Origin of the sequence: Stenotrophomonas maltophilia (assembly GCF_013464485.1) — a bacterium.
GTDB lineage: Bacteria > Pseudomonadota > Gammaproteobacteria > Xanthomonadales > Xanthomonadaceae > Stenotrophomonas > Stenotrophomonas maltophilia_AW.
This window is the reverse complement of the sequence record NZ_RAUX01000015.1, coordinates 1-115343: the sequence shown is the minus strand read 5'-3', so window position 1 is coordinate 115343 and position 115343 is coordinate 1. Positions and strand designations below refer to the sequence as shown.

98 protein-coding genes and 1 tRNA gene (1 of these 99 running past the window's edge) are annotated in these 115343 nt (G+C 66.3%); 52 read left to right on the top strand and 47 right to left on the bottom strand.

What is annotated here, in order from left to right; genetic code table 11:
- Positions 1-70, top strand: partial view of a DksA/TraR family C4-type zinc finger protein gene (locus D7Y61_RS07430; RefSeq protein ID WP_180865732.1) — the 3' end only. Its footprint begins 197 nt before the window's first position; only the last 70 of its 267 coding nucleotides appear in the window; its start codon lies off the left edge, out of view; it ends in the stop codon at positions 68-70.
- 534 nt (positions 71-604) lie between these two features.
- Here the strand turns inward: D7Y61_RS07430 and D7Y61_RS07425 are convergent.
- Together D7Y61_RS07425 and D7Y61_RS07420 are read right to left on the bottom strand one after the other, a co-directional pair.
- The gene (locus D7Y61_RS07425) at positions 605-1198 is read right to left on the bottom strand and encodes a mechanosensitive ion channel family protein (protein WP_180865731.1); all 594 of its coding nucleotides are present in this window, start codon (positions 1196-1198) and stop codon (positions 605-607) included.
- A 36-nt stretch (positions 1199-1234) separates the two neighbouring features.
- Entirely contained in the window at positions 1235-1414 is a 180-nt protein-coding gene (locus D7Y61_RS07420) for a hypothetical protein (protein WP_180865730.1), read from the bottom strand.
- Positions 1415-1540: 126 nt separating this feature from the next.
- Here D7Y61_RS07420 and D7Y61_RS07415 point away from each other — a divergent pair, with 126 nt between their 5' ends.
- The 3 genes from D7Y61_RS07415 to D7Y61_RS07405 are packed head-to-tail and all read left to right on the top strand — an operon-like array spanning position 1541 to position 3541.
- Positions 1541-2119, top strand: coding sequence for an RNA polymerase sigma factor (locus D7Y61_RS07415; protein WP_032129359.1), 579 nt, complete (start codon positions 1541-1543; stop codon positions 2117-2119).
- Positions 2116-2649, top strand: coding sequence for a hypothetical protein (locus D7Y61_RS07410; protein WP_180865729.1), 534 nt, complete (start codon positions 2116-2118; stop codon positions 2647-2649). The genes D7Y61_RS07415 and D7Y61_RS07410 overlap by 4 nt, the downstream gene beginning before the upstream one ends.
- 10 nt (positions 2650-2659) lie before the next feature.
- Complete coding sequence (locus D7Y61_RS07405) at positions 2660-3541, top strand: DUF4097 family beta strand repeat-containing protein (protein ID WP_180865728.1); 882 nt, start codon at positions 2660-2662, stop codon at positions 3539-3541.
- A 49-nt stretch (positions 3542-3590) separates the two neighbouring features.
- On the opposite strand, the gene D7Y61_RS07400 is transcribed toward D7Y61_RS07405, so the two are convergent.
- From D7Y61_RS07400 to D7Y61_RS07390, 3 genes are all read right to left on the bottom strand, one after another.
- A complete protein-coding gene (locus D7Y61_RS07400) occupies positions 3591-3773 on the bottom strand; it encodes a hypothetical protein (RefSeq protein WP_005410566.1) in 183 nt (60 codons plus the stop codon).
- A gap of 11 nt (positions 3774-3784) precedes the next feature.
- On the bottom strand, positions 3785-4078 hold the full coding sequence (locus D7Y61_RS07395) for a YkgJ family cysteine cluster protein (protein ID WP_053462562.1): 294 nt from the start codon (positions 4076-4078) through the stop codon (positions 3785-3787).
- Between the two features lie 229 nt (positions 4079-4307).
- Positions 4308-5669, bottom strand: a complete 1362-nt coding sequence (locus D7Y61_RS07390; protein ID WP_180865727.1) for an Hsp70 family protein — start codon at positions 5667-5669, stop codon at positions 4308-4310.
- A 181-nt stretch (positions 5670-5850) separates the two neighbouring features.
- Between D7Y61_RS07390 and D7Y61_RS07385 the strand changes: the two genes are divergently transcribed.
- Positions 5851-6186, top strand: coding sequence for a zinc ribbon domain-containing protein YjdM (locus D7Y61_RS07385; RefSeq protein WP_180865726.1), 336 nt, complete (start codon positions 5851-5853; stop codon positions 6184-6186).
- A gap of 6 nt (positions 6187-6192) precedes the next feature.
- Here the strand turns inward: D7Y61_RS07385 and D7Y61_RS07380 are convergent, their stop codons facing one another.
- Positions 6193-7347: a transglutaminase-like domain-containing protein gene (locus tag D7Y61_RS07380; RefSeq protein WP_180865725.1), complete on the bottom strand. Its 1155-nt coding sequence runs from the start codon at positions 7345-7347 to the stop codon at positions 6193-6195.
- A gap of 229 nt (positions 7348-7576) precedes the next feature.
- Here D7Y61_RS07380 and D7Y61_RS07375 point away from each other — a divergent pair, with 229 nt between their 5' ends.
- The 4 genes from D7Y61_RS07375 (at position 7577) to D7Y61_RS07360 (ending at position 10442) form a co-directional block, all read left to right on the top strand.
- On the top strand, positions 7577-8179 hold the full coding sequence (locus tag D7Y61_RS07375; RefSeq protein ID WP_032130395.1) for an HD domain-containing protein: 603 nt from the start codon (positions 7577-7579) through the stop codon (positions 8177-8179).
- A gap of 50 nt (positions 8180-8229) precedes the next feature.
- On the top strand, positions 8230-8403 hold the full coding sequence (locus D7Y61_RS07370) for an oxidoreductase-like domain-containing protein (protein WP_049398321.1): 174 nt from the start codon (positions 8230-8232) through the stop codon (positions 8401-8403).
- Entirely contained in the window at positions 8400-9017 is a 618-nt protein-coding gene (locus D7Y61_RS07365; RefSeq protein WP_032130397.1) for a DUF998 domain-containing protein, read from the top strand. The genes D7Y61_RS07370 and D7Y61_RS07365 overlap by 4 nt, the downstream gene beginning before the upstream one ends.
- Positions 9018-9095: 78 nt before the next feature.
- Positions 9096-10442, top strand: coding sequence for a virulence factor family protein (locus D7Y61_RS07360; protein WP_275943047.1), 1347 nt, complete (start codon positions 9096-9098; stop codon positions 10440-10442).
- A 99-nt stretch (positions 10443-10541) separates the two neighbouring features.
- Here the strand turns inward: D7Y61_RS07360 and mprF are convergent, their stop codons facing one another.
- Positions 10542-13106 (bottom strand): bifunctional lysylphosphatidylglycerol flippase/synthetase MprF, encoded by a 2565-nt coding sequence (gene mprF / locus D7Y61_RS07355; RefSeq protein WP_180865724.1) that lies wholly within the window; start codon positions 13104-13106, stop codon positions 10542-10544.
- 192 nt (positions 13107-13298) lie between these two features.
- On the opposite strand from mprF, the gene D7Y61_RS07350 reads away from it, so the two are divergent.
- The gene (locus D7Y61_RS07350) at positions 13299-13646 is read left to right on the top strand and encodes a RidA family protein (RefSeq protein ID WP_005418155.1); all 348 of its coding nucleotides are present in this window, start codon (positions 13299-13301) and stop codon (positions 13644-13646) included.
- 156 nt (positions 13647-13802) lie between these two features.
- Here the strand turns inward: D7Y61_RS07350 and rnfB are convergent, their stop codons facing one another.
- From rnfB to D7Y61_RS07305, 9 genes are all read right to left on the bottom strand, one after another.
- On the bottom strand, positions 13803-14216 hold the full coding sequence (gene rnfB / locus D7Y61_RS07345; RefSeq protein WP_180865723.1) for an Rnf electron transport complex subunit RnfB: 414 nt from the start codon (positions 14214-14216) through the stop codon (positions 13803-13805).
- Positions 14217-14241: 25 nt separating this feature from the next.
- Complete coding sequence (locus D7Y61_RS07340) at positions 14242-14832, bottom strand: HAD family hydrolase (protein ID WP_180865722.1); 591 nt, start codon at positions 14830-14832, stop codon at positions 14242-14244.
- Positions 14833-14908: 76 nt separating this feature from the next.
- The gene (gene metG, locus D7Y61_RS07335; RefSeq protein ID WP_180865721.1) at positions 14909-17002 is read right to left on the bottom strand and encodes a methionine--tRNA ligase; all 2094 of its coding nucleotides are present in this window, start codon (positions 17000-17002) and stop codon (positions 14909-14911) included.
- Between the two features lie 102 nt (positions 17003-17104).
- Complete coding sequence (locus tag D7Y61_RS07330) at positions 17105-17548, bottom strand: DUF2147 domain-containing protein (protein WP_093999776.1); 444 nt, start codon at positions 17546-17548, stop codon at positions 17105-17107.
- Positions 17549-17914: 366 nt separating this feature from the next.
- Positions 17915-18319: an SMU1112c/YaeR family gloxylase I-like metalloprotein gene (gloA2, locus tag D7Y61_RS07325; RefSeq protein WP_180865720.1), complete on the bottom strand. Its 405-nt coding sequence runs from the start codon at positions 18317-18319 to the stop codon at positions 17915-17917.
- The gene (locus D7Y61_RS07320; protein WP_180865719.1) at positions 18316-19386 is read right to left on the bottom strand and encodes a serine hydrolase domain-containing protein; all 1071 of its coding nucleotides are present in this window, start codon (positions 19384-19386) and stop codon (positions 18316-18318) included. The genes gloA2 and D7Y61_RS07320 overlap by 4 nt, the downstream gene beginning before the upstream one ends.
- 16 nt (positions 19387-19402) lie before the next feature.
- Positions 19403-21343 (bottom strand): DUF885 domain-containing protein, encoded by a 1941-nt coding sequence (locus tag D7Y61_RS07315; protein ID WP_180865718.1) that lies wholly within the window; start codon positions 21341-21343, stop codon positions 19403-19405.
- A 94-nt stretch (positions 21344-21437) separates the two neighbouring features.
- The gene (locus D7Y61_RS07310; RefSeq protein ID WP_180865717.1) at positions 21438-22223 is read right to left on the bottom strand and encodes a queuosine precursor transporter; all 786 of its coding nucleotides are present in this window, start codon (positions 22221-22223) and stop codon (positions 21438-21440) included.
- Positions 22220-22903 carry a DUF502 domain-containing protein gene (locus tag D7Y61_RS07305; RefSeq protein ID WP_049427719.1) on the bottom strand — a complete coding sequence of 228 codons (684 nt, stop codon included), beginning with the start codon at positions 22901-22903 and terminating at the stop codon, positions 22220-22222. The genes D7Y61_RS07310 and D7Y61_RS07305 overlap by 4 nt, the downstream gene beginning before the upstream one ends.
- Before the next feature lie 75 nt (positions 22904-22978).
- On the opposite strand from D7Y61_RS07305, the gene D7Y61_RS07300 reads away from it, so the two are divergent.
- The gene (locus tag D7Y61_RS07300; protein ID WP_180865716.1) at positions 22979-24295 is read left to right on the top strand and encodes a hypothetical protein; all 1317 of its coding nucleotides are present in this window, start codon (positions 22979-22981) and stop codon (positions 24293-24295) included.
- A 3-nt stretch (positions 24296-24298) separates the two neighbouring features.
- Here the strand turns inward: D7Y61_RS07300 and D7Y61_RS07295 are convergent, their stop codons facing one another.
- From D7Y61_RS07295 to trxA, 4 genes are all read right to left on the bottom strand, one after another.
- Complete coding sequence (locus D7Y61_RS07295) at positions 24299-24751, bottom strand: DUF4442 domain-containing protein (RefSeq protein WP_180865715.1); 453 nt, start codon at positions 24749-24751, stop codon at positions 24299-24301.
- 74 nt (positions 24752-24825) lie between these two features.
- Positions 24826-26451 (bottom strand): CHASE2 domain-containing protein, encoded by a 1626-nt coding sequence (locus tag D7Y61_RS07290; RefSeq protein ID WP_180865714.1) that lies wholly within the window; start codon positions 26449-26451, stop codon positions 24826-24828.
- The gene (locus D7Y61_RS07285) at positions 26448-28148 is read right to left on the bottom strand and encodes a FecR domain-containing protein (protein WP_180865713.1); all 1701 of its coding nucleotides are present in this window, start codon (positions 28146-28148) and stop codon (positions 26448-26450) included. The genes D7Y61_RS07290 and D7Y61_RS07285 overlap by 4 nt, the downstream gene beginning before the upstream one ends.
- Before the next feature lie 107 nt (positions 28149-28255).
- Positions 28256-29113, bottom strand: a complete 858-nt coding sequence (trxA, locus tag D7Y61_RS07280; protein WP_180865712.1) for a thioredoxin — start codon at positions 29111-29113, stop codon at positions 28256-28258.
- Positions 29114-29238: 125 nt separating this feature from the next.
- Between trxA and D7Y61_RS07275 the strand changes: the two genes are divergently transcribed.
- From D7Y61_RS07275 to D7Y61_RS07240, 8 genes are all read left to right on the top strand, one after another.
- Positions 29239-29841, top strand: a complete 603-nt coding sequence (locus D7Y61_RS07275) for a DUF998 domain-containing protein (protein WP_180865711.1) — start codon at positions 29239-29241, stop codon at positions 29839-29841.
- 104 nt (positions 29842-29945) lie between these two features.
- On the top strand, positions 29946-32588 hold the full coding sequence (gene leuS, locus D7Y61_RS07270) for a leucine--tRNA ligase (RefSeq protein ID WP_180865710.1): 2643 nt from the start codon (positions 29946-29948) through the stop codon (positions 32586-32588).
- Between the two features lie 136 nt (positions 32589-32724).
- Complete coding sequence (gene lptE / locus D7Y61_RS07265) at positions 32725-33309, top strand: LPS assembly lipoprotein LptE (protein ID WP_180865709.1); 585 nt, start codon at positions 32725-32727, stop codon at positions 33307-33309.
- 9 nt (positions 33310-33318) lie between these two features.
- Entirely contained in the window at positions 33319-34356 is a 1038-nt protein-coding gene (holA, locus tag D7Y61_RS07260) for a DNA polymerase III subunit delta (RefSeq protein WP_180865708.1), read from the top strand.
- A gap of 3 nt (positions 34357-34359) precedes the next feature.
- On the top strand, positions 34360-35025 hold the full coding sequence (gene nadD, locus D7Y61_RS07255; RefSeq protein WP_180865707.1) for a nicotinate-nucleotide adenylyltransferase: 666 nt from the start codon (positions 34360-34362) through the stop codon (positions 35023-35025).
- Between the two features lie 58 nt (positions 35026-35083).
- Positions 35084-35494 (top strand): ribosome silencing factor, encoded by a 411-nt coding sequence (gene rsfS / locus D7Y61_RS07250; protein ID WP_053520119.1) that lies wholly within the window; start codon positions 35084-35086, stop codon positions 35492-35494.
- A 64-nt stretch (positions 35495-35558) separates the two neighbouring features.
- Positions 35559-36029 (top strand): 23S rRNA (pseudouridine(1915)-N(3))-methyltransferase RlmH, encoded by a 471-nt coding sequence (rlmH, locus tag D7Y61_RS07245; protein ID WP_005418108.1) that lies wholly within the window; start codon positions 35559-35561, stop codon positions 36027-36029.
- 22 nt (positions 36030-36051) lie between these two features.
- Positions 36052-36128 (top strand) — tRNA-Asn (locus D7Y61_RS07240).
- 103 nt (positions 36129-36231) lie between these two features.
- Here the strand turns inward: D7Y61_RS07240 and D7Y61_RS07235 are convergent.
- The 4 genes from D7Y61_RS07235 to D7Y61_RS07220 form a co-directional block, all read right to left on the bottom strand.
- Positions 36232-37653: a basic amino acid/polyamine antiporter gene (locus tag D7Y61_RS07235; protein ID WP_180865706.1), complete on the bottom strand. Its 1422-nt coding sequence runs from the start codon at positions 37651-37653 to the stop codon at positions 36232-36234.
- A 138-nt stretch (positions 37654-37791) separates the two neighbouring features.
- Positions 37792-40608 (bottom strand): TonB-dependent receptor domain-containing protein, encoded by a 2817-nt coding sequence (locus tag D7Y61_RS07230; RefSeq protein ID WP_180865705.1) that lies wholly within the window; start codon positions 40606-40608, stop codon positions 37792-37794.
- 191 nt (positions 40609-40799) lie between these two features.
- Complete coding sequence (locus tag D7Y61_RS07225; RefSeq protein ID WP_180865704.1) at positions 40800-41450, bottom strand: energy transducer TonB; 651 nt, start codon at positions 41448-41450, stop codon at positions 40800-40802.
- Between the two features lie 217 nt (positions 41451-41667).
- Positions 41668-42399 carry an SIMPL domain-containing protein gene (locus D7Y61_RS07220; RefSeq protein WP_180865703.1) on the bottom strand — a complete coding sequence of 244 codons (732 nt, stop codon included), beginning with the start codon at positions 42397-42399 and terminating at the stop codon, positions 41668-41670.
- A gap of 131 nt (positions 42400-42530) precedes the next feature.
- Between D7Y61_RS07220 and D7Y61_RS07215 the strand changes: the two genes are divergently transcribed.
- The 4 genes from D7Y61_RS07215 to tldD are packed head-to-tail and all read left to right on the top strand — an operon-like array spanning position 42531 to position 50010.
- Complete coding sequence (locus D7Y61_RS07215; RefSeq protein ID WP_180865702.1) at positions 42531-43139, top strand: Maf family nucleotide pyrophosphatase; 609 nt, start codon at positions 42531-42533, stop codon at positions 43137-43139.
- Positions 43132-44619: a ribonuclease G gene (gene rng, locus D7Y61_RS07210; RefSeq protein ID WP_180865701.1), complete on the top strand. Its 1488-nt coding sequence runs from the start codon at positions 43132-43134 to the stop codon at positions 44617-44619. The genes D7Y61_RS07215 and rng overlap by 8 nt, the downstream gene beginning before the upstream one ends.
- Positions 44620-44649: 30 nt before the next feature.
- The gene (locus D7Y61_RS07205) at positions 44650-48504 is read left to right on the top strand and encodes a YhdP family protein (protein ID WP_180865700.1); all 3855 of its coding nucleotides are present in this window, start codon (positions 44650-44652) and stop codon (positions 48502-48504) included.
- Positions 48505-48564: 60 nt separating this feature from the next.
- Positions 48565-50010 (top strand): metalloprotease TldD, encoded by a 1446-nt coding sequence (gene tldD / locus D7Y61_RS07200; RefSeq protein ID WP_180865699.1) that lies wholly within the window; start codon positions 48565-48567, stop codon positions 50008-50010.
- Between the two features lie 41 nt (positions 50011-50051).
- Here the strand turns inward: tldD and yjgA are convergent, their stop codons facing one another.
- Positions 50052-50639 carry a ribosome biogenesis factor YjgA gene (gene yjgA / locus D7Y61_RS07195; protein ID WP_180865698.1) on the bottom strand — a complete coding sequence of 196 codons (588 nt, stop codon included), beginning with the start codon at positions 50637-50639 and terminating at the stop codon, positions 50052-50054.
- A gap of 68 nt (positions 50640-50707) precedes the next feature.
- Between yjgA and pmbA the strand changes: the two genes are divergently transcribed.
- Both pmbA and D7Y61_RS07185 read left to right on the top strand, forming a co-directional pair.
- Positions 50708-52075, top strand: a complete 1368-nt coding sequence (gene pmbA, locus D7Y61_RS07190; protein WP_180865697.1) for a metalloprotease PmbA — start codon at positions 50708-50710, stop codon at positions 52073-52075.
- A gap of 87 nt (positions 52076-52162) precedes the next feature.
- Positions 52163-52534: a DUF4870 domain-containing protein gene (locus D7Y61_RS07185; RefSeq protein ID WP_040007321.1), complete on the top strand. Its 372-nt coding sequence runs from the start codon at positions 52163-52165 to the stop codon at positions 52532-52534.
- A 78-nt stretch (positions 52535-52612) separates the two neighbouring features.
- On the opposite strand, the gene D7Y61_RS07180 is transcribed toward D7Y61_RS07185, so the two are convergent.
- The 5 genes from D7Y61_RS07180 to D7Y61_RS07160 all read right to left on the bottom strand — a co-directional run bounded on the left by D7Y61_RS07180 (position 52613) and on the right by D7Y61_RS07160 (position 57841).
- Positions 52613-53491 (bottom strand): polyprenyl synthetase family protein, encoded by an 879-nt coding sequence (locus D7Y61_RS07180; RefSeq protein WP_180865696.1) that lies wholly within the window; start codon positions 53489-53491, stop codon positions 52613-52615.
- Positions 53481-53741: an exodeoxyribonuclease VII small subunit gene (locus tag D7Y61_RS07175; protein WP_005410522.1), complete on the bottom strand. Its 261-nt coding sequence runs from the start codon at positions 53739-53741 to the stop codon at positions 53481-53483. The genes D7Y61_RS07180 and D7Y61_RS07175 overlap by 11 nt, the downstream gene beginning before the upstream one ends.
- Positions 53742-53777: 36 nt before the next feature.
- Positions 53778-55064 (bottom strand): tRNA lysidine(34) synthetase TilS, encoded by a 1287-nt coding sequence (gene tilS, locus D7Y61_RS07170; RefSeq protein ID WP_180865695.1) that lies wholly within the window; start codon positions 55062-55064, stop codon positions 53778-53780.
- 528 nt (positions 55065-55592) lie between these two features.
- On the bottom strand, positions 55593-56138 hold the full coding sequence (locus D7Y61_RS07165; protein ID WP_180865694.1) for a WG repeat-containing protein: 546 nt from the start codon (positions 56136-56138) through the stop codon (positions 55593-55595).
- The gene (locus D7Y61_RS07160; protein ID WP_180865693.1) at positions 56135-57841 is read right to left on the bottom strand and encodes an alkaline phosphatase; all 1707 of its coding nucleotides are present in this window, start codon (positions 57839-57841) and stop codon (positions 56135-56137) included. Before D7Y61_RS07160 ends, D7Y61_RS07165 begins: the two co-directional genes overlap by 4 nt.
- A gap of 153 nt (positions 57842-57994) precedes the next feature.
- Between D7Y61_RS07160 and D7Y61_RS07155 the strand changes: the two genes are divergently transcribed.
- Complete coding sequence (locus tag D7Y61_RS07155) at positions 57995-59329, top strand: dicarboxylate/amino acid:cation symporter (RefSeq protein WP_111113551.1); 1335 nt, start codon at positions 57995-57997, stop codon at positions 59327-59329.
- 181 nt (positions 59330-59510) lie between these two features.
- Here the strand turns inward: D7Y61_RS07155 and D7Y61_RS07150 are convergent, their stop codons facing one another.
- Together D7Y61_RS07150 and D7Y61_RS07145 are read right to left on the bottom strand one after the other, a co-directional pair.
- Positions 59511-60269, bottom strand: a complete 759-nt coding sequence (locus D7Y61_RS07150; RefSeq protein WP_219627839.1) for a C40 family peptidase — start codon at positions 60267-60269, stop codon at positions 59511-59513.
- A gap of 146 nt (positions 60270-60415) precedes the next feature.
- A complete protein-coding gene (locus D7Y61_RS07145; protein WP_180865691.1) occupies positions 60416-60994 on the bottom strand; it encodes a C40 family peptidase in 579 nt (192 codons plus the stop codon).
- Positions 60995-61067: 73 nt separating this feature from the next.
- On the opposite strand from D7Y61_RS07145, the gene D7Y61_RS07140 reads away from it, so the two are divergent.
- The 7 genes from D7Y61_RS07140 to D7Y61_RS07110 all read left to right on the top strand — a co-directional run bounded on the left by D7Y61_RS07140 (position 61068) and on the right by D7Y61_RS07110 (position 67687).
- On the top strand, positions 61068-61550 hold the full coding sequence (locus tag D7Y61_RS07140; RefSeq protein WP_012480915.1) for an FKBP-type peptidyl-prolyl cis-trans isomerase: 483 nt from the start codon (positions 61068-61070) through the stop codon (positions 61548-61550).
- Between the two features lie 99 nt (positions 61551-61649).
- Positions 61650-62894, top strand: a complete 1245-nt coding sequence (locus D7Y61_RS07135; protein WP_180865690.1) for a DUF418 domain-containing protein — start codon at positions 61650-61652, stop codon at positions 62892-62894.
- A 3-nt stretch (positions 62895-62897) separates the two neighbouring features.
- Complete coding sequence (locus D7Y61_RS07130) at positions 62898-64148, top strand: NAD(P)/FAD-dependent oxidoreductase (RefSeq protein WP_180865689.1); 1251 nt, start codon at positions 62898-62900, stop codon at positions 64146-64148.
- Positions 64145-65503 (top strand): glutathione-disulfide reductase, encoded by a 1359-nt coding sequence (gene gorA, locus D7Y61_RS07125; protein WP_180865688.1) that lies wholly within the window; start codon positions 64145-64147, stop codon positions 65501-65503. Before D7Y61_RS07130 ends, gorA begins: the two co-directional genes overlap by 4 nt.
- Positions 65504-65663: 160 nt before the next feature.
- Positions 65664-66584, top strand: coding sequence for a DMT family transporter (locus D7Y61_RS07120; RefSeq protein ID WP_180865687.1), 921 nt, complete (start codon positions 65664-65666; stop codon positions 66582-66584).
- Positions 66491-66919 carry an MGMT family protein gene (locus tag D7Y61_RS07115; RefSeq protein ID WP_229301063.1) on the top strand — a complete coding sequence of 143 codons (429 nt, stop codon included), beginning with the start codon at positions 66491-66493 and terminating at the stop codon, positions 66917-66919. The genes D7Y61_RS07120 and D7Y61_RS07115 overlap by 94 nt, the downstream gene beginning before the upstream one ends.
- A 93-nt stretch (positions 66920-67012) precedes the next feature.
- Complete coding sequence (locus D7Y61_RS07110) at positions 67013-67687, top strand: rhomboid family intramembrane serine protease (protein ID WP_005410509.1); 675 nt, start codon at positions 67013-67015, stop codon at positions 67685-67687.
- Between the two features lie 277 nt (positions 67688-67964).
- On the opposite strand, the gene D7Y61_RS07105 is transcribed toward D7Y61_RS07110, so the two are convergent.
- The 8 genes from D7Y61_RS07105 to D7Y61_RS07070 form a co-directional block, all read right to left on the bottom strand.
- Positions 67965-69548, bottom strand: coding sequence for a phytoene desaturase family protein (locus tag D7Y61_RS07105; protein ID WP_180865686.1), 1584 nt, complete (start codon positions 69546-69548; stop codon positions 67965-67967).
- A 76-nt stretch (positions 69549-69624) separates the two neighbouring features.
- On the bottom strand, positions 69625-70119 hold the full coding sequence (locus D7Y61_RS07100; protein WP_154353644.1) for a VOC family protein: 495 nt from the start codon (positions 70117-70119) through the stop codon (positions 69625-69627).
- 126 nt (positions 70120-70245) lie between these two features.
- Positions 70246-72252 carry a M13 family metallopeptidase gene (locus tag D7Y61_RS07095; RefSeq protein WP_180865685.1) on the bottom strand — a complete coding sequence of 669 codons (2007 nt, stop codon included), beginning with the start codon at positions 72250-72252 and terminating at the stop codon, positions 70246-70248.
- Positions 72253-72493: 241 nt separating this feature from the next.
- On the bottom strand, positions 72494-74596 hold the full coding sequence (locus D7Y61_RS07090; protein ID WP_180865684.1) for a M13-type metalloendopeptidase: 2103 nt from the start codon (positions 74594-74596) through the stop codon (positions 72494-72496).
- 190 nt (positions 74597-74786) lie between these two features.
- Positions 74787-77654: a TonB-dependent receptor plug domain-containing protein gene (locus D7Y61_RS07085; protein WP_180865683.1), complete on the bottom strand. Its 2868-nt coding sequence runs from the start codon at positions 77652-77654 to the stop codon at positions 74787-74789.
- A gap of 186 nt (positions 77655-77840) precedes the next feature.
- Complete coding sequence (locus D7Y61_RS07080; protein WP_180865682.1) at positions 77841-79868, bottom strand: alpha/beta hydrolase family protein; 2028 nt, start codon at positions 79866-79868, stop codon at positions 77841-77843.
- Between the two features lie 166 nt (positions 79869-80034).
- Entirely contained in the window at positions 80035-82842 is a 2808-nt protein-coding gene (locus D7Y61_RS07075; protein WP_180865681.1) for a TonB-dependent receptor domain-containing protein, read from the bottom strand.
- Between the two features lie 341 nt (positions 82843-83183).
- Positions 83184-85973, bottom strand: a complete 2790-nt coding sequence (locus tag D7Y61_RS07070) for a TonB-dependent receptor plug domain-containing protein (protein WP_180865680.1) — start codon at positions 85971-85973, stop codon at positions 83184-83186.
- 214 nt (positions 85974-86187) lie between these two features.
- Between D7Y61_RS07070 and apbC the strand changes: the two genes are divergently transcribed.
- Both apbC and dcd read left to right on the top strand, forming a co-directional pair.
- A complete protein-coding gene (apbC, locus tag D7Y61_RS07065) occupies positions 86188-87042 on the top strand; it encodes an iron-sulfur cluster carrier protein ApbC (RefSeq protein ID WP_180865679.1) in 855 nt (284 codons plus the stop codon).
- Between the two features lie 78 nt (positions 87043-87120).
- Positions 87121-87693 (top strand): dCTP deaminase, encoded by a 573-nt coding sequence (dcd, locus tag D7Y61_RS07060; RefSeq protein WP_010483020.1) that lies wholly within the window; start codon positions 87121-87123, stop codon positions 87691-87693.
- 62 nt (positions 87694-87755) lie between these two features.
- On the opposite strand, the gene D7Y61_RS07055 is transcribed toward dcd, so the two are convergent.
- From D7Y61_RS07055 to D7Y61_RS07045, 3 genes are read right to left on the bottom strand one after another with little or no spacing between them, the layout of a single operon-like run.
- Entirely contained in the window at positions 87756-87923 is a 168-nt protein-coding gene (locus D7Y61_RS07055) for a LiaI-LiaF-like domain-containing protein (RefSeq protein WP_005410498.1), read from the bottom strand.
- Positions 87924-87938: 15 nt separating this feature from the next.
- Entirely contained in the window at positions 87939-88361 is a 423-nt protein-coding gene (locus tag D7Y61_RS07050) for an HIT domain-containing protein (RefSeq protein WP_180865678.1), read from the bottom strand.
- Positions 88358-89029 carry a dienelactone hydrolase family protein gene (locus tag D7Y61_RS07045; RefSeq protein WP_180865677.1) on the bottom strand — a complete coding sequence of 224 codons (672 nt, stop codon included), beginning with the start codon at positions 89027-89029 and terminating at the stop codon, positions 88358-88360. The genes D7Y61_RS07050 and D7Y61_RS07045 overlap by 4 nt, the downstream gene beginning before the upstream one ends.
- A 365-nt stretch (positions 89030-89394) precedes the next feature.
- Between D7Y61_RS07045 and D7Y61_RS07040 the strand changes: the two genes are divergently transcribed.
- The 11 genes from D7Y61_RS07040 to D7Y61_RS06990 all read left to right on the top strand — a co-directional run bounded on the left by D7Y61_RS07040 (position 89395) and on the right by D7Y61_RS06990 (position 105128).
- Complete coding sequence (locus tag D7Y61_RS07040) at positions 89395-89853, top strand: phage tail protein (RefSeq protein ID WP_180865676.1); 459 nt, start codon at positions 89395-89397, stop codon at positions 89851-89853.
- Positions 89853-90197: a hypothetical protein gene (locus tag D7Y61_RS07035; protein WP_180865753.1), complete on the top strand. Its 345-nt coding sequence runs from the start codon at positions 89853-89855 to the stop codon at positions 90195-90197. Before D7Y61_RS07040 ends, D7Y61_RS07035 begins: the two co-directional genes overlap by 1 nt.
- Positions 90198-90277: 80 nt before the next feature.
- Entirely contained in the window at positions 90278-90520 is a 243-nt protein-coding gene (locus D7Y61_RS07030; protein WP_233490795.1) for a phage tail assembly protein T, read from the top strand.
- 19 nt (positions 90521-90539) lie between these two features.
- Entirely contained in the window at positions 90540-92948 is a 2409-nt protein-coding gene (locus D7Y61_RS07025; RefSeq protein ID WP_258010276.1) for a phage tail tape measure C-terminal domain-containing protein, read from the top strand.
- Entirely contained in the window at positions 92945-93298 is a 354-nt protein-coding gene (locus D7Y61_RS07020; RefSeq protein ID WP_014037988.1) for a hypothetical protein, read from the top strand. The genes D7Y61_RS07025 and D7Y61_RS07020 overlap by 4 nt, the downstream gene beginning before the upstream one ends.
- Complete coding sequence (locus D7Y61_RS07015) at positions 93295-93756, top strand: DUF1833 family protein (protein ID WP_180865675.1); 462 nt, start codon at positions 93295-93297, stop codon at positions 93754-93756. The genes D7Y61_RS07020 and D7Y61_RS07015 overlap by 4 nt, the downstream gene beginning before the upstream one ends.
- Positions 93756-94151 carry a hypothetical protein gene (locus D7Y61_RS07010; protein ID WP_049445594.1) on the top strand — a complete coding sequence of 132 codons (396 nt, stop codon included), beginning with the start codon at positions 93756-93758 and terminating at the stop codon, positions 94149-94151. The genes D7Y61_RS07015 and D7Y61_RS07010 overlap by 1 nt, the downstream gene beginning before the upstream one ends.
- Entirely contained in the window at positions 94142-102430 is an 8289-nt protein-coding gene (locus D7Y61_RS07005; RefSeq protein WP_180865674.1) for a host specificity factor TipJ family phage tail protein, read from the top strand. Before D7Y61_RS07010 ends, D7Y61_RS07005 begins: the two co-directional genes overlap by 10 nt.
- An 89-nt stretch (positions 102431-102519) precedes the next feature.
- Entirely contained in the window at positions 102520-102735 is a 216-nt protein-coding gene (locus D7Y61_RS07000) for a hypothetical protein (RefSeq protein ID WP_180865673.1), read from the top strand.
- 189 nt (positions 102736-102924) lie between these two features.
- A complete protein-coding gene (gene rimO / locus D7Y61_RS06995; protein WP_180865672.1) occupies positions 102925-104286 on the top strand; it encodes a 30S ribosomal protein S12 methylthiotransferase RimO in 1362 nt (453 codons plus the stop codon).
- On the top strand, positions 104283-105128 hold the full coding sequence (locus D7Y61_RS06990) for a DUF3025 domain-containing protein (protein WP_180865671.1): 846 nt from the start codon (positions 104283-104285) through the stop codon (positions 105126-105128). Before rimO ends, D7Y61_RS06990 begins: the two co-directional genes overlap by 4 nt.
- 67 nt (positions 105129-105195) lie before the next feature.
- On the opposite strand, the gene greB is transcribed toward D7Y61_RS06990, so the two are convergent.
- Positions 105196-105702, bottom strand: a complete 507-nt coding sequence (greB, locus tag D7Y61_RS06985; RefSeq protein ID WP_111204153.1) for a transcription elongation factor GreB — start codon at positions 105700-105702, stop codon at positions 105196-105198.
- Positions 105703-105792: 90 nt separating this feature from the next.
- On the bottom strand, positions 105793-107298 hold the full coding sequence (locus D7Y61_RS06980) for a helicase HerA-like domain-containing protein (RefSeq protein ID WP_180865670.1): 1506 nt from the start codon (positions 107296-107298) through the stop codon (positions 105793-105795).
- A 122-nt stretch (positions 107299-107420) separates the two neighbouring features.
- Here D7Y61_RS06980 and D7Y61_RS06975 point away from each other — a divergent pair, with 122 nt between their 5' ends.
- Together D7Y61_RS06975 and D7Y61_RS06970 are read left to right on the top strand one after the other, a co-directional pair.
- Entirely contained in the window at positions 107421-109025 is a 1605-nt protein-coding gene (locus D7Y61_RS06975; RefSeq protein WP_180865669.1) for a transglycosylase SLT domain-containing protein, read from the top strand.
- Between the two features lie 23 nt (positions 109026-109048).
- Positions 109049-109396, top strand: coding sequence for a ribonuclease E inhibitor RraB (locus D7Y61_RS06970; protein ID WP_180865668.1), 348 nt, complete (start codon positions 109049-109051; stop codon positions 109394-109396).
- Between the two features lie 131 nt (positions 109397-109527).
- Here the strand turns inward: D7Y61_RS06970 and asd are convergent, their stop codons facing one another.
- Positions 109528-110370: an archaetidylserine decarboxylase gene (gene asd, locus D7Y61_RS06965; RefSeq protein ID WP_180865667.1), complete on the bottom strand. Its 843-nt coding sequence runs from the start codon at positions 110368-110370 to the stop codon at positions 109528-109530.
- Positions 110367-111017: an SCO family protein gene (locus tag D7Y61_RS06960; RefSeq protein ID WP_180865666.1), complete on the bottom strand. Its 651-nt coding sequence runs from the start codon at positions 111015-111017 to the stop codon at positions 110367-110369. The genes asd and D7Y61_RS06960 overlap by 4 nt, the downstream gene beginning before the upstream one ends.
- 122 nt (positions 111018-111139) lie before the next feature.
- Between D7Y61_RS06960 and prmB the strand changes: the two genes are divergently transcribed.
- From prmB to D7Y61_RS06940, 4 genes are all read left to right on the top strand, one after another.
- Positions 111140-112069, top strand: coding sequence for a 50S ribosomal protein L3 N(5)-glutamine methyltransferase (prmB, locus tag D7Y61_RS06955; RefSeq protein WP_180865665.1), 930 nt, complete (start codon positions 111140-111142; stop codon positions 112067-112069).
- Positions 112066-113169, top strand: a complete 1104-nt coding sequence (aroC, locus tag D7Y61_RS06950; protein ID WP_180865664.1) for a chorismate synthase — start codon at positions 112066-112068, stop codon at positions 113167-113169. The genes prmB and aroC overlap by 4 nt, the downstream gene beginning before the upstream one ends.
- Positions 113162-114199, top strand: a complete 1038-nt coding sequence (locus D7Y61_RS06945; protein ID WP_180865663.1) for a 2-hydroxyacid dehydrogenase — start codon at positions 113162-113164, stop codon at positions 114197-114199. The genes aroC and D7Y61_RS06945 overlap by 8 nt, the downstream gene beginning before the upstream one ends.
- 93 nt (positions 114200-114292) lie before the next feature.
- The gene (locus tag D7Y61_RS06940; RefSeq protein WP_180865662.1) at positions 114293-115321 is read left to right on the top strand and encodes an aspartate-semialdehyde dehydrogenase; all 1029 of its coding nucleotides are present in this window, start codon (positions 114293-114295) and stop codon (positions 115319-115321) included.
- Positions 115322-115343 lie beyond the last annotated feature (22 nt).

Here is a 115343-nt window from a genome sequence, read left to right as displayed (position 1 = left end):
GCACGACGACGAAGAGCAGGCGCATGCCGGCTACAACCGGCGTGGCAGCAAGGACAGCCAGCTGAGGTAAGGGGTGTTCGGCAGGGCTGCGCCCTGCACCCGCCGAAGCCTTCAAGCCAAGGCAACCGCAACAGCAAAAGCTGGCATTCCGTGGGTTGGCAGGGGCGGTGTCGGAGTGCGGGGACGCCGTGAACCCGTCCCTGGGGGCTTGGCCGCGGCATCCATGCCGCGGACACCCCGCACTCCGACACCGCCCCGCCTCTGACAGATTTCCGCGGCTGTTGGTAGGTGTCGACCTTGGTCGACACATCTGTCAGATATCGAATGAGTCATCCACGCATGGCGTGGATCCACCGTGTCGACCAAGGTCGACACCCGCCAGGGCAATGCGCCGTTCCGACAGATCGAGGCCAACTGTCGAAGGCGGGGTGGGTCCGGTGGCGGGAGTGTCCGCGGCATGGATGCCGCGGCTAAGCCCCCACGGATGGGTTTACGGCGTCTCCCGCCACCGGACCCGCCCCGCCATCCCACGGATAGCATGCTTTTGCGGTTGCCGTTGCTCTAAGCAGGTGCAGGGCTGCAAGCCCTGCAAAGAAACACTCCCTCAGCCGTCGCCTTGGATGCCGCCCGGTGCCTGTGCGGGGTCGCGCCAGCGGCGCACCGTGCGCTGGAAGAACAGGTTGTTCGGCAGCTGCAGCACCGTGCCTTCGTGGCCGTCTCCGGTTTCCTGCAGCGTCGTGTAGATCAGGTTCACGTCGATCACCCGCCCCTTCAGACCCGGCTTCTCGCCGTTCTCCAGCACTTCGATGTAGTCATGCAGGCGGAACGGGCGGGTGGTGAAGATCAGCAGCGTGCAGAAGATGTTGGACAGCACGCTCCACGCCGCGAAGAAGGCCACCGCACCCACGGCCGCAAAGCCGGTGAACGCGGTCCACAACACCGACGGCGAGGCGCCGAGCACGCTGAGGATGTACAGCAGGGCGCTGAAATAGACGACGAAACTGGTGATCCGCCGAGCGCCCATGACCATTTCCGGCGGCAGCGTGTAGTGCTCGGCGAAGCGCCGGATCAGTCGACGGGCAAGCACCCGCAGCAGCCAGGCAACCAGCAGTACCAGTACGATCTGCAGTGCAACGCCTGCGTAGTCCAGCCACGGGTGGCTCCAGGCCGGCAGGTGATCCTTCAGCGACAACATCATGGGGGCGACAACAGGTGGCAGTAACGGCCCTCGATGTTACCCGGCACGTGCCTGGGATTCGACCGCCGGGGCCCAGGCCAGGCAGACCAGTTCCTGGCGATGCTGGTGCAGGCAGGCGCGGCCGGCGTCGGTCCGCAGATGCAGCGACAGGCCCAGGGCCTGCAGCACGAGGCAGGCAGCGATCACCAGCAGGGCGGCGCAGGATGGGCTGGACATGGCTGTACTCCTGGACGGCGTTTTCATGAAGGACTTCTCATGGATGCAGCAGCCGTCGAAAAGGTTGCAGGCCGGAGATCATCGATCGGCTCTAAACCTTTTCCCGGGTCGCCGCATCCAAGCGATATGCTCGACACCACCATGCCCGCGCCGCCTGCCGCCAACGACGCCGTCGATGAACCCGCCCTGGTGCGGGCGGCGGCGGCCGGTGACACCGCTGCCTATGAACTGCTGTACCGGCGCCACGCGCCCCGTGTATTCGCTGTGCTGTGGCGGTTGTGTGGCGGCCAGCAGGCACGCGCCGAGGACGCGCTGCAGGAAGCGTTCCTGCAGGCGTGGAAGGCGCTGCCGGGCTTCCGTTTCGAGAGCAGCCTGTCGACCTGGCTGCACCGGCTGGGCGTCAACGCGGCACTGATGGAGCTGCGCGGACGTGCGGGCGGGCAGGATCACGACAGCCTCGACGAAGTGGACGGAGGGTTGCAGGAGCTGGCAGTGCACGATCGTTGCGCCGGCACCGAACGCGACCTCGAACGGGCACTGTCGACACTGCCGCCACGGGCACGTGCGGTACTGGTACTGCACGACATCGAAGGCTGGAAACACCAGGAAATCGCCGAACAGCTGCAGATGGCCGTCGGCAGTTCCAAGGCACAGTTGCATCGTGCGCGCGGCCTGTTGCGCGCACGGCTGGGAGACATGACATGAGTACACACGACCACGATTCCGACCACGATCTGCTGGCCCGGCTGCGCGCGCTGCCGACCGAACGCGGCGTACCCACCGATGGCTGGGCACGCCTGTCGGCGCAGCTGCCGCCGCGTGAACCGCAGGCGGCACCTGCGCCGGGCGACAACGTGGTGGCCCTGCCAGCGCGCTCGCGGCGTCGCTGGTGGCTACCGGTCGGTGCGGCATTGGCGGCCAGCCTGGCGTTCTACGCGGTGGCACCGTGGCGGCATGCGCAGCCGGAGGTGCCGGTACCTTCAGCGCTGCAGCTGCAGGCGGCGGCGATGACCGAGCAGTACCAGCAGGCCGTCGCTTCGCTGCCCGATGGACGGGCGCCGGAATGGCAGCCGGCGCTGCACGAACTGGATGAAAGCGCAGCGCAGATCCGTGCCGCCTTGGCGCAGGACCCACGTGCGCCGCACCTGCTTGGCCAGCTCAAGCGCACCTACGCGCTGCGGCTGGAACTGACCCGGCAGGCGGCCTATGCCGCCGAGTCCGGCTTGACGACCTGAGGAGACCCCCATGACCCGAACCCTGATTTCCTGCTGTGTCGCGCTGCTGCTGGCCCCTGCCGTGGCGCTGGCCGACACCCGCATCGACGAGCGCCACACCCTGGCCGCGGGCGGTCGCATCGAGCTGAGCAATGTGGCCGGCAAGGTGACCGTGCGTGGCTGGGACCGCAATGACGTGCAGCTCACCGGCACGCTCAGCGACGGCCTGCAGCTGCGTCAGGAGAAAAGTGCCAACCGTGTGCGCTGGGAGATCGAATACCCGCGCCGCAGCAGCAATGGTGGCGCGACGCTGGTACTGAACGTGCCGCGCTCGGTGGAGCTGCTGCTGAGCACGGTCAGCGCCAGCCAGGACATCAGTGGCATCGATGTGCGACGGCTGCAGGCCGACACGGTCAGCGGCAGCCTGAGCGCGGTTGGCCGCAGTGGCGACAGCAAGCTCAACACGGTCAGTGGCAGCGTCAGCGCACGCCTGCAGACGCCGAAGCTGGACGTGAACACGGTCAGTGGCCGGATCGAGGCCGGCGGCGGCGTGTCCGGTGATATCGGTGCGCAGACGGTGTCCGGCCGGGTCGAGGTGGACGCCGGGCGCGTGCAGCGGCTGGCGGTGGAGACCGTCTCGGGCAGCATCGATCTGGCAGCGGCCGGGTTGGCTCCCGGCGGCCGCATCAACGTCGAATCGGTTAGTGCCTCGGTCACGCTGAGCCTGCCGCGCACGGTGTCGGCACAGCTGTCGGTGAACAGCTTCAGTGGTTCGATCAACAGTGACGCCGGGCAGGTGGAGCGGCCGCGCTATGGGCCGGGCAGCCACCTCGATACGCGTCTGGGCGGCGGTGATGGTGACATCCGCATCCAGTCGCATTCGGGCAGTGTGCGGGTACGCCTGGACCGCTGAACGCGATCCGGCAGGCCGCGGCGGCAGCGCCGCCGCGGTCGGTACTGGGTCAGCTGGCTTTCTTCAGCGCCCAGGTGGTGCCGAGGACTTCGATCTTGCCACCGGCCTTGCGGAACGCTGCCAGGTCCGAAGCGATCGAATCGCTGCTGACCACAGTGCTGGCGGCCGCGCCCTTGCGTTCGCTGCGGATGCTGTTGCTGGCCTTCGCGGGGGTCTTTGCCTTGCGGGGCATGGTTGCTCCTGTCAGGTGGAAGGGGAGGAAAGCGCCCAGGCATCGGCCTGGCGCAGGTAGTCCTGCCGCTCGCGGCGGCAGTCATCGCCGCCCATCGAAAACTGGCGGCAGATCGCCGGGCGCTGCGAATAGATCGTGCAGCGCAGGTGATAGGGATCGATCGCCGCGCACCAGCCTTCCTCGTTGCGCGCCATCACGGCGCGGCCGTGGGTGTCGCGTGACAGGAACTGGCCGGGCACGTGGTCGCCGGGCTGCAGCAGCACGGGCAGCCGGCAACAGACCGCGTCACAACGGCGGCAGTCGATGGGTGCAGGTGCTGCGTCAGGTTGTAAGGCCACAGGGGCCTGGCGGGTGCCCAAAGCGGGTCTCGATGGCGGCTCAGGTGCTGCGCGGACCATGAACGAGCCAGGAAGGCATGGCCGCTAGGCCCGCGGGGCGGGCCAGGCTGCACTGTGGACACACACCGGCGTGGCCGGCGGAAGGTGCAGCGGGGTTCTAGCCGACCAAGAGTAACTTAGACCGCGTAACGTTTTGTTAATCCTGGCTGGCTGCCGCCAGCGCAAGGCCCTGGACCACGCCCAGCGAGGGCTCGCCGTGGATCATGCGGGCCCCCGGGAAGGCCTCGGCCACGGCCTGGCGCAGGTAGCCGGCACGGGACATGCCACCGGTCAGGAACACCGCGTCCGGGTCGCCGCCGATGTCGCTGCGGACCTGGGCCAGCAGCTCGCGGATCTGCTCCAGGTAGCCATGGGCGGCGGCGGCCAGGCCGTCGGCGCTGCTGTCGGCATGCAGGTCGCGGGCGATGTAGTCCAGCGTGCTGCGGTGTTCGCTGGCGGCGCTGAGGGCAATCTTGGCGCGTTCGACATCGCGGTACAGGCGGGCGGTGTTGCCGGTGTCCTGCAGGGCCTGCAGGCGCGCGCCCCACGGTTCGTCGACGTGGTCGTATTTGTGCTGGCGGAAGTCGCGCTGGCGCGTCATGTCCTGCACGGTGGCGGCTTCCACGTAGTGGTGGGCGGGCACGCGGGTGATGCCGCGGCCGAACAGCGGCATGTAGCTGGACAGGCTCAGCGCCAGATCGATGTCGGTACCGCCACGGGCGATACCCCAGGCGCGGTGGATGCGCGGCGCAGCATCGCCACCAACCTCGGCGTGGGCGATATCGGTGGTACCGCCGCCGATGTCAACGATCACCGCCTGGTGCCGCTCGCGGCTTTCGGCGTGGTAATGCATGGCCGCCGCGGCCGGTTCCTCGAGGAAATCGATCTGGTCGAAACCGGCCTGGGTGGCGGCTTCGCGCAGGATGTCCAGTGCCTGATCGTTGCCGGCCGCGCCGATCGAGCTGCGGAACTGCACCGGGCGGCCGAGCAGGGCGGCACGCAGCGGCTGGCCAAGCTGGGCGCTGGCGGTCAGGCGGATGTGCTCGAGGATGTGCGCGGCGATGCCGGTGATGGTCTGCTTCGCGCGCGGGTGCAGGTTGTAGCCCAGCATCGACTTCGGGCTCTGCACCAGGTTGCCTTCGTGTTCCTCGAAATAGGCTTCCAGCGCGTCGTCGCCGTAGACCGCGTTCTGCAGCAGGTCGCTGGCGCTGCGCTCCTTGCCGGCGCGGGCTTCCATCCATTCCCGGCGCAGTGCGCGCAGGGCTTCGCGGCGCAGCGCCTGCGGCGTGCGTTCCTGGCCGGCGGCACGGGCCGCGCGCGCAGCGCTGTCGATCATCTGCTGCAGCTGGTGTTCCTGGCCGTCGTCGAGCTGGAAGTCATCCGGGTCGGGCACCACGCCGGGGAAGTACACGCTGGTGCGGAACTGTTCGGCGTCACCGAAGCGGATCGGCAGCAGTGTCCCCTCATGCACGATGGCGGCGGCGGAGTTGCTGGTACCGAAGTCGATGCCGAGGCGCATGGGGAGTTCCGGGGGCGATCAGGGGCCGCGCACTCTGCTGCAGTTCGGCGCCGACTGCAAGTTCCCGGGGCGTGCTGTTCTGGTCCGGGTCCAGTGGGCAGCCCGGAGCCCGCCCGGAAAAGGGGCAGGGAAGCCAGCCGGTTACAATGGCGGCTGTTGATTCACTTTGAGGTACTTGCTGATGTCTTCTGCCCCCGCCTGCCCGCAGTGCACCCTGGAAAACACCTACGCCGATGGTGCGCTGTGGATCTGCGCCGACTGCGGTTTCGAATGGACTGCCGAGGAAAGCGCCGGTTCCGCCCTGGTCGTGCGTGACAGCAATGGCAATACCCTGCAGGCCGGCGACACCGTCACCGTGATCAAGGACCTGAAGGTCAAGGGCTCCTCGATCCCGCTCAAGCAGGGCACCGTGATCCGCAACATCCGCCTGGCCGAGGATGACGCCGAGCACATCGAAGGCAACTCGGACAAGATCAAGGGCCTGGTCCTGAAGACCTGCTTCCTCAAGAAGGCCTGATCGCCTTCAGCGCCTGGCCTGCTGCTGCGCGCGCCAGCGGGCCAGGCTGTCCAGCTTGGCTTGGTAGCGCGCCTGCTCCGGCGCGCCTCCCAGTTCCTGTGCACGCAGCAGTTCGCGATCAGCGCGCTTGAGTTGGCCAGCCAGGAAATAGACCCGTGCCAGCCCGAAGTGGAACTGATGCGCGGTGTCATACAGGCGCACGGCCTGCCGGTAATAGCGGATCGCCTGGTCCAGCTGGCCGGCCCGTTCGGCCTTGGCGCCGAACATGTACTGCGCGAACGGGTCTTCGCGCTGCACCGATTTCAACCGGCGCTCAAGTGACTGCGCCTGCGCGGTCAAGCCCAGGCTGCGGAACAGCGCGGAGGCATTGGTCAGTGCGGCATCCTGGCGGCCGTCCAGCTGCAGCGATCGGTCCAGCGCCTGCCGCGCCGCCTCGTTGTTGCCTTCGCGGTGGTCGAGCACGCCGAGGTTGTTCCACACCGGAGCGAACCCGCTGTCCTGGGCCAGGGACGCCTCGAAGAATGCACGGGCGCCGACGAAGTCACCGTCGGCGAGGCGCTCCGCACCCCGGTTGTTGTAGAAGTGCGCCAACGCCCGCGCACGGCTGACGGGAACCGGGCCGCGGCGGTCATAGAGCACATTGCGGTCCAGATCGACGGTACCGAAACGCCCACCGACGTCGACACCGGCGTTGACGTGGCCGACGCTGTAGACCACGCCCGCGTCCTGGTCCTGGTACCAGGACACCACCTGCCCGACTTCCTGCACGCGGGCCTGGATGCCAGCCTCCCGCGCAAGCGTCACGAACAGCAGGGTGAAGGCCAGGCAGTTGGCGCGGCGGTGCTGCCAGATATCGCTGACGGTGTAGGTCGCATTGGCGTCGTACTGCAGGTCCAGCCCGTGCTGGTCGAAGATCATCTCCACGAGCGCCTGCAGCCGCTGGTCGCGGGAGTAGCTGCGCTGGATCACCTGCTTCTGGAGCATCGCACGCAGGTCCGCGGGAATGGCGAACACTTCTTCCGGGGTCGGCACACGTGCGGCCGACACGGTGATGGTCGGGGTCGTCACCACATCGGCGGGCGGTGCCTGGTCTGCGCCGAAGGCGGGAGCACAGAAGGCCAGCAGCGAAAGAGTGAGGCAATGGGCGGCAGAACGGTACATGACGGTTCCCGGCAGCGGCGGGCGCTCCCGCCTGTGGCGAGTGTATGCCCATGGATGTCCGGCTGCAGCGACCGTTGGTCGGCGTCGCGTTCATCCACAACCGGTGTGGACCAGCGCTCGAGAAAGCTGTGGACAACTGGCTCCGGGCCCCGCCCGGCAAGCGTTGTGAGTGCATGGTGAAAAAAACCGCCAGCTTGCCCGGCGCCGGCACAGGCGGGATGATCCGGTCATGGACTTCTCACCGCTGACGCTTGCCCCGGCGCAGTGGCAGGCGCTGCAGGACAGCTATGCAACGCCGCCACGGGCCTACCACCACTTCGGCCATGTGCGCGCGGTGCTGCAGCATTGCCAGGAGGTCGCCGACGGCCCCGGCTGGAAGCAGCCGGCCGAGATCTATCTGGCCGTGCTCTATCACGATGCGATCTACCAGGCGGGGCGCAAGGACAACGAGGCGCGTTCGGCGCAGCTGGCTTTGCAGGCGATCACACAGGCGCCAGAGCTTGCCACTGTCGACGCCGCTCGCGTGGAGCAATTGATCCTGCTGACCGCTCGCCACGGGGCGCTTGGTCCGGAGGATGTGGATGCCGAGGCGGCGCTGTTCCTGGACTGCGACATGGCGATCCTGGCCGCGCCGGAACCGGTGTTCGCTGCCTATGACCGTGGCGTGGCCGAAGAATACAAAGGGGTGGTGCCGGGCTTCCTGTACCGTGCCGGCCGTCGCCGCTTCCTGCAGGGCCTGCTGCGCGCTCCGCGGATCTTCCTCAGCGAGTTCTTCCACCAGCGCCTGGACGCGGCCGCCCGTGACAACCTGCGACGTCAGCTGGGCGTTTGAGCCGGCCCGGTACACTGGTGACCTGTTTCCAATGATTGCCGTTTCCGACCGTGTCCGTCCCTGATCCCGATCCCCGCCCGCTGCCACCGGAAGAACCCGGCCCCAACGAATGCTGCGGCAGTGGTTGCCCGCTGTGTGTGCTGGACCTGTATTCCGATGAGCTGCAGCGCTACCGCAAGGCGCTGGCCGAGTGGAAGACGCGGCATCCAGAGGCCGCACCATGAGCCGTGCACGCCCGGCGGCGGTGCTGGCGCTGGTGGCACTGGTGCTGTTCGTGGCCACCGCGCTGTGGACCCAGGTTGCGCGCAGTGATCTGGACTGGGTGCGGGCGACCTTGAGCCTGTACCTGCACGGGCCGTGGGGGCTGGCATTGCGCGCTGCCTACTGCCTGCTGGCGCTGGCCATTGCGGCGCTTGGCATTGCGCTGTATCGCGGCAGCATCGGCCCGCGGCGCAGTGCGGCCGCACCATTGCTGTTCACGGTTTCCGCGCTGGGGCTGGCGACGGTCGCCATCGGCGACAGCTGGCTGCCTGAAGCAACACCGCTGCTGGCACCGTTCATCCATGGGCTGGCAGCCAACACTGCGTTCCTGTGTGCCAGCGTCGGCATGCTGCTGCAGGCCTGGTATCTGCGCCGCGAACCGGGTTGGCAGTCCGCTGCGGGCCTGCTCTGGGGCTGGGCATGGCTGGCCTTTGTGCTGCTGTGGCTGCATGTGCTGTGGCGTGGTGGTCCACCGCGTGGGCTGGGACAGAAAGTGGTGATCGCGGTGATCGTTGGCTGGCTGCTGTATCTGGCGATGGCGCTTTACCGTCGCAGCCGTCGGGCCGCAGCCCACTGAATCCCCAACGGCCTGCGCCGGTACGTGCCGTGCACGCGGCGGCGGCGTATCGTGTGCGCATTCCATCGGGGATGCGATATGAAGCGTGCAGGGCTGGGCAGGGCAATGGGTGTGGTACTGGCGCTGGCCGCGCTGCCGGCAACGGCGGCAGTGACCCCGCAGCAGTTCAGCCATGGGCGGTTCGAGCAGATTCCGGTGCACATGCCATCCGGCACGCCGCAACGGGTGGTGATCTGGTTCCACGAACCCACGGCCGGTGGTGACACCAGCCGCCTGCCGATCGAGGCCCTGCGTGCCGATGGCGCGCTGGTCGCGGCAGTGGACATTGCGCACCTGCGCGGTGTGCTCAAGCGCGAGGGGGACCCGACCTGTTCGTTCGGTTCCGGTGACGTCGAGAATTTCTCACGTTGGCTGCAGGCCTCGCTGCATCTGCCCGGCTACCACCTGCCGCTGGTCGGCGGTGATGGAGAAGGTGCCGAGATGGCCTATTCGCTGGCAGCGCAGGCCGATACCCAGGTGTTCGCCGGTGTACTGACCACCGGCTTCTGCCCGGACCACAACCACCAGCGCATGGTCTGCGGCGATGGTGTGAAGCACTACAGACTCCAGCCGGCCGAACTGAATATTCCGTGGTTGAGTGCGGCAGGTGATCACGGCTGCAAGGTGGGCGAGTCCAGCCGGTTCGTACAGCAGGTGGCGATGGCGCGCGAGTTCAAGCGCACCGGGCGCGGTGATGCCTCACCAGGATTGGTGGCCGCGGCACGGGTGATCGGTGCGCAGGCCGGTGTCAGCCTGGCACCGCCGCCGGCTGCGCTGAAGGGCCTGCCGGTGGTGGAAGTGCCGGCCGCCGGCAACGGTGACACATTGGCGGTGTTCGTCTCCGGCGATGGTGGCTGGGCCGGCCTGGACAAGGATGTGGCATCGTCGCTCAACGAACACGGTATGGCTGTGGTCGGCATCGACTCGTTGCGCTATTTCTGGAGCGAACGCACGCCGAAGGGCTTTGCCGGAGATCTGCAGAAGATCATCGATCACTACCGCCAGCAGTGGCACCGCGACAAAGTGATGCTGATCGGTTTTTCGCAGGGTGCCGATGTGCTGCCGGCCACGATCAACCAGCTTGACGCTGGCACCCGCGAGGCGCTCGACCGCATCGTGCTGCTGTCGGTGGGCAGGAAGGCCGACTTCGAATTCCACGTCAGCAACTGGCTGGGCGGCGGCGGCGACGGGCTGCCGATCGCGCCGGAAGTGGCCAGGCTGCCGGCCGGCAAGACCCTGTGCGTGTACGGTGACAAGGACGAGGACGCACTGTGCCCGGACTTGCCGGCCAATGACGGCGTGCAGAGGGTGAAGTTGCCGGGCGACCATCACTTCAATGGTGACTACGACCGCCTGGCCGAAGTGATCCTCAAGGGCGGGGTGTAGCGTCAAGCCATGCCCGACCACTGTCGCCGCCGTGTCGACCAAGGTCGACACCTACCGTGCAGCCGGTAGCGCCGGGCTATGCCCGGCGGATCGGGGACGTCAATTCCGCCGCGGATCCAGCGAGATCAGGCGCGTGGCATCCAGCAGCGCGGCCGGCAGATGCATGCCGCCGGGTGCAGCGAGATAGCGCGGCCGCCACTGGGGGTCGAACTTTGATTTGAATCGGCGCAGGCCACTGAACCCATAGAAGCGTTCGCCATGCCGGGCCAGCAGGCCGGCCAGGCGGTTCCAGCGACCGGCCAAGCGATGCTGGGCCAGGCCGGAAAGCGGCGCCATGCCCAGCGAGAAACGCGCATAACCCTGCGCGCGCCCCCACAGGAACAGTTCGATGAAGAGGAAGTCCATCGTCCCCTTCGGTGCCTCGTTGACGTGGCGCATCAGGTCCACCGACAGCTCGGCACCGGCCGGTGCCTGCCACAGGTTGGCGAAGGCCACGATCTGGCCGTCGGCTTCCACAAGCGCTACCGGGAACCGCACCAGGTAATCCGGGGCGTAGCTGCCCAGCGAGAAGCCCTTCTCATCGCCAGCCTTGTCTTCCAGCCATGCGTTGGAAATCGCGTGCAGGCGCGGAAGCAGGCTGGGAATTTCTTCCACCGGTGCTACGCGGAACGACAACCCGCCACGCTTGCCGCGGTTCCAGGCCTGGCGCAGGTCGGCACGTTCGCGGCCTTCCAGGCCGAAGTCATGCAGTGGCACCATGGCTTCTTCGCCCAGCTTGACCAGGCCCAGGCCCAGGTCGAGGTAGGTCTGCCAGTAGGTCTCGCCGACCTGGTAGAACACCGGGCGCAGGCCGAGACGGTCGGCCTCCTCGCGGAAGCGCCAGATCAACGCGCGCGCGACCTCGGGCGGCCCGACCGGATCGCCCATCGCGATCAGCGAACCGCCGTAGCGCTGCATCATCACGAAGCCCTGTTTCGCCTCATCGCGCAGCACCGCCTTGTCGGCGGTCAGCACCAGGCAGGCCTGGGTATCGGTGGCACCGGCCAATACCGGCGCCAGTGATTGCAGCGTGGCCTCGTCGGCGGCTGGCAGCGGGCTGCGCGTACTGTGCAGCAACCGCGCCAGGCCGAACATCACCAGCGCGATCGCCACCACCAGCAGCGCACGCAGCGCGCGTGGTGCATTGCCGGACAGGGCGAACTGCCACCACAGCTCGTTCTGGTATTCGACATGGCTGTAGGTGAAGAACAGCAGCCAGGTGACGGCCACCAGCACCAGGCCGAGGTTGCGCAGCCATGGCCAGGACCACGCTTCATCGAGCAGCGCGCCCTGGCGATAGAACTCGCGGCGTGCGGCCCACAGCGCCATCGCCACCAGCAGCGCGGAGACCGCGATCAACGGTTGGCCGCCGCGCAGCCACAGTGGCAACGGGGTGATCACGCACACGGCCATCGCCAGCATCCACGCGGCATGGCTGCGCCGGGCCAGGCCCTGGCCGATCAGCAACAGGGCGACGCCGCTGAGGCTGCCGATCAGATGGGACGTTTCCAGGATCGGCAGTGATGCGTTGACCAGATGGCGGCGTGGGGTCGGCAGCGTGCCGTCGATGACCAGCGCGGCGCCGATGCTGAACGCCGCCAGCGCGATGATCTGCGGCAGCCACGGGCGCAGGGCGATCCAGCCGGCACGGGTGGCCCCGGCACCGGCCTGCAGCGGTTGCCGCAGCGCGGGTGCCAGGGCCAGCAGGGTGGCAAGCACCAGTGGCAGCACGTAATAGGTGACGCGGTAGATCAGCGCAGCGGCCAACACTGCCGCCGGTGCGACCTGCGGCAGCAGCTTCAGCAGACTCCACTCGAATACGCCCAGGCCAGCCGGAACGGTCGAGACAAGGCCTGCCAGCACCGCGACCAGATACAGGCCGACGAAGCCGGGCAGACCGGTGGGCGTTGAGTCCGGCAGCAGCACGTAGAACGCGGCACTGGCCAGTACCAGCTCGACCACGCTGAGCACGGTGACGCCGATCATGGTGCGGCGGTCAGGCAGCCACAGGGCATGCCCCAGTACACTGAACTGGCGCCCTTCGCGCCCGACCAGCAGCAGCGTGGCCGCGTAGGCAAGCAGGGCGACGATGCCGACCGCACGCACCGCGCCGGGATTCAAGGGCAGCGCAAGCGCCGCTGCCGCCGGTTCCATGCACAAGGCGACGCTGATCAACAACCACGCACCGAACATGAAGCCGAGCGTGCTCATCAGCACCACCTGGCCGATCTGCGCCAGGTCCAGGCCGGCGGTTCGATAGCCGCGCAGGCGCACCGCGCCGCCGGTCAATGCGGCAAAGCCCACGGTCTGGCCGAGCGTGTGTGCAAGGAAGGCCGTAATGCCGATGCGCGCCGGATGCACGCGGATGCCGCTGCGCCGCAGGCCGATGGCATCAAAACCGATCAGGCAGGCATAGCTGGCCAGGCCCAGCACGACAGTAAGCGCGATCTGCGTGCCACTGAGCCGGTGGAAGGCATGGCGGATGGCGCGGTAGCCGTTCTCATCGAACTCGTTGGCCAGGCCGTGCAGCGCCAGCGCAAGGATCAGCAGCGGGACGACGATGGTGAGGACCCGCTTCCATGCCGGGGTGGAAGGAGCGGTGGCGGGGTCGGTGGTTTCGGTCATCGGCGCAAGCGTGCGTCAGGGAGGGCGAGGGCGGTGTCAATGCAGCCGTGGCGCATCGTGCGCCTGTCGCTGGGATTTGACCAGCACCGTTGTCGGAAGCCGGTAGTGACGGTGCGGGGAGGACTCGCCTGCACCCATCGTTGACCGGTTTGGAGGACAATGCAGGCCTGATCACCCGCAGGAGCCACGCCCATGATGGAGCGTTACGACGTCGGACCGCGCATGTCCGAAATGACCGTGTACAACAAGGTCGCTTACCTCTCCGGCCAGATTCCGGAAGACACCAGCCAGGACATCACCGGGCAGACCCGGCAGGTGCTGGCTGAGATCGACAAGCTGCTGGCGCTGGTGGCCAGTGATCGCCAGCACGTGCTGCGCGCGGAAGTGTTTCTGGCCGATATCGCCGACTTCGACGGTATGAACAAGGCCTGGGACGAATGGGTAGTGGAAGGTGCCACCCCGGCCCGCGCGACGTTTGAAGCCAAGCTGGCCCACGCCGAGTGGAAGGTCGAGATCGTGGTGACGGCGGCCGTGCCGTAACTGCGGGATGGGGCCAGGTCCCATCAGCAGATTGGGGGGAGGGTAGAGTCGACTGTTAGTCGACTGCTCTTCGTTCCGGCGGCGCAAGATCCCGCGCTGCGCGCGATAGCCCACTGACAGTCGACTCTCCCCCCACACCGTCGGCTGGTCCCGTTGCTACGCCGGTACCAGTTCGATGCAGTCCACCGGGCATGGCGGGATGCACAGCTCGCAGCCTGTGCACAGATCGGCGATGACCGTGTGCATGTACTTGGCGCCGCCGACGATAGCGTCCACCGGGCAGGCCTGGATGCACTTGGTGCAGCCGATGCAGTCGGCTTCCACGATCAACGCCACCTGCGGCGCCTTGTGCTCCCCGCGCGAGCGATCGAATGGAATTGCCGGTACGCCCAACACCTGGGCCAGCGTGCGTGCACCGGCATCGCCACCGGGCGGGCAGCGGTCCACGCCTGCTTCGCCTCGCGCCATCGCCTGTGCATACGGTCGGCAACCGTCGTAGCCGCATTGCCCGCATTGGGTCTGCGGCAACAGGCGGTCGAGGCGTTCGGTCAGTGGAGGGATCAGGCTCATGCGTGGCGAAGGCTGCGCGTTTGGGTCATTTCAGGGGTTTGCCACGGAACCAGCGCTCGTGGGCCAGCGCCAGCATCGGCTTGTCTTCGGAGCTGTCACCGTAGGCATGGATGCGCACGTAGCGCGACAGGTCGAACTGGCGACGGATGTGCTCAACCTTGCGCGGGCCACAGTCGCCACCGGCATAACGGCCTGTGAGGCGGCCGTCCTGGCTCTCCAGCCGGTTGCAGATCAACTGCAGGCCCAGCTGTTCGCACCATGGCCGCAGGTACAGGTCCAGCGAGCCGGACACGATCACCACGGTGTGCTGCTGTTCCTTGTGCCAGCGGATCTGCTCCAGCATTTCCGGGCGCACCACGTCGGGCAGGAACTCACGCGAGAAGCCGGCGGCCAGCGTGGCGATGTCATCGCTGTGGCGGTCGCTGAAGGTCAAACGGGTGACGCGCGCGCGGATGCGCTCGGCCGAGATCAGTTTCAGCTTGTATGCGGCCAACCAAGGACCAATCTTCCACCACGCTTGTGCCAGCTGTTCGGCGGTGGCCGCGCGGCGCAGGAAACGCCCGTAGGTATCGCAGGTGGTCACGGTGTGGTCGAAGTCGAACAGCGCCAGTTCCATTCCGTTGCCTCCCATCGCGTTGCCCCGTGGCCGGTGCTGCCGGCGGGCGTGGCCGCAACCACGCCCGCTGCAGGCATCAGCGGACCGGCATGCCCGGCTGTGCGCCGCTGTCGGCATCCAGCAGCGCCAGCGCGCCGCCGTCGAAACCGGCCGACAGGATCATGCCTTCGCTCAGACCGAAGCGCATCTTGCGCGGGGCCAGGTTGGCGATGAACACCACGCTGCGGCCAACCAGCGTTTCCGGCTCGCCGTAGCTGCCGCGGATGCCCGAGAAGATCTGGCGCTTGCCCAGCTCGCCGGCGTCCAGTTCGAAACGCAGCAGCTTGTCCGAACCTTCCACGAACTCACAGACCAGCACCTTGCCGATGCGCAGGTCGAGCTTGGCGAAATCGTCGATGCCGATGTAGGCCGGGGCGTCGGCGCTCTTTGCGTCGTCCTTGGCCGGTGCCGGTGCCGGTGCCGGTGCGGCCGGCTTGGCGGCGTCGGTCTTGGCGGCGGGGGCGGCAGCGGCGGCCGGCTGCAGGGTGTCCTTGGAGGCGTCGATCATGGCGTCAATCTTCTTCGGGTCGATACGGGTGAACAGCGGGGTGTAGTCGGTGATGCGGTGGCCCAGCAGCGGCTGCGCCAGCTCGGTCCAGTCGTTCACCGGCGCGGCCAGGAAGGCCTCGGCCTGCGCGGCGGTGGCCGGCAGCACCGGCTTCAGGGCGGTGACCAGCACGCGGAACAGGTTCAGGCCCTGGCTGCACACGGCCTGCAGCTGCGCATCGGCGCCTTCCTGCTTGGCGATCACCCACGGCTTGACGTCGTCGATGTAGCGGTTGGCTTCGTCGGCCAGGGTCATGGTCAGGCGGATCGCCGCGGCCGGATCGTTGCGCTCGTAGGCTTCACGGATCGGCGCCAGGCCATCGACGAAGCGCTGGTACTGCGCCGGATCCGGCAGCTGTGCGGCCAGCTGGCCGTCGGAGCGCTTGCTGATGAAGCCGGCGCAGCGGCTGGCCAGGTTGACGAACTTGCCGACCAGGTCGGCGTTGACGCGGGCGATGAAGTCACCCAGGTTCAGGTCGAGATCGTCAACACCACCGCCGGATTTGGCGGCGTAGTAGTAGCGCAGCGCTTCCGGCTCCAGGCCGGCGTCGAGGAAGGTGCGTGCCATCACGAACGTGCCGCGTGACTTGCTCATCTTGGCGCCGTCCACGGTCAGGTAGCCGTTGACGTGCAGGCGGGTGGGCGCGCGATGGCCGGTACCGTGCAGTACCGCCGGCCAGAACAGGCCGTGGAAGTTGACGATGTCCTTGCCGATGAAGTGGTGCAGCTCGGTGGCGGTACCGGCGCGCAGGTGCGCTTCGAAGTCCTCGCCCAACTTGCCGCACAGGGTCTGGAAGCTGGACAGGTAGCCAATCGGCGCGTCCAGCCAGACGTAGAAGTACTTGCCCGGCTGGCCGGGAATCTGGAAACCGAAGTACGGTGCATCGCGCGAGATGTCCCACGCGCGCAGGCCACCTTCGGCGTTGAGCCACTCACCCAGCTTGGCCTTCACGCCCGGCAGGGCGACGTCGCCGGCCAGCCATTCGCGCAGGAACGCGTCGAAGTGGCCCACCTCGAAGAAGAAGTGCTCCGAATCGCGCATTTCCGGCGTGGCACCGGAGATCACCGAACGCGGTTCCTTCAGGTCGGTCGGCGCATAGGTGGCGCCGCACACTTCGCAGTTGTCGCCGTACTGGTCGGGGCTGCCGCAGTTCGGGCAGATGCCCTTGACGTAGCGGTCGGGCAGGAACATGCCCTTGGCCGGGTCGTAGAACTGCGCGACCGAACGGCGGCTGATGTGACCGGCCGCTTCCAGCTTCAGGTAGAACTGCTCGGTCAGCGCCTTGTTGGCCGCCGAATTGGTCGAGTCGTAGTGGTCGAAGGCGACGCCGAAGGCGGCGAAGTCACGTTCGTGACTGGCCTGGATGTTGGCGATGAAGGTTTCCGGGGTGACCCCGGCCTTCTCCGCGGCCAGCATGATCGGCGTGCCGTGGGTGTCGTCGGCGCAGACGAACCAGGCCTTGCCGCCGCTCATTCGCCGCGCACGCACCCAGATGTCGGCCTGGATGTAGCCGACCAGGTGGCCCAGGTGCAGCGGGCCGTTGGCGTAGGGCAGGGCGGTGGTGACGAGCGCGGTACGGGTCATGGTCGCGGGGTGAAGCCGAGGGGAACCGCAGAGTATCGCATGCCCGCAACGAGGTGACCCGGCCGGGGCCGGGTCACGGGGATGAAGCGGGGGCCGGGGCGCTTACTCGCGCTGCCAGGTCTGCGCGCGGCAGATGAAGGCGATGCAGCCGGACACGTCCAGCTTGGTGCCGCCGGGCTGCAGTTCCATCTTCGACTTGTAGGTCTTGCCATTGGCCGGATCGAGGATGGTGCCGCCGGACCACTTGTTGGCGCCGTCGGCCTTCAGGTTCCAGAGGATGGTCATGCCCTTCACAGGCTTGTTCCTGTTGGCGCCTTCACAGCCGTCACAGACCGGGTTCGGGCCCTTGTCCGAGTGCAGGATGTCGACCACCTTGCCGGTCAGCGTGCCGTTGGCGGCCTGACTGATCTCGACGATCGACTTCACCTTGCCGGTCTTGTCGTCGATGGTCTTCCAGCGGCCGGCGGCGCCATCGGCGGCCTGCGCCGAGAGCGCGGCCAGGCACAGCGGCAATGCCAGCAGCAGGGTCTTGAAGGTCTTGCGCATGGTCCCCTCCCAGGGTTCATTCCGGCACGATGCCGGTACCGGTCGACTGTATACCCATTCGGCGGGGTATGGGAAAGGGGGGGCTTTGCAGGGCTGCGCCCTGCACCCGCAGAGGCGAAGGTAACAGCAACAGCCAGCATTCCGCGGGATGGCGGGGTGGGTCCGGTTGCGGGGGCCGCTGCAAGTACGTCCATGTAAGCTCGGTCGCCGCATCCATGCGGCTCACGCCCCCGCAACCGGACCCACCCCGCCTTCGACAGAGTCCTGCGATCTGCCGGAATGGCATGGTCTGCTGTTGGTGGGTGTCGACCTTGGTCGACACTGTAGATCCATGCCGTGCATGGATGAATCTCGATTGAAAAACGCTCAACCTACCTCGTACAGCTCCAGCGGCAGGCCATCCGGATCGGCGAAAAAGGTGAAACGGCGGCCGGTGTACTCGTCCACGCGGATCGGTTCGCAGGCGACGCCATGCGCGGCCAGGCGCTGGATGAAGGGTTCCAGTGCAGCCACGCGGAACGCGAGGTGGCGCAGGCCCTGGGCTTCGGGGCGGCTGGGCCGGGGCGGCGGCGCGGGGAAGGAGAACAGTTCCAGCTGGCCGCCGTCGGGCAGGGCCAGGTCCAGCTTCCAGGAGTCGCGCGCGGTGCGGTGGTTCTCGGCCAGCACGCGCAGGCCGAGGATGCGCACGTAGAAGTCCTTCGAGCGTGCGTAGTCGCTGCAGATCAGCGCAGCGTGGTGGATGCCCAGCAGGGCGTCGGAACCGGGGGTCATTGCAGGGTGTCCAGCCAGCGCTGGGCGATCTTCTGCGCCAGCGGATAGGGTTCGGGATCGTTGCGGTTGGTCAGCACGATCACAGTCAGGTGCTTTTCCGGGTGGCGCACGATCACGTTGCGGAAGCCGATGCTCTCGCCGCTGTGCCATTGCACCGGGCCGTTCAGGCGCCAGCCGAAACCGTAATTCGGCACGTCCGGTTCCGATGTGTTCGTGGCCGGGCTGAACATCGCGCGGCGCGAAGCCTTCGACAGCAGGCGGTCGTCATACAGCGCGGCATCCCAGCGGGCGAGATCGTCCAGCGAGGAATAGATGCCGCCGTCCCCGAGCACGGCGCTGGTGGTGCTCTGGTCGGTGCGCTGCCAGCGGCCGTCGATCCAGCTGTAGCCATAGACACGTGCGGCCACCGTATCAATACCGTCCTGGTGGGCCAGGGTGTGGGCCATGCCCAGCGGCGCGAAGATGCGCTGCTGCAGGAAGGCGGCGAAATCCTGGCCGGAAGCGCGGCCGATGATGAGCGCGAGCAGTGCATAGCCGCTGTTGCTGTAGCGGTACTGCGTACCGGGTGCGAAGTTCAGGCGGTCCTCGCGCGACAGCAGGGCCAGCACATCGGCATCGTGTACCTGCCGTGTGTCCGCCGGGTCCATCAGGTCTTCGTAGTCGAGCAGGCCGCTGGTATGCGACAGCAGCTGGCGCAGGGTGATGGCCGCTGCGGCCTGCGGCAGTTCCGGAAGCCAGCGCCGCACCGGCTGGTCCAGCCCTAGCCGGCCGTCTTCCACCAGCAGCAGCACCGCCGCAGCGGTGAACTGCTTGCTGACCGATGCCAGCCGGAAGTTGCTGGCGGCGGTCACTGCAGTACCGTCTTCCACCACCGCCAGACCATAGCCGCGACGGAACACCGGTTGCCCGTCGTGCAGGACCAGCACTGCAGCGCCGGGCACCTGGCCGTCGTAGGCCTGCATCAGGCCGTCGATGCCGGCATCCGGTGGGGTCAGTACCGGAGCGGCGGAGCTCGCCAGTGGCAGCAGGCCCAGCACGATGGCGAACAGGGCGACGGCAGGGCGCATGGTGACTCCGGAAGGGTCAGGGTGAAGGGGCAGGTGTGGCGCTGGCGGGCTGCGCCATCCAGCGTTCCATCTTGCGGTCCAGCACGTCCAGCGGCATCGAGCCGTCCTTCAGCAGTTCTGCATGGAAGCGGCGCAGATCGAAGGCTGCACCCTGGCGTGCCTTGGCCTTGTCGCGCAGGGCAACGATGGTAGTCAGGCCGGCGACGTTCGAAAGTGCCTGGCCGGGCTGGGCCATGATCCGCTCGACTTCAGCGTTGGCATCATCGCTGCTCATGTCCACCGTCTTCTGCAGGTAGGCCACGGCCTGCTGCTTGCTCCAGCCCTGTGCATTGACGCCGGTGTCGGCGACAACGCGCGCGGCGCGCAGCAGGCGTGAGTACAGGTAGCCGATACGGTCGTAGGGATCGGTGTAGATGCCGAGGTCTTCGCCCAGCGTTTCGGCGTACAGGCCCCAGCCTTCGACGAACGCAAGATCGCCACCGAGGCGACGGAAGCGCGGCAGCTTGGCCAGCTCCTGCTGCAGCCCCAGTTGCACGTGATGGCCGGGAATCGCTTCATGCAGGTACTGCACCGGCACGCTCCAGCGCTTGCGGCTGGGCAGGTCGCGGGTGTTGATGTACAGCACACCCGGCTGCTCGGCCGGCGAGGGCTGGTAGGCGGCAGCGGCGGCGGTCAGCGCACGTTCCGGTTCCACCGCACGCACTTCCAGTGCGGATTTCGGCAGCGTATCGAGCACCTGCGGCAGGCGCACGTTGACCTGCTGCTGCACCTGGCGGTAGCGGCTGATCAGTGCATTGGCATCGCTGTACTGGAACTGGCGATCATTGCGCATGCTGCGCAGCAGCTTGGACGGCGTGCCGCGCAGCTTGGCGTCCTTCATCACCGTGGCGATCTGTGCCTGCAGTTCCTGCACGCGTTGCTCGCCCAGCGCATGCAGCTGCGTGGCGGTCTGGTCGCTGGCGGTGGTCTGCACAATCAGGTTGGCGTACCAGGCCCGGCCGTCGGGCAGTGCGCCCAGGCCGCTGCTGGTGCGCGTTGCGGGCAGGTATTCGGTGGCGATGAAGCCGCGCAGGGCGCGGTAGGCCGGCATGATGCGCAGTTCGATCATGCGCTTGTATTCGGCGCTGATGCGTGCCTTGTCTTCGGCCGCAATCGTGTTCGGCATGGTGCGGATCGGCGACCAGAAGATGCTCTCTTCGGCGGTGGGCTTGATCACCGCATCCAACTGCGGCAGCACCTTTTCCATCAGGTCGCGCGGTTGCACCACGCCGGCCTTCACGCCCTGGCGCATGTTGTCGATGGCCTGGTCGAACAGCTCGGGAATACCCAGCGAACGGCGCGACCAGGTGTCGTAGTCTTGCACGGTGTTGAACGGCTGCGCGCCGGCACCGGCGCCGAGGATCGCCATGATGCTGCCGATGTTGTAGTACTGGCTGATCGGCATCATCCAGCTCGGATAGCGCTCGGCGGCCAGCGAGGCGCGGGCGTCGTGCACGAAGATTTCGTAGCTGAGCAGGTCCTGGCCCTGCAGGCCGTCACTGCCGACCTTTTCGACCTTGCCCAGCCACTCGGTGGTGAAGTCGTGTGATTGCTGGCGCCAGGCGGCGGACAGGATGTTGGGAAGCTGGTCGTTGTAGCGCGGTTCACCCTGGAAGGTGGCCTGCAGCGGGTTCAACCGCATCGAGGCGTCCCAGTATTCGTCATACAGGCGCTCCAGCTGTACTTGCTTGGGAACGGCACGGGCTGGTGCGACTGGACGTGGCGCGGCGCGGCGCGCCGAACTGCCGCGGGCCGGGACGGTGGCGCGGGCGGGCCTGGCCTTGGGCTTGGCGGCCTGACGGGTCTGCGCAGCGGCAGGACGGCTGGCCTTCTTCTTCGCTGCTTCGGCCGATGGCATGGCGCTGAACAGGAACAACGCGGCGATGGCAGCGGCCAGGGCGCGGGTGGGATGCGGCATCAGGGGCTTCCGTGGAACACAGACCGTGGAGCTTGCACGATCCGGCCGCGTACGGCCAGCGTGAAGGCACAGTCAGCTTTCGGCCGCTGGGTCTTCAGTCAGCCGCTGCGGCCGCGCGCAGCGCAGCGGCGCGATCAACGCCCAGATAACCGGTGATTGCACGTCGCATCAGGTACAGCAACGGAATCAGCGCGATCGCAAAGCCCATCTTGTAGACGTAATTGACGCTGCTGACCGCCAGGAACAACGAGGTCGGCCAATGCTGCGGGCCCAGCACGAAGGCGATCCAGATCACCACGAAGCTGTCTACCACCTGCGAGATCGCGGTCGAACCGGTCGCGCGCAGCCACACGTGGCGTTCGCCGGTGGCCTGGCGGATGCGGTGGAACACTGCGACGTCGATCAGCTGGCCGAGCAGGAATGCCACCAGCGAACCGGCGATGGTCCACATGCCCTGGCCGAACACGGCGGCAAACGCGGCTTGGTAGTCGGGCACGCCGTGGCCATTCATCGAGGTGACCCACCAGCTGGCCGGCGCCAGCGATATGGCTGCGAAGGCGAACAGGAAGCCGTAGCCGATCAGCACCACCGCCAGCCACGAGATGAAGCGCACACCGCGCTTGCCGAAGAACTCGTTGATGGTGTCGGTCATGATGAACACCACCGGCCACAGCAGCGTGCCGGCGGTGAAGCTGAGCGAACCGGTCTGGCCGAACAGGTTCCAGTTCAGCGGCGCAATGCCCAGAGTGTCTTCCAGCGCGAAGATCTTCACCCCGATCAGCTCGGCCAGCACCGCGTTGCCGCAGAAGAACGCGGCCAGCACGATGAACAGCAGCACCGCCCGGTCCTGCAGCGGGCGCTCGATCGGCGCCGGGGTCATTCGGCGCGTTCGCCGGCGCGGGTGAACGGCACGCTGGACGGTGCGACGGCGCCGCCGGAAATGATGAAGCTCATGGCCTGGTCGACGGTCCAGTCGGTGGGAGTCAGCAGCTCCACCGGCACGATTTCCAGATAGCCCGAGGTCGGGTTCGGGGTGGTCGGCACATACACCGCGGCCAACTCACGGTCGGTGCCGTGTTCCTTGATCACGCGGGTGACCAGGCCGACCGATTTCATGTCGCGGTGCGGAAAGTCGATCAGCACCACGCGCTGGGTACTGCCCGGCTCGGTCTGCAGCATGTCCAGCAGCTTCTTGGCGCTGTCGTAGATGATGCTGGCCAGCGGAATGCGCTTGATGACCGCGCCGACCCAGCGCAGCAGGCGCTGGCCGAGCACACGGCGGCTGGCCACGCCTACCGCCAGGATCACCAGCAGGGTGGCCAGCAGCGCGATGGTGTCCTGGATCCATTCGGCGCGAACCCAGCCCAGGTAATGCGGGAAGCTGGTCGCGATCTGCTCGGAAAGCGGCACCACCAGCGGGCTGGAAATGCCCGATAGCAGCACGAACACGAACTTGACCACGACCCAGGTCAGCCAGATCGGCAGCAGGGTCAGCAGGCCGGTCAGGAACAGGCGCTGCAGGGACGGGCGGGGAACCAGGGCGGGGGCTTCGAGCGACATGCGCGCATTGTAGCGGTCAGTGCGGGTCGATTACGCTGGGGGATGGAAGTGGCAACGACACATGGAAGGGAAGCTGTGTTGAAGATTCTGCGTGGACTGGCTTGGGCGCTGGCAGGCCTGATGGTGCTGGCCATCGTGGTGTGGTGCGCCTCGCGCATGTGGCCGGTGCCGGAAACGCGGCTGCAGGCTCAGCAACGGCTGGAGGCACGCCTGCCCGCCACAGGTCGCAATGGCTATGCGCTGCTGTGGACGCTGCCATTTGATGGGCTGGATGCCCGCCAGCGCGAGCAGGCGCTGGCGGAGGATGCGCGGCGCTGGGATGCCGACCCGCGGGGGACTGGCAGCGGCCAGACGCATCTGACCGCCAGTCATGCAGAACTCCGCCCACGACCGGACGCCAGCTGCGGACCGGCCGCCACCGACTGCCTCGCGCAGGTACGAGCCGACCCGCAACGCTTTGTGGATGCCCACGCGGGGCACCAGCATCTGCATGCGCGTCTGGACCAACTGGCCGAGGCGGACCACTTTGTGTCGCCGTTCCATCCGAAGGGTGAAGGCATTCTCGTCCCGTTGCCGGCCTATGGCCTGGTGGTGGATGCCACCAGTGCCCGCGCGCTGGCTTATGTGCAGGGCGACATCGACGGTGCGCTGCGGGGGAGCTGTCGTGGACTGCAGTTGGGCCGTCGGCTGGTGCCCGGCGGCAGCTATCTGGTCGAGAGCATCATCGGCGCCAGCCTGGTCCAGGCCAATGCACAACTGCTGGCTGACATGCTGGTTGAGCTTCCGGCTGACCACCCGCTGCCGGCGGAATGCGGGCTGGCGATGCAGCCGATGCGGACCGACGAGCAGAGCCTGTGCCGCGCGATGCAGGGTGAGTACGCGATGAGCCGGGCGGCAATCGAAACATCAGTGAAGGAGTCCGGCAGCGCGCTGTTGCTGGATCGCAACGGCACGCTGGCGCGCGTGGCCGGAAACATGGGGTGGGCCTGCGGCGCGGCGGCGACAGCCGCGCTGGAGGCAGATCGGCCGGTGCCGGTGCCGGCACCGCCTCAGCGCGACTTCGGTTGCCTGTCCAACATCATGGGCTGCGTGCTGACCGATATCGCCGCGCCGGTCTATCCTGCCTATTCGTCACGCACGCAGGATGCCGCTGCGATGCTGCGCCTGCTGGCAGCGCAGCGTTGGCTGCGCCAGCAGGCGGATGGCCCGGTGGATGCGCTGCAGCGGCTGCCGGCCCAGTTCCGCTCGCCCGTTCGGGCACCGCAGCTGTCGGCCGATGGCCGTCGCCTGCAGGTGCCGCGACGTTCGCCTTCCCGCGGCGCTGTCGAGGACGCGTGGCTGTCGGTGCCGCTGCAGGTGGCCCCCGCTTCGGCTGCAGCGGGGCGGGACTGACCTTCAACGCGCGCGTGGTTTCAGCCGCAGGTAGACCTGCTTGCGCACCTGGGCCACGACGTCGCCACGTTCATCGACCACGTCGTTGCTGAACCAGCGCAGCACCTTCTCGCCGCTGGCTGCTTCGCTGCGCAGATCGTCCAGCAGCACGTCGTCGATGCGGAACGACGTGCGCACCGTGCCGCGCCCGGGCTTGAGGAAATCGATCGCACCTGCACGGTCCCAAACGTAGTAGTCGCGGCCAAGGATGTGCAGCAGGCCCAGCATCCAGAACGGATCGGTCATTGCAAACAGGCTGCCGCCGAAGTGGGTGCCGACGTAGTTGCGGTTCCAGGGCCGCAGCCGCAACTCGACATCGATCTGCCGGTAGTCCGGAGTGATGCGGGTGACATGGATGCCGGTGAACAGGAACGGCGGCCAGAGGTTGATGCCAAAGCGGAACAGGCGGGCGTTCATGCGGGTCCAGGAGCACGGGGCGAGGTGCCCAGTCTAACCATTCGCATGCGTATGTTGCATCCTGGTGGCGAGGGTCATGCCTCTCCGTCGATCACGTAACCGTCGCGGCCGTTGGCCTTGGCCTGGTACAGCGCGGAGTCGGCGCCTTCGACGAAATGGTGTGGCTGCAGTTCACCGTCGGGTACGCGGGTGTACACGCCGACAGTGAGGGTAACGCCTGCCTCGGAGCCATCACCGGGCGGCGGCAGGGCGCGCACACAGGCGATCAGGTCCTCAATTACCAGGCGGGCCCCTTCAGCAGGCGTATCCGGCAGCACCAGTGCGAACTCATCTCCGCCGTAGCGTGCGGCCATGTCGCGCGGGCGCCGTGCATGCGCACCGATCAGGCGGGCGACGTCGCGCAGCACACGGTCGCCCACCTGATGGCCGTGACGATCGTTGTGGTGCTTGAAATGATCAACGTCGATCAGTGCCAGGCTCAGCGGTTTGCCACTGCGCCGCGCTGCGTCGCATTCCTGCTGCAGCGACTGTTCGAAACGCAGGCGATTGCCCAGGCCGGTCAGCGCGTCGCGGTTGGCCTGGCGATGCCAGGCCGAGATCCGCCAGGTTGCCCAGGCCAGCAGCACCAGCAGGATACCGAGCATCGCGCTGGCCGGTGCCCACCACAGGTCGCAGGCGCGCAGCAGCAGCCAGCCCAGCAGGGGCGGGGTCGGCAGCGAGCACAGGGCAGCAAGCCAGGGCAGGCGCAGGCCGAGCAGGACCACGCACAGCGCCACCAGCACACCGCTGATGGCGTGCTGCCAGACGCGCGGCAGCAGGTCGATCTGCTTGTGCTGAAGCAGCATCGAGGCGATGTTGGCCTGGTACTCGCTGCCGCTCATCCAGAATTCGCGGGTGGTCGGGGTCAGCAGGCGCGGCGCGATGCCGCTGGCGGTCATGCCCACCACGATGCGGCGGCCATGCAGCATCGCTGTGTCCACGTGGCCGTCAAGCACGTCGGCATAGGACACCTGGGGCAGGCGTTCGGGGGGGCCGGCATAGCGTACGCGCACGTAGTCGTTGCGCCGCCATTGATAGGGCGAGCCGATCTCCGGGTCGGGATCGGGCAGGCCGCGCACAACGCCCACTGGCAGGTCGGCCAGCGCCAGGCCCAGTGCCGGCCAGTGGGCCTTGCCGATGCCGGCGTGCAGGTACACGCCGCGGGCAACACCATCGCCATCCACCTCCACATCAGTGTGGCCGATCGCCGCGGCGCTGGCCGCGATCTTCGGGATCGGCAGCATTTCCTCGGCCATGCGGTCGCCGGCCGCCGGCGCCGCGAGCACCGGCAGCACCACCCGGCCGTTGCGGCGGATCGCAGCTGCCAGTTCCTCGTCCTGGCGGCTGTCGCGGCGGTCGGGCTCGGAGAGCATCAGGTCCAACGCGACGCGTTCGGCACCCGCGTCGGTCAGCCGGTCCAGCAGGCGGGCATGCACCGAGCGGGGCCAGGGCCATTGACCGATGCGTTGCAGGCTGCCCTCGTCGATCGCCACGATCAGCACGCTCGGGTCGGGGCGGTAATCCCAGTTGCCGACCATGGCGTCATAGGCGGCTTCGTCCTGCCGCCACAGCCACTGGCCCTGGCTGGCGATCACCGTCAGCACACCCGCCAGCACTGCCAGCACGATCCGCTTCGACCACGGCAGCGGTGAGCGCCTCATAACAACAGCAACAGCAGCAGGGCGCCGCCACCAGCGCCGTAGCACGTACGGCACGGCAGCTTGATCTGCTGGGCAGGGGAGTACTCACCCGCATGACCGTCGTCGTCGATGTACTGCACACGCACATGCAGGGTCCCGCTCCACGGTCGCTTGAAACTGACCTGCGGCTCGCCAACGGTCTGGTCGACCAGCGGCGTCCTGAAATCACCACGGCGGTCCACCTGCACCCGGTAGCGCTGGCCTTCGCTGCCGGCCTGCCAGCGCAGGGTCAGCTTGCCGTGCGCGGCTTCGGGGGGCTGCAGGGCAGGGTCGACCGGTTCATTGCTCAGTTGCAGGGGCAGGGCCTGGCCGTAGCGGCCCTGGTGGCCGTTGCCATCGCGTGAGGCCACCCGCCAGAAGTACTGGCCCGGTGGAAGCGGCTGCGACAGGCGCAGGTCGGTGCCCTGGGTGCTCTGTTCCTGCAGCGGCTGCACGAAACCTGGTTCGGCGGCGATCTGCAGCACGCTGCTGCGTGCGCCCGGGGCCTGGCTCCAACGGAATCGCGGGCGGTCGCTGTTCACTGTCTGCCCATGCACGGGGGCCACGGTGATCGGCGGAGGGGGCTGGTCGCTGAGTTCGAAATCGGCGCTGGCGTCGAGGCCTTCCACACCCTGCGCATCAACCGCACGCAGCAGAATACGCAACTGGCCCGGAGGCAGGTCGCCGATCGCCAGCCGGGTGTCGGTGGTGGTGGTGGCAAACAGCAGGATTTCCGGCGTCGCCGCCTGCACCACTTCCACGCGGTAGTGTGCGGCGCCATCGACGGGGTTCCAGGCGAGCAGGGTCGGCAGGGGCGCCAGGCGCAGCGCGTCGCTGCGCAGCTCTGGCGCTGGAAGAAGGGCGGAGACGGTGTCCGGTGCGGCATCCGCGCTGATGCTGCGGCTGGCCTGTCCAGGCCGGACCAGGCGCTTGCCGTGGGTGTTGCCGACCTGGACCTTGCCCTGCAGGACCTCGGTGGCAGCAACGTGGCTGGTGTCGCCGGCACTGACCCGGAACACGGTGCCGCGCACGCTGCTGGTTGCCGTAGGTGCATCGATGATGTAGCGCGATGCGGGGCCACGGGCGGGTGTCACGCGGTTGCTGGCGCGGCCCTGCTGCAGCCGCAGGCGGGTATCGACCATGCCGGTGTGGCCGTAGCGGCTGAGCTGGTCCAGGCGCAGGCGGGAATACTCGCGCAACTGCAGGCGCGAGGCATCGGCGAACTCCAGGGTGACGCTGGAATCGCCCTCGGTCTGTACGGTGTCTCCAATGTGGAGCTGTTCTCCAGCGAGAATCGCGCGGGTGGCGCTGCCATCGGCGCCCGACAGTGCGACCTTGCCGCGCACCGACAGTACGCGTGCAGGCGCCGGTTCGATGCGCAGCCAGCTGATCGGGAAGCGCAGCAGCTGTCCCGGGGGCAACTGGTAGGGATTGTCGATGCGATTGTGCTGCTGCAGCTGCTGCCAGCGCACCGAGGGTTTGAGATACAGGCCGCCCAGATCCCACAGGGTATCGCCGGGACGGACCCGGTAGTTCCAGTCCTGGGCGGCGGCCATGGCCGGCAGGAAGAGGAGGGCGCACAGCAGGGCACCCTGGAAGCGCATGGCGAACGACAGCGAGCGGACGAAGGTCACAGTTTGCAATCCCGGCAATGCGGGGGCGCAGCTGCAAGACCCCATGGCCCCGACCTCATCCCCCCGAACGGATCGTGGCGGCCGCACGGCCGCCATCCCGCGCATTATTGCCCGCGTTCAGTGCAGGGATTCTGAACGAAGTGCGCTCCCGTTCAGAACAGCAGGGAGGCCATCCGTCGGCGGTATTGACCGACCAGGTCCTCGTCGGAGATCACATTGAAGGCGTCGATCAGGGCCTTGCGCGGCAGCCCTCCCTCGAATCCACGGTCGATCCGCAGCATTTCCAGGAACTGCGACAGTGCCGCCTCGTCGTGGCCGCCCAGCAGCAGCTGCACCCCACGCAGGTGACGGGCCTTGAGGTCCTTGCCATCGGCGGCGATGCGGGCGTCCAGTGACTCAGCCGCCGGGGCATCCTTCAGCGCTGCGGCAAAGGACAGGCGCGCACGAGCGCGTACGGCACGGTCATCGGTGGCGAGGTTGGCCGGCAGGCCATCGATCAGGATGCCGGCTTCGTCGACGCCACCAATCTGCAGCAGGGCCAGCGCCAGATCGAGTTTCAGCTCGTCCTTGTCAGGCTCTGCGGCGATCTGCGCGCGCAGCACGTCCACCTGCGCCTGCGGGTCCAGCGGTGCCTCGTCCTCGGCAGTGGAATCGCCGATGTCAGCCGGCACGATGCCGTGCTGGGCGAGGAACTCACGTAGTTGGCCTTCCGGGATGGCGCCCGGGAAGCCGTCCACCAGCTGGCCACCCTTGACCAGGAACACGGTCGGCACCGAGCGGATCTGGAAGGCTGCGGCGATCTGCTGCTCCTTGTCGACGTCCACCTTTGCCAGTTCGAAGGCGCCGTTGTACTCGGCGGCCAGCTTTTCCAGCATCGGGCCCAGGGTCTTGCACGGTCCGCACCACGTGGCCCAGAAATCGACCAGCACCGGCGTCTGCAGCGACTTCTGCAGGACTTCGGCCTCGAAGGTCGCAGTGGTGGCGTCGAATACGTAGGTCGTCTCGGTCATGGGGGAACTATCGTCTGGCGTCTGGAGACCAATTCTATGGTGACGATGGATGACGGTCTCAACCCAGGTTGGCGCAAATGCCGGACAATGCCGCCCTTCCTGTCGTCGTTCTTCCCGGAGCCCGCATGTCGCCCCAGTCCCCCTTGCTGCGCCTGTCCGGCCTGATCGCCGCGCTGCTGTTCGTGTTGGCGGTGCTGGGTTTCGGCGCCGGCCTGGACGGCTACGCACAGGCCCGTCACCCGGTGGCGCTGCTGGGCGCGCAGGGGGTGCCGCATGCGCTGGCCTTCAACCTGCTGGGCCTCGTGCTGCCGGGCCTGCTGGCGGGGGTGGTGGCCGAGTGCCTGCGCCGCCGGCTGTCGGCCACGGCCGGCTGGGCGCCGCGGGTTGGCAGCCAGATGCTGCTGCTGGCCGGCCTCGCATTCGCTGCGATGGGCCTGCTGCCGCTGGATGTGGATGACCTGCATGGCCCGACCAGCCAGTTGCATGCCAGCGCCTGGATGGTCTGGGTGCTGGGCTTCGTTGCAGGCACCCTGTTGCTGGGTATGTCGCAATTGCGCCAGACGCACGGCCGCGCCCTGGGTGGGGTGGCGATTGGCTGCGGCGCGCTTGCCGCGCTGGCGGCCTTCGCGCTGCAGGGCGTACTGCCCGCGCCGATGGCGCAGCGTCTTGCGTTTGCCTGCTGGGCCGCCTGGCTGGCCCTGGCTCTGCCGCTGTCGCGCGCGCGCTGAGACCCGATCCGGTCGTTTGCCGCACCGGTCCCGGCAGGCAGGATTGGAGACGTTTGCCGCACTGCGGTACGCTGTACCGCTTTGCCGCCGCATCCGCGTGTTCCATGACCAGCGCTGAACCCATCGCCTACGACCCGCAGCAGGTTGAATCCGCCGCCCAGCAGTACTGGGACGCCACCCGTGCCTTCGAAGTGGACGAGACTTCGGACAAGCCGAAGTACTACTGCCTGTCGATGCTTCCGTACCCGTCCGGTGCGCTGCACATGGGCCACGTGCGCAATTACACGATCGGCGACGTGATCAGCCGCTACAAGCGCATGACCGGCCACAACGTGCTGCAGCCGATGGGCTGGGACGCGTTCGGCCTGCCGGCGGAAAACGCGGCCATCAAGAACAAGACCGCGCCGGCGGCGTGGACCTACAGGAACATCGACCACATGCGCAGCCAGCTGAAATCGCTGGGCTACGCCATCGACTGGTCGCGCGAGTTCGCCACCTGCCGCCCGGACTACTATGTTCACGAGCAGCGCATGTTCACCCGCCTGATGCGCAAGGGCCTGGCCTACCGCCGCAATTCGGTGGTGAACTGGGACCCGGTGGACCAGACCGTGCTGGCCAACGAGCAGGTGATCGACGGCCGCGGCTGGCGTTCCGGCGCGCTGGTGGAAAAGCGCGAGATCCCGCAGTGGTTCCTGCGCATCACTGATTACGCCCAGGAGCTGCTGGACGGCCTGGATGAGCTGGACGGCTGGCCGGAATCGGTCAAGACCATGCAGCGCAACTGGATCGGCCGTTCCGAAGGCCTGGAAATCCAGTTCGACGTGCGCGATGCCGATGGCAGCGCGCTGGACCCGCTGCGCGTGTTCACCACCCGTCCGGACACCGTGATGGGCGTAACCTTCGTGTCGATCGCTGCCGAACACCCGCTGGCCCTGCATGCGGCCAGGAGCAACCCGGCGCTGGCCGCGCTGCTGGCCGAGCTGAAGCAGGGTGGGGTGACCGAGGCCGAGCTGGAAACCCAGGAAAAGCGCGGCATGGACACCGGCCTGCGCGCGATCCATCCGGTCACCGGCGAACAGGTGCCAGTGTGGGTGGCCAATTTCGTGCTGATGGGCTACGGCACTGGTGCGGTGATGGCCGTGCCGGGTCATGACCAGCGCGACAACGAAGTGGCCAACAAGTACGGCCTGCCGATCGTGCAGGTGATCGCGCTGAAGGATGCGCGCAACGACGACGAGCGCACCTGGGATGCCACCCGTTGGCAGGACTGGTACAGCGACAAGAGCCGGCAGACCGAACTGGTCAACTCGGCCGAATTCGACGGCCTGGATTTCCAGGGCGCCTTTGAAGCCCTGGCCGAACGATTCGAGCGCAAGGCCCAGGGCCAGCGCCGCGTGAACTATCGCCTGCGCGACTGGGGCGTGAGCCGCCAGCGTTACTGGGGCTGCCCGATTCCGGTGATCTACTGCGACAAGTGTGGCGCGGTGCCGGTGCCGGAAGAGCAGCTGCCGGTGGTGCTGCCGGAAGACGTGGCGTTCTCGGGTACCGGTTCGCCGATCAAGACCGACCCGGAATGGCGCAAGACCACCTGCCCGGACTGCGGCGGTGCCGCCGAGCGCGAGACCGATACCTTCGACACCTTCATGGAGTCGAGCTGGTACTACGCGCGCTACACCTCGCCGGGCGCCCGTGATGCGGTCGACAAGCGCGGCAACTACTGGCTGCCGGTCGATCAGTACATTGGTGGCATCGAACACGCGATCCTGCACCTGATGTATTTCCGCTTCTACCACAAGTTGCTCCGCGACGCGCGGATGGTGGACAGCAACGAACCGGCGCGCAACTTGCTGTGCCAGGGCATGGTCATCGCCGAGACCTACTACCGTCCGAACCCGGACGGCTCGAAGGACTGGATCAACCCGGCCGATGTGGAAGTGCAGCGCGACGAGCGCGGCCGCATCACAGGCGCCACCCTGATCGCCGACGGCCAGCCGGTGGTGGTCGGTGGTACCGAGAAGATGTCCAAGTCGAAGAACAACGGCGTGGATCCGCAGGCAATGGTCGGCAAGTACGGTGCCGACACCGTGCGCCTGTTCTCGATGTTCGCCGCGCCGCCGGAGCAGTCGCTGGAGTGGAACGAGGCCGGCGTGGATGGCATGGCCCGCTTCCTGCGCCGCCTGTGGGCCCAGGTGCAGAAGCACGCGGCCGATGGCGCCGCCCCGGCGCTGGACGTGGCCACGCTGGATGCCAACCAGAAGGCGCTGCGCCGCAAGACCCACGAGACCATCGGCAAGGTCGGTGACGACTACGGCCGCCGCCACAGCTTCAACACCGCCATTGCCGCGGTGATGGAACTGATGAACGCGCTGGCCAAGTTTGATGACGGCAGTGCACAGGGGCGCGCCGTGCGCCAGGAGGCACTGCAGGCCATCGTGCTGCTGTTGAACCCGATCACCCCGCATGCCAGCCACGCCCTGTGGCAGGTGCTGGGCCATGGCGAGACGCTGCTGGAAGACCAGTCGTTCCCGCAGGCCGACGCCGGTGCACTGGTGCGTGACGCGCTGACCCTGGCCGTGCAGGTCAACGGCAAGCTGCGTGGCACCATCGAGGTGGCCGCCGATGCTGCACGCGAGCAGGTCGAAATACTGGCCCTGGCCGAACCGAATGCGGCCAAGTTCATGGAAGGCCTTACGGTGCGCAAGATCATCATCGTGCCGGGCAAGATCGTGAACATCGTCGCTGCCTGATGCATCCTGGGCCGGCGACCCTCGTGGTGGCCGGTACCTTCCCGGTGCGGGGCCATGCACTTGATGGCCCTGCATTCACGCGGCTTCGGGCAGGCTGTGTGTTGCCGTGATCGCCCGGCTCCGCCAGACTGTCTCCATGACCCGAATCCTGCTTGCCCTCGTTCTTGTCCTCGGCCTTGCCGGCTGCGGTTTCCATCTGCGCAACAAGCTGATGCTGCCGACCGACACGGCGCCGGTGAAGGTGGTGTCCACCGCGCCTTACAGTGAACTGGTCAAGCTGCTCAATCGTAGCCTGCTGGCATCCGGTGCCAAGCTGGCCGACGAGGACAGCAGGGGGCCAAGCACCCAGCTTCAGGTGCTGTCCGAACGCTGGGGTGACCTGCCGATCGCCATCGACTCGCAGGGCCGTGCGCAGGAGTACAGCCTGCGCTATGCGGTGATCTTCATCTTCCGTCGCGAGGATGGCAGCGAGCTGGTGCCGCAGCAGGTGATCGAACTGTCGCGCGACTACGTGTCGCCGCCGACCGACGCCACCGGTACCACCACCGAGCGCGAGATCCTGGCCAATGAACTGCGCCGGGAGATGTCCGCCTCGATCATCCGCCGCATCGACAGCGTGGTCCGTGCCGAGCTGGAGAAAGGCGGCAGCCTGTCTGCACCGAAGACCACACCGGACGACGGCGCACTGCCGGTCGAGCCGGTTCCCGTAGAAAAGCACTGAGCCGCGCCCATGGAACTGCGTCCGGAGCAGCTGGCCAGCCAGGGGGCTGATACGGCGCTGGCGCCGGTCTACCTGATTGCCGGCCCGGAAACCCTGCGTGTACTGGAGGCGGCCGACGCCATCCGCGCGCGGGCACGCGCCGCCGGCATCGGCGAACGTGAGGTGTTCGACGCCGATGGGCGTGATTTCGACTGGAACCAGCTCGACGCCAGTTTCAATGCGCCCAGCCTGTTCAGCGCCCGGCGCCTGGTCGAAGTGCGGCTGCCCAGCGGCAAGCCGGGCAAGGACGGTGCCGAGGTGATCAGCCAGTTCTGCGCCAATCCGGCGCCGGACGTGGTGCTGATGATCACTGCCAACGAATGGAGCAAGGCCCACCAGGGCAAGTGGGCCGAGGCGGTCAACCGCATCGGTGTGCTGTCGGTGGCCTGGGCGATCAAGCCGCACGAATTGCCGGACTGGATCGAGCGCCGCCTGCGTGGCAAGGGCCTGCGCGCGGACCCGGCCGCGGTGCAGCGCCTGGCCGAGCGGGTGGAGGGCAATCTGCTGGCTGCCGCCCAGGAAATCGACAAGCTGGCGCTGTTGGCCGATGGCCAGCCACTGGATGTGGAGCGCATGGAGTCGCTGGTGGCCGATGCCGCCCGCTATGACGTATTCCGGCTGGTGGAAGCGACGTTCTCCGGGCAGCCGGCTGCGGTGCTGCGCATGCTGGCCGGCCTGCGCGGCGAGGGCGAGGCGGTAGCTGCGCTGATGCCCATGGTGATCCGTGAACTGCTGGCCGGCGCCGGGCTGGCGCGGGTGCAGGCCCGTGGCGGCAACCTGGCCGCCGAAATGAAATCGCGTGGTATCTGGGAATCGCGGCAGGCGCCCTACAAGCGTGCGCTGCAGCGGCATCCGGAAAGCAAGCGCTGGGAACGCTTCGTGGCCGAAGCCGGGCTGGTCGACCGCATCGCCAAGGGGCGCGCGGATGGCGATGCCTGGTTGGCGCTGGAGCGCCTGCTGGTAGCCGTGGCCGAACCGCGTGCCGTGCGCCTGCTGGCGCGGGCCTGAGCCATGAGTCTGCGGATCTACTACGGGGGCACTTTCGACCCGGTGCACCTCGGGCATCTTGCGATCGCGCGCGCCGCCCGTGACGAACTGCAGGTTGCCGTGCGCATGCTGCCGGCCGCCGATCCGCCGCACCGTGCCGTGCCCGGCGCCACGGCCGAGCAGCGCTGCACCATGCTGTCGCTGGCCATCGGCGACGAACCGGGCCTGCTGCTGGACCGCCGCGAACTGGATCGCGCGGCGCGTTTTCCCGGTCGGCCGTCCTATACCGTCGATACCCTGCGCGAGCTGCGTGGTGAGCTGGGCCCCAGCCGGCCTCTGGCATGGCTGGTGGGTGCTGACAGTCTGCTGGGCCTGTCCAGCTGGCACGAATGGGAGGCGCTGTTCGGGCTGGCTCATTTCGTGGTGGCAGAGCGCCCGGGCAGCCCGCTGCAGGCTGCGGTGGATGGCGAGCTGGGCCGGGCGCTGGAAGGGCGCTGGGCCGACAACGAGCAGGCCCTGTTCGCCAGCCCAGCTGGGCGCATCCTGCGACTGCACCACCCGCTGCGCGAGGAATCGGCCAGCGCCGTGCGTTCGCAGATCGCCGCCGGCGGTCCCTGGCGCGCCCTGCTGCCACCCGGCGTGGCGGACTATGTGGCTGCACACGGGCTGTACCGCCCGGCCACGCCGTGAATGGCGCGTAGGCGCCTTCCCCGTATAATCGCCCTCACGTTTATCGAGTCGATCCACTTTGAGCAACCAGACCCAGCCCCAGACCATCAAGGTCGATCTGCCCAGCCCACCGCCGTCCGTGCCTGAACTGCTGGCCAGTGTCCGTCAAGCCACCGAAGACCTGAAGGCCAAGGACCTGGTCGAGATCGATGTGCGCGGCCGGTCCAGCGTTGCCGATTACCTGGTGATCGTCTCGGGCACTTCGACCCGCCACGTCAAGTCGATCGCCGATGAAGTCGTGCGCTTCGCCAAGAAGATCGATGTGATGCCGCTGGGTGTGGAAGGCGAACGCGAAGCCGAATGGGTGCTGGTCGACCTGGGCGACGTGATCGTCCATGTGATGCTGCCGCGCGTGCGTGAGTTCTATGCCCTCGAGCGCCTGTGGACCGTCGGCGACCAGCCGCCGTCCAGCGACGACGAAGTGGCCTGAGCCAGACGTTGATGCATCCCTTCGACGGCGCCGAWGGCGCCGTCGACGTTTTGGAGGACCGTTGATGAAAGCCCGCCTGATCGCCACCGGTGAACGCGCCCCCAGCTGGGTGGCGCAGGGGTTCGCCGAGTACCAGAAGCGGCTGTCGCACTGGCTGCCGTTCGAGCTGGTGGAAATCGAGCCCGGCCTGCGTGGCAAAGGCCGTGATCCACGCCGCGCCACTGAAGATGAGGGCAAGAGGGTGATCGCTGCTCTGCCGAAGAATGCGTATGTGGTGGCACTGGATGTGCCGGGCCGCCAGCTCAGTTCCGAACAGCTGGCCCAGCGCCTGGAACATTGGCGCGGGCAGGGCCGGGACCTGGCGTTCCTGATCGGTGGCCCGGAAGGGCATTCGCCGGAAGTATCCGCGTTGGCCGACGAGAAGTGGTCGATCGGGCCCTTGACGCTGCCGCACATGCTGGTGCGCCTGGTGGTGGCCGAGCAGCTGTACCGGGCTGCCGCAATGATTGCCAATCACCCCTACCATCGCGCGTGAAGAGGGGTTATACTAGTCGTCTGCCCGAATAGCTCAGCCGGTTAGAGCACTTGACTGTTAATCAGGGGGTCGTTGGTTCGAGTCCAACTTCGGGCGCCACATTGAGAAACCTGCATCGCGAGATGCAGGTTTTTTTTTGCCTTCTGTGGAACCGAGCCATGCTCGGCCCGGCCTGCACAAAAGGCCGAGCGTGGGCTCGGCTCTACAGCGTGAGGTTGCCTCTGCAGAACGCCACCAGCGTGACGATCGCTACGATCAGGATCGCGCCGAACAGCACCCACTCCCAACCTGTAAATACCTTCTCGCCGCGCTGGTGACGGGTCAGCGCGAAGAGCACCACGCCGGGCACGTAAAGCAGCACCGACAGCAGCAGGTTGTCGAGGCCGCCGGCATAGACCAGCCACAGCGCATACGCACTAGCCAGAAGTGCTACCCCGAAATCACGCCAGCGCACCCCCGGCGCGCCGGCGTAGGCCTGCCCGCGCCAGGCCAGCTGCACGCCGAATGCGGTGGACAGGAAGTAGGGCACCAGGCTCATCGACGCGGCCAGCAGCACCAGGCCGGTGTAGCTGCCGGAATTGACCAGCACCAGCAGCAGGAACAGTTGGATCAGCCCGTTGCTCAGCCAGAGCGCATTGGCCGGCACGCCACGCGCATTCTCACGTCCCAGGAACGCCGGCATGGTGCCGTCGCCCGCAGCGGCGTACAGCACTTCGGCACACAGCAGCACCCAGGCCAGCAGCGCGCCGAGTACCGAAATGATCGAGCCGATGATGATTATCGTCGCGCCCCACTCGCCAACGATGGCGCGCAGCACGTACGCCATCGACGGATTGGGCAACCTGGCCAGTTCGGCCTGCGACAGCACGCCCATCGACAGCAGGCTGACCAGCACCAGCAGCAGCCAGACGCCGAGGAATCCAATCACTGTGGCGCGGCCGACATCAGCGCGACGGGCCGCGCGCCGCGAGTAGATGCTGGCGCCTTCGATACCGATGAATACCCACACGGTCACCAGCATCATGCCGCGCAGTTGCTGGCCGAGGTCGCCGAGTGCGGGGGTACCAAGGAAATCGGCACGGAACACATCCATGCGGAACGCACCGGCGGTCAGGATCAGGAACAGCGCGATCGGCAGCAGCTTGGCCACGGTCACCAGGCCGTTGACGATGGCGGCGGTGCGCAGGCCGCGCAACACCAGCAGGTGCACGGTCCAGAGGAGTAGCGACGAAACGGCCACGGCGGCCGGAGTATTGCCTTCACCGAAGACCGGCATGAAGTGGCCGAGGCCACTGAAGATCAGCACGAAGAAGCTGGCATTGCCGAGTACAGACGCAACCCAGTAACCCCACGCTGCGGAGAAGCCGATGTAATTGCCGAAGCCCTCGCGTGCATAGGCATAGATGCCGGTATCGAGATCCGGCCGGCGGTTGGCCAGCGCCTGGAACACGAACGCCAGCATCAGCATGCCGGCGCCGCTCACCGCCCAGCCGATCAGCGCGGCGGCCGGGCCTGCGCTGCGCGCTACGTTCTGCGGCAATGAAAAGATACCGGCGCCCACCATCGAACCGACCACCAGTGCAGTCAACGCGGTCAGGCCCAGGCGCTGCGATGTGGCAGCCATGCAGATCCCCTGCGGCGTGGATGCCGCGTGCACACGGTAGCCCTGTGCGCGTGAACATGCCTGCAAGGGACAGAACGACGAAGGCCCGGGCAGCTGCCCGGGCCTTCGAAGTTGCTGCGTTGAACAGTGTTGCCTGTATTACTTGAAGGTGTACTTGGCACCGACGGTGAAGTAGCGGCCCAGCGCACCAGAGAAATGCATCGGGTTGTAGTTCACGCCGCCATATGTGGTCGGATCGAGAGGAGCAATGCGGTCGAATACGTTGGCCACGGAGGCGTTGAGTTCGAAGGCGTCGGTAATGTTCCAGCGCCCCGACAGGTCGAACGTAGTGAAGGAGGAGATCTTCGTCACCGGCGTGCCGTCTGCATAGAAAGCCTGATACGTGCCGCCGCGCTTATCGGTGTTGTCCATCTTGCCGATGTAGTTGGCAACACCGCTGACGCTCCACGGCCCCTGCCGCCAGGTGGTACCGAAGTTGATCTTGTCCTTCGGCGTGCCGATGCAGTTGGTGACGTCGCAGTTGCCGTGGGTGCCGGCATAGTCGACGGTCTCAGTGCCCTCGGTTCGCTCGAACTTCAGGATATGGCTCCACTGCAGGTCCAGTTCCAGCTGGCCAGGGCCGATGTCGAACGTCTGGCGGATATCGGTATCGATGCCCCGAACACGCGAGGAGTTGGCATTCACATACGCAGTATTGACCGCCAGGATGTTGCCGCTGTTGGGTACGCCACCAATGTTGTTGATGTCACGTACGACGTTGCCGGCCCTGATCGCTGCCGTAGTGCTGCCCTGGGCGATTTCATTGGTGCGCTTGATCTGCCATGCATCGACGGTCATCGAAGTCGAAGACGTTGGTTGCAGCACGATGCCCACCGAGTAACTCTTGGATTCCTCCGGCTTCAGATCCTTGTTCGGGCGGGTGATGATCGCCACCGTGCGGGCAGGGACGGTGCATTCGGCGGGGTCGATGTCGCAGCGCAGCGGGTCGGTTGCGTTCGAGAATGCAGCCAGACCACCGTCACCGTTTTCGGCGGGGTTCGGTGCACGGAAACCTTCGGCATAGCTGGCCCGCAGAGCGATCCAGTCGGCCGGCGTCCACTTGATGCCGAGCTTCGGCGTGGCTTTGCCTTCACCGCTTTCGTACTTGTCGTAACGCAGCGCGCCTGACAGTTCCAGCTGTTCCAGGACCGGTGCGGACAGTTCGACGTAGCCCGCGTAAACGTTCTGCGTGCCATCATAGGCAGAATAGCCCAAGCCGATGATGTCACCCGTGTCGGTGTAGGTCTGCGGCGTCAGGCTGTTGCTGGTCTTGCGCCATTCGGTACCGATCGCCAGACCCAGCGGGCCGCCCTTGAGATCCATCAGGCTGCGCGACACGGTGAAATCAAACATGTCCAGACCGGATTTTGCACGGGCGCTGATGGTCGGTGAGATGTAGTCGTAAAGCGCCTGCGAGTTCAGATTGGCGTTGTCACCGATGCGCCACACGCCGCCCGCACAGTTCGGGTTGCCCAGTGCGCACTGCACTGCGCTATAGCGCAGGAAGCCGGTGCGCTTGTTGACCAGATCGGTTGCCGAATGTAGATAGGCGGTATCGTAGCTCCAGTCACCCCAGTTGCCCTTGACACCGACCAGGAATCGGTTGAACTCGTTGGTGTTGTTGGTTACGCGCGGACCGACATCCCATGCTGCATAGCGCAGCCTGGACGCCTGGCCGGGGATCGGGTTGTCAGGATGGTTCGGGCCAAGCACGGTGGCTTTGGACCCACTGTTGGCAGTGACTACGCCACCAGGGAAGCCCCAGGTGCCGGCAGCGCCCGACGGCGTGTTGCTGAAGATGGTTTCCTTCTTCGAGTAGCCGATTTCGGTGTAGATCTCGCCGCCTTCACCAAACGCGAATGTGGCACGACCGAACACGTTGATGTACTTCTCTTCCGGGGTCAGGTCGCGATACTGCTGTGCCGGATCCCACAGGCAGCCTTGAGCCTGTGCACTGGCGTCTGTCTGGCCAGGAATGGTGGTGAGGTTCGCACAGCCAGGCAGCGCAACCAGGAATGCAGGGTTTTCCTCGGTTGCATTGCGGTCGTCGAACACAGAACCATTGGGGCCAACGCCGCCTGCCGTGCCATTGGACAGATATGCGCCGCCCAGGAACTGCGAATCAGCAGCATCGTAGCCCCACGGGCGGGTATCGCCTGTTCCGATCCACTTGCGGTTCTTGCGGTCGCTGATCTTGACGGCATCGGTCTTGCCGACGTCCAAGCTGAAGAACGCGTTCCATCCATCGCTGGCCAAGTCGCCGGTACCGGCGGTAAGGGTTGCTTTTTTGGCATCTCCATCGCTGTCCCCGGACAGGCCATACGACGCACGCAGGATGGCGCCCTGGAAGTCACTGCGCAGGATGATGTTGACCACGCCTGCGATGGCATCGGAGCCATAAATCGCCGAGGCGCCGTCTTTCAGTACTTCCACACGCTCGACGGCATCGAGCGGAATGGTGCTGAGATCAGTGAACACCTTCTGGCCATCATCTGCCAGGCCGTAGGTCGCCATGCGTCGGCCGTTCAACAGCACCAGCGTGGAACCCGCACCGAGGCCGCGCAGCGAAATGCCGGCGCCACCGCCGGCGAAGCCGTTGCCGAAAGTCTTGGGAATCGAGCCTGCGCCGTCAGCGGTGATGGTCTGCAGATACTCCGCCAACGTGGTCTTGCCGGTACGGTCGATTTCCTGGCGGGTCACCACCTGCACCGGGGACGGTGTTTCAGTGTTGGTGCGCGGGATATTCGAACCGGTGACCGTGATGCGGTCCAGGTTGGTGGCCTTCTCCTGCGCGAAAGCGGAGGTGGAAGCCACGGCGCCAACCAGCAGCAGGGTGCCGCCGGTAAGGATATGGGTGATGGACGATGCCAGGGTGGTGCGGCGGCGGCTGGCGGGCCGTTGGATCAGGTGTTTCACAGCTTCTCTCCTAACTGGAAAACCGTAGCGTTGAGGGCTGTCTCCGGTAGATCCCGGGACGGACCAATCTAGGTTTCCGGCAGGTGACGAGGTCGTGAATATTTGCTTAATAAATAACACTTGATCCTTTTCCGTCCGCATTCACCCGGACGGAAGGGCCGGCCCGGCAGGTGGCCGGGCCGGCAATCGGGTCAGTCCGGCAGCGAGAACTGTACCGGCACCATGCCGATGGCGGGCACCGCCATGCCATCACGCTGGGCCGGCTCGAAGCGCCAGTGCCTGAGCACCTGCTGGCGCGCGGCCTGGTCCAGGCTGCGCGAGCCGCTGCTGCGCTCGATGCTGACCACCACCGGTTGCCCGGTGTTGTCCACCTCTACCCGCAGCAGTACCGTGCCCTGCTCGTGGTTGCGCAGCGCCTGTACCGGATAGGTCGGCGGAGGTGCACTGCGGTACTGCAGCTGGGCGCCATCCTGCGGCGTGGATGCATCGATGGACGGTGCGAGCTGGGGTGGTGCGGGATCGGCGGCTGGCAGTGCGATGCCCAAGGCCTCCTCCACGGTCGCGGTAGGGGCTGGCAGCGGCGGTGTCACATGCTGCGCCTGCGGCTTCGGCTGGACCCGCGCGACCACCTCTGCCTCCTCCAGTACCGGTGGTGTGGGGGGAGGCGTGATCTTTTCGATCAGCCTGACCGTGGTCTTGTCACGCGGGACCTGCAGGGCCTGATAGGTCGCCGGAATGAGCAGCAACAGGAACGCGAGCAGATGCAGGGCGATGGCCGCGCTCCAGGCGGCAACGCGGGCGGGGTCCAAATGCGGGGATGCAACGGGATACGTACGAACCATGGTCCACCTCCATGCCAGTGACGAAGTCCTCAACGCACCAGAGCCCGTGGCGGGGTTGCCGCACGCGGCTGGCAGCCAATCATTAGCGCCAGGCCCCAGCCACTGCCTAGAGGCAGGGGCAGGATCGTTGGGCTGGGCTTCAGCCAGCGACGACGGCGCGCATTGAAAAAGGCGGGCCCCTTGCGGGACCCGCCCTCGTCGGCAGGACGGCGCGCGATCAGCGGCCCAGTTCGAACACCACGTCCAGATTGACCGACACGGTGGATTCACCCGGTGCGACCGTGGTTGCCTTGTCCATCGCGGCGCCGGCGGCCATCGTCCGCATCACCGGCATCGGGCGGAAGCCGCCGTTGCTGTTCTCGGAGATGCTGACGATGCGGCGCACCTGCAGCCCCAGTGATTTCGCATAGGTCTGGGCGCGCGCCTGGGCCTTCTTCAGCGCGGCCAGGCGCGCTTCGTCATAGACCGGTTCCGGCTGGTCGATCTCGAAGCTGGGGCCGTTGATCTGGTTGGCACCCTGTGCCGCCAGTGCGTCCAGCACCTTGCCGAGCTTGGCGATGTCGCGCACCTTCAGGCTGACAGTATTGTTGGCCTGGTAGCCGGTGATCTTCGGCGCTTCGTTGTCGGCATAGCGATACTGCGGATTGAGGCTGATGCCGCTGGTCTGCACGTCACGCTCGGTGATGCCGGCGGCCTTGATCGCGGCCAGTACCTTGTCCATCTGCTGGGCGTTCTGGCGCATGGCGCTGTTGCCATCGGCGGCCTGGGTGACCACGCCGGCCGACAGGGTGGCCACGTCCGGCACGCGGGTGGCTTCAGCATTGGCCGAGATGTTCAGCAGGGTGCCTTCGGCCGGGGCGGCGATCGACGGCGAGGCAGCATGGGCGGTCATCGAGGTTCCAAGGGCGAGGGACAGGGCGAGCAGCAGCGGGGTGGCGGTCAGGCGCATGGAGAACTCCTTGTTGTGCCATTGAGGGTGGTGTCGTAGCGATGAACGTGCTGTGAGCCCGTTCGGGGTTGAACGCGTTCCGGGACGGGTTGCCGACGATTCAGGTGGCAGCCTCAGGTTATGCTGTGCCGATGCTCTATCTTGCTTCCCGCTCCCCCCGACGCAACCAGCTGCTGGCCCGACTCGGACGCTCCTTCCAGGCCTTGGACCTGGAGGTCGTCGAACAGCGCGCGCCTGCCGAGAGTGCCGAACAGTATGTCTGCCGGGTCGCCGCGGACAAGGCGCGTGCCGGGCTGGCCCGGGTGCTGGCCGATGACCCGCAGGCGCGGGTGCTCGGCTCGGACACCGAGGTGGTGCTGGACGGCGAGGTGTTCGGCAAGCCCGTCGACGCCGCCGACGCACGCGTGATGCTGGCGCGGCTGGCCGGGCGCACCCATCAGGTGATGACCGCGGTGGTGGTGGTGGGTGCGCATGGGCTGGACAGCGAGCTGGTCATTTCCGAAGTGACCTTCGCGCCGATCAGTGCCGTCGACATCGCCACCTACGTGGCCACCGGCGAACCGCTGGACAAGGCCGGCGCCTACGCCATCCAGGGCGGGGCCGAACGTTGGATCGAACACCTGTCCGGCAGCTACTCCGGTGTGATGGGGCTGCCGCTGCTGCATACCGATCGTCTGCTGGCGCGCTGTGGCGTGCCGGCCCCAACTGCTGATGCCGCCAGGGAGGCTGCCGATGTCTGAGGAAATCCTGGTCAATGTGACCCCGCGTGAAACCCGGGTCGCGGTGATCGAGAACGGCATGCTGCAGGAACTGCACATCGAGCGCGGCTGGCGCCGGGGCGTGGTCGGCAACATCTACAAGGGCAAGGTGCAGCGGGTCATGCCCGGCATGCAGGCGGCTTTCGTCGAGGTCGGGCTGGAGCGCGCCGCGTTCCTGCACGCCAACGACGTGGTGCGTCCGGCCCCGGTGGCCAGTGCCGACACCGAGAACACCACGCTGCCACCGCCGGCCAGCGTGCCGATCGTCGAGCTGCTGCGCGATGGCCAGGACATCGTGGTGCAGGTGGTGAAGGACCCGATCGGGACCAAGGGCGCCCGCCTGACCACCCAGATCAGCATTCCCTCGCGCTACATGGTGCTGCTGCCGCAGTCCAAGGTGGTGGGCGTGTCGGCGCGCATCGAGGATGAAACCGAGCGTGCGCGCCTCAAGGCGCTGGTGACCGAACTGTCGGCCCAGCATGGCGGCTACGGCTACATCGTGCGCACCAATGCCGAAGGCCAGCCGGCCGAGGCCATCGCCGAGGACATCGCCTACCTGTCGCGCGTGTGGAACGTGGTCGAGCGGCGTGGTCGCGAGGCGGCCTCGTGCAGCAACATCTATGAAGACCTGAGCCTGCCGCTGCGTTCGGTACGCGACCTGATCCGCAAGGACGTGGACAAGGTGAAGGTGGACTCGAAGGAGACCTTCGCCCAGCTGCAGGCCTTTGTGGCCAAGTACATGCCGGTGCTGGCCGAGAAGCTGGAGCTTTATTCGGGCGACCGCCCGATCTTCGACATGTTTGGCGTGGAGGACGAGATCGGCCGCGCGCTGGACAAGCAGGTACCACTGAAATCCGGTGGCTACCTGGTGATCGACCAGACCGAAGCGATGACCACCATCGACGTCAACACCGGTTCGTTCCTGGGCCAGCGCAATCTGGAAGAGACGGTGTTCCGCACGAATCTGGAGGCGGCGCAGGCGGTGGCGCGGCAGCTGCGGCTGCGCAACCTGGGCGGCATCATCATCATCGACTTCATCGACATGGATGATGCCGAGCACCGCCGCCAGGTATTGCGTACGCTGGAAAAGGCGCTGGCCCGCGACCATGCCAAGACCACGGTGTACGACTTCTCGCCGCTGGGCCTGGTGGAGATGACCCGCAAGCGCACGGTGGAAAGCCTGGAGCGCCAGCTGTCGGAAACCTGCCCGCAGTGCAGCGGCCGCGGCAGCATCAAGACCACCGAAACGGTGACCTATGAGATCTTCCGCGAGATCACCCGTGCCGTGCGTCAGTTCGATGCCGCGCGCCTGCTGGTGATCGCTTCGACCAAGGTCGTGGCGCGCATCACCGACGAGGAATCCGCGGCGGTGGCCGAACTGGAGGAATTCCTCGGCAAGAGCATCCGCTTCCAGGCGGATGAGCAGTACCTGCAGGAGCAATTCGATGTCGTTCTGCTCTGATTCTCGCCGGCCGCAGGCCGGCGGTGGCCGATGAGCGCGCCGCCGCGCCTGCGACTGCGAAGGATCCGCCGTCATTTCATTGCCGCCTGTGCGGTGGGCCTGGTCGGGCTTGCACTGGTGGTGGGGACGCTCAGCCAGCTGCTGCCGCTGGCCGAGCGCCATCCTGACAGGATTGCCGCCTGGCTGAGCGAACGTGCCGGCCAGCCGGTGCGTTTCGATCAGCTGCAGACCGCCTGGACCCGTCGTGGTCCGTTGCTGCAGCTCAAAGGCCTGCGCATCGGCGCCGGCCAGGGCCTAGCGATCGGCGAGGCCGAAGTACTGGTGTCCATGTACAGCGGGCTGCTGCCGGGCCGCTCGTTGACCGAACTGCGCCTGCGCGGCTTGGCGCTGGACCTGCAGCAGGGCGAAGACGGCCGCTGGGCAGTGCGCGGGCTGCCGCAGTCCAGTAGCGGCGGTGACCCGCTGGATGCGTTGCGCCGCCTGGGCGAGCTGCAGGTGATCGAAGGCCGCCTGGGCGTGCACGCGCCGGCGCTGGGCATCGACACTACGCTGCCACGCATCGACCTGCGCCTGCGCGTCAACGGCGACCGCCTGCGTGTAGGCGTGCGCGCCTGGGCCCAGACCGAAGCGCTGCCGTTGACGGCGGTGCTGGACGTGGACCGCGTGCGCGGCAACGGCCAAGCCTGGCTGGGCGCCGATCCGGTCGATTTTCATGCCTGGTCGCCGCTGCTGGCGGCCGGCGGTGTGCGCCTGCGCGAAGGCAAGGGCGAACTCAACCTTTGGCTGACCCTGCGCGATTTCGCGCCGGTGGCGGTGACCACCGATTCGGACCTGCGTGATGTCCGCATCGATGGCGCACCGATGCCCGCGATGGCGGCTCCGCAGCTGCAGCTGCAGCGGGTGCAGGCACGCCTGCGCTGGCAGCGCCAGGCCGATGGCTGGGCGTTGCAGGTGCCGCGCCTGCGCCTGAAAACCGAAGAAGGCGAGCAGCAGCTCGATGGCCTGCAGCTGCAGCTCGGCAAGCAGCTGCGGGTCAGTTCTGGCGAAGTGCAGGCCGGCATCGCGCTGCGTGCGCTGGCCCTGAGCGATCGTCTTGAACCGGGCCTGCGTCGCTGGCTGTTCCTGTCCAGGCCGCAGCTGGACGTGCGCGAGTTGCAGCTGGCGGGCGAACGCGATGGCCCGCTGTGGGCGCAGGGCGAACTGCAGTCGCTGGGCTTCGCCAGCGTGGGCAATTCGCCCGGCCTGCGCGGCCTGGGCGGGCGCTTCGAAGCCGACGCGGATGGCTTCAGCCTGCAGCTTCAGCCGCAACGCCAGCTGCAGTTCGATTGGCCGACCGGCTTCGGCGTGCGCCACGATCTGCACCTGGCGGGCCAGGTGGTGGGCTGGCGCGATGAAGGCGGTGGCTGGCGCATCGGTACGGCGGCGATGCGCGTGGAAGGCACCGATTACGCGGCGGACGTGCGCGGTGGTGTCTGGTTCCAGGGCGACGGTACGCGGCCGTGGCTGCAGCTGGCGGCCAAGCTGGACGACGTGCCGATGACCGCGGCCAAGCGCTTCTGGATCCACTCCAAGATGAGCAAGGGCGCCACCGACTGGCTGGACATGGCGCTGGCCGGCGGCCAGGTGCGCAACGGCATCGGCCTGGTCAGTGGCGACCTGGACGACTGGCCGTTCGACAACAACGATGGCCGCTTCGAGGCCACCGGCCATATCACCAACGGTGACATCCGTTTCCAGCACGATTGGCCGTTGATGCGCCAGGTCGACGCCGATATCGCCTTCATCGGCCCCGGCTTCGACATGCATGGGCGCGGCGACCTCGCCGGCGTGGCGGTGCAGACATTCGAGGCGGGCATCCAGGACTTCGGGCAGCAACCGCTGTATGTGCGGGCAGATGCGGAGAGCGAGGCCGGCAAACTGCTGGCGATGCTGCGACAGAGCCCGCTGCACAAGGACTATGGCGACACGCTGGACAACCTCAGCGCTGCGGGTCCAGCGCATGTGACCTTCGACCTGCTGCAGCCCCTGCACCATGACGAAGGTGGAGGGCACCTGCAGGGAACGGTCGATCTGGCCGGTGTGAAGCTGGTGGACAAGCGCTTCCAGCTCGCCTTCGACAACATGCACGGGCAGGCGCGCTACAGCAATGGCGGTTTCGATGCCGAGGAACTGACGGTGCGCCACCTCGGCCAGGGCGGTCGCCTGAGCCTGCGTGCCGGTAGCTACGTGCACGACAGCAAGCTGGCCTTCGAATCGCAGCTGTCGGCCACGCTTGATGCTGGCGTGCTGATCGACCGCGCGCCGGAGATGGCGTGGCTCAAGCCCTACATCATCGGAACCTCGCCGTGGACCATTGCGGTGAATCTGCCGAAGGTGGTTCCGGGGGCGCCTGCGCCGCCCAGCGAACTGCGGTTGAGTTCCGATCTGGTCGGGACCCGGCTGGACCTGCCGGCGCCCCTGGACAAGCCGGCATCCGAGCCGCTGGCGACCACGGTGGCCGCCCAGCTGCCGATGGGCGCCGGCCGCATCGACGTGGCGTTCGGACAGCGCCTGGCCCTGGCAGCCCGCAGCCACAACAACCAGACCGGTGTGCAGGTCACGCTGGGCAGCGATCAGGTTGACCGGGAGCCGCCGCCGAGCGGGCTGATCGTCAATGGCCGCAGCCCGACCCTGGATGCGCTGGAATGGATCAGCCTGGCCCGCGGCGGCAATGATGACGATGCGATGCCGTTGCGCGCGGTGGATGTGCAGGTTGGCCAGTTGAAGCTGATCGGCGGTGTCTTCGAACAGACCCGGTTGCAGCTGCGCCCGGGAGCGCAGGCGCTGGATGTGCGCCTGGACGGCCCGTCGCTGGCCGGTCGCCTGACGGTCCCCAATGCAGACGGTGGCATCATCAGTGGCCAGCTCGACCGCGTGCACTGGCAGTCGCTGCCGGCAGCTCCGGGCGCACCGGCCGTGCCGGCACGGGTACAGGCCGGCGCCAACGACATGGACCCGGCCAAGCTGCCGCCGTTCGCGCTGGACATCGCCGACCTCAAGTTCGGCAAGGTGGTGCTGGGCCAGGCCGTGCTGCGTACGCGGCCGCTGGCCAATGGCCTGAACGTGGACGAGCTGCGCTTCCGTGCGCCCGACCAGGAGATCGACATCAGCGGTCGCTGGCTGGGCCGGACCGGTGGTGCCCGCACCGAGTTGACCGCACAGGTACGCAGCGAGGACCTGGGCGGACTGCTGCAGAACCTCGACTACGGCGGCCAGCTGCGTGGCGGTTCCGGCCAGGCGCAGCTCCAGGCTACCTGGAGTGGTGGTCCGTCGGACTTCCAGTTGGGCAATCTTCAGGGGCGCCTGGACCTGCATGCGCGCAACGGTCAGTTGCTGGAGCTGGAGCCGGGCGCTGGGCGCGTGCTGGGACTGCTCAGCGTCACCCAGCTGCCACGGCGCCTGATGTTCGACTTCCGCGATTTCTTCTCCAAGGGCTTCGCCTTCAACCAGATCGATGGCAGCATGCAGTTCGGCCAGGGCATGGCACGCACCGACAAGGTGCTGATTGAAGGTCCGGCGGCCAACATCACCATCCGCGGCCAGGCCGACCTGCGCAACCAGCAGTTCGACCAGACCATCGACGTCAATCCACGCGCGGGTAATCTGCTGACCGTAGTGGGTGCGGTGGCCGGTGGCCCGGTGGGGGCGGCGCTGGGCGCGGCCACCAATGCGGTATTGTCCAAACCCTTGGGCGAGATTGGCGCCCGTACCTACAAGGTGACCGGTCCATGGAAGGAACCGAAGGTGGAAGTGATCGAACGCAACCGCGACAAGGCTCCGCCACCCGCGCCGGCAGCGGCGCCGACCATTCCGCCGACCGTCACCGGCCTGCCGCGTTCGCGTTGAGCGCGGCTTTCCTGTTCACGGGGCTTGCCTGAGCGCCCCCGCACCCCCAGATCGAGAACCATGACTGATATCGCCCTGACGCTTGCCCAAGACCGCCTGCTGCGCCCCGGCGGCCTGGATACCGCTGGCCTGGAGCGCACCTTCGGCCAGCTGCTCGGCCCCGGTGTGGACTTTGGTGACCTTTACTTCCAGCACGCCCGCCGCGAAAGCTGGAGCGTGGAGGATGGCATCGTCAAGGACGGTGCCCATTCCATTGAGCAGGGCGTGGGTGTGCGGGCGATTTCCGGTGAGAAGACTGGTTTCGCGTACTCCGACGACATCCATGCCGATGCGTTGCTGGCCGCGTCGCAGTCGGCGCGCGCGATCTCGCGCGAGGGTGGCGCCCAGACCGGGCGTTCGCTGCTGCGCGGCAATGCGCGCGCGCTGTATCCGGCGCTGGACCCGATCGATGGCATCGGCAACGAGACCAAGGTCGAGGTGCTCAAGCGCCTGGATGGTTATCTGCGTGCCGCCGACCCGCGCGTGAAGCAGGTGATGGTCAGCCTCTCCGGTGGCGTCGACACGGTGCTGATCGCACGCAGTGACGGTGTACTGGGTGCCGATGTGCGCCCGCTGGTGCGCCTGAACGTGCAGGTGATCGTCGAGCACAACGGCCGTCGCGAGTCCGGCTATGCCGGCGGCGGTGGCCGCTACGGGTATGAGGAACTGTTCGCCGACGGTCGGCCGGAAGCCTTCGCCCGCGAGGCGCTGCGCCAGGCGCTGGTGAATCTTGAAGCGGTACCGGCACCGGCCGGCGTGATGCCGGTGGTATTGGGCCCGGGCTGGCCCGGGGTGCTGCTGCACGAAGCGGTCGGCCACGGCCTGGAAGGCGACTTCAACCGCAAGGGCACCAGCGTCTATGCGGGCCGCATCGGCGAGCGCGTTGCGGCCCCGGGCGTGACGATCGTCGACGACGGTACGCTGGATGGACGCCGTGGTTCGTTGAACATCGACGATGAGGGCCACCCGAGCCAATGCACCACGCTGATCGAGGACGGCATCCTGGTCGGCTACATGCAGGACAGCCTCAATGCGCGCCTGATGGGTGTGGCGCCGACCGGCAACGGCCGCCGCGAATCGTTCGCGCACATGACCATGCCGCGCATGACCAACACCTACATGCGTGCCGGCCGGCACGACCCGCAGGAGATGATCCGTTCGGTGAAGAAGGGCATGTATGCGGTCAACTTCGGCGGCGGCCAGGTCGACATCACCAGCGGCAAGTACGTGTTCTCGGCCACCGAGGCCTACCTGATCGAAGATGGCCGCATCACCACGCCGGTGAAGGGCGCGACCCTGATCGGCAACGGCCCGGAAACCATGCAGAAGGTACGCATGGTCGGAAACGACCTGGCCCTGGACGAGGGCGTGGGCATCTGCGGCAAGGACGGGCAGAGCGTGCCCGTGGGTGTCGGCCAGCCCTCGCTGTTGATCGAGGGCATCACCGTTGGCGGTACCCAGGCCTGAGCCGGGCGATGGCCAGCGCCACCGCCCCGGCCGGCGGGGACTCAGTCCTCGTCGGCGTCGTCGGTCTCGGCGGGGGCGCTGTCTTCGGCGCTGGCCTTCAGGCCGAGCGCCGCCGGCAGCATCAGCGCGCGCAGCACCTGGTAGATCTCGCGGTAGGCACGCGGCGGCTTGTTCTTCGCCTTCTCGGCCTGCGCGTTGCGCACCAGCGTGCGCAGCTGCTGGCGGTCGGCCTGCGGGTAGTCGTCCAGCAGGGCGGCCAGCGCCTTGTCACCTTCGGCCAGCAGTCGCTCGCGCCAGTCTTCCACGCGGTGCATCATCGCCACTTCGCGGCGGCCGGTTTCGCTGTTGGCATCGAGCGCATCGCGGATCGCATCCAGCGTGGCGTCCTCTTCGCGGCGCATGTGCTTGGCCAGGAACGCCAGCTGGCGTTTGTGGGCGATGTGGGCGGTGATGCGCTTGCACTCGGCGATGTGCGGCAGCAGGTCTTCCGGGATCGGCAGGCGGGCCAGCTGGGCCGGGGTCAACGACACCAGCTTCTCGCCCAGGGCCAGGACGTCGAGCGCGTCGCGCCGGTTCTGGCTGCGGCTCTTGTCGTGGAATTCACCGGTTTCTTCATCGCGTCCGCGCATCGTCCCTACCTGATCTCAAAAAAAGTCGCCCGGCGTGATGCCGGGCCCAACCTGTACAGGATAAAGCATTGAACGTGATCGCCCCTGAAGCCGCCGTTGGCGACGACAGCCCGGCCCGGCTGGAACGGCTGGCCGACCTCTCCCAGCAGCTGCTCGACCGCGCCCGCGCGCTGGGTGCCAGCCAGGCCGAGGTCAGCTGCAGCGAGGACCGAGGCCTGGAGGTCAATGTCCGCCTTGGTGAGGTCGAGACCGTGCAGTCCACCCGTGACCGCGGTATCGCGGTCACCGTCTATTTCGGCCAACGCAAGGGCAGTGCGAGCACCGGCGACCTGAACGAGGCCAGCCTCGCAGCCACCGTCGAGCAGGCCTGCGCGATCGCCCGCCATACCGAAGACGACCCAGCCGCCGGACTTGCCGAGGCCGGCCTGATGGCCTCCCACTTCCCGGACCTGGACGGCTGGCACCCGTGGTCGCTGCAGGCCGACGATGCGGTGGACCTGGCCCTGGCCTGCGAAACCGCAGGCCGCGAGGCCGAGGCGCAGATCCGCAATTCCGACGGCGCCTCGGTGTCGAGCATGCAAAGCCTGTCGGTCTACGCCAATTCCCATGGGTTCATCGGCCGCGAGCGCGGCACCCACCATTCGATCGGTTGCGCGTTGATCGCCGGGCAGGGCGATGGCATGCAGCGCGACGGCTGGTATACCAGCGCGCTGGCGCGCGAGGACCTGGAAGACGTGGGCCGGGTCGGCCGTCGTGCCGCCGAGCGCACCGTTGCCCGCCTGCAGCCACGGTCGATGGCCACCGGCAGCATGCCGGTGCTGTTCGCCCCGGAAGTGGCGCGCAGCCTGGTCGGCCACCTGCTGTCGGCGGTGTCCGGTGGTGCCCTGTATCGCCAGGCCAGCTTCCTGCTGGACAGCGTGGGCCAGCGCCTGTTCCCGGAATGGATGCAGATCGAGGAGCTGCCGCACCTGTGCCGTGGCCTGCGCTCTGCCGCCTTCGACGGCGACGGCGTGGCCACCCGGGCCTCGGCCCTGGTCCGCGATGGCGTGCTGCAGCGCTATGTGCTGGGCAGCTACTCGGCACGCAAGCTGGGCCTGCAGACCACCGCCAACGCCGGTGGTGTACACAACCTGCAGCTGGCAGCCAATGCAGGGTCCCTGCAGGACATCGCGCGGCAGATGGGCGACGGTCTGCTGGTCACCGAGCTGATGGGGCAGGGCGTGAACGGCGTGACCGGCGACTATTCGCGTGGCGCGGGTGGCTTCCGGGTCGAGAACGGCGAGATCCAGTACCCGGTGGACGGCATCACCATCGCCGGCAACCTGCGCGAGATGTTCAGCAGCATCGAAGCGGTCGGCAGCGACGTCGATCCCCGCTCGCACATCCGGACCGGTTCGATCCTGTTGGGGCGGATGACCATTGCCGGTAATGATTGATGGCGTTGATGGCGTAAGCTATGCCCGCCTGACGCAACCAGCCTGGTGCTGGTGGGTCAAGACCACCCAATGAAAAGGAGTTTTGTCGTGAGTGAATTCGATAACGTCCCGCCGCCGCCGGCCACCACCAACGCGCCGGCCGACCAGCGCACCATGGCCCTGGCAGCCCATCTGCTGGGCATCTTCACCTGGTTCATCGGTCCGCTGATCATCTGGCTGATCAACAAGGACGATGCCAGCAAGGCCTTCGTAACCGACCAGGCCAAGGAAGCACTCAACTTCCAGATCACCATCACCATCGCGATGCTGATCTGCATCGTGCTGACCATCGTGATCATCGGCGGCATCCTGGCGCCGATCGTCGGCATCCTGAACCTGGTGTTCTGCATCATCGCGGCCGTGAAGGCCAACAATGGCGAAGCCTACCGCTACCCGTTCGCGCTGCGCCTGGTCAAGTAAGCCATCCGCATGTGGAACTGAAAACGCCCGGCACTGCCGGGCGTTTTTTGTTGGCGCTCGCGCGCCGCGCGACTGCGATCAGTGATCGCGCTCCACCGCCAGTGTCGCCAGCGCGCGCAGCGCATCGGCTTCCTCGCCATACCCGGCCAGGATCGATTGCATGCGCGCAGCGAGTTCGTGCAGCTGGGTCTTTGCGCCGTCCATGCCGAGCAGGGCGGGGAAGGTGCTCTTGTCCTGCGCCTGGTCCTTGCCGGCGGTCTTGCCCAGTTGTTCGGAACTGGCTTCGACATCAAGGATGTCATCACGCACCTGGAAGGCCAGGCCGAGTGCATCGGCGAAGCTGTCCAGCTGGGCCAGCTGCGGCTCGTGGGCCTGGCCGCACAATGCGCCCATGCGCACCGCCGCGCGGATCAGGGCGCCGGTCTTCAACGCATGCATGCGGGTCAGTGCAGCCAGCGTCTGCTGCTGGCCGGTGGCATCGATATCCAGGGCCTGCCCGCCGCACATGCCGGACGCACCGGACGCATGCGCCAGGGTCTGCAGGCAGGCCACGCGCAAGGTGGCTGGCAGCGGTGCATCGGCCAGCAGGCCGAAGGCACGGGTCTGCAGTGCATCACCGGCCAGGATTGCGGTGGCTTCGTCGAAGGCGATGTGGGTGGTTGGCTTGCCGCGGCGCAGGGCGTCGTCATCCATTGCCGGCAGGTCGTCATGCACCAGCGAATAGGCATGGATCAGCTCGACGGCCATCGCCGCCGCATCCAGGCTGTCCAGCTGTGCACCGAACAGGTGGCCACTGGCGTAGACCAGCAGCGGGCGCATGCGCTTGCCACCGCCCAGCACCGAATAGCGCATGGCCTGGTGCAGGCGCTGCGGTGCTTCGGCAGGCGAGGGCAGGGCGGCGTCGAGCTGGCTTTCGATACGGTCGCGCCAGCGCGCGAACAGAACCTCAGCCGTCATGGCTGGGCGGATCGAAGGGCTCGGATGCTTCCGGCTGCGCCGGATCGCTGAGCAGGCGCACGCGCAGTTCGGCCTGCTCCAGCGCCTGCTGGCACTGGCGATACAGACCGACGCCACGCTCGTAAGCACTGAGCGAGGCTTCCAGGCTCAGCTCGCCGGTTTCCATCTGCTCCACCAGCTGTTCCAGCGATTCGAGCGACTGCTCGAACTGGGCGACCGGGGAGGCGTTTTCGGGGGACTTCTTGGCCATGCGGCAAGTGTGGACGGGCCGCGCGCGGGGGTCAATTCACCAGCCGCCGGGACGCCACCGCAGCTGTGCCTCGTTCGCCTGCAACCAGGCCTGTAAGGGCGCGGCGATGACCACGTCGGCGGCGGCCAGCAACTGCGGGCCATCAAAGATCAACGGCAGCTGCGCGCGCCGCCACGGGGCGAGATGTTCGCGTTGCAGGCAGTCCTTCAATGCGTGCGAATGCTGGCGACCGGGCAGCAGGATGCGCTCACCGCCCACGCGTGCACGGACCTGCAGCGGGCGCTCGAAGGCGGCGGCGCCCTGCAGCCGCAGTTGGCCGCCATCGGGCAGCGGCAGGGGGGCATGCCCATCCCATTCGGTCTGCCACGCGCGAGGCAGCGATGGCAGCTGCGCGGGTAGCAGATAGGCATGCTCGCGCCATTGCTGGATGGCATGATCGTGCCAGCGCACCCGCGCCTGGCGATCATTGCCGGCCGGCAGCAGTTCGTCCAGGCCTTGCTGCAGCACCGTGGCCGGCAGTGGGGCGGCACCATGGCCGATCACCCAGGCGCGCAGCACGCGTGCGGCGCGGCCCGGCGACACCTGGCGCAGCAACTGCAGCGACAGCACGCGCGGTGCCACTTCCAGGTGCGCGATCAGCTCGGCGTCTTCCTCGTCCAGCAGTTCGCGGGTCTGCCGGCAATGCGTCGCGCTGCCGGCCAATGCGGCCGCCGCGTGCGGCCAGCGCTGGCGCAACAGTGGCAGTACCTGCAGGCGCAGGAAGTTGCGATCGGCGTGGTCTTCGGCGTTGCTGGGATCCTCGATCCAACGCAGCGCGTGTTGCCGGGCATAGTCGAGCAGTGCGGTGCGCGGTGCGTGCAGCAAGGGACGCCATAGGCGGTGCGTACCGAGCTGACTGTTATCGGCCATCGCGGCAAGGCCATCGACACCGGAGCCGCGCAGCGCGCGCAGCAGGAAGGTCTCGGCCTGATCGTCCTGGTGCTGTGCCAGCGCCAGTGTTTCGCCTTCGCGCAGTTCAGCAGTGAACGCTGCCCGTCGTGCTTCGCGCGCTGCGCCTTCGAGGCCCAGGCCTGTGGTGTCGTCGATCTGTACGTGGTGCACGGCCAGCTCGATGCCCAGTGCGGCGCACTGCTGCTGGCAATGCAGCACCCAATCGTCGGCTGCTGGTTGCAGGCCGTGGTGTACGTGCACCGCACGCAGTGGAGTGCCGGAGGCCTGGGCGCAGCGCCACAGCCAGTGCAGCAGCACGGTGGAGTCGACACCACCGCTGTAGCCCACCAGCAGGGGGGCATCCAGCGGAACGAGGGCAGGGAAGGCAGTCACTGCGGCAAGTATAGGGTGGGGTTTACTTGGCAGGGCTGCGCCCTGCACCCGCTACGAGCCAGAGCAACAGCAACAGCTGGTCAGCTGAGGGATGGCGGGGTGGGTCCGGCTGCGGGAGACGCCGTAAACCCGTCCTTGGGGGCTTGGCCGTGGCATCCATGCCGCGGACACTCCCGCAACCGGACCCACCCCGCCTTCGACAGTTTCCTGCGAACTGTCGGAATTGCTCTTGGGGTCAGATCCGTTTTMCGCAGKAAAACGKATCTGACCCCGGATTCAATTCGATATCTGACAGATGTGATCCACGCAAAGCGTGGATGGTCCAACCGTCACCGGAAATCTGGCAGGGGTGGGGCGGTGTGGGTGGGTAGGACCGTTGGCGCCATGGATGGCGCCATCGAGCCCCCAGGGATGGGTTTACGGCGTGTCCTGCCCACCCACACGACCCGCCCAACTCACAGAAAACCAGAGCCGCTTCTGATCTTGCTTTGGCCTCTGCAGGTGCAGGGCGCAGCCCTGCCGAAAACCCTACTTCACCCGACGACCCGAGCGGTCGATCCGGAACCACTCTCCGCCTTCCATCGGCGTGTGGCCATCGCCATCCGGCGTACCGCGACGGCAACCGTTGCAGACCTCGGCGACGCCGTCGCGGAATGGCCAGGCGAAATCGAAGGTGCCCGGCACCACCTGGCGGAATGTCAGATCGAAGTAGCCCACGCGATCACCGACGCGGCCACGCAGCAGGCCTTCTTCCGGTATCTCCGGGCCGTTGTCCCAGGTCAGTACCGGCAGGCTGCGGCCCTTGCGGTCGACGTAGTGGAAACCTTGGTCGGCATACACCACGGCCAGGCCGTGGTCATCAAAGTTCAGGTCTTTCAGGGTGTCCGGCTGGATCTTCGGCCGGTGGTCGACCACTTCGCAGTTGGGCAGCGGCCATAACCCGTGTTCGTCGGTCAGCAGCTTGCACGTCGGTGCCTGTGCCGCTGCATGGGCACTGACCAGCAGGCCGAGCAGGGCCAGCGACCGCGCGAAGCGGCCGCTGGCAGGAGCAGGGCGGGCCTGCAGTGCGATCACTTGGCCTCGGCCTTGCGTTCGAAGGCCGTCGGCGCCGGCAGCTGCACCGGCACGCCCTTGTCGTCGCAGGTGCCGGCCTGGCACAGGCGCTCGCGCAGGGCCGGGGTAGCCTGCACGATCATGTGGTAGATCGCGTTCTGTTCCAGCGTGCCGCGGATCGCCTTGCTGCCCGGGCCGCGTGCCCAGATGCCGACGTCTTCGCCGCCGTGCGACTCGGACTTCATCGGCACCAGTGCTTCCTGCATGTAGTCCGGATGCTCGGTGTCGACCTCGCGCAGGTTCGGGCGGCCGTTGGCCGGTTCGAAGCTGCTCGGGTTGTGCGGGTAGCGCTTCGAGCCGGCCGGCTGCTGGTTGCTGGCGCCGGTGTGGCCCGGGCCGTTGGCGTAGGTCAGGGTGGTGTAGGGCTGGCCGCTGCCGTCCAGCGCATAGTCCAGCTTGCCGGCGCCGTCTTCGCCGCCCTTGTCCTTCACCTTGCCGAGGATCGGGTTGCCGCGTGCCGGGTAGCCGACGAAGTTCAGCGTGTGCGAGTGGTCTGCGGTGACGATGATCAGGGTGTCATCGGCCGAGGTGAGCTCATTGGCCACGCGCACCGCGTCGGACAGCGCCACGGTTTCGGTCAGGGCACGGTAGGCGTTGCCGCTGTGATTGGCGTGGTCGATGCGCGCGCCTTCGATCATCAGCACGTAGCCTTCCTGGTGCTTCGACAGATTCTTGATTGCCGCAGCCGTCAGTTCGGCCAGGCTCGGCTCACCGCCCGGATCCTGCGGACGCTCGTACTCGTAGCGCATATGGTCCGGTTCGAACAGGCCCAGGATGGCCGGCGCGTCGGCCGCGGCCGCCAGCTGCTTGCTGTTCCACACATAAGCGCCCTGCGGATGGGCCTGCTGCCATTCCTGCACCAGGCTGCGGCCATCCAGGCGCTGGCCGACCTTGTCGTCGTATTCCGGATCGCGCTCTTCCACCGTGGTGAATTCACCGCGGCCACCGCCAAGGGCGACCAGCGGACCACGACCATAGCGCGAAGTCGAAAGCAGCTGCTGGGCGATGTCCTTGCAGCCGGCGGCCTTGGCCGCTTCGGTCAGGTCGGTGTCGTTTTCCCAGTTGCGTTCGGGCGAGTGCGCGTAGGTGGCGGCCGGGGTGGCATGGGTCAGGCGCGCGGTGGACACCACGCCCGTGGCCAGGCCGGCGCTGTCGGCCAGCTGCAGCCAGGTCAGCAGGCCCTTGGACAGGCTGTCGGCGCAGTCGGTGCGGCTGCCGGCGCTGACGCCGATCGCGCCCATGTGGGTCTTCACGCCGGTGGTGATGGCGGTCATCGTGCCGGCCGAATCCGGGGTCTGTGAATCGGTGTTGTAGGTCTTGCTGAACGCCGTGGCCGGGAAGCGTTCCCAGGACAGCAGGTTCTCTTCGCCCGAGCCACCCTTCTGCTGGCCTTCGTAGATGCGCGAGGCGGCCACGGTGGTCAGGCTCATGCCGTCACCGAGGAACAGGATGACGTTCCTGGCCTTGCCGGACATCGCACCGTTCGCTGCAGCCTGGGCCGCGCCGCTGCGGTACCACCACTGTGGCGTCTCGCCGGCCGGGTGGGTAACGGGATCGACGGCGACCTTCAGGCCGGCCGGAGCGGAGGCGGGGGCAGTGCTGGCGCAGGCGCCCAGCAGCAGGGTGGTGGCGCAGGCGGCCAACAGGGAGACGGAACGGCGCATGGACGCTGGGATCTCACAAACTGTAACGGGACGTTCATTATGCCCGCCCTCGCAAGGCACGCCGATGACACACTGATTTGCCGACCGGGCGGTCGTTCCCCAGCCATTGTTGGGCTATCGTGCCAGCATCCCTTCCTTCCCTCTGGATTGCCTATGAAGCTGGTCTCTGCCTGGCTGCGGATTCCATTCTGGCAGCGCGTGGTCGGTGGCTTCGTGCTCGGCGCGCTGGCCGGCTGGGCGCTCGGCCCGGCCGCTGAAACGTGGTTCGGCCCGCTTGGCGAGCTGTATGTCACCCTGATCAAGATGATCGCGGTGCCGCTGGTGTTCTTCGCGGTCATCAACGCGATCTCGTCGCTGCACGGCCAGAAGTCGGTCGCCGCGCTCAGTGGTCGCACCTTCCTGTGGTTCGTGATCACCGCCGCGCTGGCGGTGTGCGTTGGCCTGGCCGTAGGCACGGTGCTGCAGCCAGGCGCCGGTGGCCTGCAGTTGTCGATGGCCAGCAACTACGTGCCGCGCGAAGTGCCCAGCGTGGTGCAGGTACTGCTGGACGTGGTGCCGGCCAATGTCTTCTACGCGCTCTCCGGTATCGGCACCAAGGTCAATGCCGCGGGTGAAACCGTGCTGGCGGCCGGGCGTGGTTCGATCCTGCCGGTGATCTTCTTCGCGGGCCTGGTCGGTTTCGCCATCGTCAAGCTGGGCGAGAAGGTGACCGAGGCGCGCAAGCTGGTCGGCCAGATGAGCGACATCATGATCCAGGTGACCCGCTTCGTGCTGGAAGTCACCCCGATCGGCACCTTTGGCCTGATCGCTGGCCTGGTCGGCAGCTACGGGTTCGAGAAGCTGCTGCCGCTGGGGCATTTCGTGCTGGCGCTGTATGTGGCCTGCGCCCTGCACATCGTGGTGGTCTACAGCGCGCTGCTGCTGGCGCACGGCCTGAACCCGCTGAAGTTTTTCCGTGGCGCCGCGCCGGGCATGCAGGTGGCGTTCGTCAGCTCGTCCAGCTTTGCGGCGATGCCGGTGGCGCTGCGTTCGATCACCCACAACCTTGGCGTGAACAAGGACTACGGCTCGTTCGCGGTGCCGCTGGGTGCCAGCATCAAGATGGACGGCTGCGGCGCGATCTACCCGGCGCTGTGTGCGGTGTTCATTGCGCAGTACAGCGGTGTGCCGCTGACCCCGGAACAGTACGTAGTGGTGCTGATCGCTTCGGTGCTGGGCAGCTTTGGTACGGCCGGCGTGCCGGGTACTGCGGTGATCATGGCCACGGTGGTGCTGAGCGCGGCCAACCTGCCGCTGGAGACCATCGGCTACCTGTATGCCATCGACCGAATCCTCGACATGATGCGCACGATGACGAACGTGACCGGCCAGATGCTGGTGCCGGTGATCGTGGCCAAGGAAACCGGGCTGCTTGACCAGGCGGTGTATGACAATCCGTCCAGCAATGTGGGCGTGGACGATCCCGACCCGACGCCGCCACAGCGCTGAGGTTGCGTGGAGATGAAAGGCCCGCCCTGACCGGCGGGCCTTTTGTTTTGTCCCGGTAGATCCACGCCATGCGTGGATGGGCGATGCCGACCAAGGTCGGCACCTACCGGGGGCGCAAACAAAAAAGCCGCTGCAGGGCAGCGGCTTTCTGTCTTTCAGGCGGCAGGGTAGCGCCAGCGGGTCAGAGGTCGACCCGGCGGGCCTGCATGAACTTGTTGCCCCAGTAGCCACTGAGCAGGGTGTCCACGCGGACGTCCTTGCCCGAGCTCGGTGCGTGCAGGAAGCGGCCATCGCCGACATAGATGCCGACGTGGTCGACGCGGCCCTTGCGGCCGAAGAACACCAGATCGCCGGCAGCCAGCGCGGCGCGGTCGTTGATCAGTTCGGCGTTGTCATCGTGCGCCATTTCGCGCGAGACGCGCGGCAGCTCGATGCCCAGGGCCGAGCGGAACACGTAGCCGACCAGGCCGCTGCAGTCGAAACCGCTGTCCGGGTTGCTGCCGCCCCAACGGTACGGGGTGCCCAGCAGGGTCATCGCACGGCGCAGCAGCGACTGCACCTTGCCGTTGTCGGCAGCGGTGCCGACAACGCTGCCATTGGCGGCGCTGCTGGTGTCGTAGTTGGCGAGCAGGCGGCTGAGGTCACCGGCCACCACGGCCGAGCGGTCCATCAGCGGAATGGTGTCGTTGGCGGCCAAGTGCGGCAGCAGGGCGGCTAGGGTGGCGTTGGCGGCGGCATCGACGCGGCTGCGCTGCGGAGCAGCTGCCTCGGCCTTGGCGGCCGGTCGGGCGGTGCTTTCGGCCGCCGGGGCCGGGGTCACATCGGAACGGTTCGGAGCAGTCTGCGACCAGGCCGGAAGGCTGGTCAGACACAGTGCCAGGCCAAGCAGCAGCGGGCGGGCACTACGTGAAGATACGGAAGTCTGGCCTTCGCTTTTCAGGTCGTCAGTCGTCACGCGTCGGTCACAGGAAAAAAACGATGGGGCATCATGCCCTGTAAAAGCGCGGATAAGTTAAAAATTCCGTTAGTAATTCGTTAGTTTTGGAGTGATGGGTGTCACAGTTTTGAACATATCGCCTGTTCATCTTAGCGAAGAACGCGTTTCGCCCCCGTGTAATGGTCTTTCCAGTAAGGCCCACTGAGCGAGTCGAGCCGGACCGTGCCGCCGGTGCTCGGGGCGTGCACGAAACGTCCTTCACCCACGTAGATGCCAACATGGGTGACGTTGCCGCGGCTGCCGAAGAACACTAGGTCGCCGGTGGCCAGGCGCTGCGGATCGATCTTCGGGCCCTGTACCGCCGCCAGGTCGCGCGAGGTGCGCGGCAGTTTCAGGTCCAGCATCTCGCGATAGACGTAGGCCACCAGGCCGCTGCAGTCGAAGCCAGAATCCGGGGTGTTGCCGCCGTAGCGGTAGGGCGTGCCGACCAGGCTGATGGCACGCATCAATACCGAGTTGGCCGCCTCGGGGTTGTCCGGCACGGTCTTCGGCCAGTTCGCCGTCGGCGGGGGCGGCGCGGGGCGGGTGGCCTTGCCACCGCCGCAGGCGGTCATCAGCACGGGCAGGGCCAGCAGCAGGGCCGGGGCGAGGAGCCGGCGCAGGCCGGACGAAACTGGCGTGATGTGCATGATCTCCGGATAATGCGCCACCTTAGGATTGGCCGTCATGATGGCGGCGTCCCCGCCGGGCGACAACCCGCCCCAACCCGCCTGCCTTCGGCAGATCCAGACAGAGTTGCGCATGAAGATCGAAAAAGACCGCGTTGTCCGCTTCCACTACACCGTTTCCGAAGTCGGCCAGGAGCCGATCGAATCGTCCAAGGACCGCGGCGAGCCGCTGGCGATCCTGATCGGCCACGGCAACATCATCCCGGGCCTGGAAAACGCCATGATGGACAAGGAAGCCGGCGCGACCTTCAGCGTCGATGTCAATGCTGCCGACGCCTACGGCGAGCGCCGCGAGGGCCTGTCCCAGCGCGTGCCGAAGAAGCACTTCGGCAACACCAAGCTGGCCCCGGGCCAGCAGGTCGTGCTGCAGACCAACTTCGGTCCGCGTGCGGTGACCGTGCAGAAGGTCGGCATGAGCGTTGTCGACGTCGACCTGAACCACCCGATGGCCGGCAAGGACCTGCACTTCGACGTGGAAATCGTCGACGTGCGCGAAGCCGGCAAGGAAGAGATCGATCACGGCCACGTCCACGGCGACGGTGGTCACCACCACTGATCGCGGCGCGACAGTGATGGCAGCAACGGCCCGCTTCGGCGGGCCGTTGCGTTTCTGGAACACGGCGCGACCATCCATGGTGCACAGGCGGGCGGCATAATGGCGGACCTGCCCGACGGACGCCCCGTGAACGCCGCTGCCCCCTCTCTGCAACCGCTGGCTTCCGGCGAACGCATCGCGGTGCTGGATGTACTGCGCGGTGCCGCGCTGCTGGGCATCCTGCTGATGAACATCGAGGCCTTCAGCGGACCGCTGGACCTGGCCTTCACGGGTATCGACACGCACTGGCAGGGCATCGACTACTGGGCCGATGCGTTCGTCTACGTGTTCGTGCAGGGCAAGTTCTTCACTCTGTTCTCGCTGTTGTTCGGCGCCGGCTTTACTGTGATGGCGCAGCGCGCCGAGGTGGCCGGGCGTGCGTTCACCCCGTTCTACCTGCGCCGCAGCGCGGGCCTGCTGCTGATCGGCCTGTGCCATGCGCTGCTGGTCTGGTCCGGTGACATCCTGGTGCTGTACGCGCTGGTCTCGCTGCCGCTGCTGGCCTGCCGCGAGGCGCCGCGCAACTGGCTGCCGTGGATGGGCATGCTTGTCTATCTGGGCGGCGTGGCGATGATGTTGCTGGTCGGCGCTATGGTGTCGATGGCCTCGGCCGAGGACGTGCAGAAGATGCTCGCCGACGCACAGCAGAGCATCGACCTGCAGCGGCAGGTATATGGGCACGGCAGCTGGATGCAGGCCACTGGGCAGCGCCTGGGTGAATTTGGCGCGTCGATGGGCGCGCTGCTGATCACGGGCCCGGAAGTACTGGGCATGTTCCTGATCGGCAGCTGGTTTGCCGGCAGCGGCGCGCTGTCGGCGCCAGAGCGCTTCCCGCGGCTGTACGCCGTGCTGCGTTGGGCGGCACTGCCGCTGGGCCTTGTGGTCACGCTGTTCGGCGTGGCCTGGAAGCCATATCTGGCCCCGGGGGCCTACGATCTGCAGGTGACGGCAGCGATGGCGCTGGTGTCGATCGGCGGTCTGCCGATGTGCCTGGGCTACCTGGCCTGGATCGTGCACTGGCGCGCGCGGCTGAGGTGGCTGGCACCGGTTGGGCGCATGGCACTGACCCACTATCTTGGCCAGTCCGTGTTCTGCACCTGGCTGTTCTACCACTATGGGCTGGGTGCGTTCGAGGTGATGCCACGCAGCGTGCAGCTGCTGTTCGCGCTGTTGCTGTTCGCCGTACAGGTGGGCATCTCGCACGCCTGGCTGCGCCACTTCCGCTTTGGGCCGATGGAATGGCTGTGGCGCGCGATGACCTACCGGCAGTGGCCGCCGATGCGGCGCGAGGCCGGGCAGAGCTGATCGATGCGGGGCGCACGCGAGGATGTGATCGTGGTGGGTGCCGGTGCCATCGGCCTGGCCGCCGCGCTCGCACTGCGCGCGCACGGCCGGCAGGTGCGTGTGATCGAGCGGGGACGCATCGGTGCGGCAACCTCGCACGGCAACTGCGGCACCATCACGCCGAGTCATTCGCCACCGCTGGCGGCCCCTGGCGTACCGCTGCGTGCGCTGCGCTGGATGCTCGACCCGCGCGCACCGCTGTATGTGCGCACGCGGCTGGATCCGGCGCTGTGGCGCTGGCTGCTGCAGTTCGGGGCACGCTGCAATGCGCGTGACTGGCTGCAGTCCACACGGGCGCGCGGCGCACTGTTGAATGATTCACGGCTGCGCCTGGCGCAGTGGGTGGAGACGCATGCGCTGGACTGCGAATTCGAGGCGCGCGGTCTGGACTATGTGTTCGGTGACGCCCGCAACTTCGACCATTACGCGGCCGAGTGCGAGGTATTGAACGCGCAGGGTATCGCCACGACCTGCATCGCTGGCGGTGACTATGCGCGCGACAATCCTGCGTTCCATGATCGCATTGCCGGTGCGGTCCACTTTCCTGGCGATGCACAGCTGCGTCCGGACCGCTATACCGCCGAGCTGGCGCGCGTGCTGTGTGCGCAGGGCGTGGTCATCGAGGAACACGCGGATGTGCAGGATTTCAGTACCGATACGCAGGGTGTGCGCGTCCACGTCGGCGAACGCACGCTGCGGGCGCGCGAGCTGGTGCTGGCCACCGGCCCGTGGTCGCGCGACTGGGCACGACAGCTGGACCTGCGCGTGCCGATCCAGCCCGGCAAGGGCTATTCGCTGAGCTGGTCGCGACCGGCGCAGGTGCCGAAGCGCCCGGTGGTGCTGAAGGACCATTCCGTGTTCGTGATCGCCTGGCGCGACGCGCTGCGGCTGGGCGGCACCATGGAGTTCGCCGGTGCCGACCCGCAGCTGCGTGCGACCCGCCTGCAGGCGTTGCAGCGCGCCGCCGACCACTACCTGCGCGCGCCACGCGGTGCGCAGCTGCAGGAACAGTGGTGTGGCTGGCGGCCGATGAGCGTGGACGACGTGCCGATGATCGGCCGCGCGCCTGCGCGTCCTCACGTCTGGCTTGCAGCCGGGCATGGCATGCTCGGCATCAGCATGAGCGCCGGCACCGGCCAATTGATTGCCGATCTGGTCTGCGGCCGCACGCCCGCGATCGATCCCGCCCCTTACCGACCCGAGCGATTCCGATGAGCACTGCACCCTATGATTACGATCTGATCGTCCTTGGCGGCGGTTCCGCCGGCCTGGCCGGTGCGATCCGCGCCGCGCAGCATGGCAAGCGCGTGGCGATGCTCGAACCCGGTGAACTGGGCGGCACCTGCGTCAATGTTGGCTGCGTGCCGAAGAAGGCGATGTGGCTGGCGGCCGACCTGCACGAGCGCATCGGCCTGGCCAGTGCGATGGGCTTCGATGTGCCGGTGCGCCCGGCACTGTCCTGGAAGGAGCTGGTGATCCATCGCCAGGCCTACATCAGCGACATCCACGCCAGTTATCTCAAGCGCCTGGACGAAACCGGGGTGGTACGCATCCCGGCGCGCGGCCATCTGCTCGACGCGCATACCGTGGCCTGCAGTGATGGCGTGCGCTACAGCGGCGAGCACATCCTGATCGCCACCGGCGCGCACCCGCTGCGCCCGGACATTCCGGGTGCCGAGCTGGGCCTGGTTTCCGATGATTTCTTCGATCTGCGCGCGGCTCCGGCCGAGGTGGCGATCATCGGTGGTGGTTACATCGCGGTGGAACTTGCCGGGCTGTTGCAGGCCCTGGGCAGCCGGGTGAGCTTGCTGGTGCGCGGAAAGCGCTTGCTGGAACGCTTCGACTACGAGTTGACCGACCAGCTGGCCGAGAACCTGAAACAGCAGGGTGTCCGCATCCATTTCGACTACCGCCTGCGCGAGCTGCAGCGCGATGGCGAACGCGTGCGTGCGTTCGGCCATGACGGCCCGCTCGACAGCGTGTTCGATGCAGTGTTCTTCGCCACCGGTCGCCGCGGCAACAGCCGTGACCTGGGCCTGGAAGCGCTGGGCATCGGGATCGGTGAGCATCAACAGGTGGAGGTGGACGAATGGCAGACCACGAGCGTGCCGAGCGTGCATGCGGTCGGTGACATCGCCGGCAAGGTCGGTCTGACGCCGGTGGCGGTGGCTGCATCGCGGCGCTTGATGGATCGCCTGTTCGGCGGCCGCCCGCAGTCGAAGATGGACTACGGGAACGTAGCCAGTGTGGTGTTCTCGCATCCTCCGCTGGGCGCGGTGGGCATGAGTGAAGAAGAGGCGCGCGCCCGTTTCGATCAGGTGAGCGTGTACCACAGCCGTTTCCGCCCGATGCTGCAGGCGTTGGCCAACGGCACCCAGCGCAGCCTGTTCAAGATGGTCTGCGCGGGCCCGGAAGAGCGGGTGGTGGGCATCCATCTGCTGGGTGAAGCGGCCGACGAGATCCTGCAGGGTTTCGCGGTGGCGGTGAAGATGGGGGCGACCAAGGCCCAGTTCGACGATACCGTGGCGATCCACCCGACCTCGGCCGAGGAAGTGGTGCTGATGCGCTGACCTGCAGTTTGTAGAGCCGAGCCCACGCTCGGCTGCTTTTCGTCCAGGCATGGCGAAGCCGAGCGCAGACTCGGCTCTACAGGGCACCGGCCGCGCCCATGAGACAATGGCTGCCCCCCACGCCTTTCCGGGCCGCCCTATGCGGGCCGCCGTCGTCCTGATGTCCAGCCCCGCTTCCCGTATCGCCACCGCTTCCCCGCGCATCGCGCTGGGGGGTATCGGCCTGGCCGCGATCGGTGCCATCGCCGCCTCCGGCAAGGCCATCATCGTCAAGCTCGGCCTGCGTCATGGTGTCGATGCCACCACGCTGCTGGCGCTGCGCATGCTGATGGCGCTGCCGCTGTTCGTGTTGATGGCACTGTGGGCCGCGCGCCGGGCCGAGCCGCTGTCCTGGGCCGACCGCGCCCGCGTGCTGTGGCTGGGCTTCACAGGCTACTACCTGTCGAGCCTGCTCGACTTCCAGGGCCTGCAGTACATCAGCGTGACGCTGGAGCGGTTGATCCTGTACTTGAACCCGACCCTGGTGCTGCTGATCAACGTATTGCTGGCGCGCCAGCGGCCGGGCCGCTGGCAGATCGGCGCGCTGGTGCTGAGCTATCTGGGCGTGCTGCTGGCCTTCGGCCACGATCTGCAGCGCGAAGGTGGGCAGATCATCGTTGGCAGCCTACTGGTGCTGGGCAGTGCGCTCAGCTACGCGCTGTACCTGTTCGGCAGCGGCCAGGTGGTGGCGCGCATTGGCGCGGTACGGCTGACCGCCTATGCCAGTTGCGTGGCCAGCGTGCTGGTGCTGCTGCATTTCGCGGTGACCCATCCGCTGCCGTTGCTGTGGCAGGCGCCGGCACCGGTGCAGTGGCTGTCGCTGGCCAATGCCACCGTGTGCACGGTGCTGCCGGTGCTGGCGATCATGCTGGCGGTGCAGCGCGTGGGTTCGTCGCTGGCTGCGCAGGTCGGTATGCTGGGCCCTGTTTCCACCATCGTGATGAGCCTATGGCTGCTCGACGAACCGATGGGGCCGGCGCAGATCGCCGGCACCGTGCTGGTGCTGATCGGCGTACTGCTGGTGACCCGCCTGCGGCGCTGACGCCGGAGCAGGCGCGTGCGCGCATCCTGGCGGTCATCCGCGCGATCCCGGCGGGGCAGGTGATGGGCTATGGCCAGGTGGCGATGCGCGCCGGCCTGCCGGGGCGTGCGCGTTTGACCGCGCGCATCCTCGGCCAGAACGACGACCCGGACCTGCCCTGGCACCGCGTACTGCGTTCGGATGGACGCATCGCCATGGAAGAGGGATCGGCCGGCTGGCGCGAGCAGTCACAGCGGCTGCGTGCGGAGGGCGTGGTGGTGGAGAACGGCCGGGTGCGGATGCCGGCCACCGATCCGGCGGCCGCACTGGATGCTGCCGTATGGGGCCCGGGCTGAGCGCCGCTGGCGACTGAACGGGCTGCGCCTGCCGGTCGCCAACAAGACACGGTGCTGCGGCTATGATGGAGGCCGTTCCATGCCGGTACTCCCATGTTCCCGCGACTGCCCACCGTCACCAAGGCCCTGCTGATCGCCAATGCGATCCTGTTCCTGCTGCAGCAGCCGTTCCTGCTCGGCATGCAGACCTTCGAACCGTTCATGCTGCAACCGCTGCAGCAGGGCTTCGATGCGTTCTCGCCGGGCGGCAACTTCCAGCCGTGGCAGCTGCTGACCTATGGCTTCCTGCATGGCAGCTTCGGCCACCTGTTCTTCAACATGCTGGCGGTCTTCATGTTCGGCGCGCCGCTGGAGCAGACCTGGGGCGAGAAGCGCTTCCTGCTGTACTACCTTGTGTGCGTGGCCGGTGCCGGCGTCTGCCAGTTGCTGGTGGGCACGCTGCTGGAGAATCCGGCCACGGTACTGGGCGCCTCCGGCGGCGTGTTCGGCCTGCTGCTGGCCTACGGCATGTTGTTCCCGAACCAGCGGGTGATGCTGCTGTTCCCGCCGATTCCGATGAAGGCGCGGACCTTCGTGATCCTGTTCGGCGTGGGTGAGCTGGTGCTGGGCATGACCGGCTGGCAGCCGGGCGTGGCCCACTTCGCGCACCTGGGCGGCATGCTGTTTGGCTGGCTGCTGATCCGCTACTGGCGCGGGCAGCCGCCGTTCAACAAGCGCCGCCCGCCCGGCCCTCCGAAGCGCCCGAACCACCTGCGCAGCGTGAAGTGAGGCGCGATGCGCCTAGCTCTACGCGGGTAGGTGCCAACCTTGGTTGGCACGCTTTGAATGGGATCATTTGACGCTGTAGGTACCGACCGTTGGTCGGCACACCTTCTCTCACGCGGGTAGGTGCCGACCATGGTTGGCTGGCTTTGGGAAGGATCATGTCGGTAGATGCCAACCCCGGTTGGCAATCGCTTCTGCTGCCTCGTGCCAACCAWGGTTGGCACGAGGCAGCAGGTAATGCAGTTGATGGGGAACACGCGCCTCCACGCATGGCGTAGCTCTACAGATCCTGCAACACCACCTGCGCGGCATTGTGCCCAGGTGCACCGGTCACGCCACCACCGGGATGGGTACCCGACCCACACAGATATAACCCGGGCAGGGCGCCGCGATAGCCGGCCTGGCCAACCATCGGCCGCGCAGAAAACAGCTGGTTGGCACTCAGTGCGCCGTGGAAGATGTCGCCGCCGATCAGGCCGAAGGTACGCTCCAGATCCAGCGGGGACAGCACCTGGCGGCCCAGTACGCTGTCAGTGAAACCCGGCGCATACCGTTCAACGGTGTCGATCATCAGTTCGGCCACCATTTCACGATGATCATCCCAGTGACGCCCGCCGGGCAGTACAGGCGCCACATGCTGGCAGAACAGGCTGACGACGTGCTTCCCTGGCGGCGCCAGCGAATCGTCCAGCGTGCTGGGAATGAGCATTTCCACGATCGGTTCGCGTGACCAGCCATCGCGGCGTGCATCCAGCCAGGCGCGGTCCATGTAGTCGAGGCTGGGCGCCATGATGATGCCGGCGCTGAGATGTTCGCCGGGGCCGGGCAGGGCGCGGAAGTCCGGCAGCCGCGACAGCGCGAGGTTCATCCGGAACGTCCCGGAGCCGCAGCGCCAGTGTGCCATCCGCTCGCGCGTCGCCGCCGGTACCTGCGCCGGTTCCAGCAACTGCTCGTACAGCAGCTTGGGGTTGACGTTGGCGATCAACGCGCGTGCGCGCAGGGCTTCTCCGTTGGTCAACAGTACGCCGACCGCATGGCCGCCCTCGATGAGCAGCCGCTGCACGCCGGCATCCACGCGCAGTTCGGCGCCGGCTTCGCGCGCTGACGCAGCAATCGCCTGGCTGATCGCGCCCATGCCACCGATTGCATGGCCCCAGGCACCCTTCACGCCGTTGCATTGGCCGAACACGTGGTGCAGCAGCACGTAGGCGCTTCCGGGCGTGTAGGGACTGGCATAGTTGCCGACGATGCCGTCAAAGCCGAACAGCGCCTTGATCGGCGCGCTCTCGAACCAGCGGTCCAGGTACTCAGCCGCTGACAGCGTGAACAGGTCCAGCAGTTCCTGGCGCAGCGAAGCATCCAGCGTTGCCAGTTCGCGGCCGAGTTTCCCCATCTGCCACAGTGCGGGCAGGGCACGCCAGCCACCGGCAACGCCGATGTCTGGCGGCGCGCGCAGCGCCCACGCACGCAGTACGTCGGCGAATGTCTCCAGACGCGCTTCGTATGCGGGCAGGCGTTGTGCATCCCGCTCGGAGAACTTCGCCACCTCGGCCTGGGTGCGGCCCGGCGCCGACAACAGGTAACGGCCGTCCGGCAATGGCAGGAAGTTGTTGGCCGGGCGCGCGACAATGCGCAGCCCATGCGCATGCAGCTGCAGGTCGTCGATCACCTTTGGCTGCAGCAACGACACCGTGTATGACGCCACCGAGTTGCGGAAGCCGGGATGGAATTCCTCGGTAACCGCCGCTCCGCCGAGCACGCCACGACGTTCGAGCACCAGCACCTGCTTGCCGGCGCGTGCCAGATAGGCCGCACAGACCAACCCGTTGTGGCCACCACCGACGATGATTGCATCCCAGGACATCAGCACCTCTGAAAAAGGGGACGGAGGGGATTAAGTCGTAATCGGCATCTGAGCACAGGCCCGTGCGGGAAGCGACTTAGTTCCCTCCGTCCCCTTTTTGGATGGCGGCGTCGATGGTGGCGATGTCGATCTTCTTCATCGGCATCATCGCGTTGAAGGCGCGCTTGGCCAGTGCTTTGTCCTTGCTGGTCACCGCTTCGATCAGCATGCGTGGGCTGATCTGCCAGGAGATGCCCCAGCGGTCCTTGCACCAGCCGCATTGGCTCTCCTGGCCACCGTTGCCGACGATCGCATTCCACAGGCGGTCGGTCTCGGCCTGGTCCTCGGTCTGGATCTGGAAGGAGAACGCTTCGCTGTGCTTGAACGCGGTGCCGCCGTTGAGGCCAAGGCAGGGAATGCCGCAGACGGTGAATTCGACCGTCAGTACGTTGCCTTCCTTGCCGTCGGGGTAGTCACCCGGTGCGTGATGTACGGCAGTTACTGCGCTGTCAGGCAGGAGGCTGGCATAGAAGGTGGCGGCCTCGAGCGCGCCGTTGTCGTACCAGATACAGATCGTGTTCTTGTGTGCCATGTCGGGGCTCGGCGATGGACGAAGCCGCAGCGATAGCACGCCTGGTGTTAACCCGGGATCGTGCTGCACCCGCAAAAAAGGAGGGCGCCCGAAGGCGCCCTCTGCGTTACCAGTGCAGCGGGTAGCTCAGCGCCAGACCTTGATCTGCTCGGCTTCGCTGCGCAGCATCGGCTGGCCTGCCTTGCAGTTGAAGGTGGCACCGAATGCCGGCAGGTTGGCCAGCGTGCCGTTGCTGCGCCAAAGGCCCGGTGCACGGATGTCGGCGGTCAGGCGACGTACGGCCTCGTTCGGCGACAGCTGCTGCGCCCACAACGCCGACCACGCGCGGAAGAAGCCCTGCTGCTGTGCCTGCTTGGCCTTCGGCTCCTGCGCGGTGTATGCGGCCCAGGCCAGTTCCAGGCCGGCAATGTCGGCCAGGTTCTCTTCCTGGGTAAGCGCGCCGTTGACCTTGGCACCCTTCACGCCCGGGAAGTCGTAGGCGCCGTACTGCACGGCCACGCGGTTGCCGAGCAGGGTCCAGGCGGTCTTGTCGGCCGGGGTCCACCAGCTGCGCAGTTCACCCTTGGCGTCCACCAGCGCACCCTTCGCGTCGATCGCGCGGGTCAGCTCATGGCCGACCAGGCCACCGAAGCTGCCGAACTTGTCGGCGGCGTCGGCCTTGGCGTTGAACACCGGGCCCTGCAGGATCGCAGCGGTGACGATCAGGCGGTTCTGCGCCAGGTCATAGGCCAGCGACGGCTGCTGCGGCAGCACGTCCCAGCGACGATCGGCATTGCCCTTGCCGATGCGGCGCATCTCCTCACGGTGGCGCCAGGTCGATGCGATCAGCATGTTGCCGCCGAACGAGCCGCGGCCCATCGGTTGCACGGTGTAGTCGAGATCACGCAGCGGGGTACCGATCTCGATCTTCAGCGCAGCCAGCTTGGCCTGTGCTTCGGTCTTGGCCTCGGCACTCATCCAGCTGCTGTTCTTGACGGCCTCGATCTGCACTTCACGCACCTTGTCGACGATCCACGCGGCCTGGCGACGATCTTCGGCCGACAGGTAGCGGGAGGCGTATTCGCGGCCGACCATCGGGCCGGCGGCTACGTTGATCGCGTCCAGCACGTCTTCCCAGCGCTGCGGCGGCAGGGTTTCGCCGCGCAGTACGCGACCACGGAATTCAAACTCGGCGTCGCGATAGGCCTTGGACAGGTACGGCGCCATCGAGTCGCCCACACGCCAGCGCAGGTAGGCCTTCCACTGGTCCGGCTTGAGCTTGCCGACCATGCCGTCGAGCTGCTTGAACAGGCCCGGATCGGCCAGGGAGACCAGATCGTCGTTCACGCCCTGTGCCTTCAGGAATGCATCCAGCTGCAGGTTGCGGTAACGGCTGTTGAGCTCCTTGGTGGAGATCGGCGCGTAGTTGTTGAACGGGTTGTTGATGCCGGCCAGCGACTGCGCATTGCGTGCCAGCTCGGTTTCCAGCGCGATCACTGCCTGCGATTCGGCATCCAGCTTGGCCGCCGGGGTGCCGGTCAGTGCCAGGATCTGCTTGACGTAGTTGCGGTAGCGACCCATCAAGGCCACGGTGTCGGCATCGGTGCGGGTGTAGAACGCCGGATCCGGCAGGCCCATGCCGCCCTGCATGAAGTAGCCGATGTGGCGGTCCAGCGCCTTCAGATCGACGTCAGGGCCGAAATTGAAGGCCACCGGGATGCCGACCTGATGCAGCGCGGCGATCGAGGCCGGAACATCCTTGGCCTTTTTGATGGCGTTGATGCGGGTCAGCAGTGGCGCGATCGGATTGGAGCCGTCTGCTTCCACGGCGGCTTCATCCAGGCCGCTGGCCCAGAAGTCGCCGAGCAGTTTCTGCACATTGCCCTGTGGCGCCTTCATCGCCGCATCGAGCAGTTCGCGCTGCTGCTGGCGGCTGCGGTCGACCAGCTGGCCCAGCGCGGTGATGGCACCGGTCTGCGGCACCGGGTTGGCCTTCAGCCAGCCTGCATTGGTGGCATCGTAGAAGTCGCTGCACTGGGCGCTGACGGCCGGAGCGCGTGCGGCCTTCTTCTTGGCGGCGAACGCATCGTGGGTCGGGACCAGGGTCGCCAGGCTGATGCCCAGGGCGATGGCAAGCGGGCGGAAATTGGGCATGTGGAACGAATCCGTGATGGATTGAGGGCGCGCGCACTATAGCAAGCCGGGCATGGGCGCGGCATGCACGCATCACGGTGACTCCGCCGTGCCGTGCGCCGACCAAGGTCGGCATCTACCCTCGGCGTGGGCGTGCACAGCACAGTAGATCCACACCATGCGTGGATGGCGGGTTCCGAAACAAAACAAAGGCCCGGGAATTCCCGGGCCTCTGCAGGTCTGGCTTGGCGTCAGCCGTGACTTACCAGATCACCACCTGCTGCTCGCCAGTGCGGGCCATCGGCGAGCCGGCCTTGCACTGGAACGCGGCGGCGAAGGTCGGCAGGTTCGACGGCGCACCCATGGCGCGGAACTGCGCCGGCGCGTGCGGGTCGGTTGCGAGGCGGACCTTGGCGTTTTCCGGGGTGTACTTGGTACGCCACACGGTGGCCCAGTTGAAGAAGAAGCGCTGGTCGCGGGTGAAGCCGTCGACCTTGGCATCTTCCTTGCCGGCGGAGGCCTTCTGCAGCGCGTCGTAGGCCGTAGCCAGGCCGCCCAGGTCAGCGATGTTCTCGCCCAGGGTCAGGTGGCCGTTCACGGCCTGGCCGTCGACCTTGTACTGGTCGAACTGCTTGACCAGCTTGCCGGTCAGGCCTTCGAAGTTCTTCTTGTCAGCGGCGGTCCACCAGTCTTCCATGTTGCCGGTCGGCCCGAAGCGGGCGCCCTGATCGTCGTAACCGTGGGTCATTTCGTGGCCGATCACCGCACCGATGCCGCCGTAGTTCAGCGCGTCATCGGCCTTCGGGTCGAAGAACGGCGGCTGCAGGATGGCGGCCGGGAACACGATCTCGTTCTGCAGCGGGTTGTAGTAGGCGTTGACCGTCTGCGGGGTCATGCCCCACTCGGTCTTGTCCACCGGCTTGCCGATCTTGGACAGGTTGAACTTGTAGTTGAACTCACTGGCCGCGCGCACATTGCCCAGGTAGCTGTCGCGCTGGGTCTGCAGGCCCGCCCAGTCACGCCACTTGTCCGGGTAACCGATCTTCGGGGTAAAGGTTTCCCACTTGGCGATGGCCTTTGCCTTGGTTTCATCGCTCATCCAGCTCAGGCCCTGGATGCGTTCCTTCAGCGAGGCGGCCAGGTTCTTCACCAGCTCTTCCATCTTCGCCTTGGCTTCCGGCGAGAAGGCAACCTTCACGTACAGCTGGCCGAAGGCTTCGCCGGCATCGTTCTCGATGGTGCCCAGCACGCGCTTCCAGCGCGGCTTCTGTTCCTTCTGGCCGTTGAGGGTCTTGCCGTAGAACTCGTAGTTCTCCTGCACGAAGGCGTCGGCCAGGTACGGCGAGGCGCTGTCCACGGTGTGGAAGCGGAGGTAGGCACGCCACACCGACGGATCGGTGTCGCCCAGTGCCTTGCTCACTTCCTCATGGAAGGCCGGCATGGCCAGCGAGAACTTCTCCGGTGCGGCCACGCCCTGCGACTTGAAGAACTCGGTCCAGCTGAAGTTCGGGGTCAGCTTGTCGGCGTCGGCCAGGGTGACCGGGTTGTAGTACAGCTCGACGTTGCGCGACAGCTCGACGCGCGACTTGGAGGCCTTGGCCAGGCGGGTCTCGAACTTGACCACGTCCTCGGCCTGCTTGGCCGCATCGGCAGCGGCGACGCCGGACAGCTCCAGCACCTTGGCGACGTGCGCCTGGTAGGCCTTCAGCTTGTCGGCGTTCTTGGCATCGGTGTAGTAGGTGCTGTCCGGCAGGCCGAGGCCGCCCTGGCTGGCGTAGGCCAGGTTGACAGCCGAGTTCTTGAAGTCGGCTTCGGCGCCGAAGCCGAACAGGACGTTGTCACCCTTGGCGGCGCTGCTGCGCAGGTAGTTGGCGATGGCCGCCTTGTCCTGCAGGCCGTCGATCGCGGTCAGGTCGGCCTTCAGCGGCTCGATGCCCTGGGCGTTGATCTTGGCTTCGTCCATGCCGGTGGCCCACAGGTCGCCGACGATCTTCTCGATGTGGTTCGGGTTCTTGACCTGCGCGACCTGTTCAGCCAGCTGGTGCTGCACGGCCACCGAACGCTCGTCGAGGATGGTGAAGGCGCCCCAGCTGGTGCGGTCGCCCGGGATTTCATTGGCGGCCAGCCACTTGCTGTTCACGTAGTCGCCGAAGGCGCCGCAGGCGTCCTTGCTGGTATCCAGATCGCTGGGCTGGAAGGCGTTGTAGGCCGGCAGCTTGCTCTCGTCCAGCGTGTACTGGGTGGCTTCGGCCGCAGCCGGCGTGGAGGCGGTGGCGTCCTTGGCCGGGGTTTCGTTCTTGCCGCAGCCGACCAGCGCGGCCGAAACGGCCAGGGTCAGCAGCACGATCTTGGGAGTACGGGTCACTTTGATGGCCTCCAGGCCGAGTGAGTCAGGGAAGGGCCGCGGGGACGGCCGTGGGCCGAACAATACGCCGCCGGCCTGCCCTGCAAGGGTGTCGAAGGTCATGGCCGGGTGCAAGGGGGCCGTTTCGTGGCCCGGAAAAGACAGACCCGGCAAAAGCCGGGTCTGTCGGGGTGCTGCGATCAGGCGTGGATCAGAACTTGTACTTCAGACGCACGAACGGGGTGCGGCCGTACAGGTCGTACTGGGTCGCGAATGCCGCAATGTTGCCGTAGCGGGCATCGCTGACGCCGGTGGAGATCAGCGGCGGAGTCTTGTTGAAGATGTTGCTGACACCCACCAGGATTTCCCAGTCGGCCTGCGAGTAGCTGACCGATGCGGTGTGGTAAGTACGCGAATCGACCACGATGTCACGGTAGGAGTTCGCACGGCCCTGGTAGATGAATACCGGATCCAGGTCGATGTCCTTGGTCTTGTGGATATAGGTGGTCAGCCAGTTGTAGGTCCAGTCTCCACGGGTCAGGCTGAGTGCCAAGTTGCCCACAACCTTCGGACGCCCGATGTCACCAAGAAGTTCATTGGACGAAAGGCCACTTTCCTCAGCGCTGGAGAAGACCTGCTGGGTATCCTCGATGGTGTAAGTGACCTGGGTTTCGGCAGAGAACTTGCCGAACGAGAAGTCGTGGTCGAAGTTCGCAGTCAGATCGTAGCCGCGAGTGCGCTGCTTGTTGATGTTGACGTACTGGTTGTACACATCAGTGATGTTCCAAGCCTCATCGCCGGTACCGGGGTTGCGGACCAGCAAGCCGCAGAAGGCGTTCGGATACACCGCAGCGCCATAGCAACCCTTGACGATGTCAGCCGTGGTGATCTGGCCGATCTCGTTCTTCACCTGATAATCGAAGTAATCGATTGCCACACTCAGATTGGCAAAAGTGGGGGTGAACACGATACCTGCGGTCTTGGCACGGGAGGTTTCCGGAATCAGCTGGCCTGCACCGCCGCCCGAATACACCGTCGCACTGCTGCCGGCGCCTGCGTAGTCGGCAGGAATGCCAGCCGCAGCACAGTTGCGCTGGTAGTTGGTGTTGGAGCTCTCACCCCAGCGGATGCAGGGGTCGATGCCGGTCTGTCCCAGGAAACCGGTCTGGTTGCCCAGATAGAGCTCATACAGGCCCGGAGCACGGTAGGATGTGCCGATCGAGCCGCGCAGGCGCAGCGACGGAATGACCTGCCAGTTGAGGCCCACCTTCCAGACCTCGTCGGTGCCATCCACCGAGTCGTACTGGAATGCGCGGCCGGACGCGTTCAGGCTCAGCGACTCAATCGCGGGCAGGCCCTTCAGCAGCGGGACATCGAATTCAACAAATGCTTCCTTGACCCTGTCGTCGCCCTTGGTGACATTGGCCGAGCTCGAGCCCCAAAGGTCCTGTGCCTTTGACAGTTCACCCGGCTGATCGTCGATCGAGTAGTAGCGGTACTCCAAGCCCGCGGCTACGCCCACAGCACCTGCCGGCAGCTCGAACAGGTCGCCGCTGACCACGGCATTGATCGTGGCCTGCTTGTAGATCGTCTTACCCCAATCCCACTGTCCCAGCAGATTGCTGAGTTCATCGACTTTGGCTCCGCTCAGATAGCCCGGATCGAGGTAGTTCAGTGTCGGCGCGTTGTCAGTGTAGTCAACGTCGCCGGTCTTGGAGGCCTGGATGCCAAAGTTGCCGTACTTGCCCTTGGAGTGGCTGAAGTTGGCATTGACTTCCCATGCCCAAGTATCAGTGCCCTTGAACAGACCATCGAGCTTGGTGGCGCCGTAGAAGTAGTCGACCGTGACGTCCTGCTGCGATTTGAACGGCATGATCGGACGGATGACGCCGGTGAAGCCTGAACCTGCCGGTGCCTGGATCCGCGGGAAGAACTGGCGCCAGCGGAAGGACTCGGTCTCTCGACGGTTGAACAGCCACTGGGTCTTCCAGTTGACGGAGTCGAAGGCGAAATCGGTGGCTACGAAGACGCTCTTGCGCTCCTGCTGGTTGATGATCTGCTCTTCACCAAAGCGTGCGAAGTTCAGCGGCTCATCATAGTAGGCCTGTCCGCCGCCAGCGTAGGTACGGGTGGTACGCGGGCGATAGCCGGGCAGTGGGCCGATAGTGTTGCCTTCCGGCGAAGGGACATAACGGACGGCACCTACGTCGACGACGTTGTGCAGCAGGTTGTTGCAGTTTGCCAAGTTGGTGCCGGCAGTGATTGAGCGATCCTGACGGTCAATGCGGTTGCCATCGGCATCCTTGACCAGATCATTGCTGCAGTTCAGATAGTCACGGTCGTTGCGGTTCAGTTCGTAGTGCTTATACCACTCTGCCGCAGCCACGATGCTGCCTTTCTCGAAGTTCCAGCCGTTGGCCAGTGAGGCAGCGAACACTTCGCCGCCGCCTTCGGTCGGCACGCGGCCGGTCACGGTCAGCTCAGGACGCTCGATGTTCTTTTTGGTGATCAGGTTGACCACACCGGCCACGGCGTCGGAACCGTAGATGGAGGACGAGCCGTCCTTCACGATCTCGGCGCGCTGCAGGATGGCGGTGGGAATGACGTTCAGGTCGAAGGCGCCGACGGCGCCACGGGTACCGGCCGGGCCGGGGCGCTGGCCATCGAGCAGCACCAGGGTGCGGTTCGCGCCCAGGCCACGCAACGAAACCGTCTGCACGCCGGTACCGCCGTCCACAACGAAGCCGCCGAACTGGTGGGTGATCTGGGTTTCAGCCGAACCGATGGCCGACTTCTGCAGGAACTCGGCCACGTTGACCTGGCCCTGCTTGGCATTGGTTTCGGCATTGATCGTGAACACCGGCGAGGTGGTTTCATAGTCCGCACGGCGGATCAGGGAGCCGGTGACGGTGATCTTGTCAAGATCCGTCGCGCGCTGGGAAGACGAGGAAGTGCTTGACGCCTTTGCTTCCTGCTGGGTGGATTCCTGGGCCAGAGCCGGTGCGACCTGCAGGCAGGCCAGCACAGCAAGAGTCAACGGGACGCGGCTTGGCTTGGTTTGGCGGTTGGCGGTGCGCATTTCGTTTTGATCCCCACTTGTTATGCTTCGGTTAATGGAGTGTATGAGCCGCGTAAAGTAAATGCAACATGAATATTAAAATCTCTTAACCTGTTGTTGTTAGGGGGAAATTCAGCGTCTGGGGCATGAAAAAGCCCCTGCCGGGCGGGCAGGGGCTTGGTGGGGACGCTTGGTGCGAAGCGAGGATCAGAGGCCGCCGGGGCCGCAGTCCTTGGCCAGGTAGTCGGCCATCAGCGTCAGGGTGGTCCTGAAATGCACGGGGTACCACGGCATGCTGTGCGGCATGTCGGGGATCAGCTCGAACCGGGCCGGCACCTTGCCCTGTACGCCGCTGTAGAAGTTCCTCGCATGGAAGGACGGCGTGCGTACGTCACGGTCGCCGACGAAGGTCAGCAGAGGAATCGTGGCCTTCGCAGTGTTCTGCATCGGGTCCATGCCTTTCACCGTGCGCCCCTGCAGAATGCGCTGCAGGCGGTTCTGGCTCCAGGAGGTGCCCAGCCGGCCAAGATCGGTGACCGGGGCACCAGCGATGGCGCACTGATAGGGCGACGGGCTCCGCACCGTTGCGGCGGCAGCCGCGAAACCACCATAGGAATAGCCGAAGATCGCGATGCGGTCCTTGGCGGCGATGCCTTGTGAGACCAGCCAGGCGGCGCCGTCATCCTTGTCGTCCTGCATCTTCTGGCCCCACTCGGCGTCACCTGCCAGCCAGAGCTTGCGGCCAAGGCCGGCGCTGCCGCGGTACTGAGGGCGCAACACGGCATAGCCGCGCGAAGTGAAGAATGGTACCCAGCCTGATGCATCCCAGCCGGTGTAGTCGCGCGCCCACGGCCCGCCGTGCGGATGCACGAGTGCCGGCAGCGGGCCGTCGCCCTGCTTCCAGCCCGGCGGGAGGTCCAGAATCGCCGGAATCTGCAGGCCATCGCGTGCGGTGTAGGTCACCCAGCGTTGTTCGCCAATCTGCTTGCTGTCCACCCAGGGGCGCTCATTGCCGAGCGGCACGACATCCTTGCGATCGGCCAGGATGAAGTAGCTCTTCGGGTTTCGGTTGCTCTCCGTGGTGAACAGGACGCGCGAAAGGTCGTCGTTGTAACCGGTGATGTAGACGCTCATGCCGGGATAGGCTTTCTGCAGGCCCTCCTGCAGGGCCTTCATCTGCGGATCCACGTACACGGCCTGCCGCTGCGGACCGTCGATATAGAAGCCGAGGACCTGGTTGAAGTTGCTCTTGCGCGTGCCCAGGATCAGTGAACTGATCGAGAAGGATGGATGGGCGGCCAGAGGCTCCTTGTCGAACTCCTTCTTGGCGGGATCGTACAGTCGCGCCTGCACCAAGTCAGAGAACTGGTCGGTCAGCACGTACAGCTTGCCGCTGTCATCGTCTATGCCGACGACTTCCACCGTATAGCGTTCGCTCAGTCGGGTGGTCAGGGGGGCGTGCACTTCGAACTGGCCGGCGCTGTTCTTGATCAGAATGCGTTGTTCGAAATCGTCGGAGCCGGCGGATTCGACCTGGGTCTGGGTCAGGACTTCACCTGTCCGGGGGTGGAACAGGCCGGGTGATGTGCGCGAGCTGCCCTTGAACAGCAGTTCGGTCTGGCCGGTGCGCAGGTTGAAGCGGTAGTAGTTGGCCTGCAGTGTGGCTTCGTTGAGCTGGCTGATGATGACCCTGTCTGCATCCAGCGGCAGTCCATGGACCAGCGAGGCGGTACCCGCAAGTTCGAGGCAGCGAAGGGTCTCGGGGCTGACCCCGAGCGTGCGGGTGTTGTTGGCGAAAGCCTCGTCGAACTTGGTCTGGGTGGCGTCGGTGAGGTAAGCCTTGGTCAGGAAGGTCTTGGTGGCTCCCGTACTGTTGCCTTCACCGCAGCCGCCGAGTTTGCCTGTCCATTCCTGGCGTCCGATGACGAGGTTGCGTCCCGCCTTCAGTGCGCTTGCCGCGATGAACTTCATCCGGTCACCGGATGGCGTGATGGCGACCGGACCGGCGCCGAGGTTGTCCAGGTTCCAGTTGGCCAGGGCGGTATCGCTGTTGTCGCTGCCGGGCGCGGCGACGATGGCCACCAACTGCTTGCCGTCGGCGCTCATGGTGACCGACTGGATGGTTGGGATCTTGGCGAAATCCTCGGCTGGCAGAGGGCTTGCGAGGGCAGGAGCAATGCACAGCGCCGCCAGAGCGGCGGCGCCAAGGCGGGCAGGGGTCAAGCGCAGTTCCATGGTCGGCAGGGTCCTTGTGGCGGGCACATCAATATGACCTGAAGATGAACGAAGACGTGGGGCGAGTCAACTTGGCGTGAAAGCCCTGTGGACCGGTCCTGCCGGGGGAGGAAGCCCAAAGAAGGACCCCGCCGGGGCGGGGTCTTCGGTGTGGCGAGGGCGGAGATCAGTTGCCGCCGAACTCGTACTTGGCCTGCACGTAAATGGCACGCCCGTAGGCGTTGTACAGGTAGTTGTTGTACGGCTGGCCGCTGGTGCCGGCGAAGCTGAAGCGCTGGTTGTCCGGCATCTTGTTGAACACGTTGTTGACCATCAGCGACAGGGTCAGGTTGTCCAGCGCGCGATAGTTCACGCTCAGGTTGTAGGTGGTGTAGGACCCCCACTTGCCTGCCTTGTAGCCGGAACTGTGGACGTAGTCGTAGCCATTGCCTACGTAGGCCATGTAGTTCGGCGTCTTGCCGATGTAGTTGGCATACAGGGTGGTGGTCCACTTGTCCTTGGCCCAGCCGACCGAACCATCGGCGCGCACCTTGGCGTACGAGTCGTATACCCACATCGCGTACGGGTCACGCAGCAGGTCCAGGAACTCATCGCCCGGCTGCGGCTGCAGTTCGCGCTTGAGCATGTCGGTGTAGTTGCCCGAGAACTGCAACGAACCGAAGCGGCCCATGTCGTGCACGTACTTGAAGCTGGCGGTCAGCGCTTCCAGGTTCTGGCGGGCGACGTTCATCTTCGGGGTGTAGATCTCGTCCAGCACGCCGGATGCATCGCGGGTGATCCAGTCGTTGACGTTCTGGCAGCTGGCCGAGGTGTTGTTGGCTTGGCCGCCACGGCAGTAGTACTCGGCCAGCAGCAGCTGGTCGGAGCTGAGCGTATCGACCTCGTTCTTGATCTTCCAGTTGTAGTAGTCCACCGACAGCGACAGGTTGTTGATCGGTGCCCACACAACACCCGCGTTCCAGACGTCGGCGGTGATCGGTTCCAGGTCCGGATTGCCGGCGCGGGTGCCGAATACCGAGACGCTGTCATACGGGCAACCGGTGGTGTTGGCCGGGTCGTAGCCCAACTGACCGCAACGGTAGTAGTCGGTGGAGCCGTTGGCGTAGTAGCCGCTACGGCCCTGGAATGCGTCGGACAGGGTCGGAGCGCGGAACGCCGTACCGTACTTGCCGCGGAACAGCAGGCTCTCGATCGGACGGAACTCGATGCCGATGCTGTAGGTGGACTTGTCGACGGTGTTGCTGCCGATCTTGAAGGCGTCGTAGCGGCCGGAGCCGGTGACTGTCAGCGTGTCATGCAGCGGCAGACGGAGCTCACCGGTCACGGCGTAGTTGCTGCGGTGGCCGGCGCCGGAGACCGCCGTGGTGCCCCAGACGCTGCCATCCATCAGGCCCGGATCGGGGCTGTAGTCCCAGCCTTCGCTGCCACCTTCAACGACCACGGCCAGGCCGGCGTCGCCGCCCGGCAGCTTGAACAGTGAGCCGTTGGTGACCTGTGCACGGGCCAGATTCTGCCAGGTACGGCTCTGGCTGTAGCTGTAACCGGTGAAGGTCTGGAAGTCTCCGGCCGGCAGCGGCGCGTAGAAGGCTTCCCAGTTCGGGCTGTAGATGTCGTAACCGGTGCTGGTGGTGCCCAGCACCGGGCCGAGCACGCGCTGTTCGAAGTAATCGTTGATCGGGTCATTCCAGCGTACGAAGTTGCGCTCGGTCAGCTTGTACTCGCCGCGGGTAAAGCTGAGGCTGTAGTCCCAGTTGCCGGCCGTGCCGCGTCCGCCCAGGGTCACCTGGTAGGCCTTGTTCCGATCGGTGTTCATGATGTCGCGGTAGCCTTCACCGCCGATGTCTTCCGGGGCGAACACCCGCTGCAGGTTCATGTACTGGCCGCTGGCCTGGTCATAGAAGCGGCCCCAGCCGGACGAGGTGCCCCACCAGGTGTAGCCGGAACCCGTCGCGTACTTGACCTCTTCCAGGCTGTACAGCGCATCGCCGAACAACTGGAAGTTGTCATTCACGTCGAAGGTGGCAGAACTGTAGATCTGCGCGCTTTCCTTGCCGTTCTTGATGGTCTTGTAGCCGGTGCCATAGGTGGAGCCACATGCCTGGCCGGTGGGCCGGGTGCCGAGCACCGTGGTGCCATCGAACTGCCCGGCCACATTGGCGCACAGGTTCGGGTCCATCATGGCGTAGGCGTTGTTGGCGGCCGGCAGCAGCACCAGGAAGTCGTTGGAGACGTACTGTGGGCTGTAACCGTCGGGATTGTTGACCTTGGTCAGATCGCGCTGGTAACCCCAGATGGGGCTGGTCTTCTCATACTGCACGTTGACCAGCGCGTGGAAGCGGTCGTCGATGCCATTGAAGCCGCGGGCGCCGCTGAGGCGGAAGCTGCTGCCACCGCCTTCGCTGTAGGCGCCGCCACGGACATTGAGCACGCCACCGTCCATGCGCTCCTTGAGGATGATGTTGACCACGCCGGCAATCGCATCCGAGCCATACAGGGAGGACTGGCCACCCGGCAGGATCTCGATGCGCTCGACGATGTCGATCGGAATGCCGCTGATGTTGTTGAACGTATCGCCGCCGTTGTAAAGCGCCGGATACGAAAGCATCGGGCGACCGTTGATGAGGTACTTGGTGTAACCCGGGCTGAGGCCGAACATGCCGGCCGCTTCAGCGCCCTGGGTGAACGAAGCCGAGGTCTGGCCGCCCTGCAGGCCGCCGGTGGACAGCGAAGACTGCTGCAGGACGTCGGCGACGCTGGTGAAGCCGCGGGTCTGGATGTCCTCGGCGGTCACGGTCAGGACCGGCGTATGGTTCTCGATCTCGGTCTGCGGAATCAGTGAGCCGGTGACGGTGACACGGTCAAGTTGCGTCGGCGCGTTGCCGCTTTGCGCCAGGGCCGTGCCGGAAGCCAGCAGCGTGCCGAGAAGTGCGAGGGTCAGTGGGTGGCGCGAGAGTGTGGAACGATGGCGAGACATGGAAAATCCCCGTAGTGAGCAATGTCCTGGCTACCGGCCTCCTTGTCGGTTTAACGATCTGTTCAGTTGCATTCCATTCAGTTGGACCGTAACACGCGCTTAACGCAGAGGACACGCGATCGTCATTTCGTCAATCGCGGTTTCAGCTGAAAAATGGCGAGATATCAATGGCTAACGCCAATTGTTTTGATATGTTTCAAAAGGTGGCGATATGAAGGACATTCTGTCGCAGTGCATTTGCTGCTTCTGCATCAGTGCTTTACGAAGGCTTCCCGGAACCAAAAAAAAGGCCCCGCCGAAGCGGGGCCTGGTCCAGACACGAAGTCCGGAAAACGACGGGATCAGAAGTTGTACTTGACCTGGGCCGAGATCTGGCGGCCGTAGACGCTGTAGAAGCCGTCGTTGAACGGGGTCGATTCGTTGCCCGGGTAGTTGTAGCGCTGGCCTTCCGGCAGCTTGTTGAACACGTTGTTGACCATCAGCGACAGGACCAGGTCTTCCTGTGCCTGGTAGTTCATGCTCAGGTTGTACGTGGTGTATGAACCCCACTTGCCGGCCTTGGCGCCGGAAGAGTGGACATAGCCGTAGCTGCGGCCGGTGTAGGCCAGGTAGTTCGGGGTGCTTCCGACATAGTTGGCGTACACGGTGGTGGTGAACTTGGCGATGTTCCAGGCCACCGACAGATCGCCGCGGACCTTGGCGAAGTTGTCGTAGTACCACATGTTGTACGGGTCGCTCAGCAGGTCGAGCTTGGCGGCACCCGGCATCGGCTGCACTTCACGCTTCAGCATGTTGGTGTAGTTGCCGGAGAACATCAGCGAGCCGAAGCGGCCGATGTCCTGCTGGTACTTGGCCGCCACGGTCACCGCTTCCAGGTTCTGGCTGGCAACGTTGAGCTTCGGCGTGTATACGCGGGTCAGATTGCCACCGGCGTCGCGGGATATCCAGTTGGTCACGTCACCGCAGCTGGCCGAGGTGTTGTTCGGCAGGCCGTTGTGGCACTGGTACTCGGCCAGCAGCAGCTGGTCGGAGCTCAGGGTCTTGACCTCGTTCTTGATCTTCCAGTTGTAGTAGTCGGCCGACAGCGAGAAGTTGCTGACCGGGGCCCACACCACACCTGCGCTCCAGACATCCGCGGTGATCGGCTTCAGGTCCGGGTTGCCGGACTTTTCGCTGTACACCGAGGTGTTCTTGTAGAACGAGCAGGCCTCATCACGCAGGCCATAACCCATCTGGCTGCAGCGGTAGTAGTCGTTCTGGCCGGACGAGTACGAACCGCTCATGCCCTGGAAGGCATCGGACAGGGTCGGTGCGCGGAAGGCGGTGCCGTACTTGCCGCGCAGCAGCAGGCTCTCGATCGGACGGAATTCCAGGCCGATGCTGTAGGTGGCCTTGTCGACGGTCTTGTCGGCGATCTTGAAGGCGTCATAGCGGCCCGAGGCGCTGACGGTCAGGGTGTCGTGCAGCGGCATGCGCAGTTCGCTGGTGACCGCGTAGTTGCTGCGGTGGCCGGCGCCGGCGACGGCGGTGGTGCCCCACACATTGCCATCAACGAACGCCTGGTCCGGCGAGTAATCCCAACCTTCGCTGCCGCCTTCCAGCACGACGGCCAGGCCGGCATCACCGCCCGGCAGGCTGAACAGCGAGCCGTTGGTCACCTGCACGCGACCCAGGTTCTGCCAGGTCTTGCTGCGGTGGGTACCGTAGCCGGTGAAGCTGGCGAACTGGTCCGGGGTGATCGGCGAGTAGAAGGCCGCGTAGTTCGGGTTGTAGATGCCGAAGCCACCAGCCGAGGTGCCCAGGCGCGGGCCCAGCACGGTCTGGCCGAAGAAGTCTTCGATCTTGTCCTTCCAGCGCACGAAACGGTTCTGGTCCAGGCGGTACTCGCCGCGGGTGAAGCTGGCGCTGTAGTCCCAGTCGCCGACCATGCCCTTGCCGCCCAGGGTGACCTGGTAGGCACGGCTTTCATCGGAGTTCATGATGTTGTTGTAGTGACCCGGGCCGATCTCTTCCGGCGCGAAGGCACGCTGCAGGTTCACGACCTTGCCGGAGCCCTGGTCGTAGAAGCCGCCCATCACCGACTTGGTGCCCCACCACAGGGCGCTGGAGCCGGAGGTGAACTCGGTCTTTTCCTTGCTGTACAGCACGTCGGCGAACAGCTGGAAGTTGTCGTTCACGTCGAAGGTCATCGACGAGTAGAACTGGCCGCTGTTCTTGCCGTTCTTCAGGGTCTTGTAGCCGGCGCTGTACACCGAACCGCAGGACTGGCCCGACGCGCGCTGGCCGACCACGGTGGTGCCGTCATACAGCCCAGCGACGTTGGCGCAACGGCTCGGGTCCATCATCAGCAGCTTGTTGTCAGCGTTGGTGATGACGGCGAAGTCGTTCGACGGAACCTGGGCGGTGTAGCCGACCGGGTTGTTCTGGCGGGTGATGTCGCGCTGGTAGCCCCAGATCGGGCTGCCGTTCTCGATCTGAACGTTGAACAGCGCATGGAAGCGGTCGTCGAAGGCGTTGATGCCCTTGGCAGCGCTGAAGCGGATGTTGCTGCCGCCGCCTTCGGTGTAGGTGCCGCCACGGAGGGTCATGGTGCCGCCGTCCATGCGCTCCTTCAGGATGATGTTGACCACACCGGCGATCGCGTCCGAGCCGTACAGCGAGGACTGGCCGCCCGGCAGCACTTCGATGCGCTCGACGATGTCGATCGGAATGCCGCTGATGTTGTTGAAGGTTTCGCTGCCGTTGTACAGCGCCGGATACGAGAGCATCGGGCGGCCGTTGATCAGGTACTTGGTGTAGCCCGGATTCAGGCCGAACATGCCGGCGGCTTCGGCGCCCTGGGTGAACGAACCCGAGGTCTGGCCGCCCTGCAGGCCGCCAGTGGTCAGCGACGACTGCTGCAGCACTTCAGCAACACTGCTGAAGCCGCGGGTCTGGATGTCTTCGGCGGTGATGGACATCACCGGGGTCTGGGTTTCAACCTGGGTCTGCGGGATCAGCGAACCGGTGACGGTGATCTTGTCCAGGTTGGTCGCCTTGTCCTGGGCCATTGCCGGGGCGGCGGCCATCAGGGCGGAAATCAGGGCGACGGCGAGCGTGTTGCGACGTGCGGTGTTGCTTACGTAGTTCATGTAGTTCCATTGGAGAGCAAAAACAAAAACGGCACTGCGCATGCGCCATCGCGCGGACTGGAAATGCCAGCTCCGCAGCCCAAAACAGTGCCGGTCGAACGTAACATGAACTTAACAATCTGTGCACGAATCTGTAGCAATCCTGAATTTCAGTCAGGCTGCGTCCAGCTTGTATGATGTTGGGTTATTCCCCTCGATACCGCTGGTGCCCGTTGTGAACAGTTCTTCCCGCCGCCCCCATGCCAGCCAGGTCCAGAAGGGACTGACGCCACATGCCCGCATCCGCAATGTCATTGCGGTCGGCTCGGGCAAGGGCGGTGTGGGCAAGTCGACCACGGCGGTCAATCTGGCCGTGGCCCTGCAGCAGCTCGGTGCGCGCGTCGGCGTGCTTGATGCGGATATCTACGGCCCCAGTGTGCCGGCCATGCTCGGCCTGTCCGGTCGCCCGGAAAGCCCGGACAACAAGAGCATCGAACCGCTGCGCGCATTCGGGGTGGACACGATGTCGATCGGGTACCTGATTGAAGAGGACACGCCGATGATCTGGCGTGGCCCGATGGCCACCTCAGCCATGACCCAGCTGTTCAACGACACCCTGTGGGACGACCTGGACTACCTGCTGATCGACCTGCCGCCGGGCACCGGTGACATCCAGCTGACCCTGACCCAGAAGATCCCGCTGGCCGGTGCGGTGATCGTCACCACGCCACAGGACATCGCCACGCTGGACGCGAAAAAGGCGCTGAAGATGTTCGAGAAGGTCGAGGTGCCGGTGCTGGGCATCGTCGAGAACATGGCGGTGCATACCTGCAGCAACTGCGGGCACGTCGAGCATCTGTTCGGCGAAGGCGGTGGCGAGCGCATGGCCGCGCAGTACGGGGTGCCGCTGCTGGGTTCGCTGCCGCTGCAGATCGGCATCCGCGAGCAGGGGGATTCCGGTACCCCGATCACCGTGGCCCAGCCCGACTCGGTGCCGGCGCAGGCTTACCGCCATGCCGCGCAGCGCCTGATCGAGGAGGTGGGCAAGCGCCCGCGTGCCTCGATCCCGATCCTGTCGTCGCTGCTGTAAGTACCCCGGCWGGGGCCGCCGGTGACACTCGGCCCCCTGCTAGAATCCTCGCGCCCCCTCGTACCCCCAGGACAAAGCATGAGCATCAAGAGTGACCGTTGGATCCGCCGCATGTCCGAGCAGCACGGCATGATCGAGCCGTTCGAGGCCGGGCAGGTCAAGCAGGCCAACGGCGAGCGCATCGTCAGCTACGGCACGTCCAGCTACGGCTACGACGTGCGCTGCTCGCGCGAGTTCAAGGTGTTCACCAACATCAACTCGACCATCGTCGATCCCAAGCACTTCGATCCGGGCAGCTTCGTGGATATCGTCGGCGATGAATGCATCATCCCGCCGAACAGTTTCGCGCTGGCGCGCACCGTGGAATACTTCCGCATCCCGCGCGACACCCTGGTGGTGTGCCTGGGCAAGAGCACCTACGCGCGCTGCGGCATCATCGTCAACGTGACCCCGCTGGAACCGGAATGGGAAGGCCACGTCACCCTGGAATTCAGCAACACCACGCCGCTGCCGGCGCGCATCTACGCCAACGAGGGCGTGGCGCAGATGCTGTTCTTCCAGGCCGCGGCCGATGACATCTGCGAGACGTCGTACCGTGACCGCGGTGGCAAGTACCAGGGCCAGACCGGTGTGACCCTGCCGCGGACCTGAGCGCTTGTGCCGAGCCATGCTCGGCTCTAGATGAACGAAGGCGGCGCAATGCGCCGCCTTCCTTATTTGCCGCGACCGAACAGCATCGCGATGCCGACACCCACCAGCGCCACCGGCCACCAGGTCAGCAGCAGCTTGGACAGGTTCAGGTGCGTCCAGCCGAGATTGCTGGCGAGCATGAACAGGCCGATCAGGATCAGCAGGATGGCGGCAACGAGGTTGAATCGCATCGGGTCGGCGAAGGCTCAGGTGTGGGCTGGATATCCTAGCCGTTCCTTCCAGTACGCGACATGCTGGTCCAGCGCGTCCGGTTCATAGCGATGCGCCGGACCGCTGCCCCAGACCGGGCCCGGCCAGGCCGGATCACCATCGTGGCGGCCGATCACATGGAAGTGCAGCTGGCGCACGATGTTGCCCAGTGCACCGATGTTGATCTTCTCCACTCCATCGGCGCCCTTCAGGGCCTTGCAGGCGCGGTTGAGCTCGGTGCGCAGCTTGTCCTGCTGCTCGCCGTCCAGCTCGATCCACTCGGTCACCCCGGGCAGGCGCGGTATCAGCACCAGCCACGGGAATCGTTCGTCGTTCATCAGCCGCACTTGCGACAACGGTCCTTCGGCCACCAGTACGCTATCGGTGGCCAGGCGTGAATCGAGTTCGAAATCGCTCATCCAAGATGCTCCGAGAAGAAGTCCAGGGTGCGTTGCAGCGCCAGCGCGGCGCTGTCTGGATCATACGCATGTCCGACCTCCCGGTTGAAGGCGTGGTCGGCCGGATAGACGTAGCTGGCCATCTGCGGCAGCTTTTCGCGGTGGGCCTGGATGGCCTCCGGCGGGATGCTCCTGTCCTGCGCGCCGAAGTGGAAGATCACCGGTGCCTTCGGCGTCTCATCGAGGAACTGGACGTTGCGGGCGCCGTAGTAGCTGGCCGAGGGCAGGCCCAGGCGCAGCGCCGCCAGCAACGCCACCGTGCCGCCCCAGCAGTAGCCGACGGTGCCGACCTTTCCGTAGGGGGCCAGGCGAGTGGCCGCCGTGCGGACCACTTCCAACGCTCGTTCCATGCCCAGCGTGCCGACCCGTTCCAGGCCCTGTTTCACGCCGTCGGCGTCATAGGGCAGGGCGTCCGGATCGGCATCGGCGCCATCGATCAGGTCGAAGAACGAGGGGGCGAGCACCGCGTAGCCTTCGGCAGCGAAGCGCTCGGCCACGCCGCGGATATGCGGATTGGCGCCGAAGATTTCCTGCACCACCACCAGGCCACCGCGCGGGGGGCCCTCCGGCAGGGCCTGCCAGGCCCTTACCAGGCCGTGGTGCGTATCCAGGGTGATCCACTCGGCCATCGTCATCTTCCTCGTTGCTGGGAACAGAGCTGCATTGTCGGTGCTGCGCCGGTTAGCGCGGCGTCAGTGGCTGTGCCGGATCGGGCGGCTGTGGGCTTGCGGCAGTGCTTTCCCAAGGCGGTGCAAAGGGCTGTTTCTGCATTGACCGGTGCGCACCCGCAGCCTAAGCTTTCAGCCACGATGACATAGAAGCCTCCGGCGCGAGCCGGGGGCTTTTTTGTTGTCCGCGTGCTGCGGATCGCAACGCGCAACCGGTGGCTGTGACGGGCCAGCCACGATGACCCACTGCAGGCAGCCCCGAGCCTGATCACCCCGAACCCCAGCCGCCGCAAGGCGGCTTTTTCATTTCCAGGAGATTCAACACCATGTCCATCAATCAAGCCATTTCCGCCCAAGACTCCGCGCTGTACGTGAAGGCCGGCACCGCGCCGACCGCGCCGAACAATCCGGCCGGCTATACCGAAATCGACGGCCTGACTGCCTTCCCGTTCGGCCGCGGCCAGGCCAATACCCTTGATGCCACCAACCTGCGTTCGAAGCAGATGGAGAGCATCGCGGGCCTGTCCGGCGGCCAGGCCGTGCAGGTGTCCGGCCACCGCTGGCCGGTCGGCAGCTCGGCAGGCCAGGAGATCCTGCGCGACGCCGATCCGGATGCCGACCTGCATTTCCTGATGGTGCTGCCCACCGGCGATGCCGCCACCTTCGTCGCCAAGGTCGCCGCCTTCAACGTGGCCCCGGGTACCAACCAGGTGCTGACCTTCACTGCTGACCTGCTGCCGCGTGAGTTCGCGCTGGTCACCGTGGCCGCTGGCGGCACCCCGTGATGCTGTTGGGCAAGCAGCAGATCCTGGACGCACAGGATCGCCGGCACGAGGACGTCGCCGTACCCGAATGGGGCGGCAATGTGCGCGTGGCGATGATGTCGGCCCGCGACCGTGATCGCTGGGAGCAGGACACCTATGGCGGTGACACGCCCAAGGTGGATGACTTCCGTGCGCGATTCGTCGGCCTGTGCCTGGTCGATGAATTGGGCGAGCGCCTGTTCTCCGACCATGATGTAGCCCAGCTGGGCACCAAATCGGCCGCAGCGCTGGATCGCGTGTTCCGTGTCGCACAGACGCTCAATGCGCTCGGCGATGCGGCCGTGGGAGAGCTGGAAAAAAACTGATCCGCCGGCCTGAGCGCCGGCTTCAGTTCCGGATTGCGTGGAGGCTGGGCCTCCCGCATCCGGACCACCTGCTGGCGGGAGTGACCTCCCGCCAGCTCTCGGAGATGTATGCGTTCGCACGCCTGGAGCCGTTGGACCAGCCCCTGCAGGGGATGCTCGCCCAGCTGACCAGCGTGCTGGCGCAGGTGCATGGCAATACGACCACGGCCGAAGACTTCCTGCTGGTGCGTCCCCGAACTTCGCCGGAAAAGGCAGCAAAGGAGCGCTCGCAGCAGCTGTTGGAACTGTTCGGCAGCGCATCGCGACGCAACGCTGCGGCGTGATTCCGCGCGGGGCAGGGCATTGCTTCTCCGATGTCTGGCATGCAATCGAACCTGGGGCCCTGCGGGGCCCCTCATCATTCTTGGAGGAACGCGCATGGCGTCCACTAACCAGAATCTAGACGTAGTACTGCGGGTCAATACGACGGGCTTCCGTACCGCAATGGCGGAGGCCAGTCGCCTGGCGACGCAGAATCTCAAGACACTGCGCGCGGAGGCCGAGCGGACGGCAGCGGCCCTGGCGCGCGTGCATGCCGTACCGGAAGGCGCAACGGGCAAGGCCGGGACAAAGGCAAAGGCCAACGTCGGCGGCGATGTGCTCGGCAGCGGTTTGAAGGAGCTTGGCGGCGGCCTGCTGACGGCTGCCGGTGGCCCTTGGGGCATCGCCATCGCGTCGGTGCAGAAGCTGGGCGAAGCGTACCTGGACATGGTCAAGGCGTCCGAACGTGCGCGCAGCGAGTACAAGGAGCAGATGCAGTCGCTGCAGCAGATGTCGTTCTCGATGGACCAGGCCGGCCTGGGCATGGGAGCGGGCACGCTGCCCCTGGAGGAGGCGGTCGCCACGTTGCATGAACAGGCCAAGGCGCTGCGCGAGCTCGAGGCACGCGAGAAGGCGTTGCAGGGCTCGGTCGTCCATTGGGAAGGTCGAGTGAGTTATGGCCAGCGATCGGGGCGGGAAGGTGCGGGCCTGAGTGCGGCCTCGGACTACGCGGAGCTGGAGAAGGCCAGGGCGAACCTGGAAGCGTTCCAGGCAGAAGTCGCGCCGGTCCAGGAGAAGTTCCGGGGCCTGAAAGAAACGATCAGGGGCACCCTCGACGAGAAGCTGTTCAATGCGATTGCCGCGGCCATCCAGAACGTGGACAACCAGACGCTTGACCAGCTCATCGCGTCTCTGGGCGCGACGCAATGGAACGCATTGAAGGCAACCGATGCCTTCAACGGCATGCTGGGCGCCATGCGCGGAGAGGCATGGCGGGACGAGGTCGAGTGGATCCGGCTGACCCGTGGCGAGTATGCGGCCTGGATGGCTGAACGCGGCGCGGAGATCAACGCCAGGGGTGGGCCGGACAAGATGGACCCGGCCCAGCGCGCCGAGTTCAACAGGGATGCCGCGCGCAAGAAGGCCGACATCGAACGCAAGGCCCAGTTCCGCGAACAGCAGCAGGCCGCCCAGCAGTCGGTCAGGGGCGTGCACGAGCAGACTGATGCGTACGCCGGACTGATGGATCGCATCGAGAAGCAGATCGCCCAGGACCGGGTGCGCCAGAAGCTGAAGGAGGGGATGACAGAGGCGGAAAGGCTGCAGGTCACGCTCCTTGACGAGATGGAGCATGCCGAGAAGAAGCTCAGCGAGCAGAAGCAACTGCGGGTGAAGGCATCGCTGGACGCTGCGGTGGCCCTGGCCAAGGAGGCGGCGGCCGCTGAAGCCTCGAAGAAGGCGCAGCAGGATCTGCTGAAGCTGCAGCGGGAGCTCCAGCAGGCAGCGAATGCACAGCAGCGCGGCAACGACCAGGCACTGTTCGGCATCGGCCATGGCGCGGCGAGCGTGGATCGCATGCAACGCCGTTCCGCACTGGATGAGGACCGGGACAATCGAAAGCGTGCGCTGGACGACGAGTTCCGGGGGGAAGACGGCAAGGTCATCGAGTCGGAGCGCTACAGAGCCCAGCTGGCCAAGCTCGATGCATTCCATGCGGAGTCGTTGCAGCGCGAGGCCGAGTTCCAGCAGGCAAAGCAGACACTTGAATCGGATTGGAGTGCCGGCGCGACCCAGGCATTCGAGGACTATGCGGCCGGTGCGGCCAATCTGGCCGCGGCCAGTGGTGGGTTGTTCACCAACATGTTCTCGGGCATGGAGGAGAGTCTGGTGAGATTTGCCCAGACCGGAAAGCTGTCGTTCTCGGCAATGGCCAATTCAATCATCGCTGATCTGGCGAGAATTGCTGCCAAGCAGGCGATCGTGGGCATCTTCAACACGTTCTTCAACCAGCAGATTGGCCCGGTGAAGAGAGAGGCCATCGACATAGTGTATTCCGCCGGCGGATACACCGGCCCGGGGGGCAAGTACGAGCCCGCCGGCATCGTCCACAAGGGCGAGGGCGTGCTCAGCCAGGAAGACATGGCGGCGCTCGGCGGCCCATCGGCATTCTTTGCCCTGCGCGCGTCGCTGCGAAGCGGCAATGGCCTGTCCGGTGGTGACAGCGGTGGCTATGTGCAGGTACCGATCGCCCCTGCTGGCGACGGCGGGATGAATGTGGAAATCAACAACTACGGCGAAAGCCGGGTCAACACCCGGGAAGAGCGGCAGCGCATGCCCGATGGCAGCGAAGTGCGGCGACTGGTGATCGACATCGTGGGCGACAGTCTCAACGGTGGTGAGCTGGGCGCCATTGGACGGGCCCGATACGGATGGACGGAGGCAGTGGGATGAGCAGTTGGCCAGAGTATGCAGAAATCCGCTTTGCGGACTACGGCGAGGAGATCGTCGCCTCGGAAGAGCGGACCGAGATGGAGCGCGGCCCCAGCAAGATGCGCGCGCTCAACAGCCGGGTGATGAAGAACGTGTACGCCTCGGTGCAGTTCCGCACCGCGGCTGATGCCGAGGCATTCGAAGAGTGGTACCTGCACGATGTCGGTCGCGTCGGCTGGTTCACGATGGAGCATCCGCGGACCGGGCAGCCGATCAGCGCCCGCTTCCCGCAGGGCATCGGCCGCCTGGTGCCACTGAACACCCGGTTCCGTTTCTCCAAGCGCGATCTCGTACTGGAGTACATGCGATGAGTTCGTTCCATGAGCGCCGCCAGCGCCTGGCCGACACCGAGGGGCCGCTGATGCTGCTGGAGGTGTCGGCACCGTCGATGCCGGAGGTGCTGCGGATCGTCAACGACAACGTCAACTGGACCAGCAACGGCAGGGAGTTCATTGCCGCGCCGTTCGGCTTCCAGCTTCCCGACGACGTCAGTGGTCAGGCACCGCGCGCGCAGCTGGTGATCGACAACATCGGTCGCGCACTCACCGAGGACCTGGAGGGGCTGGCCCCCGGAGAGATGGTGACCGCACGGTTGATGCTGACCGATCGCGCTGATCCTGGTGCCATCGAGGCCGAGTACGACCTGCCGATGACCCAGGTATCGGTCAACACGCGCACGGTCAGTGCCCAGTGTGGTGTCGATTTCCTGATGCGCCAGCAGGCCGTGCTGCTGCATGCCAATCCGTTCACGTTGCCGGGAATCTTCTGATGCGCCTGGTCGACGTCGAGCGATGGGTGGGCATCCCCTATGACGAAGCGGCGTACGACTGCGCCGACCTGGTGATGCAGGTGCAGCGAGCGCTGTTCGCCCGTGAAGTGGCACTGCCCGGACGCCGGCCGCGCGGGCGGCGCGGCTCGGCCGAGCTGGGCGCATTGTCGCGCGCGCAGGCGGTACCTCGCGAGGGTCCGCCACAGGACGGCGACCTGGTACTGATGATCGAACGTGGACAACACAACCCCGGCCACGCCGGGGTTTTCTTTTTCCTGGCCCATGAGGGCTGGGTCCTGCACAGCAACGAAACGAACGGCTGCAGCGTGCTGCACCGCGTTCGTGACCTGCCCGGATTTGGGCTGAGGATCGAGGGATACTACGCATGGAACTGACACCACAACCGGCGGTCGACGGCCGCCTCATCATCACCCCGCACCCGGTGCTGCTGGATGGCCAGCGCAACGTGCCGGTCGACCTGCGCCCGGGTGAAAGCCTGTACGCGTTCCTCATGCGCCATGTAGACGGGCTCGATGGTCGGGCATGGCAGGTCTGCGTGGACGGGCTGGAGGTGCCGCGCGAGCAGTGGATGCACGTGCGACCGCGCCATGGCCAGCTGATCGAAGTGCGCAGCGTGGTGGGCAAGGCCGTGATTCCGCTGGTGGCGATGATCGCGCTGACCTATTTCACCTTCGGCATCGGCACACTGGTGGCCGGTTCTGCCTGGGGCGCAGGCGCCGTGGCGGGGCTCAGCGCCACCTACGGTACCGCGCTGGCGTCAGCGGTCTATGTGGCCGGCAGCGTGCTGATCAACAAGGTGCTGGGCCCGAAGCCTCCCCGTGCAGGTGGTGGTGGCGGTGTCGCCGATACTGCGTATTCGCTGGCAGCGCCGCGCAACCGTGTGCGCGCCTATGAACCGCTGGGCCTGCTGTTCGGTTCCACTCGCCTCGCGCCGGACCTGATCAGCCGCCCCTATACCTGGTTCGAGGGCGATGAGCAGTACGTCGGCCTGACCCTCAGCCCGGGCATCAACGTTGGCCGGGTAGAGGCCCTGCAGAACGGTGATTCGGCGCTGTCCAGCTACGAGGGCGTGCGCACCTGGTTCCGCGGCTTCGCGCAGATGCCCGACGAAGCGATTCCACTGTACAGCAACGCCGATGTGATTGAAGGTGCGCAGCTGCTCGATACCGGTAGCGATGCCAAGCACGTGGCCAGCCCGTGGGTGGAACGCACCAGCTCCGCTGAATCTCTGCGCCTGCAGGTGAACATCGAGTTCCGGCTGTGGGATACCACGTCCAAGGGCAAGGACAAGGACAACCGCGAGCAGATCCAGATCCAGTACCGGCCGGTCGGCTCCGACGCCTGGCAGTCGTTCGGGAATTACAGCGTCGTGGGACGCACGCAGAAGGCGCGTCGCGTCAGCTACGGCCGCGACGTGGAGCTGGGCCAGTACGACGTGCGCGTACGCGTGGCCGGGCAGAACACTGATGGCAGTGGCGCGCAGGCGAATTTCACCTGGACCACGCTGGTCAGCGTGCAGCGCGACGACGCCAGCCATGCCGGCATTCCTGCCATCGGCCTGCAGATGAAGGCGTCCGGTCAGCTCAACGGCACCCCGGATGAGATCCGTTGTGTGGCTCATGCGCGACCGATTCCGGTGTGGAAGGGCGAAGCGGCCGGCTGGGTGACCGAGGAAACCAGCAACCCGGGCGCGCAGATCCTGGCCTACGCGCGAGGCATCCATGATGAGAACGGCAAGCGCATCGCCGGCCTGGGCATGGCCGACCGGCGCATCGACATTGAAAGCCTGAAAGCCTTCATGCTGCATTGCGCGGACAACGCGCTGGGCTACGACTACTGGCTGACCGAGGTGCGCAGCCACCAGGCCGTGCTCGACGCCATCGCGCTGGCCGGCTTTGGCCAGGTGACCTGGGCCAAGGGCCGGCTGGGCGTGGCCTGGGCGGCCGACGAGCAGCCCCTTTCCGGCGTGGTCAACATGGCCACGATCAAGAAGGGCCAGTTCCAGGTGGACTACACCCTGGCCAATGCTGCCGACGGCATCGAGTACAGCTACCTGGACCGCCGAACCTGGAAGGCGGCGACGCTGCGCGTGCCGGCGCCGGGCGTGGAGGTGATGCTCAATCCGGCCAAGATCACCGGTGAGGGCGTCAGCTCCGAAGCCCATGCCGCGATGCTGGCGCGTTGGCATCTGGCCCAGAGCGTCTATCAGTACAAGTCGATCAGCTACAGCACCGACATCGAGCACCTGGCCTACTCGCGGTTGTCGGTGCTGGCGTTGCAGCACGACCTGACCCAGTGGGGCTTCGGTGGCCGCCTGATCGGTGCTGCCGTCGACGCTGCAGGCATTGCCACGCTGCAACTGGACGAGACGGTTCCGGCACCTTCGCTGGGCAGTGCGTTCATCGGCCTGCGAATTCCAGGCGAGCGTGTCTACCGCGTACTGCGCGTGGTTCCGGGCGCGGAGCCGAGTGACAGGCTGGTGCTGGCCGATCCGTGGCCGGCGGATGCACCGCTGCCGGGCCACAACGACGGCAATCCTGCACACGACACGATCTGGATCTACGACTTCAAGCAGACACCGGGTACCCGCGTGCGCGTGACCGGCATCCGCCCGGAAGGTGACCTGAAGGGCGCCGCGGTGGAGGTGGTGCAGGAGGGGCCCGAGTTCTGGCACTACGTGCGGACCGGCCAGTATCTGCCGCCGTCGAACGAATCCTCGCTGCAGACCCGGCCGGTGGCCAGCAATCTGAAGGTGGTCGAGCGCCAGGTCAGCCGGGGTGGCAGCGTGCACACCGAACTGCAGGCCAGCTTCGATATCAGTGGGCCCGCCTGCGAAACGCGGGTCCTGTCCGATCCAGACGGCAATGCTGCGCTGGAGGAAGTGGCACGCACAACTACGCGATCAGCGAGCTGGGCGATTCCCGGAGCGGGCACCTATCCGGTTGTCGTTCGTCCGTACAGCCCCGATGGCCGTGCCGGCGTTGCCGTGTCGACCCAGTACACCACGCTGGGTGCGGATGCGCCGCCGGTCCTGGTCGATCTGTTCGACATCGAAGAGCTCAGCGGTGGCGTGCGTCGCTATGTGTGGGGCTTCTCCAGCGACACCGTGCAGTCGGCTGATTTTGCCGGCGTGGAGATCCGCTATACCGCCGGCAGCATCGACAATCCGCTGTGGGAACACATGACCCCGCTGGGTGATGCCGGTGGCTTCTTCACCTCCGCAATCGAAGCCGTACTGCCAGAGGCGGGCAGCTGGACGTTTGCCTGCCGCAGTCGCAACACCGCCGGCGTGCTGTCTGTCGGTGCCCGCTACCTGCGGCGCGCGCTGGGGCGCAACACCGGGCAGACGCTGGAGGGAATCGGCGGCGTGGTCGAATCGGTCAAGCAGGATCTGGGCAAGGAAATCAACGCCCGCATCGACAGCGACCTGGCCGCCGCCACCCGTGCCGCCGAGGCGCTGCGTAGCGAATCGCTGCGCCTGCAGGATCAGATCACCGCCAGCGCCCAACGGCTTGCCGGCCAGGCCGAACGGCTGGACCAGCAGGCGCAGGCGCTCAAGGCCAATACCGATGGCCTGGCACGCGAAGTGCTGGACCGCGCCGCCGGTGATCTGAATACCCGCACCGAGCTGACCACGGCGGTGACCCGCGAAACCAGCGAACGCCGGTCGGATGTGGAGAACCTCACCCGCATGGTGAGCCAGCTGTCGGCAGGCAGTGGCGTGCAGTTTGACAGCAAGCGCATCTGGTATTTCGACAGCAGCGTGGAAGGGTGGGGGGCAAACGGCGGCAGTCCAACACTGGTGGATGGCTGGCTGCGCCCGGCCAACCATGCCAGCGATGCGTTCGTGACCAGCCCCCGCGGCCAAGATGTCCAAGGCGCGGCGCACCGCTTCGTCAAGCTGCGCATCCGCAAGGTAGGCAGTCCCGCCTGGGACGGGCGCCTGTTGTGGAACGGTCCCGGCCAGTCGTGGGACAACGCACGCATGGTGCAGTTCGCGGAGCCGGGCTACGACAGCAACGGCTTCGCGACGCTGGATGTGGACAACATTCCATGGACAGGTACCGTCGTCGACCAGATCCGCCTGGATCTGTCCAAGGCGCAGACCGATGCCCACTACTTCCTGCTGGACTGGGTGGCGATCGGTCGTCCAACGCCGGGTGCGTCGGTGGCCATGCTGCAGGACGAGGCCACTGCACGCGTTGCAGCAGACAGCAGCGAAGCGGGCCGGCGCGAGTCGCTGGCCGTGCAGTTGCGCGGCAGCTACGAGGGCGCTGACCTGGCGGGGGTCAGTCAGGGTCTGATCGCGGCCGAGAAGACTGCGCGGCTGAACGGTGACCAGGTCAATGCGCAGTCGATCCAGGCGCTGCAGGCACGCATGCCGGGGGGCACCGGTGCGTTGGCCACCAGTGCCAGTGTCAGCAGCCTGCAGCAGGCGATGGTGACCGCTGACACTGCGCTGGGGCGGCGCGTGGACAGCCTCGACGCCACGATGGGGGACAAGGTCGGGTCCAGCGCCTTCAATGCGTTGAAGACCGAAGTCGGGCAGCTCGATGGCAGGGTTGCCAGCAGCAGCCAGGACCTGGTGCAACTGAAGAGCCGCATGGAAGCGGTGATTGGGGCGGGCAGCAACCTCGCGCTCAATGGCGACTTCAATCTGGGTGCCGGCACCGGCTGGACGTTCTTCAACACCACCGCAGCATCGGTGGTGCGCGAGGGACGCGGCAACAGCCTGTGCTGGAAGGCGGAGCCCTACGCGGGGGGAAGCAATACGGTGGTCAGCGCCGCGGTAAATGAAGGGCGTGTCATCCCCCTGACCGCCGGCCGTCGCTATCGGGTGTCGTGCTGGACGCGGACCAGCGAGGACTTCGACGGCACTGCCGACAACACCAAGCTGCGCGTCGCCGACCACAACGGCAACCTGATGGGCGGTGCCACGCAGTCGTTCCCGAAATCGGCTGACTGGATCAAGACCGAGACCTTCGTGTCGCTGTCGCCCACGGGTACCGTGCAGGGCATCAAGGTCACGATCAATCGCAACGGCACGGCCGGTACGTTGTGGCTGGATGATCTGTGGGTGGAGGACGTTACCGATGTCGACGCGAATGCTGCGGCTGTCACCGGTCTGTCGACCAGGGTGGAACAGATCGATGGCAAGCTGAGCAGTGCTGCCGAGGACGTCACGCGGTTGGCTTCGGGCATCGGCAACATGGTGGGCTACAACATCGTCGCCAACGCGCATATCGCTTCCTCACCCACGGGGGCCCCCCGTGCATCGGGCGTGTATCGCGCCAACGGCAGCATCGTGCCGGGCATGGGCGCCAATCGGGGGCTGCGGGTCGGCATCATCAATGCGGACAACAGCATCACCGATACGGCGGTGTTCGATACCCATGGCAATCTGCAGAGCGAGTCGGCCCGATTCAACACCTGGTACGACCAGACACTGAAGGACAACCAGTACTTCATTGCCTATACGTCCGACGCGGTGGGGATGATCAGCAGTGCCAGCAACACCGACACCAGCGGCCTGCGCACCCGACTGCTGGATGCAGGCCTGTCACAGGAGAACCTGGCGGCCCTGTCGGGGTCGCGGATGCTGGTGATGATCGGGCGGCGCAGGAGCGGTGCCGGCGGTGGCAGGCAGATCCTGTCGCCCTTGCCGGAGACCGGACGTATCGGCATGTGGGTGGAAATGACCGTCACCGTGCTCAATGGCGTGCCGACCGGATCGCAGGATTCGTCGATGCTCGATCGTGCGACACGCAGCAATGCGGAAGCATTGACCGGGCTGCGCACCGACGTCAGCAAGCTCGGTACCGACCTGGTGTCCGCCGCCGACAGCCTGACCAGCCTGGCCGCACGGGTGGAGACCGCGGTGACCAGCAGCGACAACGTGCTGCGCAACAGCTCCTTCGCTGGCAGTGCCGCCTGGTGGATGTTGACCCGCACCGTGTCGGCCAACACCGTGGAGTGGGTGAAGGCATCGGGCCAGAGCGGTGATGCACTGCTGATGACGCATGGCCCCCAGGCTGGGCAGAACCCCTTCATCACGGCCAATGATGCGCGGTGGTTGCCGGTGGTGGCCGGCAGGTCTCGGCGCTACCGCCTGGTGATGGTCGCCCGCGCCTTCGACAATGCGACGGCGACCCTGGTCTGCCGGCTGCGGGTGCGTACCACCGGGGGGGGCGAGAGCCATGCGGACGTAACGCTGATCCTGTCCGATGCGGCCTGGAAAACCTACACGGCTGAATGGTCTGCCGCGCAGGATCGCAACGAGATCATGCCGCAGGTGCATCTGACCAACGCCGGCGGCAAGGTGCTGTTCGACCGGGTCGAGCTCTACGACATCACCGATGCGCAGGACATTGCAGGCAACGCGACGGCCATCGCCAACCTGCGCAGCGACGTGGTGCAGCTTGGCGATCGTGTCACCAGTAGTGCGTCCAGTGTGGTCAAGCTGCAGTCGGACGTGCAGTCGGTGCTCAATGGCAGCGACAGCCTGTTCCCGCTGGGCGCGTTCGAAACGTTCCAGGACGGCCAGTTGCTGGGCAGCGCGGCGGGCACGATCTACACCGCCCGCGCCGACGCCCGCCGGACCGGTGAGCGTGGTCTGGATGTGAATGTGGCGGCCAATACCAGCCCGAACACCAATGCGGACCTGTACCTCGGGCAGTGGGCCCCCATCACCGGCAATCGCCGCATCTATGTGGAGTACTACGCCCGCCTGCATCCGGACAGCATCCAGCCGACCGGTGGCTCCATCCGGGTGGGCTGGCAGACCACGAACGAAGCCAACGCGGAAAATTCGTGGCCCTTGCAGGCGTACGCACTGGCCTCTCTGCGCAAGGATGGCTGGACCAAGGTCAGCGGCTACATGACGACCGCCGCGTCTGCGGCGAAGTGGCGGATGCTGGTCAGCATCCCGGGAGGAAGCGGTGCGCGCGAAGTGGGCGTGCGCGTGCAGGTGGATGACATCCGCATGATCGATGTCACCGATGCCTACGCCGCACAGCAGAGTGCTGCTGCCACGGCAACCGCGGTGACCGCTTTGACCACGAAGGTGGAGCAGCAGGGGACGAAGGTCGATGCGCAGGCACAACAGATCACCGATCTGTCCAGCGGCCTGAAGGGCATGCTCAACACCGGCAGCGGCCTGCTGCCCAATCCCGACTTCGCTGAAGGGCTGGGTGGCTGGACGGCATCGGCGGCGGCCAATGGCGCAGTTTGGAGCACGGTCAACGGTGATGGACGCCCGGGTGTGCTGCTCAACCGCTACACGAACGTGAATCCGACCCTGCAGGCCAACGGTGGCAAATGGGTGCCGATCAACGGCGCGCGCCGCCTGCGGGTGATCGTCCGCGCCTGCGGTGCTGGCGGTGCGAACAACCTGCTGGTGCGGATGTATCGCAAGAATGCGGCCGGCCAGCAGTCCTACCAGGATCTGCGTGCCGTGTTCGCAGTAGCGGCGTTCGAGACCCGATCGTTCGACTTCGATGCCTTCAACAGCGGCATCGATGCCTGGCGATTGAACATCTATGCTCACCCCGACAACGGCCAGGTGCGGGTGGACAGCGTCCAGGTCTATGACATCACCGACCAGGTGGCCAACGATGCCAATGCCTCGGCCATCACTGGACTGAGCACCTCGGTAAGCCAGCAGGGCAGCAAGCTGGACACCGCCGCGCGTGACCTGACCCAGCTCAAGACCCAGGTGGGCGACGTCTCCGCCAGCGGCTTCTCGCAGCTGAAGAGCCAGGTCAGCCAGCAGGGCACGCAGCTGACCGCACTGTCCGGGCGGGTCGACGGCGTGCAGGCTTCACTGGGGGGCAAGGCGGACGCTGCCGTGGTGACCAGCATGCAGGCGCAGGTCAAGAACCTCGGCGCCGGTGGCAACCTGCTGATGAACACCACGTTCCCCTTCTGGCAGCGCTCGGGGTGGGGGTGGGGAAGCAATCCGAACGGCCGCTGGTCCGAGCTGGGCAATCCCACCGGCGATGACAGTTGGCATCCGAAAGGCATCTTCGGGCTGGGTGCAGTGACACCTGGCGTCGTGGCAGCAGGCGAAATGGCGTGGTGGGGCACCGAGTACGACATCGCCATCGAGGGTGGCAAGACCTACTGCGCATCCGCCTGGATCAACACCCATCGCGTGGAGGCCAAGCTGGAGATGACGTTCTTCGATACGGCCGGCAACCACCTTGGGCTGGTGCACAGCCCAGGCGTGAGGAGCGATACAGGAACGCCAATCACGCTCGACCGCTTGTCGCGGACGTTCCTGATCACCCGGGCGCCGGCAAACGCCGCCTTCGCATACTTCCGCGTCATCGTGACCGGAACCGGTGGAACCACGCCTTACTTCTGGATGTTCCGCCCGATGCTCAGCCAGGTGGACGCGGCGGCCACCGAACCGCCCACCTGGTCGGCGGGAGGCACCGAGTCTTCTGCGCAATGGTCGGTCAACGTTCGCGCCGATGGCCGGGTAGGGGGGGTGCAGCTGGCCTCCAGCGGACAGGTCTCGCGTTTCGATGTGGTTGCCGACGCGTTCAGTGTCAGTGCGCCCGGTGGCGGGCGTCGTACCGAGTACAGCGACGGCAACTGGCGTGTCTATGACGAAGCTGGGCGCCTGCGCGTGCGCATGGGGGTGTGGTGACCGGCGTGCTCGCCCGCCGCGGTGAGCGCTATGCATGAAACCCGTTCGGGCCGCCGGTGAATGCGGCCCTTTTCTTTTGGAGATCCAACATGAAGTTCAATGCACGGCTTGTCCTGCTGACCCGCGCGGTCGAGCAGTCCGGAGTGGTCAATCTGCATTTCCGCCCGGAGGGCGACGACCTTCTTCCGCAGATGGTGATCCCGGTATCGCCGCTGGATGCATACGCCTTGAAGTTTGGCGCGCTGTACCGGTTCGAGGCGATCGCGGTGGAAGAAGCGCTGCCCATCGAGGCAGCCGCTGGTTGAGACCGGGCGGTTGCGGTGGTGCTGGATATGGCCGGGTACTGACCCTTCACGGTCCAGGGGCCGCAGGCGGGAGCGGCGATTCAGGGCCCTGGCCCGAACCCCGGTATACTGGCGCCCTTTCAGGCCCCGGCCCCCAGGAACCCCTGCCATGCCGGCAGGGGCCCAGGCCCCCAGAGTCCCGCGATTTCCATGTCCCAGCTGAACCCCAAAGTCGGCTTCGTCAGCCTTGGCTGCCCGAAGGCCCTTGTCGATTCCGAGCGCATCCTCACCCAGCTGCGTTCGGAAGGCTACGACATCGTCCCGTCCTACGATTCGGCCGACGTGGTGGTGGTCAACACCTGCGGCTTCATCGATTCGGCGGTGACCGAGTCGCTGGACGCGATCGGCGAGGCGATGAACCAGAACGGCAAGGTCATCGTCACCGGCTGCCTGGGCAAGCGCCCGGAACAGATCCGCGAGGCGTACCCGAACGTGCTGGCGGTGTCCGGCCCGCAGGACTACCAGAGCGTGATGGAGGCGGTGCACGAAGCGCTGCCGCCCAGGCACGATCCCTTCGTGGACCTGGTGCCCGACTACGGCATCAAGCTGACCCCGCGCCACTATGCCTACCTGAAGATTTCCGAGGGCTGCAACCACAAGTGCAGCTTCTGCATCATCCCGTCGATGCGCGGCAAGCTGGTCTCGCGCCCGGTGGATGAGGTGCTGCGCGAAGCCGAGCGCCTGGTGCGTGGCGGCGTGCGTGAACTGCTGGTGGTGTCGCAGGACACCTCGGCATACGGCGTGGACGTGAAGTACGCCGATAAGATGTGGCGCAACAAGGCCTACCAGACGCGTTTGAAGGCGCTGTGCGAAGGCCTGTCCGAACTCGATGCGTGGGTGCGCATGCATTACGTCTACCCGTACCCGCACGTGGACGAAGTGGTGCCGCTGATGGCCGAGAACCGGATCCTGCCGTATCTGGACATTCCGTTCCAGCATGCCAGCCCGCGCATCCTGCGTTTGATGAAGCGCCCCGGCGCGGTCGAGAAGACCCTGGAGCGCGTGCAGAACTGGCGCCGCATTGCGCCGGACATCACCGTGCGTTCGACCTTCATCGTCGGCTTCCCGGGCGAGACCGAAGCCGAGTTCGAAGAGCTGCTGTCGTTCCTCGACGAAGCGCAGCTGGACCGCGTGGGCGCGTTTGCGTATTCGCCGGTTGAGGGTGCCACCGCCAACGATCTGCCCGATGCGGTGCCGGAGGAAGTGAAGCAGGAACGCCTGGCTCGCTTCATGGAGAAGCAGGCGCAGATTTCCGCCGCACGCCTGGAAGCCAAGATCGGTACCGTGCAGCAGTGCCTGGTCGATGCGATCGAAGGTGACATCGCCGTGGCCCGCTCCAAGGCCGATGCGCCGGAGATCGACGGCCTGGTGCATATCCAGAACGCCGACCAGGTGCCGTTGCGCGTGGGTGAATTCGTCGATGTGGAGATCACCGAGAGCGACGAGCACGACCTGTACGGTGACGCGTTGGCGGCTGCTACCCGCCCGGCATTCGATCTCAAGATGCTGTGACTGCAGCGACGACCGCCGCCGGTGACGGCAGCGGTGTCCGCCGCTTCGTGCCGCCGCCGCGTGCGGCGGTCGACCTGCAGGTGTTTGAACACCCGGTGTTCACCGGCTTGCAGGACTTCCGTGATCTGCTGGACGATGCGGCACGGCCGTCCATCGCTGCACTTGATGCGCGGCTCGCGCTGCCCGGCAAGCGCCTGGTGGAACAGGACGCCGCGCTGCTGGCCGACGGCCTGCACTACGAAGCGCGCATCGCGCAGGGTCATATCGCCACCCGCGCCGACAATTGGCATGACCTGTTCAATGCGCTGGTGTGGGCACGCCATCCGCAGCTCAAGCATGCGCTCAACGTGCAGCAGTGCCTGCATATCGACGCCATGCCAGCAGGTCAGCGCAACCGTGCGCAGGCGGCACTGACCCAGTTCGACGAGAGTGGGGTGATCGTGCGTGTACGCGAGGGCATCCTGCTGGCCGCATGGGACGCGCATGACTGGCCTGCAGTGTTCGAGCCGGCGGGCTGGCAGAACGGAGACATCGCCATCGCCGCGGTGTTCGGTCACGCGCTGATGGAACAGGCGCTGCTGCCGGGGCGTCTGCTGGTAGGCAAATGCGTGGTGGTACAAGGCAGGGATGACAATGCCTGCATTGCCGAGGTCACTGCGGCCATCGGTGGGGGCAGGGTGCTGACCGATCCGTTGCAGCTGCGACCGCTGCCCGTGGCGGGTATTCCCGGCTGGCATGAAGGGCAGGATGCCACCTTCTACGCCAACACCGATTACTTCCGACCATTGCGTGCCGGGCGCCAGTATCCGCCGCCCCTGCCCGGCGGTAGAGTCGACTGTTAGTCGACTGCTTTTCCTGCGGCGCCGCGAAAATCCCGCGCTTCGCGCGGTAGTCGACTGACAGTCGACTCTACATCCGCTCGTATTCCACGCTGATCACCGCGAAGGTGAATTGCCCGCCGGGCAGCTCCACCGAGAATTCGTCATCCAGCCGCTTCTTCAGCAGCGCCCGTGCCAGCGGTGAATCGATGCTGATCCAGCCAAGTCCCGCATCCGTCTCATCCGGGCCGACGATGCGGTAGCGGCTGGTATCACCGCTGTCCACGTTTTCCAGCTCCACCCACGCACCGAAGAACACCGCCTGCGGATCGGTCGGGGTGGTGTCGACCACGCGCAGCGATTCCAGCCGCTTGGTCAGGTAGCGCACGCGACGGTCGATCTCGCCCAGCTGCTTCTTGCGATAGGTGTACTCGGCGTTCTCTGAGCGGTCACCTTCAGCGGCGGCGGCGGCCAGTGCCTTCACCACTTCAGGGCGCCGGACACGCCACAGGTCATCCAGTTCGGCCTTCAGCCGGGCGTGGCCGGAGGCGGTGATCAGGGCGGTGCTTTTCTCTGCGGGGGGACGCCAGCGGGACATGCAATACAGCTTCTTTTCGAGGGGATCTAGGAATGGGGTGGGGTCGKATCCCTTTCCCACGKAAWGGGATCCGACCCCAACGGGCGCAACTCAGCGCTTGCCGCCGAAAATGCCACCCAGAATGCCGCGCACGATCTGGTTGCCCAGCTTGGTACCGACCGTGCGCGTGGTCTGCTTGGCCATGGTTTCAATCATGCCTTGACGGCGCTTGGTGCCGAAAATCGCATCCTTGATGGACTGGCCGAATCCGCCTTCCTGCGCGTCGTCCTGCTCGCGGCTGCGCGCGGCAGGGCTTTCGGCTTTCTCGACCGCCTTCTGCGCACGCTGGGCCAGCAGTTCTGCCGCCGATTCGCGGTTGATCGCGGTGTCGTAGCGGCTGCCGACCGGGCTGCCGGCACGCACCTGGGCACGCTCGGTCTCGGTGATCGGTCCCATCCGGCAGCGCGGCGGCGCGATCATCGTCTGCTGCACCGGCATCGGCACGCCCTTGTCCTGCAGCGTGGACACCAGCGCCTCGCCGGTGCCGAGCTGGCTCAGCACCTTGGCCACGTCCAGCTTCGGGTTCGGCACGAAGGTCTCGGCGGCGGTCTTCACCGCCTTCTGGTCGCGCGGGGTGAAGGCACGCAGCGCGTGCTGCACGCGGTTGCCCAGCTGGCCGAGGATGTTGCCCGGCACGTCATCAGGGAACTGCGAGCAGAAGTACACGCCCACGCCCTTGGAGCGGATCAGACGCACCACCTGCTCGATGCGCTGCACCAGCGACGCGGGCGCGTCGTCGAACAGCAGGTGCGCTTCGTCGAAGATGAAGACCAGCTTCGGCTTCTCCAGGTCGCCCACTTCCGGCAGCTGCTCGAACAGTTCCGACAGCAGCCACAGCAGGAAGGTGGAATAGAGCTTGGGCTTGAGCACCAGCTGGTCGGCGGCGAGGATGCCTATCATGCCGCGGCCGTCGTGATTGACGCGCATGATGTCGGCCAGCTCAAGCGCCGGTTCGCCGAAGAAATTCTCGCCACCGTCCTGAGCCAGGCGCAGCACTGAACGCTGGATCGCGGCGATCGACTGCGCACTGACCAGTCCGTATTCGGTGGAGATGTCCTTGCGTTCATCGGCGACCAGGCCGAGTAGTGCGCGCAGGTCGTCCATGTCCAGCAGCAGCAGGCCACGGTCATCGGCCAGCTTGAATACGATGTCGAGCACGCCGGCCTGGGTGTCGTTCAATTCGAGGATGCGCGACAGCAGGGTCGGGCCCATCTCGCTGACCGTGGTGCGCACCGGATGGCCGAGCTTGCCGTACAGGTCCCAGAAAATGGTCGGGCTCCCGGCCGGCGCATAGTCCGCCACGCCGATCTCGGCGGCGCGCTGGAGCAGGTTCTCGGTGCCGGTGCCGGGCACGGCGAGGCCGGACACATCGCCCTTCACATCGGCCAGGAACACCGGTACGCCCAGCCGCGAGAAGCCCTCGGCCAGGGTCATCAGGGTCACCGTCTTGCCGGTACCGGTGGCGCCGGCCACCAGGCCGTGGCGGTTGCCGAGTTTCGGCAGCAGGGTGACGGCGATATCGTCGGTAATGCCTTTGCCGAGCAGAATCGGATCCATGGTCCAGCCCTTGTGGTGAATAGCCCAATGTTAACCGCCGGCGGTGACGGGCCGAAGGTCGGCTTGCCCGGACCTTGGCGGCGCCGCTACTCTGCCTGCCTGTTTCGCACACAGTGCCATCAATGCCCGTTCCTGTCCTGATTTCCCGTGGTTGGCCGCTGCTGGCCCTGGCCGGCCTGGTTTCCCTGGCGCCCGACGCCCATGCGCAGCGGGTTTCGGCCCGGGACAAGGTGAAGGTGGATGCGCTGCAGCAGCGCATGACCGCCGCCGAGAAGCGCTACAGCGACGCCCTGCTGCTGGTCGCCAATTCCGACCCGAAGGGCAGCAACGAGGCCGATGCCGCGCTGGAGGACATGGAAGACGTCCTCAACGACTGCGTGAAACAGAAGGGCTGCCAGATGGGCACCCTGCTGGCCAGCTACAAGCGCCTGCTCAAGCACGACGCCGACGCGGCGGGCAGCGACGAGGTAACCGACGTGAGCGGTGACCGCCTGGAGGCCGACCCCGACCATATCGGTCCGCTCACTGCTGACGTGCCCGAGGCCGCCCGCGCCGCCGCGCTGCTCAACGACAAGCGGCACGCCTTCGACACCATGGTCGATTACAACCCGGCCGTGCAGGCGGGTATCCGTCGCTGGCTGACCGACATGCGCCCGGCGCTGCTGACCAGCTACGAAAACTACCAGAACCTGCGCGCGGTGATGTGGCCGGAGTGGGAGAAGCGTGGCCTGCCCGAGGCGCTGCTGTTCGGCATCATGGCCAAGGAGTCCAACGGCCGTGTCCATGCCTCCTCGCGCGCCGGTGCGGCGGGCTTGATGCAGTTCATGCCGGCCACCGGCCGCCGCTTCGGCCTGGGTCCGGACGGTACCGGCTTCGATACACGCTTTGACGCGCGCAGCGCCGCCGAGGCCAGTGCCAGCTATCTCAACGAGCGCCTGCGCGAGCTGAACAACAACGTGGAAATGTCGGTGGCTGCCTACAACGGCGGCGAAGGCCGTGCCGCGCGCGTGTTCAAGCAGAGTGGCGGACAGAGCTTCTGGACCGACAGCGTCTACAACCAGTTCCCGGGCGAGACCAAGGACTATGTGCCGATGGTGATCGCCGCTGCGTGGATCTTCCTGCACCCGCAGCAGTACGGCGTGGAGTTCCCGAAGATCAGCGCGCAGCCGGCCACGTTGCGCCTGGCCAAGTCCACCACCATCTATGAACTGACCATCTGCCTGGGCAGCCACGGCACCCGCGATGGCTACATGCGCGTGCTGCGCAACCTCAATCCGCGTTATGAAGCCGATGGCTGGATTCCGGCCGGTACGCTGATCAACGCGACCACCCGCATCGCCGGCCTGTACCAGCGCAACTGCGTCAGTGGCCCGCGTGCAGACCTGGCGCGCACCCTGATCACGGCCGATCTGAATGCTGCCATCGTCCGCCCGACGGCCGCCAGCTACACCGGCAGTGTCGCCGTGGGCGGCGTGGTGCCGGTGGCCGATGCGGCCGCGTCCACCAGCGTGCCAACCACGCCGGTCGCTCCGGTGGCCATGTCGCGCCCGGCGGCGCGGCCGAAGCCAGTCCGCAGCCACAAGGTAGGCAAAGGCGAGACCCTGGGCGCCATCGCGGCGAAATTCCAGTGCGACGTGCCGACCCTGGCCCGCGCCAACGGCCTGAAAGCCCCGGCCTACAGCCTGCGCCACGGCCAGACGCTGAAGCTGCAGGGCTGCGACAAGTAATCCCCCCGACCCCTGGAATCCGCATGGACCTCGAAGACACCCGCAACCTGTTCGCCAACCTCCGCGAAAACACCGACTGGGACATCACAGGCCCGTTGCTGTGGGGGTACTTCTTCGTGCACTCCACTGCCGAACCGTTGCAGGCATTGGCCGAGCACCTGCAGGCGCAGGGTTACAGCTTCGTTGAACTGTTCGAGCAGGAGCCGGAAGAGGGTGACGCTCCCTTCCACGTTCTGCACGTGGAGCGGGTGGAGATCCACGACGAAGCATCGCTGGACCGTCGCAACCAGGAGTTCGCGGCGCTGGCCGCGGAGAAGGGCGTGGAAGACTACGACGGCATGGACGTCGGCCCGGCCCCGGCCCTGCAGTAGCGCGCATACCGGTAGTGCCGGCCGCTGGCCGGCATTCCGTTGAATCCCTCCACGCATGGCGTGGAAAAAGGGGACGGAAGGGATTAAGTCGCTTGTGGCACAAACGACTTAATCCCTTCCGTCCCCTTTTTTCAGCGCAACTTCGCCAGCGCCTGGCCCAGCTGCACCGGGCTTTCGGCGCCCAGCTGCGGGGCGAAGTCCGCCACGCCCGGCGGCAGCAGCACGATCACGGTGGAGCCGTAGTTGAAGCGCGCCATCTCGGCGAAACGCTCCAGCTTGATGCCCTGGCCGCGGTAATCCTTGCGGGTGATGCGGTCACCGTAGGCCGGGATCTCCTCGCCGCTCCACACGGTTTCCACGCCGGACACCAGTAGTGCACCGACCATAACACTGACCATCGGGCCGAAGCTGGTGTCGAAGTGGCAGACCAGGCGCTCATTGCGCGCGAACAGGCGCGGTACCCTGTTCACCGCGGCCGGACCGACGCTGAACAGGCGGCCCGGCACGTGCACGGTCTCGCGCAGGGTGCCGGTCCACGGCATGTGCACGCGGTGGTAATCGCGCGGTGACAGGTACACGGTGGCGTACAGGCCCTCGTTGTACGGTTTGGCGTCCTCGTCGCTGCCCAGCAGCTCGGCGGCGGTGAACGACTGGCCCTTGGCCTGGAAGATGCGGCCGGCCTCGATCTTCCCCAGTTGGCTGATGCGGCCGTCGGCCGGCATCACCAGGCTGCGCGGATCGGCATCGGCCACGCGCGCGCCCGGCTTCAGCGCACGGGTGAAGAACTGGTTGAAGGTGGCATAGCTGCGCGGGTCCGGGTTGGCCGCTTCGTCCAGGTTGACGTTGAACTTGCGGGTGACCGTGTCGATCAGCCAGCGCGACACGCGCGGATCGTCCGAGTACGCCAGCGAACGCGCCATCGAGGACAGCAGGCGGTGGGGCAGGGCATACGTCAGGGCGGTGGTGAGGCTCATGGGGCGGTTTTCTCGGTCAGCTTCTGCAGGTCGCGGGCAATGGCCGGCGCGTTGAACGGGGGGCGCACAAGGCCGGCAAGGCGGCCCTGCGGGTCGAGCACGGCCAGGCTGGCCGAATGCTCGACGGTGTAATCCTCGGGGTTTTCGTCGAAGTGCTTGCCCGGCACCTTCTGGAACACGAAGCCCAGCGAGGTGGCGAAGCGCTCCAGCGAAGGAATGTCGGCGGTGGCGGCCAGGGTGTCCTTGTGGAAGCCGTGCACGTACTCGCCCAGGCGGGTCGCGCTGTCCCGGTCCGGGTCGACCGAGATGAACAGCACGCGCGGGCGCAGCGTGTCAGGCAGCGCTTCCCACTGGTTCTGCGCGCCGGCCAGCTCGGCCAAGGTGGTCGGGCAGACGTCGGGGCAGAAGGTGAAGCCCAGGAACACCAAGGTCCAGTGGCCCTTCAGTTCGCCAGGGATCAGGCGGGTGCCGTCGGACTGGGCCAGGTTGAAGTCGGGCAGTTCGCGCGGCTGCGGGTACAGCGTGATCGCTTCGGTGGCCGGGGCATTGGCCGGCGGCTTCGGCGCAAACACCTGCTGGGCGGCCAGCAGGCCCAGGCCCGCCGCCAGGGCGATCAGCAGGATGATGCCGGCGTTGCGATTGAACATGGGAGCCCCCGCGCGAAGTGGGCTCCATCATACCGGCTGCGGCCCGATCGTTTCTGCCGCAACGGATGCCGCCACGGGCGCCAGCCCCTATAATCGGGGGCCACTTTGCCCGCAGTACCGCCATGACCGCTGAAACGGCCGCCGAACTCCACACGATCATCGATCTGATCCGCTACGGCACCAGCCGTTTCAACGAAGCCGGGCTGACCTTCGGTCACAGCTACGACAATGCGTTGGACGAGGCCACCCAGCTCGTGCTGCACAGCCTGCACCTGCCGCACGACCTCGGCCCGGCGTACGGCCAGGCGCGCCTGCTGCAGGCCGAGAAACTGCGCGTGCTGGAACTGTTCCAGCGCCGCATCGACGAACGAATCCCGGCGGCCTACCTGACCGGCGAGGCCTGGTTTGCCGGTCTGAGTTTCAAGAGCGACAAGCGCGCCCTGGTGCCGCGATCGCCGATCGCCGAACTGATCGAATGCGGCTTCGAGCCGTGGCTGGCCGGCCGCGATGTCAGCCGTGCCCTGGACCTGTGCACAGGTTCGGGTTGCATTGCCATCGCCATGGGCCACTACTACCCGAACTGGGAAGTGGACGGCGTCGACCTGAGCGATGACGCGCTGTCGTTGGCTGAAGAGAATAAGGAACGCCTGCAGGCGCACAACGTCACCCTGCTCAAGTCGGACCTGTTCAACGGCCTGACCGGCCGTCACTACGACCTGATCGTCACCAACCCGCCGTACGTCACCAACGACGAGACCGATGCCCTGCCGCAGGAATACTCCTACGAGCCGGAAATGGGCCTGCGTGCCGGCGACGACGGCTTGGACCTGGTGTTGAAGATCCTGCGCGACGCCCCGCTGCACCTGAGCGAAGAGGGCCTGCTGATCTGCGAAGTGGGCGAATCCGAGCAGCACCTGATCAAGCTGCTGCCGGAAGTCGACTTCGCCTGGATCGAGTTCAAGGTCGGCCAGATGGGCATCTTCGCGGTCGAATGCCGTGAACTGATCGCCCACAGCGCCCGCATCACCGAACTGGCGGCGCAGCGCCCGTGAGCTCCAATTCGTTCGGCAAGCTGTTCACCGTCACCACGTTCGGCGAATCGCACGGGCCGGCCATCGGCTGCGTGATCGATGGCTGTCCGCCGGGGCTGGCGCTGGATGCGGCCGAATTCGCCCACGACCTGCAGCGCCGCGCCACTGGCAAGAGCCGCCATACCTCGGCACGCCGCGAGGCCGATGAAGTCGAAATCCTGTCGGGTGTATACCAGGGCCTGACCACCGGCACGCCGATCGCGCTGCTGATCCGCAACACCGACCAGCGCAGCAAGGATTACGCCAACATCGGCCAGCAGTTCCGTCCGGGCCATGCCGACTACAGCTACTGGCACAAGTACGGTATCCGCGATCCGCGCGGTGGTGGCCGTTCCTCTGCGCGCGAAACGACTATGCGCGTGGCTGCCGGTGTGGTCGCCAAGAAGTGGCTGGCCGAGCGCTTCGGGGTGACCGTGCGTGGCTACCTGTCGCAGCTGGGCGAGATCCGTCCGGCCGGTTTCGACTGGTCGGCGGTGGAAGACAACCCGTTCTTCTGGCCGCACGCCGAGCAGGTGCCGCAACTGGAGGCGTACATGGATGCGCTGCGCAAGTCCGGTGATTCGGTCGGTGCGCGCGTGGACGTGGTGGCCGACAACGTGCCGCCGGGCTGGGGTGAACCCATCTACGGCAAACTCGATGGCGACCTGGCCGCCGCGCTGATGAGCATCAACGCGGTCAAGGGCGTGGAGATCGGCGATGGTTTTGCCAGTGCCGCGCAGAAGGGCACCGAGCACCGTGACCTGCTGACGCCGCAGGGGTTCGCCAGCAACCATGCCGGCGGCATCCTCGGTGGCATCTCCACCGGCCAGCCGGTAGTTGCGTCGATTGCCCTGAAGCCGACCTCCAGCCTGCGCCTGCCGGGCCCGTCGCTGGATACCGATGGCAATGTGGTGGAAGTGGTCACCATCGGCCGTCACGACCCCTGCGTCGGCATCCGCGCCACCCCCATCGCCGAGGCGATGATGGCGATGGTGCTGATGGACCAAGCGCTGCGCCACCGCGCGCAGTGTGGCGATGTCGGCACGATCACGCCGCGCATTCCCGGGCAGATCGATGGCTGACACGCGGCCGACGGTGTGGGTGAGCCAGCCGCTGATCGACGCGGCCATCGCGCCCTTGCGCGATCGCGTGCAGCTGCGCAGCACCGACACCGTCACCGCCTGGACGCCCGCGCAGATCGCCGAACAGCTGGCCAGCGCCGACGGCGCGATCATCACGCTCAATGAGCGCATCAGTGCGGCCCAGGTGGCCGACGCCGCGCAGTTGCAGGTGATTGCCAATGTCGGCGTCGGCTACAACAACCTGGATGTCGACGCGCTCACTGCGGCCGGCATCCTCGCCAGCAACACCCCGGACGTCCTCACCGAGACCACCGCCGATCTCGGCTTCGCGTTGCTGATGGCCACTGCACGCCGGATCACCGAGTCCGAGCGCTGGCTGCGCGAAGGCCAGTGGCAGCAGTGGTCGTTCCAGACCATGCTGGGCGCGGATGTCCATGGCAGCACGCTGGGCATCCTCGGCATGGGTCGCATCGGCCAGGGCATCGCCCGCCGCGGTGCACACGGGTTCGGCATGAAGGTGGTGTACCACAACCGTTCGCGGTTGCCGGCCGATACCGAGGCGGCGCTCGGCGCGACCTACGTGGACCTGGACACACTGCTGGCGCAGTCCGACCATCTGGTCACGGTGCTGCCCTACACGCAGGCCTCGCATCACATCATCGATGCGGCGGCGCTGGCGAAGATGAAGCCCTCGGCCACCCTGGTGAACATCGCCCGCGGCGGCATCGTCGACGAACGGGCGCTGGCCGACGCGCTGGCCAACGGTCGCCTCGCGGCGGCTGGCCTGGATGTCTACGAGGGCGAACCGACGGTGCGCCCGGAACTGCTGGCGCTGCGCAACGTGGTGCTGACCCCGCATATCGGCAGCGCCTCGCTGGCCACGCGCACGGCGATGGTACAGCTGGCTGTGGATAATCTGGTTGCCGGGCTCGGCCTGGATGGCGGCCCGTCGCGCATGCCGAGCGCGATCAACGCTGACGCGGCGATGGCCGCGCGCGTGACCCTGGGCAAAAAAACCGGGAAACGATAGGGAACCTCCGCGCGTCCCGCCTGAGGAGGTTCCCCGAACCCAGCTGTCGTGCGTGTTTCTTCCCCATCCCCGTTTTCGTGAGAGTTTCCCCCCATGAGCAATGCACAGCGCAGTTTCCACGTCGCCGTCGTCGGTGCCACCGGTGCGGTCGGCGAGACCATGTTGTCGATACTGGCCGAGCGTGATTTCCCGGTCGGTACCCTGAGCGTTCTCGCTTCCGAGCGTTCGGCCGGCGGCGAGATCGAGTTCAACGGCCAGAAGGTCAAGGTCCAGGACCTGGCTACCTTTGACCCGAGCGGCGTCGAGATCGCCCTGTTCTCGGCCGGCGGCAGCGTGTCCAAGGAATACGCGCCGAAGTTCGCAGCAGCGGGCGCTGTGGTGATCGACAACTCCTCGGCCTTCCGTTACGACGATGACGTGCCGCTGGTGGTGTCCGAGGTCAACCCGGAGCAGGTCGCCAACCGTCCGCGCGGCATCATCGCCAACCCGAACTGCTCGACCATGCAGATGCTGGTGGCACTGGCGCCGCTGCACCGCAAGTACGGCATCGAGCGCATCAATGTCTCCACCTACCAGTCGGTGTCTGGCGGCGGCCGTTCGGCAACCGAGGAACTGGGCAAGCAGACCGGCCAGCTGCTCAGCTTCCAGGAGATCGATCCGCAGCGCTTCCCGGTGCAGATCGCCTTCAACCTGATCCCGCACATCGATGACTTCCAGGACAACGGTTTCACCAAGGAAGAGATGAAGCTGATCTGGGAGACCCGCAAGATCCTCGGCGACGACAGCATCCTGGTGAACCCGACCGCGGTGCGCGTGCCGGTGTTCTACGGCCACTCCGAGTCGGTGGCGATCGAGACCCGCGACAAGGTCACCGTGGCCGAAGCGCGCGCGCTGCTGGAGCAGTCGCCGGGCGTGGAAGTGGTGGACCGCCACGAAGCCGGCGGCTACCCGACCCCGGTTACCCATGCCTCGGGCACCGACGCGGTGTACGTCGGCCGCATCCGCGAGGACCTGTCGCACCCGCGCGGCCTGAACCTGTGGATCGTGTCGGACAACGTGCGCAAGGGCGCGGCGTTGAATGCCGTGCAGCTCGCTGAGCTGGTCGCTGCCGAACCGCGCTGATCACTGCGGTAGTGCCGGCCGC

What these genes read in the sequence shown, in the direction of transcription:
- D7Y61_RS07380 (WP_180865725.1), bottom strand. Translation starts at nt 7,347, where the DNA reads ATGTACCGTTCTGCCGCCCATTGCCTCACTCTTTCGCTGCTGGCCTTC.
- D7Y61_RS07180 (WP_180865696.1), bottom strand. Translation starts at nt 53,491, where the DNA reads ATGACGGCTGAGGTTCTGTTCGCGCGCTGGCGCGACCGTATCGAAAGC.
- lptE (WP_180865709.1), top strand. Translation starts at nt 32,725, where the DNA reads ATGACCCGAATCCTGCTTGCCCTCGTTCTTGTCCTCGGCCTTGCCGGC.
- holA (WP_180865708.1), top strand. Translation starts at nt 33,319, where the DNA reads ATGGAACTGCGTCCGGAGCAGCTGGCCAGCCAGGGGGCTGATACGGCG.
- D7Y61_RS07310 (WP_180865717.1), bottom strand. Translation starts at nt 22,223, where the DNA reads ATGACCCCGGCGCCGATCGAGCGCCCGCTGCAGGACCGGGCGGTGCTG.
- D7Y61_RS07140 (WP_012480915.1), top strand. Translation starts at nt 61,068, where the DNA reads ATGAAGATCGAAAAAGACCGCGTTGTCCGCTTCCACTACACCGTTTCC.
- D7Y61_RS07175 (WP_005410522.1), bottom strand. Translation starts at nt 53,741, where the DNA reads ATGGCCAAGAAGTCCCCCGAAAACGCCTCCCCGGTCGCCCAGTTCGAG.
- D7Y61_RS07005 (WP_180865674.1), top strand. Translation starts at nt 94,142, where the DNA reads ATGGAACTGACACCACAACCGGCGGTCGACGGCCGCCTCATCATCACC.
- D7Y61_RS06975 (WP_180865669.1), top strand. Translation starts at nt 107,421, where the DNA reads ATGCCCGTTCCTGTCCTGATTTCCCGTGGTTGGCCGCTGCTGGCCCTG.
- D7Y61_RS07160 (WP_180865693.1), bottom strand. Translation starts at nt 57,841, where the DNA reads ATGCGCCGTTCCGTCTCCCTGTTGGCCGCCTGCGCCACCACCCTGCTG.
- D7Y61_RS07085 (WP_180865683.1), bottom strand. Translation starts at nt 77,654, where the DNA reads ATGCGCACCGCCAACCGCCAAACCAAGCCAAGCCGCGTCCCGTTGACT.
- yjgA (WP_180865698.1), bottom strand. Translation starts at nt 50,639, where the DNA reads ATGCGCGGACGCGATGAAGAAACCGGTGAATTCCACGACAAGAGCCGC.
- D7Y61_RS07305 (WP_049427719.1), bottom strand. Translation starts at nt 22,903, where the DNA reads ATGTCGCTCGAAGCCCCCGCCCTGGTTCCCCGCCCGTCCCTGCAGCGC.
- greB (WP_111204153.1), bottom strand. Translation starts at nt 105,702, where the DNA reads ATGTCCCGCTGGCGTCCCCCCGCAGAGAAAAGCACCGCCCTGATCACC.
- D7Y61_RS07000 (WP_180865673.1), top strand. Translation starts at nt 102,520, where the DNA reads ATGAAGTTCAATGCACGGCTTGTCCTGCTGACCCGCGCGGTCGAGCAG.
- gloA2 (WP_180865720.1), bottom strand. Translation starts at nt 18,319, where the DNA reads ATGACCCCCGGTTCCGACGCCCTGCTGGGCATCCACCACGCTGCGCTG.
- D7Y61_RS07220 (WP_180865703.1), bottom strand. Translation starts at nt 42,399, where the DNA reads ATGCGCCTGACCGCCACCCCGCTGCTGCTCGCCCTGTCCCTCGCCCTT.
- D7Y61_RS07095 (WP_180865685.1), bottom strand. Translation starts at nt 72,252, where the DNA reads ATGCCCAATTTCCGCCCGCTTGCCATCGCCCTGGGCATCAGCCTGGCG.
- D7Y61_RS07400 (WP_005410566.1), bottom strand. Translation starts at nt 3,773, where the DNA reads ATGCCCCGCAAGGCAAAGACCCCCGCGAAGGCCAGCAACAGCATCCGC.
- D7Y61_RS07045 (WP_180865677.1), bottom strand. Translation starts at nt 89,029, where the DNA reads ATGGCCGAGTGGATCACCCTGGATACGCACCACGGCCTGGTAAGGGCC.
- D7Y61_RS06980 (WP_180865670.1), bottom strand. Translation starts at nt 107,298, where the DNA reads ATGGATCCGATTCTGCTCGGCAAAGGCATTACCGACGATATCGCCGTC.
- D7Y61_RS06970 (WP_180865668.1), top strand. Translation starts at nt 109,049, where the DNA reads ATGGACCTCGAAGACACCCGCAACCTGTTCGCCAACCTCCGCGAAAAC.
- rng (WP_180865701.1), top strand. Translation starts at nt 43,132, where the DNA reads ATGTCTGAGGAAATCCTGGTCAATGTGACCCCGCGTGAAACCCGGGTC.
- asd (WP_180865667.1), bottom strand. Translation starts at nt 110,370, where the DNA reads ATGAGCCTCACCACCGCCCTGACGTATGCCCTGCCCCACCGCCTGCTG.
- prmB (WP_180865665.1), top strand. Translation starts at nt 111,140, where the DNA reads ATGACCGCTGAAACGGCCGCCGAACTCCACACGATCATCGATCTGATC.
- D7Y61_RS07115 (WP_229301063.1), top strand. Translation starts at nt 66,491, where the DNA reads ATGGCTGCTCGACGAACCGATGGGGCCGGCGCAGATCGCCGGCACCGT.
- D7Y61_RS07100 (WP_154353644.1), bottom strand. Translation starts at nt 70,119, where the DNA reads ATGGCACACAAGAACACGATCTGTATCTGGTACGACAACGGCGCGCTC.
- D7Y61_RS07075 (WP_180865681.1), bottom strand. Translation starts at nt 82,842, where the DNA reads ATGTCTCGCCATCGTTCCACACTCTCGCGCCACCCACTGACCCTCGCA.
- rnfB (WP_180865723.1), bottom strand. Translation starts at nt 14,216, where the DNA reads ATGAGCCTGATCCCTCCACTGACCGAACGCCTCGACCGCCTGTTGCCG.
- D7Y61_RS07425 (WP_180865731.1), bottom strand. Translation starts at nt 1,198, where the DNA reads ATGATGTTGTCGCTGAAGGATCACCTGCCGGCCTGGAGCCACCCGTGG.
- D7Y61_RS07360 (WP_275943047.1), top strand. Translation starts at nt 9,096, where the DNA reads ATGAAGCGTGCAGGGCTGGGCAGGGCAATGGGTGTGGTACTGGCGCTG.
- D7Y61_RS07080 (WP_180865682.1), bottom strand. Translation starts at nt 79,868, where the DNA reads ATGGAACTGCGCTTGACCCCTGCCCGCCTTGGCGCCGCCGCTCTGGCG.
- D7Y61_RS07410 (WP_180865729.1), top strand. Translation starts at nt 2,116, where the DNA reads ATGAGTACACACGACCACGATTCCGACCACGATCTGCTGGCCCGGCTG.
- D7Y61_RS07145 (WP_180865691.1), bottom strand. Translation starts at nt 60,994, where the DNA reads ATGACGGCCAATCCTAAGGTGGCGCATTATCCGGAGATCATGCACATC.
- D7Y61_RS07415 (WP_032129359.1), top strand. Translation starts at nt 1,541, where the DNA reads ATGCTCGACACCACCATGCCCGCGCCGCCTGCCGCCAACGACGCCGTC.
- D7Y61_RS06960 (WP_180865666.1), bottom strand. Translation starts at nt 111,017, where the DNA reads ATGTTCAATCGCAACGCCGGCATCATCCTGCTGATCGCCCTGGCGGCG.
- D7Y61_RS07130 (WP_180865689.1), top strand. Translation starts at nt 62,898, where the DNA reads ATGCGGGGCGCACGCGAGGATGTGATCGTGGTGGGTGCCGGTGCCATC.
- mprF (WP_180865724.1), bottom strand. Translation starts at nt 13,106, where the DNA reads ATGACCGAAACCACCGACCCCGCCACCGCTCCTTCCACCCCGGCATGG.
- D7Y61_RS07120 (WP_180865687.1), top strand. Translation starts at nt 65,664, where the DNA reads ATGTCCAGCCCCGCTTCCCGTATCGCCACCGCTTCCCCGCGCATCGCG.
- D7Y61_RS07105 (WP_180865686.1), bottom strand. Translation starts at nt 69,548, where the DNA reads ATGTCCTGGGATGCAATCATCGTCGGTGGTGGCCACAACGGGTTGGTC.
- D7Y61_RS07365 (WP_032130397.1), top strand. Translation starts at nt 8,400, where the DNA reads ATGAGCCGTGCACGCCCGGCGGCGGTGCTGGCGCTGGTGGCACTGGTG.
- D7Y61_RS07010 (WP_049445594.1), top strand. Translation starts at nt 93,756, where the DNA reads ATGCGCCTGGTCGACGTCGAGCGATGGGTGGGCATCCCCTATGACGAA.
- D7Y61_RS06945 (WP_180865663.1), top strand. Translation starts at nt 113,162, where the DNA reads ATGGCTGACACGCGGCCGACGGTGTGGGTGAGCCAGCCGCTGATCGAC.
- D7Y61_RS07315 (WP_180865718.1), bottom strand. Translation starts at nt 21,343, where the DNA reads ATGCCGCATCCCACCCGCGCCCTGGCCGCTGCCATCGCCGCGTTGTTC.
- D7Y61_RS07275 (WP_180865711.1), top strand. Translation starts at nt 29,239, where the DNA reads ATGTCGCCCCAGTCCCCCTTGCTGCGCCTGTCCGGCCTGATCGCCGCG.
- D7Y61_RS06940 (WP_180865662.1), top strand. Translation starts at nt 114,293, where the DNA reads ATGAGCAATGCACAGCGCAGTTTCCACGTCGCCGTCGTCGGTGCCACC.
- D7Y61_RS07390 (WP_180865727.1), bottom strand. Translation starts at nt 5,669, where the DNA reads ATGCGCCTCGGCATCGACTTCGGTACCAGCAACTCCGCCGCCGCCATC.
- D7Y61_RS07405 (WP_180865728.1), top strand. Translation starts at nt 2,660, where the DNA reads ATGACCCGAACCCTGATTTCCTGCTGTGTCGCGCTGCTGCTGGCCCCT.
- D7Y61_RS07330 (WP_093999776.1), bottom strand. Translation starts at nt 17,548, where the DNA reads ATGCGCAAGACCTTCAAGACCCTGCTGCTGGCATTGCCGCTGTGCCTG.
- dcd (WP_010483020.1), top strand. Translation starts at nt 87,121, where the DNA reads ATGAGCATCAAGAGTGACCGTTGGATCCGCCGCATGTCCGAGCAGCAC.
- leuS (WP_180865710.1), top strand. Translation starts at nt 29,946, where the DNA reads ATGACCAGCGCTGAACCCATCGCCTACGACCCGCAGCAGGTTGAATCC.
- tldD (WP_180865699.1), top strand. Translation starts at nt 48,565, where the DNA reads ATGACTGATATCGCCCTGACGCTTGCCCAAGACCGCCTGCTGCGCCCC.
- D7Y61_RS07050 (WP_180865678.1), bottom strand. Translation starts at nt 88,361, where the DNA reads ATGAGCGATTTCGAACTCGATTCACGCCTGGCCACCGATAGCGTACTG.
- D7Y61_RS07295 (WP_180865715.1), bottom strand. Translation starts at nt 24,751, where the DNA reads ATGAACGCCCGCCTGTTCCGCTTTGGCATCAACCTCTGGCCGCCGTTC.
- rimO (WP_180865672.1), top strand. Translation starts at nt 102,925, where the DNA reads ATGTCCCAGCTGAACCCCAAAGTCGGCTTCGTCAGCCTTGGCTGCCCG.
- rlmH (WP_005418108.1), top strand. Translation starts at nt 35,559, where the DNA reads ATGAAAGCCCGCCTGATCGCCACCGGTGAACGCGCCCCCAGCTGGGTG.
- D7Y61_RS07020 (WP_014037988.1), top strand. Translation starts at nt 92,945, where the DNA reads ATGAGCAGTTGGCCAGAGTATGCAGAAATCCGCTTTGCGGACTACGGC.
- D7Y61_RS07225 (WP_180865704.1), bottom strand. Translation starts at nt 41,450, where the DNA reads ATGGTTCGTACGTATCCCGTTGCATCCCCGCATTTGGACCCCGCCCGC.
- D7Y61_RS07215 (WP_180865702.1), top strand. Translation starts at nt 42,531, where the DNA reads ATGCTCTATCTTGCTTCCCGCTCCCCCCGACGCAACCAGCTGCTGGCC.
- D7Y61_RS07290 (WP_180865714.1), bottom strand. Translation starts at nt 26,451, where the DNA reads ATGAGGCGCTCACCGCTGCCGTGGTCGAAGCGGATCGTGCTGGCAGTG.
- D7Y61_RS07375 (WP_032130395.1), top strand. Translation starts at nt 7,577, where the DNA reads ATGGACTTCTCACCGCTGACGCTTGCCCCGGCGCAGTGGCAGGCGCTG.
- D7Y61_RS07340 (WP_180865722.1), bottom strand. Translation starts at nt 14,832, where the DNA reads ATGGAACTGGCGCTGTTCGACTTCGACCACACCGTGACCACCTGCGAT.
- trxA (WP_180865712.1), bottom strand. Translation starts at nt 29,113, where the DNA reads ATGACCGAGACGACCTACGTATTCGACGCCACCACTGCGACCTTCGAG.
- D7Y61_RS07070 (WP_180865680.1), bottom strand. Translation starts at nt 85,973, where the DNA reads ATGAACTACGTAAGCAACACCGCACGTCGCAACACGCTCGCCGTCGCC.
- D7Y61_RS07320 (WP_180865719.1), bottom strand. Translation starts at nt 19,386, where the DNA reads ATGCGCCCTGCCGTCGCCCTGTTCGCCATCGTGCTGGGCCTGCTGCCA.
- D7Y61_RS07235 (WP_180865706.1), bottom strand. Translation starts at nt 37,653, where the DNA reads ATGGCTGCCACATCGCAGCGCCTGGGCCTGACCGCGTTGACTGCACTG.
- D7Y61_RS07385 (WP_180865726.1), top strand. Translation starts at nt 5,851, where the DNA reads ATGTCTTCTGCCCCCGCCTGCCCGCAGTGCACCCTGGAAAACACCTAC.
- D7Y61_RS07350 (WP_005418155.1), top strand. Translation starts at nt 13,299, where the DNA reads ATGATGGAGCGTTACGACGTCGGACCGCGCATGTCCGAAATGACCGTG.
- D7Y61_RS07285 (WP_180865713.1), bottom strand. Translation starts at nt 28,148, where the DNA reads ATGGGGTCTTGCAGCTGCGCCCCCGCATTGCCGGGATTGCAAACTGTG.
- metG (WP_180865721.1), bottom strand. Translation starts at nt 17,002, where the DNA reads ATGACCCGTACCGCGCTCGTCACCACCGCCCTGCCCTACGCCAACGGC.
- D7Y61_RS07015 (WP_180865675.1), top strand. Translation starts at nt 93,295, where the DNA reads ATGAGTTCGTTCCATGAGCGCCGCCAGCGCCTGGCCGACACCGAGGGG.
- D7Y61_RS07205 (WP_180865700.1), top strand. Translation starts at nt 44,650, where the DNA reads ATGAGCGCGCCGCCGCGCCTGCGACTGCGAAGGATCCGCCGTCATTTC.
- D7Y61_RS07035 (WP_180865753.1), top strand. Translation starts at nt 89,853, where the DNA reads ATGCTGTTGGGCAAGCAGCAGATCCTGGACGCACAGGATCGCCGGCAC.
- D7Y61_RS07155 (WP_111113551.1), top strand. Translation starts at nt 57,995, where the DNA reads ATGAAGCTGGTCTCTGCCTGGCTGCGGATTCCATTCTGGCAGCGCGTG.
- gorA (WP_180865688.1), top strand. Translation starts at nt 64,145, where the DNA reads ATGAGCACTGCACCCTATGATTACGATCTGATCGTCCTTGGCGGCGGT.
- D7Y61_RS07040 (WP_180865676.1), top strand. Translation starts at nt 89,395, where the DNA reads ATGTCCATCAATCAAGCCATTTCCGCCCAAGACTCCGCGCTGTACGTG.
- D7Y61_RS07055 (WP_005410498.1), bottom strand. Translation starts at nt 87,923, where the DNA reads ATGCGATTCAACCTCGTTGCCGCCATCCTGCTGATCCTGATCGGCCTG.
- D7Y61_RS07110 (WP_005410509.1), top strand. Translation starts at nt 67,013, where the DNA reads ATGTTCCCGCGACTGCCCACCGTCACCAAGGCCCTGCTGATCGCCAAT.
- D7Y61_RS07420 (WP_180865730.1), bottom strand. Translation starts at nt 1,414, where the DNA reads ATGTCCAGCCCATCCTGCGCCGCCCTGCTGGTGATCGCTGCCTGCCTC.
- nadD (WP_180865707.1), top strand. Translation starts at nt 34,360, where the DNA reads ATGAGTCTGCGGATCTACTACGGGGGCACTTTCGACCCGGTGCACCTC.
- D7Y61_RS07135 (WP_180865690.1), top strand. Translation starts at nt 61,650, where the DNA reads ATGGCGGACCTGCCCGACGGACGCCCCGTGAACGCCGCTGCCCCCTCT.